102 protein-coding genes and 2 pseudogenes (1 of these 104 running past the window's edge) are annotated in these 115343 nt (G+C 59.5%); 61 read left to right on the top strand and 43 right to left on the bottom strand.

The genetic code is table 11. The features are described from left to right. Nucleotides 1–225, top strand: the 3' end of a protein-coding gene (gene cheR, locus N1078_RS03595) for a protein-glutamate O-methyltransferase CheR (protein WP_274086829.1). Its footprint begins 603 nt before the window's first position; the window shows 225 of its 828 coding nt (coding positions 604–828); its start codon lies beyond the left edge, outside the window; it ends in the stop codon at nt 223–225. Between the two features lie 254 nt (nt 226–479). Here cheR and N1078_RS03590 read toward each other — a convergent pair whose 3' ends face one another. Continuing rightward, a complete protein-coding gene (locus N1078_RS03590) occupies nt 480–3563 on the bottom strand; it encodes a transglycosylase domain-containing protein (protein ID WP_443218080.1) in 3084 nt (1027 codons plus the stop codon). Nucleotides 3564–3854: 291 nt separating this feature from the next. Here N1078_RS03590 and N1078_RS03585 point away from each other — a divergent pair, with 291 nt between their 5' ends. Then, entirely contained in the window at nt 3855–4541 is a 687-nt protein-coding gene (locus N1078_RS03585; protein WP_274086828.1) for a class I SAM-dependent methyltransferase, read from the top strand. Nucleotides 4542–4571: 30 nt separating this feature from the next. Here N1078_RS03585 and N1078_RS03580 read toward each other — a convergent pair whose 3' ends face one another. From N1078_RS03580 to metR, 6 genes are all read right to left on the bottom strand, one after another. Further along, a complete protein-coding gene (locus N1078_RS03580; protein WP_274086827.1) occupies nt 4572–4901 on the bottom strand; it encodes a DHCW motif cupin fold protein in 330 nt (109 codons plus the stop codon). A 78-nt stretch (nt 4902–4979) separates the two neighbouring features. After that, nucleotides 4980–8126, bottom strand: coding sequence for an efflux RND transporter permease subunit (locus tag N1078_RS03575; protein ID WP_274086826.1), 3147 nt, complete (start codon nt 8124–8126; stop codon nt 4980–4982). A gap of 1 nt (nt 8127) precedes the next feature. Next, complete coding sequence (locus N1078_RS03570; protein WP_274086825.1) at nt 8128–9210, bottom strand: efflux RND transporter periplasmic adaptor subunit; 1083 nt, start codon at nt 9208–9210, stop codon at nt 8128–8130. A gap of 6 nt (nt 9211–9216) precedes the next feature. After that, nucleotides 9217–9873 (bottom strand): TetR/AcrR family transcriptional regulator, encoded by a 657-nt coding sequence (locus tag N1078_RS03565; protein ID WP_274086824.1) that lies wholly within the window; start codon nt 9871–9873, stop codon nt 9217–9219. A 97-nt stretch (nt 9874–9970) separates the two neighbouring features. After that, the gene (locus tag N1078_RS03560; protein ID WP_274086823.1) at nt 9971–10891 is read right to left on the bottom strand and encodes a bestrophin family protein; all 921 of its coding nucleotides are present in this window, start codon (nt 10889–10891) and stop codon (nt 9971–9973) included. Nucleotides 10892–11136: 245 nt separating this feature from the next. Next, the gene (gene metR / locus N1078_RS03555; RefSeq protein ID WP_274086822.1) at nt 11137–12054 is read right to left on the bottom strand and encodes a transcriptional regulator MetR; all 918 of its coding nucleotides are present in this window, start codon (nt 12052–12054) and stop codon (nt 11137–11139) included. Nucleotides 12055–12245: 191 nt separating this feature from the next. Between metR and metE the strand changes: the two genes are divergently transcribed. Together metE and N1078_RS03545 are read left to right on the top strand one after the other, a co-directional pair. Beyond that, the gene (gene metE, locus N1078_RS03550; RefSeq protein WP_274086821.1) at nt 12246–14549 is read left to right on the top strand and encodes a 5-methyltetrahydropteroyltriglutamate--homocysteine S-methyltransferase; all 2304 of its coding nucleotides are present in this window, start codon (nt 12246–12248) and stop codon (nt 14547–14549) included. A gap of 145 nt (nt 14550–14694) precedes the next feature. Continuing rightward, nucleotides 14695–15684 carry an alpha/beta fold hydrolase gene (locus tag N1078_RS03545; protein ID WP_274086820.1) on the top strand — a complete coding sequence of 330 codons (990 nt, stop codon included), beginning with the start codon at nt 14695–14697 and terminating at the stop codon, nt 15682–15684. A 13-nt stretch (nt 15685–15697) separates the two neighbouring features. On the opposite strand, the gene N1078_RS03540 is transcribed toward N1078_RS03545, so the two are convergent. The 4 genes from N1078_RS03540 to N1078_RS03525 all read right to left on the bottom strand — a co-directional run bounded on the left by N1078_RS03540 (nt 15698) and on the right by N1078_RS03525 (nt 18591). After that, complete coding sequence (locus tag N1078_RS03540; RefSeq protein ID WP_274086819.1) at nt 15698–16204, bottom strand: DUF1993 domain-containing protein; 507 nt, start codon at nt 16202–16204, stop codon at nt 15698–15700. A 156-nt stretch (nt 16205–16360) separates the two neighbouring features. Continuing rightward, on the bottom strand, nt 16361–16831 hold the full coding sequence (locus N1078_RS03535; RefSeq protein ID WP_274086818.1) for a MaoC family dehydratase: 471 nt from the start codon (nt 16829–16831) through the stop codon (nt 16361–16363). Continuing rightward, entirely contained in the window at nt 16828–17790 is a 963-nt protein-coding gene (locus tag N1078_RS03530; RefSeq protein WP_274086817.1) for an alpha/beta hydrolase, read from the bottom strand. Before N1078_RS03530 ends, N1078_RS03535 begins: the two co-directional genes overlap by 4 nt. Before the next feature lie 72 nt (nt 17791–17862). Next, complete coding sequence (locus N1078_RS03525) at nt 17863–18591, bottom strand: substrate-binding periplasmic protein (protein WP_274086816.1); 729 nt, start codon at nt 18589–18591, stop codon at nt 17863–17865. 185 nt (nt 18592–18776) lie between these two features. On the opposite strand from N1078_RS03525, the gene fadD2 reads away from it, so the two are divergent. From fadD2 to N1078_RS19580, 4 genes and pseudogenes are all read left to right on the top strand, one after another. Then, a complete protein-coding gene (fadD2, locus tag N1078_RS03520) occupies nt 18777–20465 on the top strand; it encodes a long-chain-fatty-acid--CoA ligase FadD2 (RefSeq protein ID WP_274086815.1) in 1689 nt (562 codons plus the stop codon). Nucleotides 20466–20844: 379 nt separating this feature from the next. Then, nucleotides 20845–22527, top strand: coding sequence for a long-chain-fatty-acid--CoA ligase FadD1 (gene fadD1 / locus N1078_RS03515; RefSeq protein ID WP_274086814.1), 1683 nt, complete (start codon nt 20845–20847; stop codon nt 22525–22527). Nucleotides 22528–22698: 171 nt separating this feature from the next. Continuing rightward, nucleotides 22699–23526: pseudogene (locus N1078_RS19585) on the top strand (cache domain-containing protein); the annotation flags it as partial. 102 nt (nt 23527–23628) lie between these two features. Continuing rightward, a complete protein-coding gene (locus N1078_RS19580) occupies nt 23629–24384 on the top strand; it encodes a methyl-accepting chemotaxis protein (protein WP_411912032.1) in 756 nt (251 codons plus the stop codon). 112 nt (nt 24385–24496) lie between these two features. Here N1078_RS19580 and N1078_RS03505 read toward each other — a convergent pair whose 3' ends face one another. From N1078_RS03505 to N1078_RS03490, 4 genes are all read right to left on the bottom strand, one after another. After that, complete coding sequence (locus tag N1078_RS03505; RefSeq protein WP_274086994.1) at nt 24497–24871, bottom strand: hypothetical protein; 375 nt, start codon at nt 24869–24871, stop codon at nt 24497–24499. Nucleotides 24872–24873: 2 nt separating this feature from the next. Beyond that, nucleotides 24874–25680: a putative RNA methyltransferase gene (locus N1078_RS03500; protein ID WP_274086812.1), complete on the bottom strand. Its 807-nt coding sequence runs from the start codon at nt 25678–25680 to the stop codon at nt 24874–24876. Continuing rightward, on the bottom strand, nt 25677–26831 hold the full coding sequence (dapE, locus tag N1078_RS03495; protein ID WP_274086811.1) for a succinyl-diaminopimelate desuccinylase: 1155 nt from the start codon (nt 26829–26831) through the stop codon (nt 25677–25679). The genes N1078_RS03500 and dapE overlap by 4 nt, the downstream gene beginning before the upstream one ends. Nucleotides 26832–26920: 89 nt before the next feature. After that, a complete protein-coding gene (locus tag N1078_RS03490; protein ID WP_274086810.1) occupies nt 26921–29521 on the bottom strand; it encodes a glycosyltransferase in 2601 nt (866 codons plus the stop codon). Nucleotides 29522–29773: 252 nt separating this feature from the next. Between N1078_RS03490 and tcdA the strand changes: the two genes are divergently transcribed. Then, nucleotides 29774–30583: a tRNA cyclic N6-threonylcarbamoyladenosine(37) synthase TcdA gene (gene tcdA / locus N1078_RS03485; RefSeq protein WP_274086809.1), complete on the top strand. Its 810-nt coding sequence runs from the start codon at nt 29774–29776 to the stop codon at nt 30581–30583. A gap of 86 nt (nt 30584–30669) precedes the next feature. Further along, nucleotides 30670–31473: a substrate-binding periplasmic protein gene (locus tag N1078_RS03480; protein WP_274086808.1), complete on the top strand. Its 804-nt coding sequence runs from the start codon at nt 30670–30672 to the stop codon at nt 31471–31473. Here N1078_RS03480 and N1078_RS03475 read toward each other — a convergent pair. The 5 genes from N1078_RS03475 to dapC form a co-directional block, all read right to left on the bottom strand. Beyond that, nucleotides 31470–31883 (bottom strand): SufE family protein, encoded by a 414-nt coding sequence (locus N1078_RS03475; protein ID WP_274086807.1) that lies wholly within the window; start codon nt 31881–31883, stop codon nt 31470–31472. The genes N1078_RS03480 and N1078_RS03475 overlap by 4 nt on opposite strands. Next, a complete protein-coding gene (locus tag N1078_RS03470) occupies nt 31880–33085 on the bottom strand; it encodes an aminotransferase class V-fold PLP-dependent enzyme (protein ID WP_274086806.1) in 1206 nt (401 codons plus the stop codon). Before N1078_RS03470 ends, N1078_RS03475 begins: the two co-directional genes overlap by 4 nt. Before the next feature lie 148 nt (nt 33086–33233). Next, the gene (gene dapD / locus N1078_RS03465) at nt 33234–34268 is read right to left on the bottom strand and encodes a 2,3,4,5-tetrahydropyridine-2,6-dicarboxylate N-succinyltransferase (RefSeq protein WP_274086805.1); all 1035 of its coding nucleotides are present in this window, start codon (nt 34266–34268) and stop codon (nt 33234–33236) included. 38 nt (nt 34269–34306) lie between these two features. Further along, a complete protein-coding gene (locus N1078_RS03460; protein ID WP_274086804.1) occupies nt 34307–34654 on the bottom strand; it encodes an ArsC family reductase in 348 nt (115 codons plus the stop codon). Beyond that, nucleotides 34651–35853 (bottom strand): succinyldiaminopimelate transaminase, encoded by a 1203-nt coding sequence (gene dapC / locus N1078_RS03455; protein WP_274086803.1) that lies wholly within the window; start codon nt 35851–35853, stop codon nt 34651–34653. Before dapC ends, N1078_RS03460 begins: the two co-directional genes overlap by 4 nt. A 277-nt stretch (nt 35854–36130) precedes the next feature. On the opposite strand from dapC, the pseudogene N1078_RS19575 reads away from it, so the two are divergent. Both N1078_RS19575 and N1078_RS19570 read left to right on the top strand, forming a co-directional pair. Continuing rightward, nucleotides 36131–37168 (top strand): annotated as a pseudogene (locus N1078_RS19575) (HAMP domain-containing protein); the annotation flags it as partial. Nucleotides 37169–37258: 90 nt separating this feature from the next. Next, entirely contained in the window at nt 37259–38023 is a 765-nt protein-coding gene (locus N1078_RS19570) for a methyl-accepting chemotaxis protein (RefSeq protein WP_443218084.1), read from the top strand. Nucleotides 38024–38074: 51 nt separating this feature from the next. Here N1078_RS19570 and N1078_RS03445 read toward each other — a convergent pair whose 3' ends face one another. Together N1078_RS03445 and map are read right to left on the bottom strand one after the other, a co-directional pair. After that, a complete protein-coding gene (locus tag N1078_RS03445; protein WP_274086801.1) occupies nt 38075–40777 on the bottom strand; it encodes a [protein-PII] uridylyltransferase in 2703 nt (900 codons plus the stop codon). Between the two features lie 41 nt (nt 40778–40818). Then, the gene (map, locus tag N1078_RS03440) at nt 40819–41601 is read right to left on the bottom strand and encodes a type I methionyl aminopeptidase (RefSeq protein WP_274086800.1); all 783 of its coding nucleotides are present in this window, start codon (nt 41599–41601) and stop codon (nt 40819–40821) included. Between the two features lie 283 nt (nt 41602–41884). Between map and rpsB the strand changes: the two genes are divergently transcribed. From rpsB to ispD, 23 genes are all read left to right on the top strand, one after another. After that, entirely contained in the window at nt 41885–42625 is a 741-nt protein-coding gene (rpsB, locus tag N1078_RS03435) for a 30S ribosomal protein S2 (RefSeq protein WP_274086799.1), read from the top strand. 186 nt (nt 42626–42811) lie between these two features. Next, nucleotides 42812–43675, top strand: coding sequence for a translation elongation factor Ts (gene tsf / locus N1078_RS03430; RefSeq protein ID WP_274086798.1), 864 nt, complete (start codon nt 42812–42814; stop codon nt 43673–43675). A gap of 189 nt (nt 43676–43864) precedes the next feature. Then, nucleotides 43865–44614, top strand: coding sequence for a UMP kinase (pyrH, locus tag N1078_RS03425; RefSeq protein ID WP_274086797.1), 750 nt, complete (start codon nt 43865–43867; stop codon nt 44612–44614). Beyond that, nucleotides 44604–45161, top strand: a complete 558-nt coding sequence (frr, locus tag N1078_RS03420; RefSeq protein ID WP_274086796.1) for a ribosome recycling factor — start codon at nt 44604–44606, stop codon at nt 45159–45161. The genes pyrH and frr overlap by 11 nt, the downstream gene beginning before the upstream one ends. Nucleotides 45162–45177: 16 nt before the next feature. Next, entirely contained in the window at nt 45178–45933 is a 756-nt protein-coding gene (gene uppS, locus N1078_RS03415; protein ID WP_274086795.1) for a polyprenyl diphosphate synthase, read from the top strand. Then, nucleotides 45933–46748: a phosphatidate cytidylyltransferase gene (locus N1078_RS03410; protein WP_274086794.1), complete on the top strand. Its 816-nt coding sequence runs from the start codon at nt 45933–45935 to the stop codon at nt 46746–46748. Before uppS ends, N1078_RS03410 begins: the two co-directional genes overlap by 1 nt. Further along, complete coding sequence (gene ispC, locus N1078_RS03405; RefSeq protein WP_274086793.1) at nt 46745–47929, top strand: 1-deoxy-D-xylulose-5-phosphate reductoisomerase; 1185 nt, start codon at nt 46745–46747, stop codon at nt 47927–47929. Before N1078_RS03410 ends, ispC begins: the two co-directional genes overlap by 4 nt. 21 nt (nt 47930–47950) lie before the next feature. After that, nucleotides 47951–49303 (top strand): sigma E protease regulator RseP, encoded by a 1353-nt coding sequence (gene rseP, locus N1078_RS03400; RefSeq protein ID WP_274086792.1) that lies wholly within the window; start codon nt 47951–47953, stop codon nt 49301–49303. An 89-nt stretch (nt 49304–49392) separates the two neighbouring features. After that, complete coding sequence (gene bamA / locus N1078_RS03395; protein ID WP_274086791.1) at nt 49393–51741, top strand: outer membrane protein assembly factor BamA; 2349 nt, start codon at nt 49393–49395, stop codon at nt 51739–51741. 43 nt (nt 51742–51784) lie between these two features. Beyond that, a complete protein-coding gene (locus N1078_RS03390) occupies nt 51785–52288 on the top strand; it encodes an OmpH family outer membrane protein (RefSeq protein ID WP_090238860.1) in 504 nt (167 codons plus the stop codon). After that, the gene (lpxD, locus tag N1078_RS03385; protein ID WP_274086993.1) at nt 52288–53349 is read left to right on the top strand and encodes a UDP-3-O-(3-hydroxymyristoyl)glucosamine N-acyltransferase; all 1062 of its coding nucleotides are present in this window, start codon (nt 52288–52290) and stop codon (nt 53347–53349) included. The genes N1078_RS03390 and lpxD overlap by 1 nt, the downstream gene beginning before the upstream one ends. A 48-nt stretch (nt 53350–53397) precedes the next feature. Further along, on the top strand, nt 53398–53838 hold the full coding sequence (fabZ, locus tag N1078_RS03380) for a 3-hydroxyacyl-ACP dehydratase FabZ (RefSeq protein WP_160015687.1): 441 nt from the start codon (nt 53398–53400) through the stop codon (nt 53836–53838). Continuing rightward, nucleotides 53835–54611, top strand: coding sequence for an acyl-ACP--UDP-N-acetylglucosamine O-acyltransferase (gene lpxA, locus N1078_RS03375; protein ID WP_274086790.1), 777 nt, complete (start codon nt 53835–53837; stop codon nt 54609–54611). Before fabZ ends, lpxA begins: the two co-directional genes overlap by 4 nt. Before the next feature lie 3 nt (nt 54612–54614). Then, the gene (gene lpxB / locus N1078_RS03370) at nt 54615–55748 is read left to right on the top strand and encodes a lipid-A-disaccharide synthase (protein WP_274086789.1); all 1134 of its coding nucleotides are present in this window, start codon (nt 54615–54617) and stop codon (nt 55746–55748) included. Then, a complete protein-coding gene (rnhB, locus tag N1078_RS03365) occupies nt 55748–56344 on the top strand; it encodes a ribonuclease HII (RefSeq protein WP_274086788.1) in 597 nt (198 codons plus the stop codon). The genes lpxB and rnhB overlap by 1 nt, the downstream gene beginning before the upstream one ends. A gap of 91 nt (nt 56345–56435) precedes the next feature. Further along, nucleotides 56436–59957 (top strand): DNA polymerase III subunit alpha, encoded by a 3522-nt coding sequence (dnaE, locus tag N1078_RS03360; RefSeq protein WP_274086787.1) that lies wholly within the window; start codon nt 56436–56438, stop codon nt 59955–59957. Between the two features lie 168 nt (nt 59958–60125). Then, nucleotides 60126–61076: an acetyl-CoA carboxylase carboxyltransferase subunit alpha gene (locus tag N1078_RS03355; protein WP_274086786.1), complete on the top strand. Its 951-nt coding sequence runs from the start codon at nt 60126–60128 to the stop codon at nt 61074–61076. Further along, the gene (gene tilS, locus N1078_RS03350; RefSeq protein WP_274086785.1) at nt 61077–62390 is read left to right on the top strand and encodes a tRNA lysidine(34) synthetase TilS; all 1314 of its coding nucleotides are present in this window, start codon (nt 61077–61079) and stop codon (nt 62388–62390) included. 166 nt (nt 62391–62556) lie between these two features. Next, complete coding sequence (locus N1078_RS03345; protein WP_274086784.1) at nt 62557–64188, top strand: CTP synthase; 1632 nt, start codon at nt 62557–62559, stop codon at nt 64186–64188. 4 nt (nt 64189–64192) lie between these two features. Then, nucleotides 64193–65038: a 3-deoxy-8-phosphooctulonate synthase gene (gene kdsA, locus N1078_RS03340; protein WP_274086783.1), complete on the top strand. Its 846-nt coding sequence runs from the start codon at nt 64193–64195 to the stop codon at nt 65036–65038. Between the two features lie 145 nt (nt 65039–65183). After that, nucleotides 65184–66473 (top strand): phosphopyruvate hydratase, encoded by a 1290-nt coding sequence (eno, locus tag N1078_RS03335; protein ID WP_274086782.1) that lies wholly within the window; start codon nt 65184–65186, stop codon nt 66471–66473. A gap of 184 nt (nt 66474–66657) precedes the next feature. Beyond that, entirely contained in the window at nt 66658–66939 is a 282-nt protein-coding gene (gene ftsB / locus N1078_RS03330) for a cell division protein FtsB (RefSeq protein ID WP_090238823.1), read from the top strand. Beyond that, nucleotides 66936–67646 (top strand): 2-C-methyl-D-erythritol 4-phosphate cytidylyltransferase, encoded by a 711-nt coding sequence (gene ispD / locus N1078_RS03325; RefSeq protein WP_274086781.1) that lies wholly within the window; start codon nt 66936–66938, stop codon nt 67644–67646. Before ftsB ends, ispD begins: the two co-directional genes overlap by 4 nt. A 1-nt stretch (nt 67647) precedes the next feature. Here the strand turns inward: ispD and N1078_RS03320 are convergent, their stop codons facing one another. Beyond that, nucleotides 67648–68541 (bottom strand): LysR family transcriptional regulator, encoded by an 894-nt coding sequence (locus N1078_RS03320; RefSeq protein ID WP_274086780.1) that lies wholly within the window; start codon nt 68539–68541, stop codon nt 67648–67650. Between the two features lie 130 nt (nt 68542–68671). On the opposite strand from N1078_RS03320, the gene N1078_RS03315 reads away from it, so the two are divergent. The 9 genes from N1078_RS03315 (at nt 68672) to rpoS (ending at nt 76682) form a co-directional block, all read left to right on the top strand. Further along, nucleotides 68672–69784 (top strand): S-(hydroxymethyl)glutathione dehydrogenase/class III alcohol dehydrogenase, encoded by a 1113-nt coding sequence (locus tag N1078_RS03315; RefSeq protein ID WP_274086779.1) that lies wholly within the window; start codon nt 68672–68674, stop codon nt 69782–69784. 39 nt (nt 69785–69823) lie between these two features. Continuing rightward, complete coding sequence (gene fghA / locus N1078_RS03310; RefSeq protein WP_274086778.1) at nt 69824–70669, top strand: S-formylglutathione hydrolase; 846 nt, start codon at nt 69824–69826, stop codon at nt 70667–70669. A gap of 99 nt (nt 70670–70768) precedes the next feature. After that, nucleotides 70769–71242: a 2-C-methyl-D-erythritol 2,4-cyclodiphosphate synthase gene (gene ispF / locus N1078_RS03305; protein WP_274086777.1), complete on the top strand. Its 474-nt coding sequence runs from the start codon at nt 70769–70771 to the stop codon at nt 71240–71242. After that, entirely contained in the window at nt 71239–72297 is a 1059-nt protein-coding gene (gene truD / locus N1078_RS03300; protein WP_274086776.1) for a tRNA pseudouridine(13) synthase TruD, read from the top strand. The genes ispF and truD overlap by 4 nt, the downstream gene beginning before the upstream one ends. Further along, nucleotides 72285–73034 (top strand): 5'/3'-nucleotidase SurE, encoded by a 750-nt coding sequence (gene surE / locus N1078_RS03295; RefSeq protein WP_274086775.1) that lies wholly within the window; start codon nt 72285–72287, stop codon nt 73032–73034. Before truD ends, surE begins: the two co-directional genes overlap by 13 nt. Before the next feature lie 38 nt (nt 73035–73072). Further along, nucleotides 73073–73708 (top strand): protein-L-isoaspartate(D-aspartate) O-methyltransferase, encoded by a 636-nt coding sequence (locus N1078_RS03290; protein ID WP_274086992.1) that lies wholly within the window; start codon nt 73073–73075, stop codon nt 73706–73708. 24 nt (nt 73709–73732) lie between these two features. Then, complete coding sequence (locus tag N1078_RS03285; protein WP_274086774.1) at nt 73733–74671, top strand: DUF368 domain-containing protein; 939 nt, start codon at nt 73733–73735, stop codon at nt 74669–74671. Nucleotides 74672–74727: 56 nt separating this feature from the next. Then, entirely contained in the window at nt 74728–75573 is an 846-nt protein-coding gene (locus N1078_RS03280) for a peptidoglycan DD-metalloendopeptidase family protein (RefSeq protein ID WP_274086773.1), read from the top strand. Nucleotides 75574–75674: 101 nt separating this feature from the next. Beyond that, on the top strand, nt 75675–76682 hold the full coding sequence (gene rpoS, locus N1078_RS03275) for an RNA polymerase sigma factor RpoS (RefSeq protein ID WP_274086772.1): 1008 nt from the start codon (nt 75675–75677) through the stop codon (nt 76680–76682). Nucleotides 76683–77181: 499 nt separating this feature from the next. On the opposite strand, the gene fdxA is transcribed toward rpoS, so the two are convergent. The 3 genes from fdxA to ltrA all read right to left on the bottom strand — a co-directional run bounded on the left by fdxA (nt 77182) and on the right by ltrA (nt 82108). After that, entirely contained in the window at nt 77182–77505 is a 324-nt protein-coding gene (gene fdxA / locus N1078_RS03270; protein WP_274086771.1) for a ferredoxin FdxA, read from the bottom strand. Nucleotides 77506–77643: 138 nt separating this feature from the next. Then, nucleotides 77644–80217, bottom strand: coding sequence for a DNA mismatch repair protein MutS (mutS, locus tag N1078_RS03265; protein ID WP_274086770.1), 2574 nt, complete (start codon nt 80215–80217; stop codon nt 77644–77646). A gap of 157 nt (nt 80218–80374) precedes the next feature. Continuing rightward, nucleotides 80375–82108 carry a group II intron reverse transcriptase/maturase gene (gene ltrA / locus N1078_RS03260; RefSeq protein WP_274086769.1) on the bottom strand — a complete coding sequence of 578 codons (1734 nt, stop codon included), beginning with the start codon at nt 82106–82108 and terminating at the stop codon, nt 80375–80377. A 1115-nt stretch (nt 82109–83223) separates the two neighbouring features. Between ltrA and N1078_RS03255 the strand changes: the two genes are divergently transcribed. The 3 genes from N1078_RS03255 (at nt 83224) to recX (ending at nt 85346) form a co-directional block, all read left to right on the top strand. Next, nucleotides 83224–83736: a CinA family protein gene (locus N1078_RS03255; RefSeq protein WP_274086768.1), complete on the top strand. Its 513-nt coding sequence runs from the start codon at nt 83224–83226 to the stop codon at nt 83734–83736. Nucleotides 83737–83826: 90 nt separating this feature from the next. Continuing rightward, on the top strand, nt 83827–84870 hold the full coding sequence (gene recA, locus N1078_RS03250) for a recombinase RecA (protein ID WP_274086767.1): 1044 nt from the start codon (nt 83827–83829) through the stop codon (nt 84868–84870). 11 nt (nt 84871–84881) lie between these two features. After that, nucleotides 84882–85346: a recombination regulator RecX gene (gene recX / locus N1078_RS03245; protein ID WP_274086766.1), complete on the top strand. Its 465-nt coding sequence runs from the start codon at nt 84882–84884 to the stop codon at nt 85344–85346. A 196-nt stretch (nt 85347–85542) separates the two neighbouring features. Here recX and N1078_RS03240 read toward each other — a convergent pair whose 3' ends face one another. Both N1078_RS03240 and N1078_RS03235 read right to left on the bottom strand, forming a co-directional pair. Further along, nucleotides 85543–86622, bottom strand: coding sequence for an LOG family protein (locus tag N1078_RS03240; protein WP_274086765.1), 1080 nt, complete (start codon nt 86620–86622; stop codon nt 85543–85545). Between the two features lie 120 nt (nt 86623–86742). Beyond that, nucleotides 86743–88146 (bottom strand): MBL fold metallo-hydrolase RNA specificity domain-containing protein, encoded by a 1404-nt coding sequence (locus N1078_RS03235; RefSeq protein WP_274086764.1) that lies wholly within the window; start codon nt 88144–88146, stop codon nt 86743–86745. 202 nt (nt 88147–88348) lie between these two features. On the opposite strand from N1078_RS03235, the gene N1078_RS03230 reads away from it, so the two are divergent. After that, nucleotides 88349–90751: a xylulose 5-phosphate 3-epimerase gene (locus N1078_RS03230; protein ID WP_274086763.1), complete on the top strand. Its 2403-nt coding sequence runs from the start codon at nt 88349–88351 to the stop codon at nt 90749–90751. Between the two features lie 61 nt (nt 90752–90812). Here N1078_RS03230 and N1078_RS03225 read toward each other — a convergent pair whose 3' ends face one another. After that, entirely contained in the window at nt 90813–91211 is a 399-nt protein-coding gene (locus N1078_RS03225) for a quorum-sensing-regulated virulence factor family protein (protein ID WP_274086762.1), read from the bottom strand. 217 nt (nt 91212–91428) lie between these two features. Between N1078_RS03225 and N1078_RS03220 the strand changes: the two genes are divergently transcribed. After that, nucleotides 91429–92139, top strand: coding sequence for a tRNA-uridine aminocarboxypropyltransferase (locus tag N1078_RS03220; protein WP_274086761.1), 711 nt, complete (start codon nt 91429–91431; stop codon nt 92137–92139). Between the two features lie 63 nt (nt 92140–92202). On the opposite strand, the gene N1078_RS03215 is transcribed toward N1078_RS03220, so the two are convergent. Further along, nucleotides 92203–93105 (bottom strand): DMT family transporter, encoded by a 903-nt coding sequence (locus N1078_RS03215; protein WP_274086760.1) that lies wholly within the window; start codon nt 93103–93105, stop codon nt 92203–92205. 197 nt (nt 93106–93302) lie between these two features. Between N1078_RS03215 and erdR the strand changes: the two genes are divergently transcribed. Continuing rightward, a complete protein-coding gene (gene erdR / locus N1078_RS03210) occupies nt 93303–93950 on the top strand; it encodes a response regulator transcription factor ErdR (RefSeq protein ID WP_274086759.1) in 648 nt (215 codons plus the stop codon). 57 nt (nt 93951–94007) lie between these two features. Then, nucleotides 94008–94379: a diacylglycerol kinase gene (locus N1078_RS03205; protein WP_274086991.1), complete on the top strand. Its 372-nt coding sequence runs from the start codon at nt 94008–94010 to the stop codon at nt 94377–94379. Nucleotides 94380–94387: 8 nt separating this feature from the next. Here the strand turns inward: N1078_RS03205 and N1078_RS03200 are convergent, their stop codons facing one another. Then, nucleotides 94388–95314 carry a LysR family transcriptional regulator gene (locus N1078_RS03200; protein ID WP_274086758.1) on the bottom strand — a complete coding sequence of 309 codons (927 nt, stop codon included), beginning with the start codon at nt 95312–95314 and terminating at the stop codon, nt 94388–94390. Nucleotides 95315–95436: 122 nt separating this feature from the next. Between N1078_RS03200 and fpr the strand changes: the two genes are divergently transcribed. After that, nucleotides 95437–96216 (top strand): ferredoxin-NADP reductase, encoded by a 780-nt coding sequence (fpr, locus tag N1078_RS03195; protein WP_274086757.1) that lies wholly within the window; start codon nt 95437–95439, stop codon nt 96214–96216. Between the two features lie 49 nt (nt 96217–96265). Here the strand turns inward: fpr and N1078_RS03190 are convergent, their stop codons facing one another. The 11 genes from N1078_RS03190 to N1078_RS03140 form a co-directional block, all read right to left on the bottom strand. Continuing rightward, nucleotides 96266–97621, bottom strand: a complete 1356-nt coding sequence (locus N1078_RS03190; RefSeq protein ID WP_274086756.1) for a GGDEF domain-containing protein — start codon at nt 97619–97621, stop codon at nt 96266–96268. 176 nt (nt 97622–97797) lie between these two features. Then, nucleotides 97798–98211 carry a VOC family protein gene (locus N1078_RS03185; protein WP_274086755.1) on the bottom strand — a complete coding sequence of 138 codons (414 nt, stop codon included), beginning with the start codon at nt 98209–98211 and terminating at the stop codon, nt 97798–97800. A 117-nt stretch (nt 98212–98328) separates the two neighbouring features. Then, a complete protein-coding gene (gene tsaA / locus N1078_RS03180) occupies nt 98329–99024 on the bottom strand; it encodes a tRNA (N6-threonylcarbamoyladenosine(37)-N6)-methyltransferase TrmO (RefSeq protein WP_274086754.1) in 696 nt (231 codons plus the stop codon). Nucleotides 99025–99071: 47 nt separating this feature from the next. Continuing rightward, entirely contained in the window at nt 99072–99842 is a 771-nt protein-coding gene (locus N1078_RS03175) for an SDR family oxidoreductase (protein WP_274086753.1), read from the bottom strand. 113 nt (nt 99843–99955) lie between these two features. Continuing rightward, nucleotides 99956–100420 (bottom strand): DUF1456 family protein, encoded by a 465-nt coding sequence (locus tag N1078_RS03170; protein WP_274086752.1) that lies wholly within the window; start codon nt 100418–100420, stop codon nt 99956–99958. 48 nt (nt 100421–100468) lie between these two features. Next, a complete protein-coding gene (locus N1078_RS03165; protein ID WP_274086751.1) occupies nt 100469–101179 on the bottom strand; it encodes an rRNA pseudouridine synthase in 711 nt (236 codons plus the stop codon). Between the two features lie 177 nt (nt 101180–101356). Then, complete coding sequence (locus N1078_RS03160) at nt 101357–102058, bottom strand: ABC transporter ATP-binding protein (protein WP_274086750.1); 702 nt, start codon at nt 102056–102058, stop codon at nt 101357–101359. Further along, complete coding sequence (gene livG / locus N1078_RS03155; RefSeq protein ID WP_274086749.1) at nt 102058–102825, bottom strand: high-affinity branched-chain amino acid ABC transporter ATP-binding protein LivG; 768 nt, start codon at nt 102823–102825, stop codon at nt 102058–102060. Before livG ends, N1078_RS03160 begins: the two co-directional genes overlap by 1 nt. Beyond that, a complete protein-coding gene (locus tag N1078_RS03150; protein WP_411912027.1) occupies nt 102822–104090 on the bottom strand; it encodes a high-affinity branched-chain amino acid ABC transporter permease LivM in 1269 nt (422 codons plus the stop codon). The genes livG and N1078_RS03150 overlap by 4 nt, the downstream gene beginning before the upstream one ends. After that, nucleotides 104087–105010, bottom strand: a complete 924-nt coding sequence (livH, locus tag N1078_RS03145; protein ID WP_274086748.1) for a high-affinity branched-chain amino acid ABC transporter permease LivH — start codon at nt 105008–105010, stop codon at nt 104087–104089. The genes N1078_RS03150 and livH overlap by 4 nt, the downstream gene beginning before the upstream one ends. A 117-nt stretch (nt 105011–105127) precedes the next feature. After that, nucleotides 105128–106249 carry a branched-chain amino acid ABC transporter substrate-binding protein gene (locus tag N1078_RS03140; protein ID WP_274086747.1) on the bottom strand — a complete coding sequence of 374 codons (1122 nt, stop codon included), beginning with the start codon at nt 106247–106249 and terminating at the stop codon, nt 105128–105130. Nucleotides 106250–106561: 312 nt separating this feature from the next. On the opposite strand from N1078_RS03140, the gene N1078_RS03135 reads away from it, so the two are divergent. The 5 genes from N1078_RS03135 (at nt 106562) to N1078_RS03115 (ending at nt 110752) form a co-directional block, all read left to right on the top strand. Further along, the gene (locus tag N1078_RS03135) at nt 106562–106879 is read left to right on the top strand and encodes a DUF2288 family protein (RefSeq protein WP_274086746.1); all 318 of its coding nucleotides are present in this window, start codon (nt 106562–106564) and stop codon (nt 106877–106879) included. Nucleotides 106880–106953: 74 nt separating this feature from the next. Then, a complete protein-coding gene (locus N1078_RS03130; RefSeq protein WP_274086745.1) occupies nt 106954–107322 on the top strand; it encodes a DUF5064 family protein in 369 nt (122 codons plus the stop codon). A gap of 165 nt (nt 107323–107487) precedes the next feature. Beyond that, complete coding sequence (locus N1078_RS03125) at nt 107488–108393, top strand: NAD(P)-dependent oxidoreductase (RefSeq protein ID WP_274086744.1); 906 nt, start codon at nt 107488–107490, stop codon at nt 108391–108393. Further along, nucleotides 108390–109193 carry a hydroxypyruvate isomerase family protein gene (locus N1078_RS03120; RefSeq protein ID WP_274086743.1) on the top strand — a complete coding sequence of 268 codons (804 nt, stop codon included), beginning with the start codon at nt 108390–108392 and terminating at the stop codon, nt 109191–109193. Before N1078_RS03125 ends, N1078_RS03120 begins: the two co-directional genes overlap by 4 nt. Before the next feature lie 227 nt (nt 109194–109420). After that, nucleotides 109421–110752, top strand: coding sequence for a spinster family MFS transporter (locus tag N1078_RS03115; RefSeq protein ID WP_274086742.1), 1332 nt, complete (start codon nt 109421–109423; stop codon nt 110750–110752). A gap of 66 nt (nt 110753–110818) precedes the next feature. On the opposite strand, the gene rapA is transcribed toward N1078_RS03115, so the two are convergent. Beyond that, nucleotides 110819–113662: an RNA polymerase-associated protein RapA gene (gene rapA / locus N1078_RS03110; RefSeq protein WP_274086741.1), complete on the bottom strand. Its 2844-nt coding sequence runs from the start codon at nt 113660–113662 to the stop codon at nt 110819–110821. Nucleotides 113663–113834: 172 nt separating this feature from the next. On the opposite strand from rapA, the gene N1078_RS03105 reads away from it, so the two are divergent. The 4 genes from N1078_RS03105 (at nt 113835) to ccoM (ending at nt 115208) form a co-directional block, all read left to right on the top strand. Continuing rightward, the gene (locus N1078_RS03105; protein WP_274086740.1) at nt 113835–114134 is read left to right on the top strand and encodes an aspartate-semialdehyde dehydrogenase; all 300 of its coding nucleotides are present in this window, start codon (nt 113835–113837) and stop codon (nt 114132–114134) included. 41 nt (nt 114135–114175) lie between these two features. Next, nucleotides 114176–114778, top strand: coding sequence for an alpha-ketoglutarate-dependent dioxygenase AlkB family protein (locus N1078_RS03100; protein ID WP_274086739.1), 603 nt, complete (start codon nt 114176–114178; stop codon nt 114776–114778). Next, nucleotides 114775–114936 carry a hypothetical protein gene (locus N1078_RS03095; protein ID WP_274086738.1) on the top strand — a complete coding sequence of 54 codons (162 nt, stop codon included), beginning with the start codon at nt 114775–114777 and terminating at the stop codon, nt 114934–114936. Before N1078_RS03100 ends, N1078_RS03095 begins: the two co-directional genes overlap by 4 nt. 155 nt (nt 114937–115091) lie before the next feature. Further along, on the top strand, nt 115092–115208 hold the full coding sequence (ccoM, locus tag N1078_RS19525; RefSeq protein ID WP_276605876.1) for a cytochrome c oxidase subunit CcoM: 117 nt from the start codon (nt 115092–115094) through the stop codon (nt 115206–115208). The last annotated feature ends 135 nt before the right edge of the window (nt 115209–115343 follow it).

Below are 115343 nucleotides of genomic sequence, written 5' to 3'. Positions count from 1 at the left end.
CTGTTGGACAGCTACGCCAGCCTGGGGAAATTCGATGTGGTGTTCTGCCGTAACGTATTGATCTACTTTTCGGCTGAGGTGAAGAAAGACATCCTTACCCGCATTCATGCGATGTTGAAGCCCGGTGGTTATTTGTTCCTCGGCGCCTCTGAAGCGCTCAATGGTCTACCGAGCCACTATCAGATGGTGCAATGCAGCCCTGGGATCATTTACCAGGCGAAATAATCGTCAGCAGGATTCAGCAAAACGGGAGGCCATTGGCCTCCCGTTTTTATTCAGATATGTACTCTCAGGTTTCGCTCAAGCTCTAGCGAGCTAGAGACCTGCAAGGCGAAAGCAGGCGAGGAAGCGGAGTGAATTTTTGTACATGAGCATTACTCGCTTCGCTCGCCCTTCGGGTCGCGCTAAAGCGCGTTAGCCGCAAGCGGCTTGCTGAGTCTGTTTTTAACGCAGGTGGGCCGACGCGCAGCAGATCGTTATTACAAGGTGCTGGCCTTGGTTGCAGGTATGGGCGCTAGGCATTGGCTGTAGGCGCCCGATTCAAGGTAAGGCATTAATATCGGCGCCATACCTTTGAGAACCTGCACCGGCAACGCGGAGGTAAAGCGGAAGTTTTCCGCCGCGCGCCCGGGGACGAATGCGGTGAGGGTGCCGTAGTGACGTGGGCCCAGATAGAAGACAAAAGTGGCCGTGCGATTGATCGCCCGTGAGCTGAGCACACGCCCGCCGGCGCCGACGGTTTCGATACGGTTATCACCGGTTCCCGTTTTGCCGCCGACCTTGAGTGATTGGCCGTCCGCTTGAGTAAAGCTGCCGAGCAGACGACGTGCGGTACCGGCTTCGACCACGTCGGCGAGTGCGCTGCGTAATGCCGCTGCGACTTCCGAGGCCATGACCCGCTTGCCTGCGTTGTGGTTGCGCACCAGCAACGTGTCATAAGGCGTATCGGCCGCGAAATGCAGGCTGTCGATGCGCGCGGTAGGCTGGCGGATGCCGTCGTTCTGGATAATCCCGACCAGTTCGGCCAGCGCTGCAGGGCGGTCACCGGAGCTGCCGATGGCGGTGGCCAGTGATGGCACCAGATGGGCAAAGGGGTAGCCTAGGTTTTGCCAGCGCCGATGAATATCCAGAAATGCCTCCACCTCAAGCATGATGCGAATGCGGCTGTCGCGGGCACTTTTGTGGCGGCTGCGGAACAGCCAGCCGTAGACTTCTTGACGCTCATCGCGGCTTGCCGCCACGGCCTCGTTAAAGGTGGCTTGCGGTTGTTCGATCAGGTAGCCCAGTAGCCACAGCTCAAGGGGGTGAACGCGGGCGATATAGCCCTGGTCTGGCAGGCTGTAAGCGCCTGGTCCGTAACGCTTGTACAGTTCGCTGATGCGCGTATTAGTGAGTTTTTCCTTGGGTAGGTTGTGGCTCAGGAAGGCGGCGAAAGTGGCTTCGTCTGCGTGCTGCATCAGATAGCGGTGCACGGCCGCGAGCCGCGCCGAGGTGTGACGCAGACCATTGAGGAAGGTTTCCAGGCGCAGTTGTTCAGGTTGCCCCTGATACTTACGCCAGAACCGCAGCAGAAAGGTGCGACCCTCGCGGTCGGCGAAGTCTTGCAGATAGGCCTGGCGACGCGGGTCCTTGTCGTCTTTGAGCAATTCGGCGCTGTTGTGCGGGCCTTGGTAAGTGGTGTAACGCACCACGTCGCGCATCAAACGGATAAATGGCAGGTTGAGCGACTCACGCATGGCTTGGCGCATGCTGGCGATGCGTGCGTTATCTTCACGGCGGAAATTTGTGAAGGTGTGGACACCGCCGCCAGTGAAAAACCGTTCGTGGGGGCTGGCGGAGTATTTACGTTCCAGCGCGGCATCGAGCATGGCGGGCAGGCTGGCATTGGGGGTACTTAGCAGGTAAGCGATGGCCCAGCGGGTCAGATTGTCATGAGCGTTGACTGCGCGCAGTTCGCTGGCGCTCTGCCCCGCGTGACGCTGGTGCAGTTCGGCGATGATTTCCAGGTAGGTGGCCAGCACCCTGAGTTTGGCGGTAGAGCCGAGCTCCAGCTTGCTGCCTTCATTGATGTCGAATGGCTGATCGGTGCTGTCGGTCTGCACGCGCACCACACTGCCGTTGTAGGTGCGTTCGAGTAGGGTAAAGCTGTAGCGCACATCGGCGGTTTTTTCCGGCGAGAGCAGGCGCTCGCCGAACAGGCCGATTTGCCCGGCAAACAGCGGGTCAGCCAGTTGCTGCAGGTAGTGGCTGGCAGCTTGTTGCAGCGGGTTATTGAGGGTGCTGGTGACACTCAGGTCGAGGCGGTCCAGATCATACAGCGGCATGTTGAGCATGGCCGACAGGCGTGAACGTGCGACGCTGATGCCCTTGTTGCCGTCCACCGGCTGCAGGTTGGGTTCCAGGGCCCAGTCTCGATAAGTCAGGGGTTGGCGCAGGGCTGCATCGCGCAGCGCGGCGTCGATCAGGCCGCCACCGGCGAGCAACCGGATATGGCTGTCGGTCAGTTCGCCCAGGTCCTTGCGGCCCTGCGCCAGGTAATAAGATGGGCGGCGCTGGGCAATCATCAAGGCCAACACCTGACGCAAGGCCAGGCCGCGCTCGGCCAGGCTGGCATCCGCTGAGCGTGCTGGATCAAGCAGCAGGTTAACCCGCGCAAAGTCCGCGCCGAACCAGATGCGTAGGCCATCGGCCAAACCGTGCACCTCGCCGTGGCCTGGGGCGGCGGCGAGCGGCACGCTGTTGAGGTAGTCGCGCACAATATTTTCCCGCGCGGCCAGCGTCTGCGGGCCGCTCTGATAGGCGCGTACGCTGGCAGAAAGCATTTGCCGGAGTTTTTCCGTGGCCGACGCAGTCAGGCCGTCCGGGGAATGGCGGTACTTCTCCAGCTGGGTCGCCAGGGTGCTGCCGCCCGCCGATTGATCCTGCATATCCAGTAGCTTGCCGACCTGAGAGGCGGCGGCCATGACAAACCGCGGCCAGTCCACCGCCGGATTGGCCAATGGCTGCTTGGGGTCGAGTAGTTTGCGGTTTTCGATAAACAGCAGGCTGTTAGCCACCAGTGCCGGGATGGCGCTGAAACTTGGGTAGCGCTGCTGCGGATAACGGAATGCATAGAACGGAGTGCCGCTGCAGTCATTGATCTGCAGGCCGCTCTGGATTTTTTCCGGATAGGGCACGAAGAGGCCACGCTGGGCGTAGTCGAGCAGGGCGGGGGAGAACTGCGCCTGCTGCTGCACGATAAAGTCGCGTTGGCCCAGACGCTCTAGCATCAAGGGCAAATAGGTGTAGCCCTGGCGTTTATCGAACGGGCCCTCTTTGGGGTAAATGATCGCCGGGCTGGGTCCAGGTTGCACCCGGTAAGTGAGGGTTTGCGCGTAGCGACTGATTTCCTGGGCCTGAAAGCGCGAGGTGCGCACTTCCTCTACGAGCGGCAGACCTGCGGCGATACACAGCAGCATAAGCAGCAACCAGAAGGTCAGTTTCAGCTTACGGCTGCGCTTGCGAGGGCTGGGTGGCTTGCCAGCCGGCAGGGTGGTGATGTCGAGTTTCCAGGGTGCGCCCATATTCATTTGGCCTGATGCAGTCATTCAGGGAGTTGAAGGCGTACTGAATAACTTCAGCGGGTTTGAGTGCTGAAGTTATTCAGCTGGCTACTGTCTGCAGTTTAGTCGTTGCTGCAATGGGCATTAGGGTAGGCATCGGCATTTGCGCTGACTTTTCGGTATGGGCGCTGTGGTTCACTGACCCGCAGCAATACACCTGCGCAGCAATACGTGCAGGATCGCCACTGGCGCTGCGCAGTTCTTGCAGATTGCTAGAATCGTGCGGGTGACGTAATAGGCGGCGAGTGAGTGATGCAGCGCGACCATCGGGAGCAACTTAACCTCAGCTGGCAGGCCAATGCCGATGCCTGGACGGCGGCCGTGCGTGAACAACGCATCGAGAGCCGCCGACTGGTCACCGACGCGGCAATTGTTCAGGCGATTTTGGCCCTGGCCCCGACGCGAGTGCTGGATCTGGGCTGCGGCGAGGGCTGGTTGTGCCGTGGGCTGGTTGAACATGGCATCGAGGCTGTTGGGGTGGATGCGTCTGCGCCTTTGATCGCGGTGGCGCAACAGGCAGCGGCTGGTGCATCGCAGTACCGGGTTTGCGGTTATGCCGAGCTGGAGCAGCAGGCCGCAGTACTGGGGCAGTTCGACCTACTGGTGTGTAATTTCGCTCTTTTGGAGGAGCCCCTGGCACCCACCTTGAATGCCCTGCATGGCTTGTTGGCGGCTGATGGACGTTTATTGATCCAAACCCTACACCCCTGGCGCGCCTGCAACGATGCCGGCTACCGCGACGGTTGGCGGGTGGAAACCTTTGCCGGCTTTGGTGAGGGCTTTGCCCAGCCGATGCCCTGGTTCTTTCGCACGTTGGAGTCCTGGCTGGCGCTATTCAGCGAGACGGGCTGGCGTCTGCAGTGGTTGCAGGAACCCTTGCATCCGGAGAGTGAACAGCCGGTGTCGCTGTTGCTGCTGCTGAGTTCTGCGCGCAATTGAGTTAAACCCGGCAGGCCAGCAGGCGCGGCGTCAGTCGACAATAAACAGGCGCGCGCCCGTCGCGGTGGAGGAACGATGGGATTCGGCCTGGTCGGCGACCTGATAGCTCATGCCGGCGGTCATCACAAAGCGTCGGCCATCTTCCAGCTCGGTGTGCAGTTCACCCTCCAGGCACAGCAGGATGTGCCCTTTATGGCACCAGTGATCGGCCAGGTAGCCCGCGCTGTACTCGACCATACGCACGCGCAACGTGCCAAATACCTGGGTGCGCCAGTAAGCCATACCGCGTTCTCCGGCATGCTCGCTGCGCTCAATCTGGCTCCAGTCGGTGATGCCGAAGGGAATATCGCTGATGTTCACGGTGCATCCTTTTCTGAAAGGGCTTTGCCGTCAGTATCGGCCCAGGTCGAGATCGAGCCTGGGCGCCTAATCCTAATGCTACGGCGTACGTTGTAGCTCAGCCTTACCCGTATTGCTGGCCAGCAGATGCTCGGGTAGATCGAGCAAGTCGTCGTCAAAGGTTTCCAGGGGCGGTGGCCGGCGTTCGAAGCGTGAGCCGAGCACCAGCAGGCAAGGGGTCAGCAGCAGAGTCAGCACGGTGGCGAAGCTCAGGCCGCCGGCAATCGCGCTGGACAGCTGGGTCCACCACTGGGTCGATGGCGCACCAATGCCCAGGCTTGGGGTGAGCAGGTCGACGTTGACCCCGAGCACCATGGGGATCAGCCCCAGTACCGTGGTCACCGCGGTGAGCAACACCGGGCGCAGGCGCAGGCTGCCGGTTTCCAGCGCCGCAGCACGCGGCTCCAGGCCCTGACGGCGCAGCTGGTTATAGGTGTCGATCAGAATGATGTTGTTGTTCACCACGATGCCGGCCAGGGCGATCAGGCCCATGCCGACCATGACGATGCCGAACGACTGACCATTGACCAGCAAGCCCATCAGCACGCCTGCGGTCGACAGGACGATGGCCGAGAGCACCAACAGCGCCTGATAGATGCTGTTGAACTGGGTCACCAGAATGATAAACATCAGGAAGATCGCCACCGCAAAGGCGGTGCCGAGGAAGGTGGCGGCCTGTTTCTGGTCTGCGCCTTCACCGGCGACCTTCAACTGCACGTCGGCCGGTGGTGCGCCCATGGCTTGTTCCAGCGCGCTTTGGCGTTCGGCCAGTTGTGCGCCTGCGGCCAAATCTGCTTGCAAGGTAATGGTGCGGTTGCCATCGACCCGGCGCAGGGTGCCGACTTTCGGCGCCTGCTCCAACGATACGAAGTTGCTCAGCGGGATCTGCCCGGCGGGTGTGTTCAACGTTAGGCGGCCCAACTGGTCGAGGGAGCGCCAATTGGCAGGCAGGCGCACGCGGATATCCACTTCGTCGGTGGCATCTTCTGGGCGATAGGTCGCCAGCTTCAGACCGTTGGTGACCATCTGTACGGCATTACCCACGCTCAGCACGTCGGCGCCGAAGCGTGCGGCGGCTTCGCGGTCGACCTTGATCCGCCATTCGATGCCCGGCAGTGCGCGGTCATCTTCAATATCCTTGAAGCCGCCAATTTTTTTCATGATGTCGCGCAGCCGGTCGACATACAGATCGGCCTGCTGGAAATCATGCGAGCTGATCTGCAGCTTGAGCGGTTTACCGCTGCTCGGACCTTCTTCCTGTTTACGGAACTCCAGAATGATCCCCGGGATATCGGCGGTGCGTGTGCGCATGTCTTCGAGAATCTGGCTGGCCGAGCGCCGCTCATGCCACTCGACGAACTGGAACTGCAGCGTGCCGATAACATCGGCGCCCAACTTGCCGTCCGGCTGGGCCAGCGAGCGGGCATACAGGGCTTTGACTTCGCCCATGCCGAGCAGGCGCTGTTCCACTTTTTGCAGCAGCGTGTCCTTCTCCTGCACCGACAAATCGCCCCGTGCGCGCAGCCAGATCTGCGCACTTTCTGGTTCGGTTTCGGGGAAGAAATCTACGCCATGGTTAAAGCGACCGTAGGCGGTGTAGATCAAGGCAATCAGTGCGAGCATGCCCAGCAGGGTCAGGCCGGGGCGTTTTAGCAAGGTGCCCAGTAGTCGGCGATAGCCCTTGGCGCTGCGGCTCGGCGTGCCGGGTTTTGGCAGTGGCTGGCCGCCAGTGACCGCGCCGAGCACCGGCAGGAACACCAGGGCCATGGCCAAGGAGGCGAGCAGGCAGACTATCACCGTCGCGGGCAGGTATTTCATAAATTGGCCGACCACGCCTGGCCAGAACAGCAGCGGCAGAAACACCACCAGGGTGGTAGCGGTCGAGGCAATCACCGGCCAGGCCATCCGCGTGGCGGCATTGGCCCAGGCCTGGCGCGGGGTTTGCCCCTGGTGCAGGTAACGGTCAGCCAGCTCAGACACCACAATAGCGCCGTCTACCAGCATGCCGGCGACCAGAATCAGGCTGAACAGCACAACGATATTCAGGGTGAAACCGAGCGCCCAGATCAGCAGGATACCCGTGAGAAAGGCCCCCGGAATGGTCAGCCCAACCAGCAACGCTGAGCGCATGCCCATGCTCGCCATCACCAGAATCAGCACCAGCACGATGGCGGTCATGACGTTGTTGAGCAGGTCGCCAAGCAAGGATTTAACTTGTTGCGACTGGTCCATGATGTAGCTGACTTTGAGGTCCTGCGGCAGCAGCGGTTGGGCCTTAACCATCAGCGCCTTGACCTGCTCGATGGTGGCGATGATGTTGGCGCCGCTGCGTTTGGACACCTCCAGCACCACCGCCGGTTGACCGTTGATCCGCGCGTAGCCGGTGGGGTCTTTGAAGGTGCGGTGGATGGTGGCGACATCGCCGAAGGTCACCACGCTGTTACCCACCACCTTGATTGGCATGGACAACACGTCTTCGAGGTCTTCAATCACTCCGGGCACTTTCAAACTCATGCGTCCCGCACCGGTGTCCAGGCTGCCGGCTGCGACCAGACGGTTATTGCGGCTGATCAGGTTGAACAGCTCGTTGTAGTCAATGCCGTAGCTGTCGAGCACTTGCGGGTCGACGACGATTTCCAGCAGGTCTTCGCGGTCGCCGCCAATTTCCACCGAGAGCACTTCGGCAATGCCTTCGACGTTCTCTTTCAGGCGCCGGGCGATATACACCAGCTCAGTTTCGGCAATCGGCCCGGACAGGCCAATCGACAGCACAGGGAAAAGCGCCACGTTGACTTCATTGACTGTGGGTTCTTCGGCCTCTTCTGGCAGTTTGCTGCGGGCGGTATCGACCTTCTCACGCACATCGGCGAGGGCCAGCTTGGCATCGAAGCCTGCATCGAACTCCAGGGTCACCGAGGCCTGCCCTTCGTTGGCCATGGAGCGCATTTCCTTGATCCCTTCAAGGCTGCGCAACTCCTGCTCCAGTGGTCGCACCAGCAGGCGTTCGGCGTCTTCCGGGCTGATGCCTTCGAGGGTGACCGAGACATAGATGATCGGAATGCTGACATCCGGGTTGGCTTCTTTGGGGATCGCCACGTAGGCGGCCAGACCGCCGAGCATCAGGAACAACAGCAACAACAGGCTGGTGCGGCTGCGATCCAGCGCTGCGGCGATCAGGCTGTGCATATCAGTTGCTCCCTTTGGCCAACTGGCTGATCACCTGCTGGCCGGGTTCGACAAAGCCCTGGCCGAGGGTAATCAGCGCGACCTTGTTGGGTAAGCCGCTGACCCAGGCACCCTGGTTGTCGACACTGATCAGCTGCACCGGAGTGAACACCACCTGTTGCTGCTCGTTGACCCATTTGACCCCGTGGCGCCCGGCTTTATCCAGGCTCAACAACGCCGGAGAAATACGCTGCGCCAGGGACTCGCCCGTTTGAATATGCAGGGTTGCGCTGGCCCCGGCTAAACGCAGCGCTTTGGCATTGTCGACCTTGACCTCGATGCGAAAGCTACGTGAGTCGGGGTCGGCGGCGGCCGCGATAAAGTGCAGCTCACCCTGCAGTTCGCGGCCATCGAGCAGCTCAATTTTCACCGGCTGGCCAAGCGTCAGCTGGGTCACTTCCTGCTGGGCGATCTGCGCGCTGACTTTAAGCAGGCTGATGTCGACTAGGGTCAGCAGGCTTTGCCCGGGCTGGACGAAATCCCCCAGCTCGACCATGCGCTGCTCATACATGCCGGCAAAAGGCGCTGTGATCTGTGTATGGCTCAGCTGAATACGCGCCAGGTCCAGCTCGGCGCGGGCCTTGGCCAGCTCACTTTGCAGGCGGATCAGCTCGTTGGTGGAAATCATATTGCGTTCACGCAGGCGCGCGGCGGCCTTGGCATCCGCCTCACGCTGGCGCACATCGGCTTCACCCTTGGCCAGCTGGGCCGGGCGGTTGTCCGTGGACAGGCTGAGTAACACCTGACCTTGCTTGACCGGGCTGCCTTTGTCCTGATCCAGGCGAATCACCGTGCCGCTGATTTGTGAGCGCAACTCGACGCGGCGCCAGGCTTCGACCTGCCCCTGCACCACATGCTCGCGCTGCATCGGGCTGGCTTGCAGCCACTGCACTTCAACTTTGGCCAGACCTGGCGCTTGCACGGGGGCATCGGCGCTAGCGGTTTCCTGAGTTTTCAACAGCGCGCCGCTGAGTAGCCACAGCACAAGCACTACGCTGACGGCAATCGCGATCAACCAGGGGCGTTTAGACAGCTGACTGAACATGGGTGGTTACTCGTGGCGAGAAGGGTGGGCAAGCAGTGCAGCCGCCTGTGTGCGCAGGCCGGCAATGATGAAGTCGGTGACGCGGGCGAAGTAGTCATCCAGGGCAATTGGCTCGGCCCAATGGGCGAAGCCACCTGAGGCAATGCGCGTCATAACGCCACTGACACAGGCTTCGACGCCCCAGAGCAGGTTCTGCGTGTCGGCTTGGCTGAGGGTTTGGTTGTCCAGGGTGGCGCTGAGCAAGTCGGCGAAGAACCGCTGATACTCGCACTCCAGGTCAAGAAACTGCTGGCGGAACGGGGCTTCCAGGCGCTCCTGGAATTCCGGGCGGTCGCAGTGCAAACACAGCTGCGTTTCTATTGGGTTGGCCAGCATCTGTTCGAATGCGCGCCGAATTACTGTGCGCATTGCATCCTGGGCTGAGCTGGCGGCTTGCAGGGCGCGCAGTTCGTGCAGGTTTATCTGGTTGAGGTCGAGTACCAGGCGCGCATACAGCGCTTCCTTGCTGGGGAAGTGTTTGTACACCGTGCCCTTACCGATACCCGCAGCAGTCGCGACTTCGGCAATGGTGACGCGATCCCAAGGCTGCTCGGCAAATAGCCGGCGGGCAGCATCGAGGATGGCGCTTTCGCGTTGTTCGAAGAGTTGATCTTGGTAGCGCATGGCGACTCTTTTGCTGGTCGTGACTATCGGTCACTCTATGACTGTCGGTCACGACCTGCAAGCGAGTCGTTGTAACAAGCGTTGGCGCGGGCGCGTGTTACTGCAAAATATAGCCTTGCGGTTGCAGCGGTTCGGGTAGTGCATCGCCTAGGTTTTCCAGCAAGTCGATCTCTATGCCGCGGACCATGGCGCTCAGGGGTAAGTCATTGTCCGACAAGCCAAAGGGCTCCTCCAGCTCGTCACCCAGCGCATCCAGGCCGAAGAAGGTGTAGGCAATAATCGTCACAAGCACCGGCGTGAGCAGCTCCAGTGAGCTGACTAAACCAAACGGCAGCAGCATGCAGAACAACCAGGCCGTGCGGTGCAGCAGCAAGGTGTAGGCGAACGGCGTTGGCGTGCTTTTGATCCGTTCGCAAATGGCCTGGCTGGACGCCAAGGTATCCAGGCGTTGCTCCAGGCCGCGATAGAGCACGTCGCTGAGGCGTTGTTCGCGTACGCACAGGGCCAGATCCTGATTGATCCAGTTGAGCAGGGTGTCTGGCACGTTGCGCCGTTGGCGCAGTGCCGTCAGTTCATCCGGGCTGAGCCAGGCCGCACAGGCCGCCGCCGCATCCTGGCCACGCAGATGGGCGGCCAGGGCGTGGGCGAAGGCAATGCAGCGTTCGATGGTCAGGCGGCGCAGCCGTGCATTGTCGTCACCGGGCAACAGGGCCTGGCATTCGCGGGCCAGGCCGCGGGCTTGAATAATCAGCTCACCCCACTGTTTGCGTGCTTCCCACCAGCGCTCATAACAGGCGCTGTTGCGAAAGCCGAGAAACACCGAGAGGGCCAACCCTAACAGCGAAAAGGGCGGCGCGCTGACGTGGCTGAGCCACTGCATCCAGCCACTCTCATAGAGCCCCACCACCACGCAGGACAGCAGCGTAATGCTCAGCAGTTTGGAGGCGATATGCGGGAAGATTGAACCACGGCGAACGAAGAACAGGTGCAGCGCATTGGGGCGCGGGCGAACGATCATGACGGAAGTGCATCCAGGGATCGGAGGGGGCTTGAGCGGCGCGAATTATGCGCCGCTGCCCAGCCGCTGCCTAGGGCATTGATGCCTGTCGGTCAGGCTTTTTTATCGCGTTTATCGGGCGAGGCTAAAGCGTTGTTCCGGAGCGATTGAGTTGTGCGCGCAGGAAGGGGTGAGCACGCGATAGTCATCACGCAAACGCGGCTTAGAGCGCTGCGCGGCTAACCCATCCTGCCGTGGCTGCGGCCTTAGCGCGCCACGCTAACGCCTTCCAGGTTGGCGAAGGAGGTGTCTTTGGCGGTCAGCAGGAAGTCGCGCATAAAGGGCGCGTCGAGCATGTCGGTGCGAATGCCGGCGTACAGGGTGGCGAACAGACCTTTGTCGCCTAAACGCTTGGCGGTGACGTAGCCGCGCGAGCTGTACTCATGCAGCGCCCAGTTGGGCAAACCGCAAACGCCACGGCCGCTGGCGACCAGCTGCATCATCATCACCGTCAGCTCGGAGGTGCGCACTTGCGCAGGTTCGACATCCGCCGGTTCGAGAAAGCGGGTGAAGATATCCAGGCGGTCGCGCTCCACCGGGTAGGTGATCAGGGTCTCGCTGGCCAGGTCTTCCGGCTTGATGCAGGCTTTATTGGCCAGCGCATGCTGATTGGCCACGGCGAGCATGGCCTCATAGGTGAACAGCGGTACGTAGGTGATGCCGGCCAACTCCAGTGGGTCAGAGGTCACCACCAGGTCCAGATCGCCGCGCGCCAGAGCCGGCAGCGGGGCAAAGGAGAAGCCCGAGGCCAGGTCCAATTCGACTTCAGGCCAGGCATCACGAAACTGGTCGATGGTTGGCATCAGCCACTGGAAGCAGCTGTGGCATTCAATGGCCATATGCAGGCGCCCGGCCGTGCCGCCCGCCAGGCGCGCCAAGTCGCGCTCGGCACCGCGCAGCAGCGGCAATACCGTGTCGGACAGTTGCAGCAAGCGTAGGCCGGCACTGGTAAAGCGCACCGGCTTGGTCTTGCGCACAAATAGCTGCATACCCAGGCGTTCTTCCAATTCCTTGAATTGGTGGGACAGGGCCGATTGCGTCAGGTGCAGGCGCTCGGCGGCGTCCACCAGGCTTTCGCTTTCGCGCAGGGCGTGCAGGGTTTTCAGGTGGCGCAGTTCGAGCATGGAGGCCTCGGGGTAAGGAATGACGCTTCACTCATCCATTCTTGAGGTGTGCGTTCAAGGGGTGGATGAAAACAACGCCAGTTACCCTACATGAATAAAACTGTAGATCAAGGCGAATAGATTGAGTTTGTTTCACTATCCTTGCTTGCCGAGAATACGCCCCATCTTGTTTATCTATGGAGCGTTTCGACATGGCCCTGTCCCATTCCCTTGGTTTTCCGCGTATCGGCCGCGACCGTGAGCTGAAAAAGGCCCTGGAAGCCTACTGGCAAGGCGGGCTGGATGAAGCGGGCTTGCAGGCGGTTGGCCGTGAGCTACGTGCCGCCCATTGGCAGGTGCAAAAGGCTGCTGGCCTCGACCTGTTGCCGGTCGGTGACTTTGCCTGGTACGACCAGGTGCTGACGCACTCGCTGACCTTTGGCGTAATCCCCGAGCGCTTTCGCCCGGCAGGCGGCAAGCCGACCCTGGATACCCTGTTTGCTATGGCGCGGGGTGCCGTTGCCAACAAGAGCGGCAACAGCTGCTGCGCTGGGGCCCATGCCCAAGAGATGACCAAGTGGTTTGATACCAACTACCACTACCTGGTCCCGGAGTTCACGGACGATCAGCAATTTCAGCTGAGCTGGATGCAACTGTTTGATGAGGTCAAGGAAGCGCACGCGCTGGGCCACGCGATCAAGCCGGTGCTGATCGGGCCGCTGACTTACCTGTGGCTGGGCAAGGCCAAGGGCGGCGAATTCGATCGCCTCGACCTGTTGGAGCGCCTGCTGCCGGTTTACGGCGAAATCCTGCAGCGCCTGGCCGCTCAGGGTGTGGAGTGGGTGCAAATCGACGAGCCGATTCTCGCGCTGGACCTGCCGCAAGAGTGGAAGAACGCTTTTGAGCGTGGCTACAACATTCTCCAGCGCGAGCCGGGCAAGAAGCTGATCGCCACTTACTTCGGCGGCCTGGAGGACAACCTCGGTCTGGCCGCCAGCCTGCCGGTGGATGGCCTGCATATCGACCTGGTGCGTGCCCCTGAACAGTTTCCGACCATCCTCGACCGGCTGCCGGCCTACAAGGTGCTGTCGCTGGGCGTGGTCAACGGGCGTAATGTCTGGCGCACTGATCTGCAGGCCGTTCTGGAGATTCTGCAGCAGGCTCAGGAACGCTTGGGTGAGCGCCTGTGGGTGGCGCCGAGCTGCTCGCTGCTGCACAGCCCGGTCGATCTGAACCGTGAAGACACGCTCGATGATGAGCTGAAAAGCTGGCTGGCCTTCGCCGTGCAGAAGTGCGAGGAAGTCGCGCTGCTGACGACGGTCCTGAATGACCCGCAGAACGCCCAGGTGCAAGCCGCATTGGCGGCCAGCAATGCAGTGCAGGCCAGCCGCGCGCAGTCACCGCGCATCCATAAACCAGCGGTGCAGGCCCGCCTGGCGGCGATTACTGCCGCCGACAGCCAACGCCAATCGCCATTTGCCAGGCGTATCGAGCAGCAGCGTGCGCGTCTGCAGTTACCGGCGTTCCCTACTACGACCATTGGTTCGTTCCCGCAAACCGCAGCCATCCGTCTGGCACGTCAGGCGTTCAAGGCCGGCAAGCTCTCGGCCGGTGACTACACCGAGGCCATGCACAGCGAGATTCGCCATGCCGTTGAAGTCCAGGAAAACCTCGGCCTGGATGTGTTGGTGCATGGGGAGGCCGAGCGTAATGACATGGTCGAGTACTTCGCCGAGCAACTCGACGGCTATGCCTTCACCCGTTTCGGCTGGGTGCAGAGCTACGGCTCACGCTGCGTCAAACCGGCAGTCATCTATGGCGATCTGAGCCGGCCCAAGGCCATGACCGTGGCCTGGCTCGGCTACGCGCAAACCCTCACTAAGAAGGTGATGAAGGGCATGCTCACCGGCCCGGTGACCATGCTGATGTGGTCTTTTGCGCGTGACGATATTTCCCGCGAACAGCAGGCGCGCCAGTTGGCCTTGGCGATTCGTGATGAGGTGGTGGACCTGGAAACGGCCGGCATCAAGATCATCCAAATTGACGAAGCGGCCTTCCGTGAAGGCCTGCCACTGCGTCAGGCGCAGTGGCAGGGTTACTTGAACTGGGCCACTGAAGCCTTCCGCCTGTGCGCCTCGGGTGTGCGCGACGAAACGCAGATCCACACCCATATGTGCTACAGCGAGTTCAACGATGTGATCGAGGCCATCGCTGCCATGGATGCCGACGTGATCACCATCGAAACCTCGCGCTCGGACATGGAGCTTTTGCAGGCCTTCGAGGCGTTCGCTTACCCCAGCGACATCGGCCCGGGTGTATACGACATTCACTCGCCACGGGTGCCGGATACAGCCGAGATGGCCAACTTGCTGCGCAAGGCGGCGCAGCGTATTCCCGTTGAGCGTTTGTGGGTCAATCCGGACTGCGGCCTGAAAACCCGCGCCTGGCCGGAGACTGAAGCGGCATTGGTGAACATGGTCGCGGCGGCCCGTCAGCTGCGTATTGAGCTGGCCTAAGACGGCATAAAGATGAACGGCGTGTTGCCGTTCGTCCGCCATCATCAAACTGTCACGGTTGTGTGGCAGCGCGCTTGTACAACTATCACCACACTCGCGTCTTAATGGGGGGCTGCGTTTCGCTGTCCTGTGATGTGGTGATGTTATGCGTGTACTTATTTTTCTCGCCGCACTGCTCTGCGGCGTGCCTGTTTTAGCCGCTCAACGGTGTGATGTTCAGGTGCCGACCGCCATGGCCGACGTCGGCGAGGTGCGCCTGGCGTACCAGAGCATCGGGCGCAGCAGTGATCCGGCGTTGCTGCTGGTGATGGGGCTGGGTGGACAGCTGATTCACTGGCCCGATGAAGTGGTCGTGCGCCTGTGCCAGCAAGGCTTTCGCGTCATTCGCTTTGATAATCGCGATGTGGGTTTGAGCGCCTGGGCGCATGCGGCGCCGTCTATCAACCTGACCTATGAAGCCCTGCGCTATCGCGTGGGTTTATCCGTGTCGGCCCCTTATGGGCTGCGTGATATGGCCAACGATGCCCTGGGGTTGATGGATGCCCTGAGCGTGCGGCAGTTTCATGTGCTGGGCGCGAGCATGGGCGGGATGATTGCCCAGCATATGGCCGACCTTGCGCCTGCACGGGTGCAGAGCCTGACCCTGATCATGACCAGCTCCGGTGCTCAGGGCTTGCCGGCGCCAAGCAATGCGTTATTGGCGTTACTGGCCAAACGTGAAGCGCCGAATCGCGCCGTGGCGCTGCAGCAGCAGGCGGATCTGTTAGCTGCATTGGGCAGCCCAACGGTTACGGATGACCGCGAGCAGCTGTTGCAACAGGCTGAGCTGGCCTACGACCGAGCGTTTAATCCGCAAGGCGTGGAGCGCCAATTACTGGCGATCCTGGCTGAGCCGAGCCGGGTTGACCTGCTCAATCGTCTACGCGTACCGACCCTGGTGGTGCATGGCACCGCCGACCCTTTGCTACCGGTGATGCACGGCGTGCATGTGGCGGCGCATATCAAGGGCAGTGAGTTGAAGTTGATTCCGGGCCTGGCCCATCGCTTCCAGGAAGCCTTCAAAGAGCCGCTGCTGGCCGCAGTGTTGCCGCACCTGCAGGCCCATCGGGGCGATGGGCAGTGGGCGCGGCTTTAACTTACTGGGCTATTTAGCGGGTGCCGAGGAAGTCGCGTTTGCCGACGTTGACGCCATTGTGGCGCAGGATGGCGTAGGCGGTGGTGTAGTGGAAATAGAAGTTCGGCAGCACGTGGTCAAGCAGGAACGCCTGGCCTTGGAAGTGGGTTTCCTTGTCGCGGCGCTTGAGTGTCACGGTACGTGCGTCGCTGCCATCAATCTGCGCGGCGCTGAGGCTTTGCAGGAAGGTCAGGGTGCTGGCGATGCGCGCTTGCAGTTCGGCGAAGGTGGTTTCGTCGTCGGCGTGGCTCGGTGCGTCAACTTCAGCCAGCAGTGCAGCGCCGGCCTTGGCGCCATCACAGGCGATCTGCACCTGACGGCTCAGCGGGAACATATCGGGGGCCAGGCGCGCGTTGAGAAACACGCTCTGTTCGATCTTCTTTTCTTCAGCGTGGGCCGCGGCGATGCCGAGGATGGTCGACAGGTTGGTGAGCTGGCGGGTAAAGACTGGGATGGAGGCGTGGTACATGGACAGGGACATGGAAATCTCCAGAGGCGCCAAAACGGATTGCCTTGGCGCGATTGTGTGGGTGGGGCGTGCACCGCTGCAGGGAGCAGCGGTGACGTGGGCTAACAAGCTTAGAGGCTGTTTAGGAACTTGCCGCAGAAGCGGTGTACCGCTGAGCAGTTGTGCTTTTTAGCCGATGGTGATCGGCGGCAACTTTGTCAGCTCAACGGTCTGCGCTTTGCGCGGCGCGAGGATTTCCGCTTCACCGTCTACCACCATTTCATCGTTCTGGTTGAACACGCGGGTGGCTACGCGCACGCGGAATTTCGGCAGTTTTTCCAGAATTTCCAGGCGCACGGTGAGGGTGTCACCGAGTTTTACCGGCGCGGTAAAACGCATGCTCTGGCCAATATAAATGGTGCCCGGGCCAGGCAACTCACAGGCCACCGCAGCGCTGATCAACGCACCGCTGAACATGCCGTGGGCGATGCGCTCTTTGAACATGGTGGTGGCGGCGTATTCGGCATCCAGGTGCACCGGGTTGTGGTCGCCAGAGACTTCGGCAAACAGCTGAATATCGCGTTCAGTGACGGTCTTGCTGTAGTTGGCCGTTTGACCGACTTCAAGGGCGTCGTAGGGCGTGTTGCTGCTTTGGCTCATGGATGACTCGCTTGGCTTTGTGGGTGGCGCTGGCGCGGTTGGCTAAGTGCCTGGTGCAACCAGTCGATGAGGTAAGTGGTGACGTCGTCGCGGTTGCTCTCGTTGAGCAGTTCGTGACGGGCACCCGGGTAGATTTTGACCTGTACCTGCGTGTTGCCGGCGGCGATCAGGGCATTGCCCAGGTCTTGTTGACGGTGGCCGTCGCTCACGGGGTCACACGCGCCGCCAATGACCAGCAGCGGCAGGCTGTTGTCGATCTGCGCGAGGCTGCGCAGCGGCGTGATCTGTTGCAGGCCGCCGAGTAGGTCGATCCACAACTGGTTGCTGCAGCGGAAGCCGCACAGTGGGTCATTGATGTACTTATCGACCTCCAACGGGTCGCGGCTCAGCCAGTCGAAAGTCGTGCGGTTGGGCTTGAAGGCCTTGTTGAACGAGCCGAACGAGACGAACTCAAGCAGCGCGCTATAGCCCAGCGGGCCTTGCCGCCAGCGTTCGAAACGCGCGAGCAACTGGCCGGCGCGGTACAGCGCCACGGGCTGGTAGTTGGAGCCGGAGAGAATCGCCCCCTGCAAGCTACAGCTATGGTGCATGAGGTAGGCCTGGCTGATGTAGCTGCCCATGCTGTGGCCAAGCAGGAAAATCGGCGTTTGCGGGTGGCTCTGGCGCATATGGTGATTAAGGTTGGCCAGGTCATTGACCACCAGCTCCCAGCCCTTGCTGTCGGCATAGTGGCCGAGCACGCCATACTCAGCGGTTTTGCCATGTCCGCGCTGGTCGTGCGCGTACAGCTCGAAACCCTGCGCCACCAACGCTTCAGCCAGCCGTGCATAGCGGCCACTGTGTTCGGCCATGCCATGGGCCACCATCACCAATGCTTTGGGCGGTTGCTCGCTGTACCAACGATTTACGTAGAGGGGCGCCGCATCGGTGCTGTCGAGCCAGAACGCTTGGTGGAGCATGGCGAATCCCTTAAGCCTGCAGAGGCTGGGCATTGTGCACCCAGTAAGGCGTGGCGCAAAGTCCGTGCGGGTTTAGCGATTGTGCTCGCGCAAAATTTGCATGTACTCGCCACTGCTGTGCAGGTCGCGCAGGCCTTGCTCAAACACCTTGCTCCAGTCGGGCTCGCCGGCCTTGGGCTGGATAAATCCGACCAGCAGGGGAATCCGTTCCACCACGTTGCCGTGCCAGCGCAGTGTGCCGCGCAGCTGTTCATCGTTATTGATCAGGTGATTACCAACGATGTGTTCGAGCAGCACCATGTTGAAGCGTCGGGCCTTGAGTTTGCGTAGGTTGCTGATGTCGTTAACGGCCTCTTCAAGGTGCAACCCCGCGTCGAGCACATGCTGCGGGTAAGCATAACCGCGCACAATGCCTAAGGTTTGCCCACGCAGTTGCTTTAAGTCAGTGAATTGCAGCGGATAGTCGCTGCGGATAAATAGCCCCAGCTCGCTGTAAAAGAGTGGCCGCGAGGCTTGCAGCCCGTCCGCTGTAATGTCGCTGGGCCATAAGGCCATTGCGCCCTGATGGCTACGGTTTTGTAATGCCCTGCGAACGCGCAGCCACGGCATGAAATCAATCTGTACTGAGTAACCACGCACGGCAAAGGCACGGCGGGTCAGGGCGACGATGCTGCCGCCATCGGGCAGGTGTTCAGAGCTGTAGGGCGGGTACTCCAAGGTGGCCATGCGCAGCTGTGATTCGGCCTGCGCAGGCTGCGCGAGCAGAATCAGTAAGGCCAGCATGGGCAGAATCAAAGGCATGGCGAATTTTTATGGTTATGACCTGAACGGTTATACGTGGCGGCCCAGGATAGTTCCACAGGGAGCGGCAAGATTCAGTGCGTCAATGACGCTGCCAGGCTATTTGCCTGTATGGCGTTAACTGTTAAGTTCCAGCCAACTCCGCAGCGCGGATCAGACCATCTCAGGGCAAGAGGATAAAAATAATGCAGCCTGATTTCTGGAGCGACAAACGCCCGGCCGGCGTCCCCAATGACATCGATTTGGGGGCTTATAAGTCGGTTATCGAGGTGTTCGAGCGCTCGTGCAAGAAGTTCGCCGACCGGTCCGCTTTCAGCAACATGGGGGTGACACTGACCTATGCCGAGTTGGACCGGCTCTCGGCGGCTTTTGCCGCTTACCTGCAAAAGCACACTGACCTGCAGCCGGGTGACCGTATCGCCGTGCAGATGCCCAACGTGCTGCAGTATCCGATTGCCGTGTTCGGCGCGATGCGTGCCGGGCTGATTGTGGTCAACACCAACCCGCTCTACACCGCCCGCGAGATGCGCCACCAGTTCAAGGATGCCGGCGTGCGCGCGCTGGTGTACCTGAACATGTTCGGCAAGCTGGTGCAGGACGTGCTGCCCGATACCGAGATCGATTACCTGATCGAAGCCAAAATGGGCGACATGCTGCCGAGCTTAAAGGGCTGGCTGGTCAACACCGTGGTGAAGAAGGTCAAGAAGATGGTCCCTGACTACCACCTGCCGCAGGCGGTGGCGTTCAAGGATGCGCTCAAGCAGGGCCAAGGCCATGCGCTGAAACCGGTCAAGGTTGGCCAAGACGATATCGCGGTGCTGCAATACACCGGCGGCACCACAGGCGTGGCCAAGGGCGCGATGCTCACCCACGGCAACCTGGTGGCCAATATGCTGCAGGTGGATGCCTGCCTGTCGCAGCTCGGCGATGATGGCAGCCCGCTGATGAAGCAGGGCCAGGAAATCATGATCGCGCCGCTGCCGCTCTATCATATCTATGCCTTCACCGCGAACTGCATGTGCATGATGGTCAACGGTAATCACAACGTGCTGATCACCAACCCGCGGGATATCTCAGGTTTCGTCAAAGAGCTGGGTAAGTGGCAGTTCTCGGCGCTGCTGGGGCTCAACACCTTGTTCGTCGCGTTGATGGATCACCCGGAATTCAAGAACCTTGATTTCTCCCATTTCAAACTGACCAACTCCGGTGGTACCGCACTGGTCAAAGCCACGGCCGAGCGCTGGCAGGCGGTGACCGGCTGCCCGGTCACCGAAGGCTATGGCCTGACCGAAACCTCCCCGGTGGCCAGCACCAATGCCTACGGTGACAAAGTGCGCCTGGGCACTGTTGGCATTCCGGTACCGGGTACGGCGTTCAAGGTAATCGACGACGATGGCGTCGAGCAGCCCCTGGGCGAGCGCGGCGAGCTGTGCATCAAGGGCCCGCAGGTAATGAAGGGCTACTGGCAGCGCGAGGAAGCCACCGCCGAGGTGCTGGATGCCGAGGGCTGGTTCAAGAGTGGTGACGTGGCGGTGATCGACCCGGACGGCTTCGTGCGCATCGTCGACCGTAAGAAGGACATGATCATCGTCTCGGGCTTTAACGTGTACCCCAACGAGATCGAGGATGTGATCATGGCCCATCCACAAGTGGTCAGCTGTGCGGCTATCGGCGTGCCGGACGAGAAGTCCGGAGAAGCGGTCAAACTGTTCGTAGTGGCCCGCGACAGCAGCCTCGATGCCGATACGCTCAAGGCCTACTGCAAGGAAAACTTCACCGGCTACAAGGTGCCCAAGCAGATTGTCTTCCGTGATTCGTTGCCAATGACCCCCGTGGGCAAAATCCTCCGTCGCGAACTGCGCGATATCGCCTAACAAGTGTTTTCTGCTGGCCCTCAGAACCGCGTTCGCCAGTTCTGAGGCGCTGGCGAAAAACCGAGTAATCCCTCTGCAAGGCCTATAGTTCGCCGGTTCTGGCGATATTATAAGAGTGACCATAAGTCTGCGTTTAGTCATTTTAGTGACTGTAGCGGCACTTATTGGTGCTAGTCGCTGTTTGGCAAAGCTGCTACCCTCGGCCGGCTTTTTTGTGATCCGTCATCTATAGCGACCGGCCTTTAGGCCATCGCGGTGCACCCTCAAAAAATGCTCCCGGCATTTTTCTGCCGTTTAAATTATTAAAAACACGCGAATCTACAATAAACAGCCGTCTATGCGCGGTGAAGATCAAGCTGTTGCTGAGGAGTGGGCTTCCATGAACGAAAACTTTTGGAAGGATAAGTATCCCGTTGGGATTGCTGCCGAAATCAATCCTGACCAGTACCCGAATATCCAGGCGGTACTGAAAGAGTCCTGCCAACGCTTCGCCGACAAGCCTGCTTTCAGCAATATGGGTAAAACCATTACCTACGGTGAGCTGTACGAGTTGTCTGGCGTGTTTGCCGCCTACTTGCAGCAAAACACCGATTTACAGCCCGGCGACCGCATCGCCGTGCAACTGCCCAACGTGTTGCAGTACCCGGTTGTCGTGTTTGGCGCCTTGCGCGCCGGTCTGGTGGTGGTCAACACCAACCCGCTGTACACCGCACGTGAGTTGGAGCACCAGTTCAACGACTCCGGCGCCAAAGCGCTGGTCAGCCTGGCCAACATGGCCCATCTGGTTGAGCAGGTACTGCCGAAAACCGGGATCAAGACGGTCATCATCACTGAAGTGGGCGACATGCTGTCGCCGCTCAAGCGCCTGCTGGTCAACAGCGTGGTCAAGCACGTGAAGAAGATGGTGCCGGCCTACAACCTGCCGCGCGCAGTCAAGTTCACTGCAGCCATGGCCAAGGGTCGCGGTCAGACGTCTACTGACGCCGCACCGAACAATGGCGAAATCGCTGTATTGCAATACACCGGCGGCACCACCGGCGTGGCCAAGGGCGCGATGCTGACCCACCGCAACCTGATCGCTAACATGCTCCAGGTTAAAGCGCTGATGGGCGCGGAAATGAGCGAAGGCAGCGAAGTGCTGATCGCGCCATTGCCGCTGTACCACATCTACGCGTTCACCTTTCATTGCATGGCGATGATGCTGATTGGTGGGCACAACGTGCTGATCACCAACCCGCGTGATCTACCGGCCATGACCAAGGACCTGGCCAAGTACAAGTTCACCGGGTTTGTCGGCCTCAATACCTTGTTTGTGGCCCTGTGCAACAACGAGGATTTCCGCAAGCTGGATTTCTCCACTCTGAAAGCCACCTTCTCCGGCGGCATGGCCCTGCAATTGGCCACCGCCGAGCGCTGGAAGCAGGTCACGGGGTGTTCGATCTGCGAAGGTTTTGGCATGACCGAAACCAGCCCGGTGGCCTCGGTTAACCCGTTCAGCAATATCCAGATCGGCACCATCGGTATTCCGGTGCCGTCGACTCTCTGCAAGGTGGTCGACGATGACGGCGTTGAGCAGCCGCTGGGCTCGATTGGTGAGCTGTGCGTCAAAGGCCCGCAGGTGATGAAGGGCTACTGGCAGCGCCAGGAAGCCACCGACGAAGTCCTTGATGCCGATGGTTGGCTGAAGACCGGCGACATCGCGGTGATTCAGGACGACGGTTATATGCGCATCGTCGATCGCAAGAAGGACATGATTCTGGTGTCCGGCTTCAACGTCTACCCGAATGAGCTGGAAGACGTGCTGGCCACCTTGCCGGGCGTACTGCAATGCGCGGCCATCGGTGTGCCGGACGAGAAGTCGGGTGAGGCGATCAAGATCTTCGTGGTGGTCAAGCCGGGTGAAACCCTGACCAAAGAGCAGGTCATGGAGCACATGCGCGCCAATGTCACCGGTTACAAGGTGCCCAAGGCCGTCGAGTTCCGCGACATACTGCCGACCACCAACGTCGGCAAGATTCTGCGCCGCGAACTGCGTGACGAAGAACTGAAGAAAATGCAGTAACCACGCCTGCGTTTCGCCATAAAAGACCCCGATATTCGGGGTCTTTTTGTATGTGCTGAAAAACCTGCTCAATTATTTCCGGCAGCGGTCGCTATATAGCTGTAAGTAATAGTCGATACGGTAAAGCGCTGAGCCGCTGCCGTTGTCCGTCCTTCCAAGAGGTAGTTGGTGATGCTTTCAACGTTGCGCGTACGCTCCAAACTGTTGTTGCTTGCACTCGGTCCGATTTTTCTACTGGCGATTCTGCTCAGCGCCGTAGCTGTGCATCAATTGCAAAGCCTTGCCGACCAGCAGGAAAGCAAAACCCGTGAAAGCTTGATCAAGGATCGTCAAGCCGAGCTTAAGCAATATGTCGAGCTAGCCAAGAATATGCTGGCACCGCTGTATCAGGCTTCGGCGGAAGGCGATATGGCGGCGCGCGCTGAGGCCGTGAAGGTTCTTGAGCGCTTGTCTTACGGTGATGACGGCTACTTCTGGGGCTACGACGAGCAGATCGTGCGTGTACTGCAAGGCAATACCGGCAAGCAGGTCGGCGAAAGCTTCAATGATTTCCGCGACCCCAATGGCGTCTATGCCATTCGCGAGCTGGTGCGTGCCGGTATAGATGGCAGCCATTACGTGAACTACAGCTTTGTGCTGGGTGGCAGTACTGAGCTGGTGCCGAAGGTGGGGTACTCCGAGCACCTGCCGAAGTGGAAGATGGTGTTCGGTACGTCGCTGAACCTCGACGGTGTCGAGCGTGATGTGCAAGTGGCGCGTGCTGAGTTCCAAAAGAGCATCGACCGCTTGCTACTGATCATGATCGGTTCGGCCCTGGGCTTGTTGGTGGTGATTGCGATCCTCGCCATGGGCCTCAGCCAGTCGTTGCTGCGTCCACTGCTGCTGATTAAGCGCAACCTCGATGACATGGCCGCCGGCGACGGTGACCTGACGCATCGCCTGCCAATTACCAGCCAGGATGAAATGGGCGAGTTGGCCGGCTCCTTCAACCGGTTCGTGGAGAAAATTCATGGTCTGGTGCAGCAGGTCGCCGGCACGACAACCCAGCTCAGTGGCCTAGTTGGCGCAGTAGCCAGCCAGGCGCAGCGTTCGGAGCAGGCGATGGAAGGCCAGCGGCATGAAACGGACCAGGTCGCCACGGCGATTAATGAAATGTCTGCGGCGGCCCACGAAGTGGCCATGAGCGCCCAGCGCGCGGCCGAAGCCGCTCAGGAAACCGATCAGCAAGGCCAGTCCGCCAAACATGTGGTGGAATTGAATATCAAGCAGATCCATGAGCTGAGCGTGGAAATGCACAGCAGTGGTGAGTCGCTGGAAAGCCTGCAAAAAGACGTACAGGGCATCGTCAGCGTGCTTGATGTGATCCGCGCCATTGCCGAGCAAACCAACCTGCTGGCACTGAATGCGGCCATCGAAGCGGCGCGCGCTGGCGAAGCCGGACGTGGTTTTGCGGTAGTTGCCGACGAAGTGCGGGCGCTGGCGAGCCGCACCCAGCAAAGCACCGGCGAGATTCAAAGCATGATCGATCGCCTGCAAAATGCCACGGCACGCACGGTGGCCAGCATGCAGCGCGCGGGTGAGAAGGGCGAAAGCACCCGCGAACAGGCCAACCAGGCCGGCACGGCGCTGGACACCATCGCTGGCCTGATCGGCACGATCAACTCGATGAACGCGCAGATCGCCAGTGCAGCTGAAGAGCAGACCGCCGTGGCCGAGGAAATCAACCGCAGCGTGCATCAGATTGCCGGGGCGGTGGATGGCGTTGCCAGTGATGCCGCCGAGGGCGCGCAGACCTCGCGTGAACTCAATGGCCTGGCCTTGCGCTTGCAGGAATTGGTCGGGCAGTTCCGTATCTAAACGATGTTGCGCCTTGAGCGCTGTAACGAAGCGCTAAAGAAACCCGGTAAGCAGTCAACGCCCGGTTAAACAAAACCCCGCCTAGGCGGGGTTTTGTGTGTCTGTCAGTCGCTCAGTTAGCGGTGCGCCAGGTGATTTCCTCAACCCCGTCGGCGCTGATGCGCATCCAGCGGTCGGCCTGCTCGTCGCTTTCCTCTTCTTCCCAGCCGTTGGGCGCACAGCGCACTTCGACATTCAGGGCGGCAAAAGCCGCTTGCGCGCACGTGAGGTCGTCGGCCCAGGGCGTGGCGTCGCTTTCCAAAAACAGGCTGTGCCATTTGCCGACGGCCTTGGGCAACCAGGTGACGGGTACATCACCGGCCATGCATTTGTAGGTTTGGCCTTTCTGCTGCCAGGGTGTGCAGCTGCCCAGTGCGTTGCTCAACCACTCACCAATGGCGTTGTGGTCGGCGTCTTTCAGGTAAATCTCGATATCCGGTTGGCGCATGGTCATAGCTTCTCGATCCAGTCGTAGCGGATGGCAACGGTCACTGCACAGGGTTGGGCAATGACTGCGGCGCGGCGTTCGGCGCTGGCGCGCCAGCCGTGTGGGGTCATGGCCAGCAGGTCGGCGCGGGCTTCGCTGCTGTCCAGCTGTAGAGTAAATGTCAGGGTTTCGCTGTGCGCCAGGCGCATGCCTTCGGGGATCAGCTCCAGGTGCTTCTGATCATCATACTCACGCACTTCGTCATACAGCTGCTGGCGGAGCTCCATCAGGTGGTCACGGGTTGGCCCCATGCGCAGCAGGCCGCCACCGGACGCCAACAGGCGTTTGGCTTCCTGCCAGTCGAGCGGGCTGAATACGCTGGCCAGCAGTTGGCAGCTGGCATCAGCCAATGGCACGCGGGCCATGCTCGCCACCAGCCAACTGAGCTGCGGGGCGCGCTTGCAGCCGCGCTTGATTGCCTCGCGGGAGATATCCAGGGCATAGCCGTCGGCGTGTGGCAGGGCATCGGCGATTTGCGCGGTGTAGTAACCCTCGCCACAGCCAATATCCAGCCAGCGGTTCGGGTTATAGCGCGCCGCCAGCTCGGCCAGACGTTTGGCCAGGGGCGCGTAATGGCCACCATCGAGAAAGCGCCGACGCGCCTCGACCATGGCGGCATTGTCGCCTGGGTCACGGCTATTTTTGTGCTGCACCGGCAACAGGTTCAGGTAACCCTGGCGTGCGCGGTCGAAGCGGTGGTTGGCCGGGCAGGCCACACCGTTGTCTACGGGGCTCAGCGCGCCTTGGCAGATAGGGCAGGTCAGGCTCATGCGAGCAGGTTCACCAGGGTCTGATAATAAATTTCGGTAAGCACATCCAGGTCACTGGCCAATACGCGCTCGTCGACCTGGTGAATAGTGGCGTTGACCGGGCCGAGTTCGACGACTTGGGTGCCGAGGGTGGCGATAAAGCGCCCGTCGGAGGTGCCGCCGCTGGTCGACGGCTGGGTGTCACGGCCGGTGACCGCTTTGATGCTGGCGGCAACACCGTCAAGCAGGGCACCAGGCTCGGTGAGAAATGGCATGCCGGACAGCGCCCAGTCGAGGTGATAGTCCAGGCCGTGCTTGGTGAGAATCGCGTCGACCCGTTGCTGCAAGCCTTCGACTGTGGATTCGGTGGAGAAGCGGAAGTTGAACACCGCTTTCAGTTCACCGGGGATCACGTTGGTCGCGCCCGTGCCGGCATTCAGGTTGGAGACCTGGAAGCTGGTCGGCGGGAAGAACGCATTGCCTTCGTCCCAGTGCTCGGAGGCCAGTTCGGCCAGCGCCGGTGCAGCCAGGTGAATCGGGTTGCGGGCCAGATGCGGGTAGGCCACGTGGCCTTGCTTGCCGCGCACGGTGAGGGTGCAGCCGAGCGAGCCGCGACGGCCGTTCTTCACCACGTCACCGACCAGGGTGGTGCTCGATGGCTCACCGACGATGCACCAGTCCAGACGTTCGTTGCGCGCGCGCAGGCGCTCGACCACGGCCTTGGTGCCATGGTGCGCCGGGCCTTCTTCGTCGCTGGTGATCAGAAAGGCGACACGGCCCTTATGGTTTGGGTATTCGGCGACAAAGCGCTCAACGGCAATGATCATCGACGCCAGGCTGCCTTTCATGTCCGCCGCGCCACGGCCGCAGAGCATGCCGTCTTCGTCGATCAGGGCATCGAATGGCTGGTGCTGCCAGCTGTGTACCGGGCCGGTCGGTACCACGTCGGTATGCCCGGCAAAACACAGCACGGGACCGTCGTGGCTGCCGTGGGTGGCCCAGAAATTATCCACTTCCTCGATCCGCATCGGTTCGATGGTGAAGCCACAAGCCGCTAAGCGGCGCGTCATCTGTTCCTGGCAGCCTTCATCGAGCGGGGTAACGGACGGGCGGCGGATCAGCTCGCAGGCAAGCTCCAGCGTCGGGGAGAGGGGCGTGGCGTTGGCGGTCATTGCGGCTCCAAGGCGGCGTCAAGCGGAAAGGCCGCCATCTTAAAGCAAAACGGCGGCCATTGGCCGCCGTCTGGCATTCCAGTCTGCGGCTACTCAGTGGCGGCGGGCTGGGCGGGCTGTACGCTTGGCTGAGGCGCGGGCCATGACGACAGCAGGGCCATGATCAGCGCCGCCAGGTAAGGCAGTGATTGCACCAGGAGCATCGCCACCCAGAACTTTACATCGGCGCTGGGCATGCCCTGGACAACGCTAATGCCCAGTGCTGCACCCCATAGCAGCAGCATGATGAACACTTCTTCGCGAGCCTCGACCAAGGCCACCAGAATGCCGTGGTTGTTGGCCATCTTCGGGGTGCGGAAGAACGGGATGGTTTTGGTAAAGGTGCCGTACAGCACCGCCTTGGCGATGGTGTGCGACAGCGCCAAGCCAGCGATAGCCGCCTGGAATGAGCGCACCAGATCCACACCCATGGCCTTGCGGTAGAGGAACATGATTTTGCCGAACTTGAAGAAGAACAGCGCCAGCGGCGGGATGGCGAAGATCATCAGCGGCGGGTCGACCCGTTGCGGCACGATGATCATCGCCGCCGACCAGAGCAGCGCACCGACGGTGAAGAAGATATTCAGGCCGTCCGCCACCCACGGCAGCCAGCCAGCGACGAAGTGGTAGCGCTGGCCGGGCTTGAGTTGGGAACCTTTGCCGAGGAACAGGCTGCGCGCGTGGCCCTTCATGATCTGGATAGCACCATAGGCCCAGCGGAAACGCTGCTTCTTGTAGTCGATAAAGGTGTCCGGCATCAGCCCGCGGCCGAAGCTCTGGTGGGCGTAGGCGGCGCTATAGCCTTGCTCGAATACGCGCAGGCCCAGCTCGGCGTCTTCGCAGATGGTCCAATCGGCCCACTTCAGCTCGTCCATCACGGTGCGGCGGATCATGGTCATGGTGCCGTGCTGGATGATCGCGTCGCGGTCGTTGCGCGTCACCATGCCAATATGGAAGAAGCCTTTGTACTCGGCGTAGCAGAGCTTTTTGAAGATGTTTTCGTTGCCGTCGCGGTAGTCCTGCGGCGACTGCACCACGGCGATTTTCGGGTCGCTGAAGTGCGGCACCATGTATTTGAGCCAGTTTTTATCGACGCAGTAATCGGCGTCGATCACCGCCACCACTTCGGCATCTGGCGCGGTGTGCGGCAGGATGTAGTTCAGTGCGCCGCCCTTGAAGCCGGCAATCGGTGCGACGTGGAAGAAACGGAAACGCGGGCCCAATACTTTGCAGTAGGCCTCTACCGGTTCCCATACGGCCGGGTCCTTGGTGTTGTTGTCGATGATGATGACTTCGTAATCCGGGTAATCCAGCGCCGCGAGGGCGTCTAGGGTCTGTTTGACCATCTCCGGCGGCTCGTTGTAACAGGGCACGTGGATCGACACCTTGGGCCGGTAGGCGCTGTCGCTGTCCACTGGCTGGAAGGGGCGTCGGCGTGCACGGGTCCAGGCGGTTTCAGCCAGTTCATGAGCCTCGGTGAGCAGCACGATAAACACGCCGAAGGCGCCTATGCCGAGCAGCAGGCCGACCAGGGTGCTGAACCAGGTGCTGTACTGCTGGCTGTAGTCGTAGCCAATCCACACCAGGGCGGAGCCGCCGGCAAACGCGACAAAGGTCAGGAAGGTCCGCCCGCGCTGGCGCAGGGCGCTGCCGTCGATCAGCATCAAGGCCAGGCTGAGCAGTGCCAGGACCACCGAACCGATGGCCAGCAGGCGCCACTGCGGAATCGCCACCACCGGGCCTTCGAAGGCGAACTTGGGCTGACGTTCGAGGTTGTACACGCCCCAATACGCGCCGACCGAGCCTTCATCGCTGGCCTTCCACGGCTGGTCGAAGGCTTCGATGACGAAGTAGTTGTAACCCTTGGCATTCAGCGCATTAACCAGGGTGCGCAGGTAGATGGCCTGATCGGCTTGTGATGCGTCAGCGCCACCGCGCATGCGGCCGTTACTCGGCCAGCCGACCTCCGAGAGCAGCAAGGGTTTTTTCGGGAAGAGTTTTTTCAGGTCCTTGGCGCGTTCGAGAACGAAGTCGGTGGCGTCCTCCATGGGCACGAACTCCCAGTAGGGCAGCACGTGGGCGGCGATCAGGTCGGTGTGCTGCGCCAGCTCCGGGTATTCCTGCCAGATGTGCCACTGCTCGGAGGTGGTCACCGGCACCTTGACCGCCGCGCGCACGCGGTCGATGTAAGCAATCAGTGCGTCTGCTGTGACTTCCTTGCGAAATAGCGCCTCGTTACCGACCACCACGCGCACTACGCTGCGTGAGTTGTTGGCAATCTCGATGGCCTTGCTGATTTCCCGCTCGTTACGCGCCAGGTCGGGGCTGATCCAGATGCCCAGGGTCACGCGCAGGCCGAATTCCTCCGCCAGCTTGGGGATGTCGCCCAACGGACCGTCGACCGAGTAGGTGCGGATGTTGTCGGTCTGGTTGCTCAGTAGCTCCAGGTCCTCACGCATCTGCGCGTCGCTGGGGTAGGTGTCTTTCTGTGGGTTTTGCCCAGCGCGAAAGGGTGAGAAAGAAAAACCGGAGACCTGTTCCGGCCAATCAGGGGCCGTTACCGGGCGGTTGTACAGCGCCCAGATACCGGTAAACAAGGCAGCAATCGCCAGGAACATGACCAGGTTCAGTCCAAACTTACGCGAAGGCATAGTGAGCAGGTCCAGCGAAAAGGCGATGAGAAATCGACGAGCGTCGGGTGGCGCATGCTACGCCGCCGCTACAGGGCTGTATAGCCCGGCCTGTGGGGCTATCAATGGGACGATGACGGGGGCTTGAAGGTTCCTCGTGCGGCTCTATGAGGCGGCTGCTTTTCGCCTAGGCATGGCCTGCGCCAAACAGCGCTTGGGCACAGGCCAAAGGCTACCTATAATGCGCGCCGCAGCTGGGAGTGAGTGATAAAGATGCCTGTGGATGAACAACGCTTTGGCGGCATTGCCCGTTTGTATGGCCAGCAAGGGGCTGAGCGGCTGGCGGCTGCCCATGTCGCCGTGGTCGGTATTGGCGGCGTCGGCTCTTGGGCCGCTGAAGCCTTGGCCCGCTCCGGGGTGGGTGAGATTTCCCTGTTTGATCTGGATGACGTGTGCGTGAGCAACAGCAATCGTCAGCTGCATGCGCTCGACAGCACGGTTGGCCAGCCCAAGGTCGAGGTGATGGCGGCGCGCATTCGTGGCATCAACCCGGCCTGCGTGGTGCACGCGGTGGCGGATTTTGTCACCCGCGAGACCATGGCCGAGTACATTACCCCGCAGCTCGATGCGGTGATCGACTGCATCGACAGCGTTAACGCCAAGGCCGCGCTGATCGCCTGGTGTAAACGCCGCAAGATCCAGGTCATCACCACGGGCGGGGCGGGTGGGCAGATAGACCCGACGCAGATTCAGGTCGGCGACTTGAACAAGACCTGGAACGACCCACTGGCCTCCAAAGTGCGTTCCACCCTGCGCCGTGACTATGGCTTCTCGCGCACCCCAGGGCGCAACTACAGCGTGCCGTGCGTCTACTCCAGTGAGCAGCTGCGTTACCCCAAGCCCGATGGCACGGTATGTCAGTACAAGGCTTTTGTCGGTGATGGGGTCAAGCTCGACTGTGCCGGTGGTTTTGGTGCGGTGATGATGGTCACGGCAACCTTTGGCATGGTCGCTGCCGCGCGCATCGTCGACAAACTGGTGGCCGGTACGCGCCGCCCCGCAGAACGGTCGCCCACGGCCTAGCTGTTGCGGGCACGCGGTAAGGAATGACCAACGCTGGTCGATATTCAGCAGGGACATGTTGGTGGTTACCCGTTGAGGTGTTTGTGTTGTCCCTGTTGCGTCGTGCGCTAAACCGTCCCCTGCGTTATCTGCTGCCGCTGGTGCTCCTGTTGAGGGGCCTGGATGTCAGTGCTCAACCGGTTGTGCGTGTCGGTACCGGCGACTGGGCGCCTTATGTTGACCAGCAGCGTGAGGATGGTGGTGCGCTTACACACCTAATCCGTGAGATTTTCAATGCGGCAGGCTACCAGGTCGAGTTCGTTTACCACCCTTGGGAACGCAACCTGTTAATGCTGCAGCAGGGCAGCCTGGATGCGGTAATGCCCTATTCTTGTTCAGCGCAGCGGCAACACATCAGCGCCTGCAGTGATCCTCTGGTGCAGGGCGAGTTTGTATTGTTCCAGCGCAGCGAGCAGCCGCTGGATTGGGCAACTGTCGAAGACCTCAAGGTAATACGCATTGCCACCACGCTTGGTTATTCCTATGGCCCGCAGCTTGATGCGGCCCTGCAGGCTGGGGAGTTGCGCGTGCAGCAGGGTGGCAGAGAAAGCACCGGTTTACGTTTGCTGAGCCTGGGCCGTGTGGACGCCTTTGTGCAGGACCGTGCGGTGGGCTATGCCATGTTGCGCCGCATGTTCTCACCGGCTGAGCGTCCGGCCATCAGCCATCACCCGCGCATTCTCAATCGCGAGTCGCTGCATCTGCTGTTTCGCAAGAACGAAGCCCAGGCCGATCAATTACGTGCGCTGTTCAATGACGGTTTACGTCAGTTGAACGAGAGGGGCGAATTACAGCGGTTGCAGCAGCATTTAAATTCGCTCGACCCTGCTGCGGGTCAGCGTGCGCTTTAGTCGTCGCTTGCCAGCAACTGCTGCATACGTGTGAGCACCGCCTGTAAGCCGTTGCTGCGAGAGGGTGAGAGGTTGCGCGCCAGGCCGAGTTGGGCAAACCAGTCGGGCAGGTCCAGCTGCTGCAGCTCCGACAGGGGCAAGCCGTTGACCCGTACCAGCAACAAGGCGAGCAGCCCGCGCAGCAAGCGTGCATCACTGTAAGCGCGAAACTGCCGGTATTGCCCCGTCGCCTCGATCAGCAGCCAGACCTGACTTTCACAGCCGCTGACCCGATTGTCTTCACCGTGCTCTCTGTCGCTGAGTGGCGTCAGCTGATCGCCCCACCGCATCAACAAACGTGCCCGTTGTTCCCAGCCCTTGCAGGCGCTGAAACTATCCAGGGCAGCTTGGGCGCTGGCGGGCAGGCTCATTGCAACAGCTCCAGGGCTTGGTCCAGTGCGGTGAAAAGGCGCTGTAGATCCGCCGCATCGTTATACAGCCCGAGGGATACGCGAAGCGCGCCGCTTAGGCCGAGGCCCTGCAGCAAAGGCATAGCGCAGTGATGGCCGGCGCGCACGGCAATGCCTTGTTCGCTCAGCAGGTGGGCGAGGTCGGCATGGTGCACTCCCTCGATCACGAAACTGGCCAGGGCGACGTTCGGCGTGCCGAGCAGGCGTAGCCCCTGGCGCTGCTGCAGGCCGCTGAGCAGCTCGGCGTGTAAGGCGGCTTCATAAGCATTAACGGCGCTGGCATCGAGGCTGGCCAGATAATCCAGGCTGGCGCCGAGGGCAATCACCGCGGCAATCGGCGGTGTGCCGGCTTCAAAGCCCAATGGCGCTGGGCGGAAGCTGGCGTTGCGGTAGTCGGTGTGCAGCAACATCTCCCCACCAAACTGCCAGTGCGCCAGTTGCTCTAAGGCGTGCGTGCGGCCGTAAAGCAGGCCGACCCCGTCTGGGCCATAGAGCTTGTGGCTGGAGCAGACGTAGAAGTCGCAGCCGAGTGCCTGCACATCGTGGCGGCCGTGCACAACGCCTTGGCTGCCGTCCACCACGGTCAGCGCGCCTTGCGCCTGTGCCAGGGCCAGCAGCGATGCAAGTGGCTGCCTACTGCCGAGTACATTGGACAGCTGGCTGACTGCGAGCAAGCGAGTGCGCGGGCCGATCAGTTGCGCGGCTTGCGCTAGATCGATCAAACCGTGGCTATCCAGCGGCAACACCACCAGCTTGAGTTGACGGCGCAGAGCCAGCTGTTGCCAGGGCAGCAGGTTGGCGTGATGTTCCAGCGCGCTAATGACGATCTCATCGCCCGGCTGAAACTGCTGTTCCAGGCCATAGGCCAGCAGGTTGAAGGCTTCGGTGGCGCTACGGGTGAAGATGATCTGCTGCGCGTCGGCGGCATTCAGCCAGCGTGCAACCTGCTCACGGGTGGCCTCGAAGGCACGGGTGGCACGTTCGCCCGGTACATGCTGGGCACGATGCACATTGGCGGCGCCGCCGGCGTAATAGCCGAGCAGGGCCTCGAGCATAGCCTGGGGTTTTTGTGCGGTGGCGGCGCTGTCCAGGTAGGTCTGGCCCTCGGCTTCAAGGGCCAAAATGCCAGGGAAGTCAGCGCGCCAAGGGGATTGGATAGGCATGGGTAAGCAATCGAGACCGTAGGATGGGTTGAGCGCTGCGATATCCATAATGAGCGTGATGGGTATCGCAATGCTCAGCCTATCCTACAAAACTGAGTGTAAATAAACAGGCCGGGCATTAGCCCGGTCTGTGGCAACTGCGCTGCGCTTAGTTGTGTGCGTGCAGGGCGTCGTTCAGCTCGATCGCCGACTTGTGGGTTTTGCACTCCACGGCGCCGGTTTGCGAGTTGCGGCGGAACAGCAGGTCCGGCTGGCCGGCCAGTTCGCGGGCTTTAAGCACCTTGACCAGCTTGTTGTCAGCATCCAGCAGTGCCACTTTGGTGCCGGCAGTGATGTACAGGCCGGATTCCACGGTGTTGCGGTCGCCCAATGGAATACCGATGCCGGCATTGGCGCCGATCAGACAGCCTTCGCCCACGGAGATGACGATGTTGCCGCCACCGGACAGGGTGCCCATGGTCGAGCAGCCGCCGCCCAGGTCGGAACCCTTGCCGACGAAGACACCCGCAGACACGCGGCCTTCGATCATGCCTGGACCTGCAGTGCCGGCGTTGAAGTTAACAAAGCCTTCGTGCATCACGGTGGTGCCTTCGCCCACGTAGGCGCCCAGGCGGATACGCGCGCTGTCGGCGATACGCACGCCAGCCGGCACCACGTAGTCGGTCATTTTCGGGAATTTGTCCACCGAGAAGACTTCCAGCAGGTTGCCCTTCAAGCGCGCTTCCAGCTGACGTTCAGCCAGTTCAGCCAAGTCGATGGCGCCCTGGTTGGTCCACGCCACGTTCGGCAGCAGCGGGAAGATGCCGGTCAGGTTCAAACCGTGTGGCTTGACCAGGCGGTGCGACAGCAGGTGCAGCTTGAGGTAAGCCTCAGGCGTGCTGGTCAGGGGCGCGTCTTCAGCCAACAGGGTGACCACCAGCGGCTTCTGGCTTTCAGCCAGGCGGGTGAGCAGAGCGGCTTGCGCCAGGTCTACATTTTTCAGCGTTTCGGCCAGGTCACCGGCCTGAGCGGTAGTGATGCTGATGGCCTGGTTGCCGCCGGTATAGCCAAGTTGTTCTACGACTTTAGCGACCAGCTCGCTGGCTGGGTTGAGCAGCGGCTGGGCATAGAAAACTTCCAGCCAGTTGCTCTGACGGTTCTGGGTGCCAACGCCGAAGGCCAGGCTAAAGAGGGTGGTGTTCATTTTATTTTCCTTACCGCAAATTCATGTGGGCCGAGTGGTCAACCCAGTTCGGCGGCATAGCGGTCGGCCTTGAAGCCGACCAGAGTCTTATTGCCGAGATCCAGCACGGGGCGTTTGATCATCGACGGTTGGGCGAGCATCAGTTCGATCGCCTTGTCCTGGTCGAGGTTGCTTTTCTGCGCCTCGTCCAGCTTGCGGAAGGTGGTGCCTGCGCGATTTAGGACGATTTCCCAACCATGCTCGTTGCACCACTTTTCCAGGTTACCGCGGTCGATGCCGCAGGTTTTGTAATCATGAAAGGCATAGCTTACCCCGTGCTCGTCGAGCCAGGTGCGGGCTTTCTTCATGGTGTCGCAGGCTTTGATGCCAAACAGGGTGTTGCTCATGCGTCGAGGCCCTTCACAAAATCACGAATACGCTCAGCTGCTGTCACGCACTCCGCCAGTGGAGCGACCAGTGCCATGCGCACGCGGTTTGCGCCTGGATTATGGCCATCGACACTGCGTGACAGGTACGAGCCGGGCACTACGGTGACATGCTCGCGGGCAAACAGCTCGCGGGTAAATGTTTCATCGTCTATCGGCGTTCTGGCCCATAGGTAGAAACCGCCGTCCGGGCGCTGTACATCCAATACGCCATCAAGAATCGCCAGTACCGCGTCGAACTTCTCGCGGTACAGCTCGCGGTTGGCCTTAACGTGCTCTTCATCGCTCCAGGCGGCTACGCTGGCCAGCTGGGTTTGCACCGGCATCGCGCAGCCGTGGTAGGTACGGTACAGCAAGAAAGATTTCAGAATGTCGGCGTCGCCGGCGACAAAACCCGAACGCAGGCCTGGCAGGTTGGAACGCTTGGACAGGCTGTGGAACACCACACAGCGCGCAAAATCATGCCGGCCCAGTTCGGCGCAGGCAGTCAGTAGGCCGGCAGGCGGGTTGCCCTCATCGAAGTACAGCTCGCTGTAGCACTCGTCGGCGGCAATCACGAAGTCGAATTTATCGGCCAGGGCGATTAGCTTTTTCAGTGTGCCGAGCGGAATCAGCGCGCCCGTCGGGTTGCCGGGTGAGCAGAGGAAGAGAATCTGGCAGCGCTGCCAGACGTCATCGCTGACTTCATCGAAGTCCGGGTTGAAGCCATGTTCTGCCAGGCATGGCAGGTAGTGCGGCTGCGCGCCGGCGAGCAGGGCGGCGCCTTCATAGATTTGGTAGAACGGATTGGGGCTGACCACCAGGCCGTCAACATCACGTTGCACCACCGCCTGGGTAAAGGCGAACAGCGCCTCACGCGTGCCGTTGACCGGCAGTACATGGCGCGCCGGATCGAGCACGCCGGCCGGCAAACCGAAGCGGCGGCTGCACCAGGCGGCAATGGCTTCGCGCAGCGCCGGAATGCCCAGCGTGGTCGGGTACACCGCGAGCTGGTCAAGGTTGGCGCTGAGCGCTGCAGCCACAAATTCCGGTGAACGGTGTTTGGGCTCGCCAATGGATAGGGCAATTGAGGTTTTTTCGGTCGGCGCAGTGGCGCTGCCGAGCAGGGCGCGCAATTTCTCAAAGGGATAGGGCTGGAGGTGGGCGAGGGCGTGGTTCATGACGGATCGCTACTGGAATGCTTAAAAGGTCGCGACACTAGCACGTTAAGACGCATTTAGAGAATTATGTGGGGTTGATTTACGGCCTAATCCCCCGCCGGCTTGGTCCCGCTGCGGCCTGCGCCTAAGCGAACCAATCGCCTGGCGCTCTGCTGTGCCTTGCCTGGGGTAAGTGATACCTGCCTTTTTAACTAAAGCCCCTGTGGTCTGGGCCGATAGTCGGCTTACCGGACAAAGAGCCGGACGCCTATTGCTGACCCGCTTAACGAGAGTATTAATGCGCAACCTAAAATTCAGCCACAAGATCATGTTGGCTGCGTCGTTGGTGGTGATTGCGGCCTTTGCCTCATTCGCCTTGTACAACGACTACATGCAACGTAACGCCATCCGCGAGAACCTTGAGAACTACCTGCGTGACATGGGTAATGTCTCGGCAGGCAATATTCAGCACTGGCTGAATGGCCGCGTTCTGCTGCTCGACTCGCTCGGCGAGACGGTGGAAGACAGCGGCGATGCTGTCGCGCTCAGCAACAGCCTTCAGCATCGCAGTATTGCGTCCTCCTTTTTATACGCCTACCTCGGTGAAGCAGACGGCACCTATACCCAATACCCCGCCAGCGACTTGCCGGCCGGCTATGACCCACGCCAGCGCCCTTGGTACAAAATGGCTCAGGCGGGTTCTGGTGTCGGCCTGACCGCGCCTTACCTGGCGGCTGATCCGCGTGATGGCTTGTTGATCACCATTACCCGTGCAGTACGTCGTAATGGCGTACTGGCGGGAGTGGTGGGTGGCGACCTGAAGTTGGAAACCATCGACAATATCCTTAGTTCGCTGGATCTTGGCGGGCTGGGTTATGCCTTCCTGGTCGATGACACCGGCACTGTGTTGGTTCACTCTGACCGCGAGCAGGTGCTCAAAGGCTTGGACAATCTCTTTCCTGGCGGCAAGCCCATGCTCAGTACTGCCCTGCAAGACGTGCAGGCGGCCGATGGTGCGGCGCGTATTGTCACCTTTGTCCCGGTGCAAGGTCTGCAAGGGGTTCGCTGGTATGTCGGCCTGTCAGTCGACAAGAACAAGGCCTATGCCGCGTTGCAGGAGTTCCGCCTGTCGGCGGTGATGGTGATGGTGATTGGCGTCGCGGCGATCTTGCTACTGCTCGGGCTGTTGATTCGCTTTTTGTTGCAGCCACTGCATGTGATGAGTCGCGCCATGGGCGATATCGCCCAAGGTGAGGGCGATTTGACCCAGCGTTTGCAGGTTAACTCGTTGGATGAATTCGGTGAGCTGGCGGTGGCATTCAACCGCTTTGTCGAGCGGATTCACGAGTCGATCCGCGAAGTGGCGTCGACCACCAGTGCGGTGCATGAACGCGTGCGCACTGTGGTGGCAGCGTCCAATGCGTCGATGAGTAACTCTAGCGAGCAGGCCGCGCGGACCGACAGTGTGGCGGCGGCGATCAACGAGCTGGGCGCTGCTGCGCAAGAGATTGCGCGCAACGCCGCCGATGCCTCCACTCAGGCTAGCGGTGCACGCCAAGGTGCCGAAAATAGCCAGCAAATGGTCGAGAAAACCCTGGGCGCGATGAGTGATCTGTCGAGCAAGATCGAGGCGGCTGGCGCGCACATCGAAACCCTGAGCCAGAAGAGCAACGACATCGGCCAGATCCTTGATGTGATCAAGGGCATCTCCGAGCAGACCAACCTATTGGCCCTTAACGCCGCCATTGAGGCCGCTCGCGCCGGCGAGGCTGGGCGTGGTTTTGCGGTGGTGGCGGATGAGGTGCGTAACCTGGCGCAGCGCACTCAGAGTTCGGCGCAGGAAATCCAGCAGATGATCGAGCAGCTGCAAACAGGCGCTCAGGATGCAGTCAACACCATGGTCGAAAGCCGTCGTTTCAGTGATGACAGCGTGCGTATTGGCAAGCAGGCTGGGGAAAATCTGCAGAGCGTGACGCGGCGCATCGGTGAGATTGACGGCATGAACCAGTCGGTGGCCACCGCGACCGAGGAGCAAACCTCGGTGGTCGAAAACCTCAATATGGACATCACCGAAATCAACGTGCTGAACCAAGACGGCGTGCGCAACCTGGAGGCCAGTTTGCGGGCGTGTACTGAACTGGATCAGCAGGCCGGTCGACTCAAGCAGCTGGTAGACAGCTTCCGCATCTAAACGGCAGGGCGCGTTAGGCGAGGCTGATCCCGGCCTAGCGCGCTTGGTGTATCAAATGGTGTGCTGTGCCGGCTGGTTTTCGCTGGTGCTGGGGGCTGATAACTTGCGCACGATGGTGGCCTGCAGGTTGGCGCACAGCTCTGGGTCGGAGAGCGGCTGATTGTTCGCGTCGGTGATAAAGAACACGTCTTCTACCCGTTCGCCCAAGGTGGCGATCTTAGCGTTCTGCAGCGACAAGTCGAAGTCCAGGAAGATTCGCCCGATGCGCGCCAGCAGGCCGGGGCGGTCTGGAGCAATCACTTCAAGCACGGTGACTGGGCGGTTGGCGTCGTTGTGGATGGTCACCTGTGGGGCAAAGGCGAAGTGCTTGAGTTGGCGCGGCACCCGGCGCTGAATGATGCTGGGGTAGTCGTCGGGGTTTTTCAGGGCGTCGATCAGGCCTTGGCGAATTTCGTTGATGCGCGCGGGGTTGTCGCCAATCGAGCCGCCTTCACTTTCCAGCACGATGTAGGTGTCGAGGGTGAACTGGCTGGTGGACGTGAGAATGCGCGCGTCATGGATGTTCAGGTTGAGCTGGGCCATGGCCGCCACGGTTACCGCAAAGAAATCATGCTGGTCTTCGGCGTAGATAAAGATTTGCGTGCCGCCTTCAAACTCGCGCTGGGTGGTTTCCTTGATCAGCACCAGTGGGTTGCCGTCATTGGGGTGGCTAATGATCGCCAGCGTATGCCACGCCACATCTTCGGCCGTATGGCGCAAGAAATAGTCATCGCCCAGCTGTGCCCACAGCTGCTCGGCTACGTCAGCATCGGTGCCGCCGCGCACCAGAATGTCTAAGGCAGTGCCTTGGGTCAGACGAATTTGCTCTTCGCGGTCCAGTGGGTTCTCCAGGCCGCGGTTCAGTGCGCGCTTGGTTTCGGTGTACAGCTGACGCAGCAGGCTGGCGCGCCAGGAATTCCACAGGCTCGGGTTGGTGGCGTTGATGTCGGCCACGGTCAGCACGTAGAGATAGTCCAGGCGCGTCTGGTCGCCGACCAGGTGGGCAAAGTCGGAGATCACCTGCGGGTCGGAGAGGTCTTTGCGTTGTGCGGTGGTGGACATGCTCAGGTGGCTTTGCACCAGCCAGGCAATCAGCTTGGAGTCCCAGCTGGGCAGTTGGTGGCGCGCGCAGAAGGCGGCTGCATCAACCGCGCCCAGTTCCGAGTGGTCGCCGCCGCGGCCTTTGCCGATGTCGTGGTAAATGCCGGCCAGGTAAATCAGCTCCGGCTTGGGCAGCTTGTCGACCAGTTCACTGGCCAGGGGGAATTTCTCGGCAACCCCAGGTTTGGTCAGCTTGCGCAGGTGTTTGATCACGTTAAGCGTGTGCGCGTCGACCGTGTAAATGTGGAACAGGTCGTGCTGCATCTGCCCGACAATCAGGCCGAATTCCGGCAGGTACAGGCCGAGAATGCCGTAACGGTTCATCCGCCGCAGATTGCGATGGATGCCTTCTTTGCATTTGAACAGTTCGATAAACAGGCTGGTGTTGCGGATGTCGTTACGGAACTCATCATCGATCAGGTAGCGATGGTCGCGCAGCAAGCGGATGGTGTCGGCGCATATCCCTTCAATTTCCGGGTTTTGCGCCATCACCACGAATATTTCCATAATGGCGAACGGCGTGCGCTTGAAGATGCCCGGGTGCACGGCTTCGATGTAGCCGTTGCGCACTTGGAAACGGCTGTTGAGGGCGGTGGCCTGGGTGACTTCGCCGGCACGCAGAATCTGCTCGTCAAAGTGCTGGATGATCAGGTCGCTCAGCTCGGCAATGGCCATCACTACGCGGTAGTACTTCTGCATAAAGCGCTCGATGGTGCGCTTGTTGTCCGGCTCTTTAAAACCCAGCAGTTCGGCCACCTTGACCTGGTGGTCGAACAGCAGGCGGTCTTCGGCGCGCCCCGCCAGCATGTGCAAGGCGTAACGGACCTTCCAGAGGAACTCTTTGCTGGAGGCCAGCAGCGCGTATTCGCTTTCCAGCAAAAAGCCTTGGCCGACCATGGCGTGCAGATTAAGCATGCCGAAATGCCGGCGTGCCATCCAAAGAATGGTCTGGATATCGCGCAGGCCGCCAGGCGAGCCTTTGACGTTGGGTTCCAGGTTGTACTCGGTGTTGTTGTATTTGGCGTGGCGGGCGCGCTGCTCGGCGCGTTTGGCGACAAAGAAGTCTGTGCTGGCCCACATCTTTGTCGGGCTGGTGACGCTTTGCATGCGCTGGCGCAAACGCTCCGGGCCAGCAATGGTGCGGCTTTCCATTAGGTTGGTGATCACCGTCAGGTCGGCGCGCGCTTCTTCGGCGCATTCGTCAACACTGCGCACGCTTTGCCCGACTTCCAGGCCAATGTCCCACAGCAACGTGAGGAAGCGTTCGATCGGCTCGCGGAAGGTTTCGTGGTCGGCGTTATCGAGCAGGATCAGCAGGTCGATATCGGAGAAGGGGTGCAGCTCACCACGGCCATAACCGCCGACGGCCAGCAGGGCGATATCGGCGTCTTCATTCCAGGGTAGGCGCTGCCAGGCTTCGCGCAGGATCTGGTCAACAAACCAGGCGCGGTCTTCGATCAGTCGGCGCACATCGCGGCCGCTTTTGAAGCGCCCGTCGAGCACTTCGCGAGCGTGGCGAATGGCCTTTTTGAATGCCGCAATAGGGCTGGTCTTGAGGGCCAGTTCAGCCTGGAACTGGCCGCGGTCGAACAACTCTGGATCTACCTGCGGCATTGCGGCCTTCCTTCTATCTATAAAGCAGACTCGGTGAGGGCTCAGGCCGACGTACGCGGGATGGTGTCATCGCTGCGCAGGGTGAAGATCTCGTAGCCGTTGGCTGTCACCAGGAGGGTGTGCTCCCACTGGGCGGACAGCTTGCGGTCCTTGGTGATCGCGGTCCAGCCGTCCCCTAGGGTGCGGGTTTCGGCGCGGCCCTGGTTGATCATCGGTTCGATGGTAAAGGTCATGCCTTCTACCAGCTCCATACCGGTGCCGGCGCGACCGTAGTGCAGCACTTGCGGCTCTTCGTGGAACACCGCGCCAATGCCGTGGCCGCAATATTCGCGCACCACCGAGAAGCCATTCTTCTCAGCATGCTTCTGGATCACTTCGCCAATGTCGCCCAGGCGAGTGCCCGGCTTGACCAGTTCGATGCCTTTATACAGGCACTCCTGGGTGACGGTGGCCAGACGCTCAGCCCACTCGGGCACTTTACCCACCATAAACATCTTGCTGGTATCGCCGTGGTAGCCATCCTTGATAACGGTGATGTCGATGTTGATCACATCGCCTTCTTTCAGCGGCTTGTCATTGGGGATGCCGTGGCAGACCACATGGTTGACCGAAGTGCAGATCGACTTGGGGAAGCCTTTATAGTTGAGCGGGGCAGGGATGGCCTGTTGCACGTTAACAATATAGTCATGGCAGATGCGGTCGAGCGCTTCGGTGGTGACACCGGGCTTGACGTGCTCGCCAATCATTTCCAGCACGTCGGCAGCCAGGCGGCCGGCTACGCGCATTTTCTCGATTTCGTCGGGCGTTTTGATGGTGACGGTCATGTGCGGTTCTCGGACGCGAACAGAAAGGGCGTCATCTTAGCAGCTACCAGCCGCAAGCCATAAGCAGCACGTAAAGAGCTGTGCTGCTTGGGTGCGGTTTTCTGCGAATGCGTGTGGCTTGGTGCAGTCTTTTATGGTATAAAACGCGCCGCTTTACGGGCTGTGTGCCCGGGAGCCTAAACCCACACACGTATCGACACGGTTTCCTGGGTGCCTAGCGACAAGTTCGCGGGTTGGAGATCGGGATACGTGGAGGCCTAACCCGACTTATCAAGGAACTATCATGTCCCAAGTCAATATGCGCGATATGCTGAAGGCCGGTGTGCACTTCGGTCACCAGACCCGTTACTGGAACCCGAAAATGGGCAAGTACATTTTCGGCGCGCGTAACAAGATCCACATCATCAACCTTGAAAAAACCCTGCCAATGTTCAACGACGCACTGTCGTTCGTTGAGAAGCTGGCTTCGGGCAAAAACAAGATTCTGTTCGTCGGCACCAAGCGTTCCGCTGGCAAGATCGTTGCTGAAGAAGCAGCGCGTTGCGGTTCGCCGTACGTCGATCATCGCTGGTTGGGCGGCATGCTGACCAACTACAAAACCATCCGTGCCTCGATCAAGCGTCTGCGTGATCTGGAAGTTCAGTCCCAGGACGGCACTTTCACCAAGCTGACCAAGAAAGAAGCGCTGATGCGCACTCGTGATCTGGAAAAACTGGATCGCAGTCTGGGTGGTATCAAGGACATGGGCGGTCTGCCAGACGCACTGTTCGTAATCGACGTTGACCACGAGCGCATTGCTATCACCGAAGCCAACAAGCTGGGCATTCCAGTTATCGGCGTTGTTGATACCAACAGCAGCCCGGAAGGCGTTGACTACATCATCCCAGGTAACGATGACGCCATTCGCGCCATCCAGCTGTACATGGGCGCCATGGCTGATGCCGTGATCCGTGCTCGCAACAACGCCAATGGCGGCACCGACGAATTCGTCGAGCAAGCCCCGGCTGCAGCTGTTGAAGGCTAAGTAGAGCGCGTCTAGCGTTTGCTTAGTTCGCAAAAAGGGGGCTTGGCCCCCTTTTTGCCACCTTTAAAACCATCGTCGACGTGCAGCTGTAATTGTTTCTAGCCATTGTCGGCAATGCGTTAAGAATTGAGCGCCCGTTTGTTTTGGCGGGTGGAATGGTTAACAACCTATCCAGAGGATTTTGAAATGGCAGAGATTACTGCAGCGTTGGTAAAAGAACTGCGTGAGCGTACTGGCGAAGGCATGATGGATTGCAAGAAGGCCTTGACCAAGGCTGGCGGCGACATCGAAAAAGCCATCGACGACATGCGTGCTTCCGGCGCGATCAAGGCTGCCAAGAAAGCCGGCAACGTGGCTGCAGAAGGCGCTATCGCGGTCAAAGAAGACGGCAAAGCTGCTGTTCTGTTGGAAGTGAACTCGCAGACTGACTTCCTGGCTCTGCAGGATGACTTCAAGGCATTCGTAGCTGCCAGTGTTGAGCAAGCATTTGCTGACAAGCTGACCGATGCTGCTCCGCTGATCGAAGCGCGTGAAGCTGATCGTCTGGTTCTGGTAGGTAAAGTTGGCGAGAACGTAAACATTCGTCGCCTGGTTCGCGTTGAAGGTGACGTGGTCGGTACTTACCTGCACGGTAACAAGATCGGTGTTGCTGTCGTTCTGAAAGGCGGCTCTGTTGAGCTGGCTAAAGACATTGCTATGCACGTTGCTGCGAGCAATCCAGAATTCCTGCTGCCTTCGGAAGTTTCGGCTGAAGCCATCGAGCGCGAAAAAGCCGTGTTCATGAGCCTTAACGAAGACAAGATCAAGGGTAAGCCAGCCGAAATCGTCGAGAAGATGGTTGGCGGCCGTATCCAGAAGTTCCTCGCTGAAGCCAGCCTGGTTGAGCAAGCCTTCGTTAAGAACCCGGAAATCAAGGTCGGTGATCTGGCCAAGAAAGCCGGCGCTGAAATCGTCTCCTTTACCCGCTTCCAGGTAGGTGAAGGCATCGAGAAGCCGGTCGACAACTTCGCTGAAGAAGTTGCTGCCCAGCTGGCTGCCAGCAAGCAGTAAGACAGTTAATCACTGTCGCCCCGAAGAGGCTGCCCGCTAACGCGCGCGGCCTCTTTGTCAAATTAAGGGGGCAGCTACGCTGTGAGGTGGTTGGGCTTTGGCACCAATGACCCGGGCGGTTGTCAAAGCGCCCACTAAACGTGAACTCAAGGTTCGCGCAGAATTCAAACGCCGCAGGAGAGACTCGCAATGGCTCAGCAGATGAGTGGTCGTCAACCGCGCTACAAGCGCATTCTGCTCAAACTTAGCGGCGAGGCCCTGATGGGGTCGGAAGACTTCGGTATCGATCCGAAGGTGCTTGACCGCATGGCCCTGGAAGTCGGTCAGCTGGTTGGTATCGGTGTCCAGGTTGGCTTGGTGATCGGCGGTGGCAACTTGTTCCGTGGCGCGGCGCTCAGCGCAGCGGGCATGGATCGGGTAACCGGCGACCACATGGGTATGCTGGCCACCGTGATGAACGCCTTGGCCATGCGCGACGCGCTGGAGCGTTCGAATATCCCGGCCATCGTCATGTCGGCGATTTCCATGGTTGGGGTGACTGACCATTACGATCGCCGCAAGGCGCTGCGTCATCTGAAAACCGGTGAGGTGGTGATCTTCGCCGCTGGCACTGGTAATCCGTTCTTCACCACTGACTCGGCTGCCTGCCTGCGTGCCATCGAGATCGATGCTGACGTCGTGCTCAAGGCGACCAAGGTCGATGGTGTGTACACTGCCGATCCTTTCAAGGATCCGCATGCCGAGAAGTTCGATCGCCTGACCTACGATGAGGTGCTCGATCGCAAGCTGGGCGTAATGGATTTGACCGCTATTTGTCTGTGCCGCGACCATGCTATGCCGCTGCGCGTTTTCAATATGAACAAGCCCGGTGCTCTGCTGAACGTTGTCGTCGGCGGCGCTGAAGGCACTCTGATTGAGGAAGATACCCATGATCAATGAGATCAAGAAAGACGCTCAGGCACGTATGCAAAAGAGCCTGGAATCGCTGATTCACGCCTTTAGTCGCATCCGTACCGGCCAGGCCCACCCGAGCATTCTCGGCGGTGTGATGGTGCCTTACTACGGTGCAGACACCCCGCTGAATCAGGTGGCCAACGTCACTGTCAAGGACGCCCGTACCCTGCAGGTCGTGGCGTTCGAGCGCAATATGCTGGCCGCTGTCGACAAGGCAATCCAAAGCTCGGGCCTGGGTTTTAACCCTACCAACCTGGGCGAGTTGCTGCTGATCTCCATGCCCGCGCTGACCGAGGAAACCCGTAAGGGCTTCACTAAGCAAGCGCGTGATGCGGCTGAAGATGGCCGTGTTGCGGTGCGCAATATCCGTCGTGATGCCTTGAGCCAGTTGAAAGACTTGGTCAAAGAGAAGGAAATTAGCGAAGACGAAGAGCGCCGTGCGGCCGACGAGATTCAGAAGCTGACGGACAAGTTCGTGGCGGAAATCGAAGTGGCAGTGAAGCAGAAAGAAGCGGATCTGATGGCCGTTTAACGGCCGGTATATCGTCATGGAAATGACCAAAGACGGTAGTCCGCCCGGCGTGCCACGGCATGTGGCGATCATCATGGACGGTAATAATCGCTGGGCGAAGAAGCGTTTTCTGCCCGGCGTTGCTGGCCATAAAGCCGGTGTCGATGCAGTGCGTGCGGTGATCGAAGTGTGCGCGGAGGCGGGCGTCGAGGTACTGACCCTGTTTGCCTTCTCCAGTGAAAACTGGCAGCGCCCGGCGGAGGAGGTCAGTGCGCTGATGGAGTTATTCCTCAGTGCGCTGCGTCGCGAGGCGAAAAAACTCAACGCCAACGATATCAGCTTGCGCATTATTGGTGATCGCTCGCGCTTTCACCCTGAGCTGCAAGCTGCGATGCGTGAGGCGGAGGCGCAAACCGCCGGTGATAAGCGTTTCGTCCTGCAGGTGGCGGCCAACTATGGTGGCCAGTGGGATATCGTCCAGGCTGCGCAGCGCCTGGCGCGTGAAGTTCAAGGCGGCCATTTGCACGCTGAGGACATCACTCCAGAATTGCTGCAAAGCTGCTTGGTGACCGGCGATTTACCCTTGCCTGACCTGTGCATTCGCACGGGCGGCGAACACCGTATCAGTAACTTCCTGCTCTGGCAGTTGGCCTACACCGAGCTGTATTTCTCCGACCTGTACTGGCCGGATTTCAAACACGACGCCATGCACAACGCCTTGGCCGATTTTGCAAGCCGCCAGCGTCGCTTTGGGAAAACCAGCGATCAGGTGGCTGCCGAGGCTCGTAGTTAATGCTCAAGCAACGAATTATCACGGCGTTGGTGCTGTTGCCATTCGCTCTGGGCGGTTTCTTTCTGCTCGATGGCCCGCTGTTTGCGCTGTTTATCGGTGCGGTCGTCAGTCTTGGTGCCTGGGAATGGGCGCGTCTGGCTGGTTTGACTGCGCAGGTGCAGCGTGTGGCGTTTGCAGTGTTGGTTGCAGCGCTCCTACTGGGCTTGTATCTGGTGCCTGTTTTAGCGCCTTGGGTGTTGCTGTGCGCGCTGATCTGGTGGGCGCTGGCGACCGCTCTAGTGCTCGGCTATCCGGCCAGTAGTCGCTACTGGGTTGGACTGCCGGTCAAATTGATAATTGGCCTGCTGATTCTGTTGCCAGCCTGGCAGGGGCTGGTGCTGTTCAAGCAGTGGCCCGAAGCGAACTGGCTGATTCTGGCGGTGATGGTGCTGGTGTGGGGCGCGGATATCGGTGCCTACTTCAGTGGGCGTCGTTTCGGTAAGCGCAAGCTGGCCCCGCAGGTCAGTCCTGGCAAAAGCTGGGAAGGGGTGTTTGGTGGTTTGTTGGCCACGCTGCTGATCTGTGTGGGCGTAGCGATTTACCGCGACTGGTCGTTTGCCAGTCTGCTGCTGGGCTTGCTGGGTACCGCTGTAGTGGTGCTGATCTCGGTGGTTGGTGATCTGACTGAAAGCATGTTCAAACGCCAGGCTGGGGTTAAAGACAGCAGCAATCTGTTGCCAGGTCACGGCGGTGTGCTCGATCGTATTGACAGCCTGACTGCGGCGATCCCGGTATTCGCCGCATTGCTGTGGTTGGCGGGCTGGGGCGCGTTGTGAGTCATCTGCAGCAGGTTACGGTGCTGGGGGCGACGGGCTCGATTGGCTTGAGCACCCTTAATGTCATTGCGCGCCACCCTGAGCGCTATCAAGTCTTTGCGTTGTCCGGTTTCAGTCGTCTGGCCGAGCTGGAGGCGCTGTGCATGGTTTATCGGCCGCGCTTTGCCGTGGTGCCGCAAGCGTTGGTGGCTGATCAGCTGCAAGCAACATTGCGTGCAGCCGGACTGGCCACTCAGGTGCTGCATGGCCCGGAGGGGTTGTGCCAGGTGGCGGCCCATCCTGACGTGGATACCGTTATGGCGGCCATCGTGGGGGCGGCCGGCTTGCCGCCGACGTTGGCGGCCGTGGGGGCGGGCAAAAAAGTCCTGCTAGCCAATAAAGAAGCGCTGGTGATGTCCGGTGCCTTGTTTATGCAGGCGGTCAAACGCAGCGGTGCGGTGTTGCTGCCGATTGATAGTGAGCACAACGCAATTTTTCAGTGTCTGCCGGGCGACTATTCCCGTGGCCTGCAGCAGGTTGGGGTGCGCCGTATCCTGTTGACCGCGTCGGGCGGACCGTTCCGTGAAATGCCGCTGGAACAATTGCATGCGGTGACGCCGGAGCAAGCCTGTGCGCACCCTAACTGGTCGATGGGGCGCAAGATTTCGGTCGATTCGGCCAGCATGATGAACAAAGGCCTTGAGCTGATCGAAGCCTGCTGGCTGTTTGACGCGACACCGGCGCAGATTGAGGTGGTGGTGCACCCGCAAAGCGTGATCCATTCACTGGTGGACTATGTGGATGGCTCGGTACTAGCCCAGTTGGGCAATCCGGATATGCGTACGCCAATCACTCATGCACTGGCTTGGCCGGAGCGTATCGACTCCGGTGTGGCGCCGCTGGATCTGTTCGCCGTCGCTCGCCTGGACTTCCAGGCGCCCGATGAGCAGCGCTTCCCCTGCTTGCGCTTGGCGCGTGAGGCGGCGCAAGTCGGCGGTACTGCGCCGGCCATGTTGAATGCGGTGAACGAAGTGGCTGTGGCTGCTTTCCTTGAGCGGCGCATCCGTTTTCCTGAGATCGCGCGTATGATCGAAGACGTTTTGCACACTGAGCCCGCCCTGGCGGTTGAGAGTCTGGATGCGGTGCTGGCGGCTGATAGCCGCGCCCGTGATCTGGCTGAGCAATGGCTGAGTCGGCGCTAAGCGCCGGCGCGGAGAAGTTTGATGAGTGCGCTTTATATGTTGGTTGGTACCTTGGTGGCGCTTGGGGTGCTGGTAACTATTCATGAATATGGCCACTTCTGGGTCGCGCGCCGCTGTGGGGTTAAGGTGCTGCGCTTCTCGGTGGGTTTTGGCAGCCCGCTGCTGCGCTGGCAGGACCGCCACGGCACCGAATTTGTTGTGGCCGCCATCCCGCTGGGCGGCTACGTGAAAATGCTCGATGAGCGTGAAGGTGATGTACCGCCGGAATTGCTCGATCAGTCGTTCAATCGCAAGTCGGTCAAGCAGCGTATCGCCATTGTTGCGGCCGGGCCCGTCGCCAACTTCCTTCTGGCGCTGTTGTTCTTCTGGGTCGTGGCCATGCTTGGCAGCCTGCAGGTGCGCCCGGTTATTGGTGCAGTTGAGTCGGGCAGCCTGGCTGAGGTTGCCGGTTTGCAGGCGGGGCAGGAGATCGTCGCGATTGATGGTCAACCGACCACTGGCTGGGCGGCGGTTAACCTGCAGTTGGTCAGTCGTTTGGGTGAAAGTGGTCGCCTGGATCTTGCGGTACGCGAGCCGGGTTCGTCGGTCGACAGTTCACGGCAAATCGTGCTGGACAACTGGTTGCGCGGCGCTGATGAGCCAGACCCTATTGCGTCGCTGGGTATTCGCCCATGGCGCCCGGTGCTGCAGCCCGTGCTGGCGCAGCTTGATTCTGAAGGGCCTGGCGCCGCTGCAGGCTTGCAGGTCGGCGATCGTCTGCTCGCGCTTGATGGGCAGTCTTTGGCGGATTGGCAGCAGTTGGTCGATCAGGTTCGGGGTTTGCCAGGTAAAACAATCACCCTGCGAGTTGAGCGCCAAGGTCAGCAGCTGGATGTGCCGCTGACCCTGGCGGCGCGCGGGGAAGGCGAGGCGCTGAGTGGTTACTTGGGCGCTGGCGCAGCCGGCGGCGAGTGGCCGCCGGAGATGTTGCGCGAAGTCAGCTACGGCCCTTTAGAAGCCATCGGCGAAGGTGCGAAAAACACCTGGACGATGAGTGTTCTAACCCTTAATTCCCTGAAGAAAATGCTGTTTGGTGAGCTCTCGGTAAAAAACTTGAGCGGGCCGATAACCATTGCTAAAGTGGCGGGCGCTTCTGCTGAGTCGGGGTTGAGTGATTTCCTGAAATTCCTCGCCTACCTGAGCATTAGCCTGGGGGTTCTTAATTTGCTGCCTATCCCTGTGCTGGATGGGGGGCATCTGCTGTTTTATCTGGTCGAGTGGGTGCGTGGTCGTCCACTGTCGGAACGGATACAGGGTTGGGGGATGCAGATTGGCATCAGTCTGGTGGTCGGGGTTATGTTGCTGGCCCTGATCAATGACTTGAGTCGCCTGTAGCTAGCGCTGAATTACGCTCTCCGTATGTACAAAAAGTGTCGCCTTAAGCGGCAGATTTTTTATTGTCAGTTGATATAAGAAAGGACTTCATGAAACGTCTGCTGCTACCTGCGGTGCTTGCCGCACTGATGATCACCGAAGTTCACGCCGAGTCCTTCACCATCTCCGATATTCGGGTCACCGGTCTGCAGCGCGTCTCTGCGGGTAGCGTATTCGGTGCCTTGCCGCTTAATGTCGGCGCGCAAGCTGATGACCGCGCCTTAGTCGAAGCCACTCGCGAACTGTTCAAAACCGGTTTCTTCCAGGACATCCAGCTTGGCCGTGATGGCGATGTACTGGTGATTACCGTGGTTGAGCGGCCGTCGATTTCCGGTATCGAGATCGAGGGTAACAAGGCCATCAGCAGTGAAGACTTGCTCAAAGGCTTGAATCAGTCGGGCCTGGCTGAAGGTGAGATTTTCCAGCGCGCCACGCTCGAAGGCGTGCGTAATGAGTTGCAGCGTCAGTATGTGGCGCAGGGCCGTTATTCTGCTGAAATCGAAGCCGAAGTAATCCCGCAGCCGCGTAACCGCGTGGCGCTGAAGATCAACATCAACGAAGGTTCAGTTGCCGCCATTCAGCACATCAACGTGGTGGGTAACTCGGTTTTCTCCGATGAAGACCTGATCGGTCTGTTTGAGTTGAAAACCACCAACTGGCTGTCCTTCTTCAAGAATGACGACAAGTACGCCCGTGAAAAGCTCTCCGGCGACTTGGAACGCCTGCGCTCCTATTATCTGGATCGTGGCTATATCAACATGGATATCAGCTCCACCCAGGTGTCCATTACCCCGGACAAAAAGCACGTCTACGTCACGGTCAACGTGGATGAAGGCGAGAAATTCACCGTAGGTGAGGTCAAACTCAGCGGTGAATTGAAGGTACCGGAAGAAGAAGTGCGCGCCTTGTTGCTGGTTCAGCAAGGCCAGGTGTTCTCGCGCAAAGTGATGACCACCACGTCCGAGCTGATCACCCGTCGCCTGGGTAACGAGGGCTATACCTTCGCCAACGTCAATGGTGTGCCGGAAGCCAATGATGATGGCACCGTGTCCATTACCTTTGTGGTCGACCCGGGCAAGCGTGCTTACGTCAACCGGATCAACTTCCGCGGTAACACCAAGACAGAAGATGATGTGTTGCGCCGTGAAATGCGCCAGATGGAAGGCGGCTGGGCGTCGACTTATTTGATCGATCAGTCGAAAACCCGCCTGGAACGCTTGGGCTATTTCAAAGAAGTGAACGTCGAAACCCCGCAAGTGCCGGGCACTGACGATCAAATTGACGTCAACTATAGCGTTGAAGAGCAGGCCTCTGGCTCGATCACTGCTAGCGTCGGTTTTGCCCAGAACGCCGGTCTTATTCTGGGTGGCTCGATCACCCAGAACAACTTCCTCGGTACCGGTAACAAGGTCAGCGTGGGCCTGACCCGCAGCGAATACCAGAGCAGCTACAACTTCGGTTTTGTGGACCCTTACTGGACGCCAGACGGCGTTAGCTTGGGCTACAACGCCTTCTTCCGTGAGACGGATTACGACGAGCTGAACACCGATGTGTCCAGCTACTCGGTGGACAGCTACGGTGCGGGCGTCAGCATTGGTTATCCGATCAGTGACACCTCGCGTCTGACCTATGGCTTAACCGTACAGAACGACAGTATTGGCACCGGTATCTATACCGTTGACGAAATTTTCGACTTTATCGAAGCTGAAGGTGACAGCTACCTGAACCTTAAAGCTTCGGTCGGCTGGTCGGAGTCGACGCTGAACCGTGGCGTGCTGGCTAACCGTGGTCATTCACAAAGTTTGGTGTTTGAAACGACGGTGCCGGGCAGCGACCTGTCCTTCTTTAAAGTGGATTACCGCGGGCAGATTTTCAAACCGCTGAGTGATACCTATACCCTGCGCCTGCATAGCCAGTTGGGTTATGGCGAAAGCTATGGTTCGACCAGCGAGTTGCCGTTTTATGAAAACTACTACGCCGGTGGTTTCAACTCCGTGCGTGGCTTCAAGGACAGCAGCCTGGGGCCGCGTAGCACGCCGAGCAAAGGTACTAACCCAGGTACAGCATTCGATCCGGACCAAGATCCGCTGCCATTCGGCGGTAATGTGCTGATTCAAGGCGGCGCCGAATTGCTGTTCCCAATGCCGTTCGTGAAAGATCAGCGCTCCCTGCGTACCGCGCTGTTCTGGGACGTGGGCAACGTGTTTGACACCAATTGCGGCAGCTCCCAGGATGATTGCAGCAGCATTGATCCGGGTAACTTGGCCAGCTCGGTGGGCGTTGGTCTGACGTGGATTACCGCACTGGGGCCGTTGAGCTTTAGTTTGGCCATGCCAATCATCAAGCCGGATGATGCCGATACGCAGATTTTCCAGTTCTCTCTCGGTCAGACGTTCTAAGCGTCAGATTATTGAATATCAACAGTTTTGCAGGAGTTGCACCGTGCGTAAGTTGACTCAGCTGGTTTTGTTAAGCGTTGCCCTGCTGGCGACTCCGGCGTTTGCCGAGATGAAAGTCGCGGTATTGAACTATCAGATGGCTTTGCTGGAGTCTGATGCGGCCAAGCGTTATGCGGTGGATGCTGAGAAGAAATTCGGCCCACAGCTGAACAAGCTGAAAACCCTGGAAAGCGATGCCAAGCGCATTCAGGATCGTCTGGTCAAAGACGGTGAAAAAATGCAGACCGCAGAGCGCGAGCGGCTGGAACTTGAATTCAAGCAAAAAGCCCGTGACTTCCAGTTCCAGTCCAAGGAATTGAATGAGTCCAAAGCGGTGGCTGATCGCGAGATGCTGAAAAAGCTTAAGCCGAACCTGGATAAAGCCGTCGAAGAAGTCATCAAAACCGGTAACTTCGACCTGGTGCTGGAGCGTGGTGCGGTGATTGATGTCAAACCTCAGTTCGACATCACCCGTCAGGTTATCGAGCGCATGAACAAGCTGCGCTGATCATGAGCATGCCGGTTTATTCCCTTGGCCAGTTGGCCGAGCGCTTAGGTGCCACCTTGCGTGGCGCCGAAGACCAGCCGATCAGCGGTTTGGCCACTTTGCAGGAGGCAGGCCCTGAGCAGCTGAGCTTTCTCGCCAATGCGCAATACCGTAAGTTTCTCTCGGGCTGTCAGGCAGGTGCGGTGCTGTTAACTGCGGCCGACGCCGAAGGCTATGCCGGTAATGCGCTGGTTGTGGCCAATCCCTACCTGGCGTATGCCGAACTCTCTCATCTGTTTGATCGCAAACCGCGGGCTGTGTCGGGTGTTCATCCGAGCGCTGTGGTAGCGGCGGACGCGCAGGTCGATGCCAGTGCGAGCATTGGTGCTTATGCGGTGATCGAGAGTGGCGCGCAGATTGCCGCTGGCGTAACCGTCGGTGCGCACTGCGTTATCGGCGCGCGCTCGGTGATCGGTGAGGGCGGCTGGTTAGCCCCGCGCGTCACGCTGTATCACGATGTGCGGATCGGCAAACGTGTGGTGATTCAATCCGGCGCAGTGATCGGTGGCGAGGGCTTCGGCTTTGCTAACGAGAAGGGCGTTTGGCAGAAAATCGCGCAGATCGGTGGCGTCACCATTGGCGATGATGTCGAGATCGGTGCCAACACCACCGTAGACCGTGGCGCGTTGTCGGACACGCTGATTGGTAATGGGGTCAAGCTGGATAATCAGATCATGATCGCGCACAACGTGCAGATTGGTGATAACACTGCCATGGCGGGCTGTGCGGGGATTTCTGGCAGCACTAAAATCGGCAAGAACTGCATGATCGCCGGCGGTGTCGGCATGGTTGGGCATATTGAGGTGTGCGACAACGTGTTCGTCACCGGTATGACCATGGTCACCCGCTCAATCACCGAACCCGGCTCCTATTCGTCGGGTACTGCCATGCAGCCAGCGGCTGAATGGCGCAAGAGCGCGGCACGGATTCGTCAGTTGGATGACATGGCGCGACGCCTGCAACAGTTGGAAAAGCAGCTGGCCGCCGTGACCTCTGCCGCTGACACTTCATCTGATGCCTGAGCCGGTATTTACCGGCTTCTCTTTTTTCTCTTACAGGCTTCTCTGCACATGATGGACATCAACCAGATTCGCGAATACTTGCCGCACCGCTATCCGTTCCTTTTGGTGGATCGTGTGGCTGAGCTGGATATTGAAGGCAAGCGAATTCGCGCCTACAAGAATGTCAGCATCAATGAGCCGTTCTTCAACGGGCATTTTCCTGAGCACCCGATTATGCCGGGCGTGTTGATCATCGAAGCCATGGCCCAAGCGGCCGGTATTCTGGGCTTCAAGATGATGGATCTGAAGCCATCCGATGGCACCCTGTATTACTTTGTCGGCTCCGACAAGCTACGCTTTCGCCAGCCCGTGGTGCCGGGTGATCAACTGATCCTCGAAGCCCGCTACCTGAGCAGTAAGCGCAGTATCTGGAAGTTTGAGTGCAAGGCCAGTGTCGACGGCAAGGAAGTCTGCTCGGCAGAAATCATCTGTGCGGAACGCAAACTATGAGTTTGATTGACCCTCGCGCCATCATCGATCCCAGCGCCAAGCTGGCTGACGACGTAGTCGTCGGCCCTTGGTCGATAGTCGGGGCCGATGTAGAAATTGGCGAGGGTACAGTGATCGGCCCCCATGTGATCCTCAAGGGGCCGACGCGGATCGGTAAACATAACCGCATCTACCAGTTCTCCTCTGTGGGTGAAGACACTCCCGATCTCAAGTACCAGGGAGAGGCAACTCGTCTGGTCATTGGCGATCACAACGTGATTCGTGAGGGTGTCACCATCCATCGCGGCACCGTGCAGGATCGCAGCGAAACCACCCTTGGCGACCACAACCTGATCATGGCTTATGCCCACATTGGCCATGACAGCGTGATCGGCAACCATTGCATCTTGGTCAACAACACCGCGTTGGCCGGGCATGTATGGGTCGATGACTGGGCGATTCTGTCTGGCTACACCCTGGTGCATCAGTTCTGCCGCATCGGTGCGCACAGCTTTTCCGGCATGGGCACGGCGATTGGCAAGGATGTGCCGGCGTTTGTCACCGTGTTCGGCAATCCGGCCGAAGCGCGCAGCATGAACTTCGAAGGCATGCGTCGTCGTGGTTTTAGCCCTGAGGCTATTGCAGCTCTGCGTCGCGCCTACAAAATTGTCTATCGCCAGGGGCTCACGGTTGACCAGGCGATGAGCGAGCTGGCCGAGTCGGCAAGCGCATTCCCCGAGGTCGCGATTTTCCGCGACTCCATTCTGGCCTCGAGCCGCGGCATTACCCGATAATTTATGACTGACCTGATGCGTGTCGCGCTGGTCGCCGGCGAGGCGTCTGGCGATATTCTTGGTGCCGGGCTGATGCAGGCGCTAAAAGCCCAGTACCCTGCAATCGAATTTATCGGTGTCGGTGGCCCGCTGATGCAGGTCCAGGGACTGAACTCTTATTTCCCGATGGAGCGCTTGTCGGTGATGGGGTTGGTCGAGGTGCTGGGCCGTCTTCCCGAATTGCTGTCGCGGCGCAAACGCCTGATCAATACCTTGATCGCGGCCAAGCCGGATGTGTGTATCGGCATTGATGCGCCGGATTTCAACCTGACGCTTGAACTCAAGCTGCGTCAGGCCGGAATCAAGACCGTACATTACGTCAGCCCATCCGTGTGGGCCTGGCGGCAGAAGCGCGTGCTGAAAATTCGTAAAGCCTGCGACCTGATGCTGACCCTGTTTCCATTCGAGGCGCAGTTCTACCAAGACCATCAGGTGCCAGTACGGTTTGTTGGTCATCCGTTGGCCGATACCATTCCGCAGCAGGCGGACCGTGCGGCGGCACGTGAGGCGCTGAACCTGGCCAGTGATCAGCCGGTGGTCGCCTTGATGCCGGGCAGTCGTGGCGGTGAAGTGTCGCGCCTGGGCGGTCTGTTCCTTGATGCGGCGGTACGTTTACGTACCTTGCGCCCCGGTATTCAGTTTGTTTTGCCCTGTTCCAGCCCGGAGCGCCGTGCACAGATTGAGCACATGCTGGTCGGCCGTGATCTGCCGCTGACGCTGCTCAACGGTCGCTCCCATGAGGCGCTGGCTGCTTGCGATGCGGTGTTAATTGCTTCCGGTACGGCGACCCTTGAGGCGCTGCTGTACAAGCGTCCCATGGTGGTGGCCTACAAGGTCGCGCCGATGACCTATCGCATCCTCAAACGCCTGGTGAGCAGTGCTTACATCTCGCTGCCGAATTTGTTGGCTGAGCGTTTGTTGGTGCCTGAATTGATTCAGGATGCGGCGACACCTGAGGCGCTGGCGCAATTGCTTGCTCCGCTGCTGGACGGCGGCGAAGTACAGACTGAAGGCTTTGATGTGATTCATCGCGCGCTGCGCCGTGATGCTTCGCTCCAGGCTGCCCAGGCTGTCCTGCAGCTGACAGGCCGCGGCTGATGCAATTGGGACTGGATTTTACCCTGGTGCAAGAACTGGTCGCTGGGGTCGATGAAGTGGGCCGTGGCCCGCTTTGTGGCGCAGTGGTAACCGCGGCGGTGATTCTCGATCCGGCGCGGCCTATTCTTTGCCTCAACGACTCGAAGAAGCTAACTGAGGCGCGTCGGGAAAAACTCTTCGATGAAATCCGTGAGAAAGCCCTGGCCTGGTGCATTGCCCGGGCGGAAGTGGAAGAGATCGATCAGCTGAACATTTTGCAGGCCACCATGCTGGCTATGCAGCGCGCGGTCGAGGGCTTGAGTGTTACGCCCAAACTGGCGCTGATCGACGGTAACCGCTGCCCCGTGCTCCAAGTACCCAGTGCTGCGGTGGTTAAAGGTGATAGCCAGGTGCCGGCCATTGCCGCCGCCTCGATCTTGGCCAAGGTCAGCCGTGACCGCGAGATGCAGCAGCTTGATCAGCAATACCCGGGCTACGGGATTGCTGGGCACAAGGGCTATCCCACGCCGGTGCACCTTGAGGCGTTACGTCGCCTGGGGCCAACACCGATCCATCGCCGCTCGTTCGGCCCGGTAAAGGCGTTGTTGGATAGCTAGGCTGGCCTTAACCCATGCTGCTTGCTGCTGTTTGCACCTAGGCCCGGTACAATCCGGGCCTTGTCGTTTTTGTGTTTTGTATAGGACTGCCATGACCGCCTCGTTCGTCCACCTGCGTTTGCATACCGAGTTTTCCCTGGTCGATGGCTTGGTGCGGGTCAAGCCACTGATCAAGTCGGTGGCGGCTGCCGGCATGCCGGCCGTAGCAGTGACCGACATGAGCAATATGTGCTCGTTGGTGAAGTTCTATAAGGCGGCCATGGGCGGCGGTATCAAGCCGATCTGCGGCGCTGACATCTGGCTGGCCAGCGCCGAGGAAGACGGTCCGCTGAGCCGCATGACCCTGTTGGCGATGAACGCCAAGGGTTATCGCAACCTCACCGAACTGGTCTCGCGGGGCTGGAGTGAAGGGCAGAGTAATGATCTGGTGATCATTCAGCGCGACTGGGTCAAGGCCGCCGCCGAGGGGCTGATTGCGTTGTCCGGCGCCAAGGAAGGCGAGGTTGGTCATGCCCTGCTGGATGGCGAGCAGGCCACCGCCGAGGCCTTGCTGCAGGAGTGGATGGCGGTATTTCCTGAGCGCTTCTATCTCGAAGTGCAGCGCACCAACCGGGTCAACGATGAAGAGCACGTGCATGCGGCGGTGGCGCTGGCCGACAAGCTCGGTGCGCCGCTGGTGGCGACCAATGATGTGCGCTTTATCAAAGAAGATGATTTTGCCGCCCACGAGACTCGCGTGTGTATTGGCGAGGGCCGCAGCCTGGACGACCCACGCCGGCTGCGCACCTATTCCGACCAGCAGTACCTGAAGAGCCCGGAGGAAATGGCTGCGCTGTTCAGTGATTTGCCGGAAGCGCTGGAAAACACCATCGAGATTGCCAAGCGCTGCAATATCGAGGTTCAGCTGGGCAAGTACTTCCTACCGGACTTCCCCGTACCGGCTGGGTTGACCATGGACGAGTACTTCCGTCAGGTTTCCTTCGAGGGGCTTGAGGAACGCCTGGCGGTGCTGTGGCCGAAAGACACCACACCGAACTATGAAGAAAAGCGCCAGGTTTACATTGAACGGTTGAATTTCGAGCTGGATATCATCATCCAGATGGGCTTCCCCGGTTACTTCCTGATCGTAATGGACTTCATCAAGTGGGCGAAGAATAACGGCGTGCCGGTCGGTCCTGGCCGTGGGTCGGGTGCCGGTTCGCTGGTGGCCTATGTGCAGAAGATCACCGACCTTGACCCGCTGGCCTATGACCTGCTGTTCGAACGTTTTCTCAACCCGGAACGGGTCTCCATGCCCGACTTCGACGTCGACTTTTGCATGGACGGTCGTGACCGGGTGATCGACTACGTGGCCGAAAAATACGGTCGCAACGCGGTAAGCCAGATCATCACCTTCGGCACCATGGCGGCCAAGGCGGTGGTGCGTGACGTGGCGCGGGCCCAGGGTAAGTCCTATGGCCTGGCAGATCGCCTGTCGAAGATGATCCCCTTCGAAGTCGGCATGACTCTGGAAAAAGCCTACGAGATGGAAGAGCCGCTGCGCGACTTTCTCAAGGTCGATGAGGACGCCCGCGAGATCTGGGAGATGTCGCTTCGTCTCGAAGGTATTTGTCGCGGTACCGGTAAGCACGCGGGTGGTGTGGTAATCGCGCCGACCAAGCTGACTGACTTCTCGCCGATTGCCTGCGATGACGAAGGCGGTGGCCTGGTCACCCAGTTCGATAAAGATGACGTGGAATCTGCCGGCCTGGTGAAGTTCGACTTCCTCGGCCTGCGTACTCTGACCATCATCAAATGGGCGATGGAAACCATCAACCGCGAGCAGGCCAAGCAGGGCCTGCCTGACCTGAATATCGACTTTATCCCGCTGGACGACAAACCGACGTTCAGCATGCTGCAGAAGGCTGAAACCACCGCGGTGTTCCAGCTTGAATCGCGCGGCATGAAAGAGCTGATCAAAAAGCTCAAGCCGGACTGCCTGGAAGACATGATCGCCCTGGTGGCCCTGTTCCGTCCGGGGCCGCTGCAGTCGGGCATGGTGGACGACTTTATCAACCGTAAGCACGGTCGTGAGCCGATTTCCTATCCGCATCAGGACTACCAGTACGCGGGCCTGGAGCCGGTGCTCAAGCCGACGTACGGCATCATTCTGTATCAAGAACAGGTGATGCAGATTGCTCAGGTGATGGCCGGGTACACCCTCGGCGGTGCGGACATGCTGCGCCGCGCCATGGGTAAGAAAAAACCCGAGGAGATGGCCAAGCAGCGCGGCGGCTTTATCGAGGGTTGCGCCAATAACGGTATCGACGCGAACCTGGCGGGCAACATCTTCGATCTGGTGGAAAAATTCGCTGGTTACGGCTTTAACAAGTCGCACTCGGCCGCTTATGGCTTGTTGTCGTATCAGACGGCCTGGCTTAAGGCTCACCACTCAGCGGCCTTTATGGCGGCGGTGTTGTCGGCAGATATGCACAACACCGATAAAGTGGTCACCCTGATCGAGGAATGTCGCAGCATGAAGCTGCGCCTCGATGCGCCGGATGTGAACATCTCTGAGTACAAGTTCACGGTCAATAACGAGGGCTGGATTGTTTACGGCCTTGGGGCGATCAAGGGCGTCGGCGAAGGGCCAGTGGAGGCCATTGTCGAGGCGCGTCAGGACGGTCCGTTCAAGGACCTGTTCGACTTCTGCTCGCGGGTTGACCTTAAGCGCATCAATAAACGCACCCTTGAAGCATTGATTCGCAGCGGCGCGCTGGATCGTCTGGGGCCGCACTTCCATGAAGAGCTGAAAGCCTATAAAGCCAATATCGACCGCAATCGCGCGGTGTTGCTGGCGGCGATGGAAGAGGCGGTGCAGGCTGCCGAGCAAACCGCGCGTAGCCATGACAGTGGCCATATGGACCTGTTCGGCGGGGTGTTTGCTGATGCCGAGGCCGATGTCTATCTCAATCATCTGCGGGCCCGTGATCTAACGCTGAAAGAGCGCCTTAAAGGCGAGAAAGACACCCTGGGTCTGTACCTGACTGGCCATCCGATCGATGAATATGAAGGTGAGGTGCGGCGCTTTGCCCGTCAGCGCATTGTCGACCTTAAGCCTGCGCGGGGGGATCAGACGATTGCCGGGCTGGTGGTTAACCTGCGGGTGATGAAGAACAAAAAAGGCGACAAAATGGGCTTCATCACCCTCGATGACCGCTCTGGGCGGATCGAGGCCTCGTTGTTTGCCGAGGCGTTCAATACCGCACAAGCGCTGCTGCAAACCGATGCTTTGGTGGTGGTGGAAGGGGAGGTGAGTAATGATGACTTCTCAGGCGGCCTACGACTGCGCGCTAAGCGGGTGATGAGTCTTGAGGAGGCGCGAACTGGCTTGGCTGACAGCTTGCGGATTAAAGTCTCCAGTAGTGCTTTGCAGGGTGATCGCCTGCGTTGGTTGGCCGAGTTGTGTGGTCGCTATCGTGGCGCGTGTCCGATCACTGTCGACTACAGCGGCATCGATGCCAAGGCGCAGTTACAGTTTGGTGAGGGCTGGCGAATCGAGCCGGCTGACAGTCTGATTCAAGCATTGCGTGACCAGTTCGGCCGCGACAACGTCTTTTTGCACTACCGCTGATTTGCGAGGCCTAGGCCTCGCTGGTTGGTCGTGATGCCCAGTGGGTTCTGCATTGAAAAATTTCGTGCAGAACCGGGTGTCGACCTGAATGCGCCTGCTGCTATAAGGTAGGGCGCGATAACGGATACAGCTCCCGGCCACTTGGCCGTCGACGCAAGACGGATGACTATGAACCCGAACTTTCTCGATTTCGAACAGCCGATCGCCGACCTGCAAGCCAAGATCGAAGAGCTTCGCCTGGTCGGTAACGACAACTCGTTGAACATCACTGATGAAATCGCTCGTCTTCAGGACAAGAGCAGCTCGCTGACCGAAACTATTTTCGGCAACTTGAGCAGCTGGCAAATCGCCAAGCTGGCGCGTCATCCGCGCCGTCCATATACCCTGGATTACTTGCAGCACATCTTTACTGAATTTGATGAGCTGCATGGCGATCGTCATTTCTCTGATGACGCTGCTCTGGTGGGTGGCGTGGCGCGTCTGGACGGTGAGCCGGTGATGGTCATCGGTCACCAGAAAGGCCGTGAAGTGCGCGAGAAAGTACGTCGCAACTTCGGTATGCCGCGTCCAGAAGGCTACCGCAAGGCCTGTCGCCTGATGGAAATGGCTGAGCGCTTCAAAATGCCGATCCTGACCTTTATCGATACGCCGGGCGCATACCCAGGTATCGACGCCGAAGAACGTAACCAGAGCGAGGCGATTGCCTGGAACCTGCGTGTCATGGCACGCCTGAAAACCCCGATCATTGCCACTGTAATTGGTGAAGGTGGTTCCGGTGGTGCCTTGGCGATTGGCGTGTGCGACCAACTGAACATGCTGCAGTACTCCACCTATTCGGTGATTTCGCCGGAAGGTTGTGCCTCGATTCTGTGGAAAACCGCAGACAAGGCGCCGGATGCCGCTGAGGCGATGGGCATTACCGCTGAGCGTCTGAAAGGCCTGGGTATTGTTGATCAGGTGATTGGCGAGCCGCTTGGTGGTGCGCACGCTGATCCAGCGGCTGCCGCTGAATCGGTACGCCAGGCGTTGCTAGGTCAGCTGGACATGCTTAAGACGTTCGACACCGAGGCTTTGTTGAAGCGTCGTTATGAGCGTCTGATGAGCTACGGCATCGCTTAAATGACCTTGAGCGCCAGGTTGCTGGAATCTCTGGCGCCCTGGCGCAGCGCGCCGGCTTGGCATATCGCCTTGTCCGGCGGGCTGGATTCCACGGTGCTGTTGCACCTGCTGGCCAGCCTCGCGCAGCGCGAGGCGCTGCCGCCACTTTCCGCTATTCATATTCATCATGGCTTACAGGCTGCGGCCGATGCCTGGCCCGCGCATTGCCGTGAGCTGTGCGCGGAGCTGTCTCTGCCGCTACAGATCGAATATGTTCAGGTCGCACCGGGCGCCAGCCTTGAACGGGCTGCTCGCGATGCCCGTTATGCAGCGCTGGCTGCGCGTCTTGCACCTGGTGATGTCGTGCTGACCGCACAGCATCGCGACGATCAAGCAGAAACCCTGCTGTTTCGTCTGTTGCGCGGTGCTGGCGTGCAAGGTCTGTCGGCCATGCCGGTGAGTCGCGGATTGGGTGCGGGGCGCCTGGTTCGGCCACTGCTGAATTGTTCGCGTGCTGAGCTGTTGGCGTATGCCCACAAGCAGCAATTGAGCTGGGTCGAAGACCCATCAAATGCCGATGAACGGTTCTCGCGTAATTATTTGCGTCGTCAGGTGTTGCCGCCATTGTTCAAGCGTTGGCCGCAGGCGTTGGTCAGCCTGTCGCGTAGTGCGGCGCACCTGAGTGAGGCGGGGCAGTTGCTGGATGAGTTGGCGCAGCAGGATGTCGCTGCGGCTGAGGCGCCTAATGAGTTTGCCTGGCTGGCATTGCCAAGTCTGGCGCTGCCGGCTCTGCGTGACTTAAGTGAGGCGCGTCAGCGTAACGCGCTGCGTTACTGGTTGCGGCCGTTAACGCCGATGCCCGATAGCGAACATTGGGCGGGTTGGCAGGCGCTGCGTGATGCAGCGGTGGATGCCGCGCCGTTATGGAGGCTTGCGGCGGGGGAGTTGCGCCGCAGTGATCAGCGTTTGTGGTGGCTGGCGGGAGACTGGTTGCGATCACCTGCCGCGCCCAAGATTACGATTCCGGGTGGCCAGAGTATGGTGTTGCCGGGTAATGGCAGTGTGCGCATTGATGGGGTGTTGCCAGCGGGTGCGTGGCAGTTGGATTACCGGCGCGCAGGCGATCAGCTTCAGGTGCTCGGGCGCGGGCATCGCGACTTAAAGCGCTTATTCAATGAATTGCGGGTGCCGGTTTTTGTCCGTGATCGCCTGCCATTGATGCGTTTGGATGGCCGTGTGGTGGCCGTCGCCAATCTGCCAGGACTGCAAGGTGCGCACGATGGCAGCTGGCAATTAAATTGGCAGCCGCCGACGAGCGATCAAGGTTTGAGCTGATAAGCCCTTTCCGGTAGACTACGCTCCCGTCTTACTAGTGCTTTTGTTGACTCCCTTGGGAATCGACAGGGCTAGCTTATTGCAGTTGCTGCAACAAGTGGCTTGGGTACTCCTTCGCTTTCCTCGGCGGCACTTGCCGCTTAAACGCAGACTTCTAGGGTTCTTCATGACGCGCTACATATTCGTCACGGGTGGTGTTGTTTCTTCATTGGGGAAAGGCATCGCCTCGGCTTCATTGGCGGCTATCCTGGAGGCGCGGGGCCTGAAGGTCACGATGCTCAAGCTGGATCCCTACATCAACGTCGATCCGGGCACCATGAGCCCGTTCCAGCACGGTGAGGTGTTCGTCACCCACGACGGCGCTGAGACTGACCTTGATCTGGGCCACTATGAGCGGTTTATCCGCACCACGATGACCAAGAGCAACAACTTCACCACCGGTCGCGTCTACGAAGACGTGCTGCGCCGTGAGCGCCGTGGTGATTACCTGGGCGCGACCATTCAGGTCATTCCGCACATTACCGACGAGATCAAACGCCGCATCATCAAGGGTGCTGGCGATGCCGACGTGGCCATGGTCGAAATTGGTGGCACGGTTGGCGACATCGAGTCGCAGCCGTTCCTTGAGGCGATCCGTCAGTTGCGTGTGGAAGTCGGTGCCAAGCGCGCCATGCTGATGCACCTGACGTTGGTGCCGTATATCGCCACCGCTGGTGAGACCAAGACCAAGCCGACTCAGCATTCGGTAAAAGAGTTGCGCTCCATCGGCCTGCAGCCGGACGTGCTGATCTGCCGTTCTGACCATCCGATTGATGTGTCTTCGCGCCGCAAGATTGCGCTGTTCACCAATGTTGAAGAGCGTGCGGTGATTTCCCTGGAAGACGTCGACACCATCTACAAGATTCCGGGTGTCCTGCATGCTCAGGGTTTGGATGATTTTGTCATCGAGCGTTTTGGCCTGGAATGCAACAGTGCTGATCTGTCTGAGTGGGATCGCGTGGTTGATGCCAAGCTGAATCCAGAGCACGAAGTCACCATCGCCATGGTCGGTAAGTACATGGAGTTGCTGGATGCCTATAAGTCGCTAATCGAAGCGATGAGTCATGCCGGTATTCAGAACCGCACCAAGGTCAATCTGCGTTATATCGACTCCGAAGATATCGAAAACAAAGGCACCTCGTTGCTCGAAGGTGTGGATGCGATTCTGGTACCGGGCGGTTTTGGCCTGCGTGGCGTGGAAGGCAAAATAACCACGGTTCAGTACGCTCGCGAAAACAAAATTCCTTACCTGGGTATCTGCCTGGGTATGCAGGTCGCAGTCATCGAGTTCGCTCGTAATGTGCTGGGCTGGAGCGATGCCAACTCTTCTGAGTTCGACACCACGAGCCAGCATCCAGTGGTCGGCTTGATCACCGAATGGCAAGACGCGACCGGTGTAACCGAGCAGCGTACCGATGCTTCTGACCTCGGCGGGACCATGCGTTTAGGCGCTCAGGACTGTCAGCTGGAGGCCGGTTCGCAAGTGCGCGCCTGCTACGGCAAAGATGTGATCGTCGAGCGTCATCGTCATCGTTACGAGGTGAACAACAACCTGCTGCCACAGCTCATTGAAGCTGGGCTCAAAGTTACCGGTCGCTCCGGTGACGGCGCGCTGGTTGAAGTGGTCGAGGCGCCGGATCATCCGTGGTTCGTGGCGTGCCAGTTCCACCCGGAATTCACCTCCACGCCGCGTGACGGTCACCCGCTGTTCAGTGGCTTCGTCACTGCCGCGTTGGCCCAGAAAGCTAAGAAGGCATAAGGATATGGCGCAGAAAATCATCAAGGTTGGCGACATCGAAATCGCCAACGACAAGCCCTTCGTGCTGTTCGGTGGCATCAATGTCATCGAATCCCGCGATCTGGCCATGCGTGCCTGTGAAGAGTATGTGCGAGTTACCGAGAAGCTCGGCATTCCCTACGTGTTCAAGGCCAGCTTCGACAAGGCCAACCGCTCGTCCGTGACCTCATTCCGTGGCCCTGGCCTGGAAGAAGGCATGAAGGTCTTTGAGGAAATCAAAAAGACCTTCGGCGTGCCGGTGATCACCGACGTACATGAGCCCTATCAAGCCCAGCCCGTGGCTGATGTCTGCGACATTATTCAGTTGCCGGCGTTTCTTTCACGGCAGACCGACCTGGTCGTGGCCATGGCCAAGACCGGTGCGGTGATCAATATCAAGAAGGCCCAGTTCCTCGCGCCCCAAGAGATGAAGCACATCCTGGCCAAGTGCGAAGAGGCGGGGAATGACCAGCTGATTCTCTGCGAGCGTGGTTCCAGCTTCGGCTACAACAACCTGGTGGTGGACATGCTCGGCTTCGGCATCATGAAGCAGACCAACTACCCGGTATTCTTCGACGTCACCCACGCGCTGCAAATGCCGGGTGGTCGCGCCGATTCTGCCGGTGGTCGTCGTGCACAAGTCACCGATCTGGCCAAAGCCGGCATGAGCCAAGGCCTGGCGGGGCTGTTTTTGGAAGCCCATCCGGACCCAGATAACGCCAAATGCGATGGCCCCTGCGCCCTGCGCTTGGACAAGCTGGAGCCGTTCCTCACCCAGCTTAAGCAGTTGGATGACTTGATAAAGAGTTTTGCGCCGATTGAGACTGCCTGAAACGGTAATTCTCCGGTAAAGTGCGCTTTGTATACAATCTGGCTGAATAGTCGGTACATATTGTGCGCTGGATTAGCCTTCAGTGCGCAATAAGTGTGCATCTCAGTACTACCTTTTTCGTCAATTTTTTGGAGTGCTACACGCAATGGCAAAGATCGTCGACATCAAAGGCCGTGAGGTTCTCGACTCCCGTGGTAACCCGACTGTGGAAGCCGATGTAATTCTTGAAGGCGGTATCGTTGGCAGCGCCTGTGCGCCGTCCGGTGCCTCCACGGGTTCGCGTGAAGCGCTGGAACTGCGTGATGGTGACAAGAGCCGTTACATGGGCAAGGGCGTACTGAAGGCCGTGGCCAATATCAATGGCCCGATCCGCGACCTGCTGCTGGGTAAAGATGCCATCGACCAGAAAGCGCTGGATCAGGCCATGATTGCGCTCGACGGTACTGAGAACAAAGCCACCCTGGGTGCCAACGCCATCCTCGCGGTATCCCTGGCCGCGGCCAAGGCAGCTGCTCAGGCCAAAGGCGTGCCGTTGTATGCGCACATCGCCGATCTAAACGGCACTCCAGGCGTTTACTCGATGCCGGTCCCGATGATGAACATCATCAACGGCGGCGAGCACGCCGATAACAACGTTGATATCCAGGAATTCATGGTGCAGCCGGTCGGTGCCAAGACATTCTCTGACGCACTGCGTATGGGTACCGAGATTTTCCACCACCTCAAAGCGGTACTCAAAGCCCGTGGCCTGAGCACCTCTGTCGGTGATGAAGGTGGTTTCGCACCGAACCTGGCTTCTAACGAAGACGCCCTTGCTGCCATCGCCGAAGCTGTGGCCAATGCCGGCTACACCCTGGGTGATGACGTTACCTTGGCGCTTGACTGCGCTTCCAGCGAGTTCTTTAAAGATGGTCAGTACGACCTGGCTGGCGAAGGCAAAGTCTTCAACGCCGAGGGTTTTGCTGATTACTTGGCCGGTCTGTCCGAGCGTTACCCGATCATTTCCATCGAAGATGGTATGGACGAGTCTGACTGGGCGGGCTGGAAAGTCCTGACCGACAAGATCGGTGACAAGGTTCAGCTGGTTGGCGACGACCTGTTTGTGACCAATACCAAGATCCTCAAGCGCGGTATTGACGAGTCAATCGGTAACTCGATCCTGATCAAGTTCAACCAGATCGGCACCCTGACCGAGACGCTGGAAGCCATCCAGATGGCCAAAGCAGCGGGTTACACTGCCGTGATCTCGCACCGCTCGGGTGAAACCGAAGACAGCACCATTGCCGACTTGGCCGTGGGTACTGCTGCTGGCCAGATCAAAACGGGTTCGCTGTGCCGTTCGGATCGTGTGTCTAAGTACAACCAGCTGCTGCGTATCGAAGAGCAGCTTGGTGCTAAAGCTCCGTACAAGGGCCGCGCCGAGTTCCGTGGCTAAACGCCGCTGCGTTTGACGTTACAGCGTTGCGCCTTGTGGCCCACATGGATGTGGCTGATGCCGTTGCCCGCCGGGAGCGGGTTCGGCACTAGTCTTCGCTCGCGATGTTTTCAGTGATCACTCAAGGCATGGTAAAAGGGGGCGGCGCGAGTCGCCCCCTTTTACGTTCGGAAGCTTTTTCGCTATGCGCAATAATTTTTACTGGGTGTTTATCGTGCTGATTGCCGTGCTGGCAGGCCTGCAGTATCGCCTGTGGGTGGGTGATGGCAGCTTGGCGAAGGTGGCCCAGTTACAGCAGCAAATTGCCGATCAGCAAGGTGAAAACCAACAGCTGCAAGAGCGTAATCGGATTCTCGAGGCTGAGGTTATGGAGTTGAAAAGCGGTATGGAGACCGTCGAAGAGCGTGCGCGACACGAGTTGGGCATGCTTAAAGAGGGTGAAACCCTCTATCAGTTGGCTGAATGAGTAGCCACGAATTTCCCCCTTTCTGGGCGCTGATCCCAGCTGCTGGCATCGGTAGCCGGATGCGTGCCGATCGGCCCAAGCAGTACCTGCAGCTGGCCGGCAAAAGCATTATTGAACACACCCTGATGTGCTTTCTTGAGCACCCACAATTACGCGGCGTGGTGGTCAGTCTGGCGACCGACGATCCCTATTGGCCAACGCTGGCCTGTGCCAGTGACCCGCGCATTCAGCGGGCTGACGGTGGTGCCGAACGCGCTGACTCAGTACTCAATGGTTTGCTGCGCTTGAATGAATTGGGCGCTGAGGATCAAGACTGGGTATTGGTGCATGATGCCGCGCGGCCGAATTTGGCTCGCAGTGACCTGGATTTATTGCTTGCCGAGTTGGCCGATGACCCGGTGGGTGGGTTGCTCGCTGTACCCGCCCGCGACACGCTTAAACGGGCGGGTGCTGATGGTCGTGTGCAGGCTACAGTTGATCGTTCGACCATCTGGCAGGCTTTTACCCCGCAGATGTTCCGCCTAGGTGAGTTGCAGCGCGCGCTGGCTGATGCGCTGATTGCCGGTGTGGCAATTACCGATGAGGCCTCTGCTATGGAGTGGACGGGGCAGGCGCCGCGGCTTATTGAAGGTCGTGCAGATAACCTCAAAGTCACCCGCCCAGAAGACCTGCAGGGCCTTAGCCTGCTCTGGCAAGGGCGCTGCTAGCTCAGTCCTTGCGGTATTCGCGGCGCTCGCCGAGCCCCTGCTTAAGAAAGTCCACCAGCTGCCGCACTTTGGGCGAAAGGTGCCGCTGCTGCGGGTAGATCGCCCATACGGCGGTGTCGGGTGGCTGCTGGTTATCCAGCAATGAAACCAGTGCGCCGCTGCGCAGATGCTCCAGCACGTAGTAATCCGGCAGTTGGCACAAGCCCACCCCGCGCAACGCGGCTTCCAGCACCGCCTGGCCGCTGTTGCAGCGCCAGTTGCCCTGTACCCGCATGCTGGTATCCCGGTCGTTGGTCTGAAAGCTCCACATATCCGAACTACCTATCAGGCAATTATGTTGGCTCAGCTCGGACAGCGAGTGTGGCCGGCCATAGCGCTGCAGATAGCCGGGGGCGGCGCACAGGTACAGTTGTCGCGAAGCCAGCCTTGCGGCCACCAAGCGCGAATCCTGCAAGCGCCCCAGGCGGATAGCCAGGTCCAGGCCATCGTGCAGCAGGTCGAGGGTGCGGTTCGTCAACTCGATATCCACCCGCAATTGCGGGTGCTGGATCATAAACTCGGTGACCAGCGGCACAATAAAGCGTTCGCCGTAGGCTACTGCGCAGGTCATACGCAGCAGGCCCTTGGGTTCACTGCCCAAATCGCCGACGGCGCGCAGCGCTTCTTCGCGTGCGTCCTGCAGGCGCTGGCAATGTTGCAGGAAGGTTTGCCCGGCTTCGGTCAGTGCTACGCGGCGGGTGCTGCGGTAGAACAGGCGAGTCTGCAGGCGTTCTTCCAGGCGGGCGATCTGCCGGCTGATCTGGGATGACGACAAGCTCAGGCGTTCGGCGGCGGCGGTGAACTGGCCACATTCGGCGACGGCGACAAATTCATCGAGACCTTCCCAGCGGTTCATAACGGTTTCTCTCAGAGGGTTGCCGGCAGATTATCCCTGTGCGGCAAGAATGTTTTGTTTTTTAACAGATTAATCTTTTTATGGCACTGATCTAGACTCCCCGCACTGTTGAACCCCCTGGAGAACGATCATGATCAAATCCCGCGCCGCTGTAGCCTTTGCTCCAAACCAGCCGCTGCAAATCGTTGAAATCGATGTCGAGCCGCCCAAGGCCGGTGAAGTGTTGGTGCGTATTGTCGCCACCGGCGTGTGCCACACGGATGCGTACACCTTGTCCGGTGAGGACTCCGAAGGAGTGTTCCCGGCAGTGCTGGGCCACGAAGGCGGTGGGATTGTTGAAGCCATTGGCGAGGGCGTGACCTCGGTGCAGGTCGGCGACCACGTGATTCCGCTGTATACCGCCGAGTGCCGTACCTGCAAATTCTGCACCTCCGGCAAGACCAACCTGTGCAGCTCGGTACGCGCGACGCAGGGCAAGGGCCTGATGCCGGATGGCACCACTCGCTTCTCCTACAACGGCGAGCCGATTTATCACTACATGGGCTGCTCGACCTTCTCCGAATACACCGTGCTGCCGGAAGTTTCCCTGGCTGTGATCCCGAAAGAAGCACCGCTGGAAAAGGTCTGCCTGCTCGGTTGCGGCGTCACCACCGGCATCGGTGCGGTGCTCAATACTGCCAAGGTGGAAGAGGGCGCCACTGTGGCGATCTTCGGTCTCGGTGGCATCGGCCTGGCGGCCATTATCGGCGCGAAAATGGCCAAGGCCTCGCGGATCATTGCCGTCGATATCAACCCGGCTAAGTTCGAGGTCGCCCGTGAGCTGGGCGCGACTGATTTTGTTAACCCAAAGGATTTCGCCAAGCCGATCCAGGAAGTGATCGTCGAAATGACCGACGGCGGCGTGGATTATTCCTTTGAGTGTGTCGGCAATGTGCAGCTGATGCGCGCGGCGCTGGAGTGCGCACATAAGGGCTGGGGCGAGTCGGTAATTATCGGTGTGGCCGGTGCCGGTCAAGAAATCAGCACGCGGCCGTTCCAGCTGGTAACCGGGCGCGTCTGGCGCGGTTCGGCTTTCGGCGGCGTTAAGGGTCGTACCGAATTGCCGGGCTATGTGGAAAAGGCGCAGAAGGGCGAAATCCCGCTGGATACCTTTATCACCCACAACATGCCGCTCGAAGACATTAACAAGGCCTTCGACCTGATGCATGAAGGCAAGAGCATCCGTACCGTTATCCACTTCTGATTACGCTGGGCGGCTGCATGGCCGCCCAATGGAGGCCTCATGACCTTGGAAAATATTTCCTGCCAGAAGAGTGCGGGCGGTTGGCACAAGCGCTATCGGCACCGTTCTGCGGTGCTGGGCTGTGACATGGTGTTTGCCGTGTACCTGCCGCCGCAGGCCGAGCAGGGTGGTACGTTGCCGGTGCTGTATTGGCTGAGCGGGCTGACCTGCACCGATGAGAACTTTATGCAGAAGGCCGGCGCGCACAAGCTGGCGGCCGAACTGGGAATGATCATCGTCGCGCCGGACACCAGTCCGCGGGGTGCGGATGTCCCGGATGATCCGGATAAGGCTTGGGACTTCGGCCTGGGTGCCGGTTTCTACCTGAACGCCACCCAGGAGCCTTGGGCACGGCATTACCGCATGTACGACTATGTGATGCAGGAGTTGCCAGCACTGATCGAAGCCAACTTCCCGGTTTCAGATAAACGTGGCATCAGCGGCCACTCCATGGGCGGGCATGGTGCATTGGTTTGCGCCCTACGCAACCCCGGGCGTTATCAGTCGCTGTCGGCTTTTGCGCCAATCAGCAATCCGGTTAATTGCCCTTGGGGCGAGAAGGCGTTTTCACGTTATCTGGGCGATGAGCGTTCGCGTTGGCGTGAGTGGGATGCTTGCGCCTTGCTGGCTGAAGCGACGGAAAAGCTGCCGATTCTGATTGATCAGGGTGATCGCGATGATTTTCTGGAAAATCAGCTCAAGCCGGATGCCCTCAAGGCCGCGGCGCAAGCGGCAGGGCATCCGTTAACCCTGCGTCTGCAGCCCGGCTACGATCACAGCTACTACTTTATCGCCAGCTTTATTGACGACCACCTGCGTCATCACGCCAAGGCGCTGTTGGGCTGAGGCGTCGCTGGCGAGCGATGTTGCTTCGCCAGCAAGCCGGCTTCTGCCTGCTGCTTTCAGTTAGAATCACGCCCTGACTTTTTCAGGGCGTTGTTCTTTATGCGTATTGGCCACGGCTACGACGTGCACCGCTTTACCGAGGGTGCCTTTATTACCCTGGGCGGCGTGCAAATCCCCCATCAGTTTGGCCTGTTGGCCCATTCCGACGGCGACGTGCTGCTGCACGCGTTGAGTGATGCCTTGCTTGGCGCGGCGGCGCTGGGCGACATCGGCAAACACTTCCCCGACACCGACCCGACCTTCAAGGGGGCGGACAGTCGCGCCTTACTGCGTCATGTGCTCGGGCTGATTCACGCGAAGGGCTGGCAGGTCGGCAATGTCGACGCCACCATCGTCGCCCAGGCGCCGAAGATGGCCCCGCATATCGAAACCATGCGCGCACGCATTGCCGAGGACCTACAAGTGAGCCTGGATCAGGTCAATGTCAAAGCCACCACGACCGAGAAGCTTGGTTTTACCGGGCGTGAAGAAGGCATTGCGGTGCATGCGGTCGCGCTGTTGGTCGCGCAATGAACGAACTTCAATTGCTGGGGCCGCGCGCCCATGGTGAGCCTTGCGGCACGGCAGTACTTAAAGCCGTGGCGGAAGATTTTCAGGTCGATGAGGTGCTGGATATCCCGCTGGCCAGCGAGGGTGAGCACCTGTGGCTGTGGGTAGAAAAGCGTGAGCTGAATACGGAAGAGGCCGCCAAGCGTATTGCCCGCGCCGCTGGTGTACCGTTGCGGCTAATCAGCTATGCCGGTCTCAAGGATCGTCAGGCGCTGACCCGTCAGTGGTTCAGCTTGCACCTGCCGGGCAAGGCTAACCCGGACCTGAGCGCTGCCGAAGATGCCAGCCTGAGCATCCTCAAGCAGCAGCGCCATACCCGTAAGCTGCAACGCGGTGCCCATGCGGCCAATGGCTTTACCCTGCGCCTGACACAGCTCGCAGCTGACCGTGAAGCGCTGGATCAGCGCCTGACGCAGATCGCCGCTCAAGGCGTGCCCAACTATTACGGCCTGCAGCGCTTCGGTCATGAGGGCGGTAACGTTGCCCATGCCCGGCATTTTGCAGCGAACAAAAGTCTGCCGGAGAAGCGCAATGTGCGCTCGCGGGTACTTTCGGCGGCGCGCAGTTATCTGTTCAATCAAGTGTTGGCTGAGCGGGTCAAAGCCGGTACTTGGAGTCAGGCATTGCTGGGTGATTTACTGGCCTTCACCGACAGTCGCAGTTTTTTTCCTGCCGGTGAGGCTGAGTGCGCCGACCCACGTTTGGCCATACTTGATCTTCACCCTACCGGGCCTTTGTGGGGCGCCGGTGTGTCGGCGGCTGAAGGGAGTGCCCAGGCACTGGAGCAGGACTTGGCTGCGCGCGAGGCTGTCTTGGTCGACTGGTTGGCAGAAGCGGGCATGACTCATGAGCGGCGTATCCTGCGCCTCCCCATTGGCGGCCTGTCGTGGCATTATCCCGAGCCTGACATTTTGCAACTGGAATTCGTCCTGCCGGCTGGATGCTTCGCCACCGTCTTGGTGCGCGAGCTTGTCGATCTGTTGCCTGCAGGGCAGACGGACAACCCATGCGTATTCTGATTTCCAATGATGATGGCGTTGCTGCGCCAGGCCTGTCTGCGCTGCATGCAGCGTTAGCGGACTACGCCGAGTGCGCAGTGATTGCTCCCGATCAGGACAAAAGCGGTGCCAGCAGCTCGCTGACCCTTGATCGTCCTTTGCATCCGACGACCTTGCCCAACGGCTACATCAGCCTTAACGGTACCCCCACCGATTGCGTGCACCTGGGCCTTAATGGCTTGCTGCCGCATGTGGCGGATCTGGTGGTGTCGGGTATCAACCTAGGGGCTAATCTGGGCGATGACGTGCTGTATTCCGGCACGGTAGCGGCTGCCCTGGAGGGGCGCTTCCTGGCGCGTCCGGCGTTTGCCTTTTCTTTGCTCTCACGTTTGCCGGATAACCTGCCGACGGCTGCGTATTTCGCCCGCAAGTTGGTTGAGGCGCACGAGCAGCTCGATCTGCCGCCGCGCACTGTGCTTAACGTGAATATCCCCAACCTGCCGCTGGAGCACATCCGTGGTATCCAGCTGACGCGTCTGGGGCACCGTGCGCGGGCTGCTGCGCCGGTTAAGGTGGTCAACCCGCGTGGTAAAGAGGGCTACTGGATTTCGGTGGCCGGTGACGCTGAAGACGGTGGCCCTGGCACGGATTTCCATGCGGTGATGCAGGGCTACGTCTCGGTCACGCCGTTACAGCTGGATCGTACGTTTCAAGAAGGGTTCAGCAGCCTGCAACCCTGGTTGGAGGGGCTGTTGTGATCTTCCGTGAACAGGATGACTTGCACCGCGGTATTGGCATGACCTCGCAGCGCACCCGCGAGCGCCTTATTCAGCGTCTTTACGAGGAGGGGTTGTCCAACGCCCATGTGCTGGAGGCTATTCGCCGCACACCGCGTCACCTGTTTGTAGACGAAGCCCTGGCGCATCGCGCGTATGAGGACACGGCGCTGCCGATTGGCAGCAATCAGACCATTTCGCAGCCGTATATGGTTGCACGCATGAGTGAGCTACTGCTGGCCGCAGGCCCCTTGGACAAGGTGCTGGAAATCGGCACGGGCTCAGGCTACCAGACGGCGATTCTGGCTCAGTTGGTCGAGCGGGTGTTCAGTGTCGAGCGTATCCAGAATCTGCAGGACAAGGCCAAGGAGCGTCTGCTTCAGCTAAACCTACGCAACGTGGTGTTTCGCTGGGGTGACGGCTGGGAAGGTTGGAATGCTCTCGGGCCTTACAACGGCATCATCGTCACGGCGGCGGCGGCCAATGTGCCGCAAGCCTTGCTCGATCAGCTGGCTCCGGGCGGACGCTTGGTCATTCCAGTTGGTGCAGGTGATGAGCAGGAACTCATGCTGATCATCCGTGAAGAAGACGGTTTCTCACGGCACGTACTCGATGCTGTGCGTTTTGTGCCTTTGCTTAACGGGCCCCTGGCCTGACTTAGATTGTTCGCGGATGGACCCATGAAGAAGTATTTCCTGCTTTACGCCAAAGGCATTGCCATGGGCGCGGCCGACGTAGTGCCCGGTGTTTCGGGCGGCACCGTGGCCTTTATTACTGGTATTTATGACGAGTTGCTGCGTTCTATTTCGAGCATACCGGTGGCGCTCGGCCTGTTGCTGCGCGGGCGCATTGCCGAGGCTTGGAAGGCCGCCAATGCGACCTTTCTGCTGGTGTTGCTGCTGGGCGTCATGACCAGCGTGCTCAGTCTTGCGCGATTGATTACCTACCTGTTGGTCGAGCAGCCGATCCCCGTTTGGTCGTTTTTCTTTGGCTTGATTTTGGTTTCCACTCACCTGGTCGTGCGCGAGATTCAGCACTGGAGCTGGACGCGGATTGTCAGTCTGGCGTTGGGGGCGGCATTCGCCTACTGGATTACCGTGGCGTCGCCGCTACAGTTGGGGCATGACCCGCTGAGCCTGTTCTTTGCTGGCGCTATCGCTATTTGCGCAATGATTCTGCCGGGTGTTTCTGGCAGTTTTATTCTGGTTTTGCTGGGCTTGTACAGCTTTGTGCTGACGGCGGTAAAAGGGCTGGATGTCACCGTATTACTGATTTTTGCCAGTGGCTGTCTGGTCGGTATTGTCAGCTTTGCCGGTATTCTGCGCTGGCTTCTGACGCGCTGGCGCGACCTGACCCTGGCTTTTCTCACCGGGCTGATGATCGGTTCACTGAATAAAATCTGGCCTTGGAAGGAAACCCTGACGTGGCGCACCGACAGCCATGGCGAGCAGGTGCCACTGCTGCAAACGAACCTCTGCCCTGAGCGCTTCGCTGAAATTAGCGGGCAGGACCCGCAGCTTCTTCTGGCCATTACCTTGGCTATTGCCGGCATCATGCTGGTGCTGGCGCTGGAGTGGTTGGCCGGGCGCAGCCCGCAAAGCGCTGGCGATAACCCATAATTGCGGCACAATGCTCGCCTGTTAAATGCAGTCAGTTTTACCCGAGGGAGATGCAGGTGAGTTTCACAGCCATTCAATTGCCGATTCGCGCCAGCAGTGCTCTTAACCTGTTGAGTGGCCTTGTCCTGGGCGTACTGTTGAGTGCCTGTGCGAGTCCGCCGCCCGGTGGCGTCAAAGTGGTTGACCGTACTGCCAGTCAGGCTCCACAGCGTCAGCCGGTTCGCAGTGGTCAATACCAGGTGAAGCGCGGCGATACGCTGTATTCCATTGCTTTCCGTTTTGGCTGGGACTGGAGGGCGCTGGCCGCGCGCAATGGTATTGCGCCGCCGTATTTGATTCGAGTTGGCCAGGTTATTCGTTTTGACGGGCAGCCTGCCAGTCGCCCGCCAGTGGTGGCCAGTGCGCCCGTGGTTGTGGCGCCGGCCCGCCGACCGAGCACGCCGATTAGCAGCAATCCTGCGCCAATCCAAGCGCCAGCCCCGGTCAAGACTGCGCCAAGCATCAGTGCGTTACCGCCTACGCAGCGCTCTGCATCGGGTTGGTTGTGGCCATCGAGTGGTGCGGTTATCGGACGTTTTTCCTCAAACGGCAGTTTGAATAAAGGCATTGATATAGGTGGTGAATTAGGCCAGCCTGTTTTAGCCGCGTCTGATGGTTCAGTGGTCTACGCCGGGAGTGGTTTACGGGGCTACGGCGAGTTGATAATCATCAAACATAGCGATACCTATGTAAGCGCCTACGGTCATAACCGCAGGCTGTTGGTGCAGGAGGGGCAACAGGTCAAGGCCGGGCAGAAAATTGCCGAAATGGGTTCCACAGGAACCGACCGGGTCAAACTTCACTTTGAAGTGCGCCGCCAAGGTAAACCTGTAGATCCGCTGCAATATCTGCCTAAACGTTGACCTTGCGCTAGCCTGTCCCCACTCGTAGGAGGACGGGCCCGGTGCAACCAGGGAGTTGGTGCGCTAGGGCTTGCTGTCGAACTCAGCAAGGAATAACAAAAATGGCTCTCAATAAAAAAGAAGCGCCGGAGTTTGATGTTGATGATGAAGTGCTCCTTATGGAGCCGGCTATTGTCCTTGACGACGACTCAAACGAGGCGCTAGCGCCACTTTCCCGCAGCACCGCTAAGGCGTCCACCGCCAGCAGCAAACAGCACAAATATATTGATTACACCCGCGCGCTCGACGCCACTCAGCTGTACCTCAACGAAATTGGCTTCTCGCCTCTGCTGACGCCCGAAGAAGAAGTGTTCTTTGCGCGCTTGGCGCAGAAGGGCGACCCCGCGGGTCGCAAGCGCATGATCGAAAGTAACCTGCGCCTGGTGGTGAAGATTGCTCGCCGTTACGTTAACCGTGGCCTGTCCCTGTTGGACCTTATTGAAGAGGGCAACCTCGGTCTGATCCGCGCGGTAGAGAAATTCGATCCAGAGCGCGGTTTCCGTTTTTCGACCTATGCCACCTGGTGGATCCGCCAGACCATCGAGCGGGCGATCATGAATCAAACCCGTACTATTCGGTTACCCATTCATGTGGTTAAAGAGCTCAACGTATACCTGCGAGCTGCGCGTGAACTGACCCAAAAACTCGATCACGAGCCTTCTGCAGAAGAAATTGCCAGCCTACTGGAGAAGCCGGTGGGTGAAGTCAAACGCATGCTCGGCTTGAACGAGCGTGTGTCCTCGGTGGATGTGTCGCTGGGCCAGGATTCGGACAAAACCCTACTCGATACCCTAACGGATGATCGTCCGACCGACCCTTGCGAGTTATTGCAGGTTGAAGACCTCTCACAGAGCATCGATCAATGGCTCTCGGATCTGACCGATAAGCAGCGTGAAGTGGTGATTCGCCGCTTCGGTCTGCGTGGTCATGAAAGCTGTACGCTGGAGGAGGTGGGGCAGGAGATCGGCTTGACCCGCGAGCGCGTTCGGCAGATTCAGGTCGAAGCCCTTAAGCGCTTGCGCGAGATCTTGGAAAAGAACGGCCTGTCGAGTGACTCATTGTTCCAGTGAGCGTGATGACGAACATCCAACCCGGCTTCTGCCGGGTTTTTTATGAGCCGCTATCCTGGGCAGTCATCAAGTTACGGTGTATTTGCGCCGTACTGGATGGTGTTCTTGATCACTTATACGAGAGCATCTGTAAGCCATTGCTTACAGGTTGCGTAAGCGTTTGGTGCGTGGCTTGGTCGGTCAGATGCCTGTTAAAAATATAACTATATGATTTATATAAGTTATATATTTTTATTGGGCAGGTTTAGGTGATGCCGGCTACATTTCAGGCGATTGTTAGCTCGGTAAAGATCGCTAGTATTACACCTGTGCAGACGGATAAGCACAGGTTGTCAGGATGGCAATCAGGACATCGCAAGGCGCGATTCATCAGGATGATGGGCTGGGAAATACAGGGACTAGGGACAAAAGAGTGGGCGGTTAATACCGCCCCTTTTTTTGCCTGTAGAAAAGTAAAAACCCGCGCAAGGCGGGTTTTTGTGCAATCGAGGAGCCTGTACTAGCGCTCTAGGTATTGCAGCTTGTCCTTCACGCCATCCCACTCTTCGGCGTCCGGCAGGGACTCTTTCTTCTCGGTGATATTCGGCCAGATTTCCGCCAGATCGGCGTTCAGCTCGATGTACTCCTGCTGATCTTCCGGCACTTCATCTTCAGAGAAAATCGCTTGTGCTGGGCACTCAGGCTCACACAGTGCGCAGTCGATGCACTCATCCGGGTGAATCACCAGGAAGTTCGGGCCTTCGTAGAAGCAGTCCACCGGGCAGACTTCTACGCAGTCGGTGTATTTGCATTTGACGCAGTTGTCGGTAACGACGAAGGTCATGTCTGATTCTCTCCTCGGGCGCCAGCCTGCCCCGTTCTATGCGGGCTTTAGCGGCTAGGGGGTGGTGGCCACGGCTCAGGCTTTAAGTCGGGCAGTCGTAAAAATGCGCGCGATTCTAACAGTTCGCGCGCAATAGCGTTAGAAGCGTGTCTTCCATGTATATAACAGTTCCAGCGCTTTGCGCGGAGTCAGATCATCGGGATTGATCTTGCGCAATTCTTCCTGCAGTGGATGCGGCAGGCTGGCGAACATATCACTCTGCAACGGTGCCGCAGTCTGACCTGGCTGTGTGGCGGGTAACTCATGCGGCAGACTAGTGGTTTCCAAGCGTGCCAGATGCTCGCGGGCGCGCAGGATGACCTCATTCGGTACGCCCGCCAGTTGTGCCACGGCCAAGCCGTAGCTCTGACTGGCTGGGCCAGGCAGTACATGGTGGAGGAATACGATGCGCTCATTATGCTCGGTGGCGTTGAGGTGCACGTTAGCCACGATGGGCTGGCTTTCCGGCAGCACGGTTAGTTCAAAGTAATGGGTGGCAAACAGGGTGTAAGCGCGCAGCTTGGCCAGCTGTTCAGCTGCCGCCCAGGCCAGTGATAGGCCGTCGAAGGTGCTGGTGCCGCGGCCGACTTCGTCCATCAATACCAGGCTGCGCTCTGTAGCGTTATGCAGAATATTGGCGGTTTCGCTCATTTCCACCATAAAAGTCGAGCGGCCACCGGCCAGGTCATCGCTCGAACCGATACGGGTAAAGATACGGTCAACCAGCGATAGCTCGCAGCTTTTTGCCGGGACGAAGCTGCCGATGTGCGCAAGCAAAACGATCAGTGCGGTCTGGCGCATGTAGGTGGATTTACCACCCATGTTCGGTCCGGTGATGATCAGCATGCGCGTGTCATCGTCCAGGCTCAGGTCGTTGGCCACAAACGGCGTGGTCAATACTTGCTCAACCACCGGGTGACGACCTTGATCGATGCGCATGCACGGCTCATCGACAAAGCGCGGGCGGTTCAGATCCAGATTCAGCGCGCGCTCAGCCAGGTTGCTCAGTACGTCCAGTTCGGCCAGAGCGGCAGCACTGTCCTGTAGCGGGCCGAGGTGGCTGATCAGGCGCTCCAGCAACTCGTCGTAGAGTAATTTCTCGCGAGCCAGGGCGCGGCTCTTGGCCGATAGCGCTTTGTCCTCGAACTCTTTGAGTTCGGGGGTGATAAAGCGCTCAGCGCCTTTCAGGGTCTGGCGGCGGATATAGTCTGCCGGAGCAGATTCAGCCTGTTTGCTCGGTAGCTCGATAAAATAGCCGTGTACACGGTTGTAGCCGACCTTGAGGTTGGCCAACCCGGTGCGGGCTTTTTCGCGGGTTTCCAGGTCCATCAGGTACTGGCCGGCGTTTTCGCTGAGCGACTGCAATTCGTCCAGTTCGGCGTCGTAGCCGGTTTTCAGCACGCCGCCATCGCGAATCACCGCCGGCGGATTGTCGATAATCGCTTTTGCCAGCAGCTCGGCCAGTTCCGGGTAGGTGCTGACGCTCGTCGCCAGACTGGTCAAATGAGGCGCTTCTAGATTGGCCATGGCCATTTGCAGGGTCGGTAACGCGGCCAGGGCATCACGCAGGCGCGCCAGGTCACGTGGACGGGCGTTGCGTAGGCCGATTCGCGCCAGAATACGCTCTAGATCACCGATTTCTTTGAGCTGCGGCTGCAGGGTTTCGAAGCGATAGCGCTCCAGCAAGCAGGCGATCGACTCCTGCCGCGCTTCGAGAATGGATTGGTCGCGCAGCGGGCGGTTTAGCCAGCGGCTCAGCAGGCGGCTGCCCATGGCGGTCTGGCAGCGGTCAACGACCGACTGCAGGGTGTTTTCACGCCCGCCGGCCAAGTTGATATCTAGCTCAAGATTGCGCCGGCTTGCGCCGTCGAGAATCACTGTATCGTCCAGGCGCTCATGACGCAGGCTGCGCAGGTGCGGCAGGGCAGTGCGTTGAGTTTCCTTGGCGTACGCCAGCAGACAGCCCGCTGCGCCGATGGCCAGCGTCAGGTTTTCACAACCAAAGCCCTTGAGGTCCTGGGTGGCGAATTGTTGGCAGAGGCTTTTGTGCGCGGTGTCGCGTTCGAAATCCCACGGCGCACGGCGTTTTGCGCCCCGGCGCTTTTCGGCGGGCAGGTTTTGTGGCCAATCATCGGGGATCAGCAGCTCAACCGGATTGAGGCGCTCAAGTTCGGCCAGCAGGTTCTCCCAGCCTTTGATCTCCAGCACGCTAAAGCGGCCACTGGTGATGTCCAGCACGGCCAAACCGAACAGACGCTCATCGCCCAGTACGGCGGCCAGCAGGTTATCGCGCCGCTCATCGAGCAGTGCCTCATCACTGATGGTGCCGGGGGTGATAATGCGCACCACCTGGCGTTCTACCGGCCCCTTGCTGGTGGCCGGGTCGCCTACCTGCTCGCAGATCACCACGGACTCGCCAAGTTTGACTAGCTTGGCCAGGTAGCCCTCCAGTGAGTGGAAGGGAATCCCGCACATGGGGATGGCCTGCCCCGCGGATTGGCCGCGGGCCGTCAGGGTAATATCCAGCAGTTTGGCGGCCTTTTTTGCGTCCTCGTAGAAAATCTCGTAGAAGTCGCCCATGCGGTAGAACATCAGTTGATCTGGGTGCTGATTTTTCAGTCTCCAGTACTGTTGCATCATGGGCGTGTGAGAACTGAGGTCGCTTTGGCTCATCGTTTTAACTGTCCGGCTGAATCGGTCGGGTAGCCCCGGATCATTGCTGATCCAGGGCCCCCTAAGAACCGTACGTGCGAGTTTCCCCGCATACGGCTCAAGCTTACGGAAAGCCAGCCAAATGGCTGGCCGGCAACTATGGCGCGCGATCTTAGCACTACAGACCGCTATGCCGCAGGTTCACCTTTAGTTGCTGGCTGTGGGCCAGCGCATGGCAGTTGGGATGAAGCAGCACACGATTGCTCAGAATGTCTGAACCGCCGTCCACACGCCTGATGACGTGGTGGTCGTGCCAGCCAGTTTCCTTGCTAACTGCTTGCCCGCACATGGCGCATAGGCCCCGCTGTCTGCGGAAAAGACTGAGAATTTGTCCTCGATAACGCAGCTTGTGCTGCATCCGTTGGACCCTCAGTGCCTCCCACTTCAGTTCGTGTTCCGCGTCATAGGGCTGATATTCGCCCGGCAGACGCTTGTGGCGCACGATTGCGGTTTCCGCCAGCTTGTACAACCGACGGAATTGCTTCTCTCCTTTGCCATTCTTATAGGGATGCGCAAACGCCCAGTTCCGCCCGCCTATGGATTGGAAGTATTTATTCCTGATCCAGTCAGCCTGCTTCTTCGGGTGCCTACGCTTCGCCCACCTCCAGATACGCCAGAAGATAAGGCTATCCAGCTTACTGAAGGTTTCTTTTGCCACGACTGGGGAGTGGTATTGTGCCCACCCTTTCAGTACCGGGTTCAGTTGGCCGATCAACGCTTCCTGCGTCATGGCTCCGCTGTTTTTAATGATCTCGCGCACTTTCTGATAAAACGTCGAGACGTTTTTCTTCGAAGGTTTGATCAACAGCTTGGCCTTCCCATACGGTGATTTCGGCACGTACTTCCTGAAGTTCCACCCGAGAAAGTCAAAGCCCTTAATGATGTTGACGATCTGCGTTTTCTCCCGAGATAGCGCAACCCCTCGTACCGACAGGAATTGTTCCACCCAGGGTTTGATCTCGCTTTCCAGCAGCTCTTTCGAGTCAGCCACAATCACGAAATCATCCGCATAACGCACCACCTGAACCTTGGTTTTCTTGGCCTTTTTGATTCCAAGCCTCTGGGCCAGATGGCCTTTCAGCAAGGTTTCCAGACCATTAAGAGTGGCGTTTGCCAGGCAGGGGGAGATGATCCCGCCCTGCGGCGTCCCAGCCTCCGTAGCCATGATTTGTCGCCGGTCTATCACCCCGGCCTTCAACCACTTGCGCAGCACCGTCCTGTCCATCGGGACATTCCGGTACAACCAATCGTGGTTGATATTGTCGAAGAATCCCTTGATGTCCCCTTCCAGAATCCAGACCGGCGCCGCTTGCGGTGCCAGCAGGTGGAAGAGTTCAACCATCGCATCGGCGGTCGAACGGTCAGGCCGGAAGCCATAACTTTTCGGATCACTGGTGCTTTCGATGGCGGGTTCTAGTGCCTGCAGATAAAGCGCCTGCATGGCCCGATCCAGCATCGTCGGGATTCCCAGGGGGCGCTTTTCCTGCTTGCCGGGTTTCGGTATCCATACCCGCCGCAGCGGTTTGGGCCGATAGCCACGTTTTTTCGACAGACGCATCACGGCGTGGAGTTTGGCATGGGGCGAACCCCAGGTTTCTCCGTCGACACCCGGAGTCTTGCGACCCCGGTTCTCCGTGACTCGTCGTACGGCCAAACAACGACCGCACAACGAGTGGGTCAGCATCCGTTGCAGGCGTTTAACCCTGCGCCAGTCGCCTTCCCGTGTTGCCTGCGCAATCTTTAGCTGCGTTTTCCGAACAGAGCGCTGAATCTTGGCCCAATCTAGATCGTGCCAGTTCATTACTCCGTCGAAGGACGCAGACGTAACCGGTGTTGCTGGTTGCGTTTTCATACAGTCCTCCTGAGGTAGATCAACCGTCAGGACGGACTCTGCCCTAGGGGCAGAATCCACCCCTAGGGTCGTTATTACGCTGGAATCAGCGGCTCTTGTTGCGCTCGTAAACCAGATGCACGTCAGCCAGGGTTTCCCCTGCCGGTGATGTTTCAACCGGTATGCCACCCGTTACAGGAAGCCCTTCGCTTCTTGCATCCTCCTCTTCCCCACACCCATCAGCTCCCCTTGCGGTTTGCCTGCCTTGCCGATAGTGCTAGCAAGGCGAGTGGTCGGGATTGCCACGTTCCCCGAGTCGCATCGATTCCCCGTTTAGGCTCCGTCTCTCCCCCGACAGTTGTTGAGGTACCGCATCGCCAGCTTCGACGGCGATGTCCAACTGCTGTGCCATTTTGGCTAGGGCCGATAATTGCCGTAGGCCCGTCACTAGTCACGAGGGTTCTGTCGACGATTCACATGTGTTAGCCATGCGGGTTGGGTCACTAGCCCCCGCGTATCCGTGCAATTCGGAGACGCCACGCTATCCGTCACCGGATTACGTTTCTCTTGCGAGAGGGGACATTGTGGATCGGGCTTCACACCCCAGGGTTGGCCCCCGACGCATGCCGATCTAGTGAACTGGCGGGTACACGCCAGGCTCGGTACTCCCTAAGTAAGCGGAGCTGAGCAATGCGATTCGGAGCTTGCGCTCCGTGCTTGGACAAGACACCTCCAGCGTCTCTCGACGGTGGCGAGGGCCAAAACAGCCAAGTCGCCCAGGAGATGAATTGCACCCCGGAGGGTATAATTCACCCTCGGGGTTCTTGAAATGTTTAGTAACAATCCCGGGGTTCGAGATTGCTCTTTGTTTGGCGTTTTAGATCAAATTTTAGCCAGTTTAAGCCGAATTTGAGACGCACTTTCCCTGACTTGCAGGGATTGCGCATCCCCGCGAGCGGGTCATTTTAGGCTTAACAAAGCCAGGTTCTTGTGCTTCTTCTGACTTCAACCCTTTGATAGCAAAGGGTTTGGTGTCACGGGGAAGCTCCCGACCAAGCACGACACGAACATACGTGTCGCACCAAAAGCGCCTAGTGTACGGTATCGGCCTGGCTGGCTTTAACCCCGGAGTGCAGATGACTGTGAATGAGCAAACCCTGACCCGCCTGGCGACTGAGTTAGGCGAGCAACTGCTGGCTTCTAAGGCTCAGGTGACAACGGCCGAGTCCTGCACCGGCGGCGGCATTGCTGAGGCCATTACTCGGGTTCCTGGCAGTTCGGCCTGGTTTGAGGCTGGTTTCGTGACCTATTCCAATCAGCAAAAGAGCCGACAGCTCGAGGTGCCTGCACGCCTGTTCACCACCGTTGGCGCGGTGAGTCAGGAGGTTGTCGAAGCCATGGTGCGCGGGGCCCAGGCCAATAGCGGGGCGCGTTTTGCCGTGGCCGTTAGCGGTGTGGCCGGTCCCGATGGCGGCACGCCGCAGAAACCTGTGGGCACTGTATGGTTGGCCTGGGGCGATGGCGCACAGATTTTCAGTGTGCGCCGCCAGTTCTCGGGTGACCGTGGTGAAGTTCGCCGACAAACGGTTGAGGCCGCTCTGGCTGGGCTGTTGCGCCTGTTGGCGAAAGAAAATCCAAGCCCGGGGTAGGCGGGTGACTTGCCCTGTGGAATAATACTGTCTACTTATACAGTTGTTGGTGGCCGCTAGCTGGCCCTTCTTGATTACGTGAGGACTTAAATGGACGAGAATAAGAAGCGCGCCTTGGCGGCTGCCTTAGGCCAGATTGAAAAGCAATTCGGCAAAGGCGCAGTGATGCGTATGGGCGATCACGATCGCCAGGCCATTCCGGCTATCTCCACTGGCTCGCTGGGTCTGGATATCGCGCTGGGCATTGGTGGTCTGCCAAAAGGCCGTATCGTCGAAATTTACGGCCCTGAGTCTTCCGGTAAAACCACCCTGACCCTGTCGGTTATCGCCGAAGCGCAGAAGCTCGGTGCCACCTGTGCGTTCGTCGATGCAGAGCACGCGCTCGACCCCGAATACGCCGGCAAGCTGGGTGTGAATGTTGATGACCTCTTGGTGTCGCAGCCCGATACCGGTGAGCAAGCCCTGGAAATCACCGACATGCTGGTGCGTTCCAATGCCATCGACGTGATCGTTATCGACTCCGTGGCGGCACTGGTGCCGAAAGCCGAAATCGAAGGCGAGATGGGCGATATGCACGTCGGCCTGCAGGCTCGTCTGATGAGTCAGGCGCTGCGCAAGATCACCGGTAACATCAAGAACGCTAACTGCCTGGTGATTTTCATCAACCAGATCCGTATGAAAATCGGCGTGATGTTCGGTAGCCCGGAAACCACCACCGGCGGTAACGCGCTGAAGTTCTACGCCTCGGTGCGTTTGGACATCCGTCGTACTGGCGCGGTGAAAGAAGGCGACGAAGTAGTCGGCAGCGAAACGCGCGTCAAAGTGGTGAAGAACAAAGTCGCACCGCCTTTCCGTCAGGCTGAGTTCCAGATTCTTTACGGCAAGGGCATCTACCGTAACGGCGAAATCATCGATCTGGGCGTGCTGCACGGTTTTCTGGAAAAATCCGGAGCCTGGTACAGCTATCAGGGCAGCAAAATTGGTCAGGGTAAGGCCAACTCAGCCAAGTACCTGGAAGACAACCCGGAAATCGCACGCACTGTTGAAGGCTTGATCCGCGAGAAGTTGCTCGTGGCAAGCCCTTCGGTTAAGGCCAACTCGACGGCCGATGACCTGGCTGACGCTGACGTCTGATTGGTTTGTCCATGTCCATTGTTCTGGATAACCCCGTCGCAGTGCGACGGGCAGCCATGGATCTGCTGGCGCGGCGTGAACATGGCCGCGTTGAGCTGACGCGTAAGCTACGCAGCCGTGGTGCACCAGACGAATTGATTGAAGCAGCACTCGACCGTCTTGCGGAAGAGGGTTTGTTGTCTGAGGCGCGCTACCTCGAAGCGTTTGTCAGTTATAAGGCGCGTGCTGGCTATGGACCGCTGCGTATCCGTGAAGAACTGACGCAGCGCGGTCTAGCGCGTGGCGATGTCGAGCAGGCTCTGCGCGACAGTGGTATCGACTGGCGTGAACACTTGCAGGAAACCTGGCAACGCAAGTTTGCCGGTGAACTGCCGCGTGACGTGCGTGAGCGTGCCAAGCAGGGGCGTTTTCTCAGCTATCGAGGTTATCCGCCCGAGTTGATTGGACGTTTGCTACGAGGCGCTCTGGACGATTAAGCCGCAGCCAGTTCTGGCTCGGTCAGCCTGTATCAATCCTTCCGTTTCCCCATTACCTACTTCTACACGCTGATGATGCAGCAGTACTGGAGGCAAATGCTTTCTGGACTGAAACCCGTGTGGCTGATCTTTCCTGTTAGCCGGCTAAGCCGCGATTACCGATAGACTGCACGCAGGCTATCGGCTGGGCGACAAATCAGGCGTTTTCCGCCCAGTTGTGTGGCTGATTGATCAGGTCGAGCAATTCGCGTAAGCGCCCGTGATTGCGGCCGTTGAAGGCAAAGGCCAGGCGCGTCATGTGGCAAAGCTCGGGTTCGTCCTGCTCCGACTCACAGTACGCCTGCTGCTGGAAATCACCCTCCGTACACAGATCGTGAAACGCGTTATTCAGCTGCTGCATGGCGGCTTCACTCAGCGCATGGTTAAGGCGGATAACGAAGCGTTCCTCGAGCCAGCGGCTGGAGTGAAAGTTGCTGTAGAACTGAGCGATTTCTTCGGCCGCCTCTTCGGCGCTGTGCACCAGGCGTACGAGATGCATATCACTGGGCAGGATGTAACCGTTGTCTTGCAGTTGTTCGCGGATAAACGCTAGGGCGCAGGTCCAGAAGGTGCCGCCAGGCTGGTCGAGTAACACCACGGGTACCAGCGGGCTTTTACCTGTCTGGATCAGGGTCAACACTTCCAGCGCTTCGTCGAGGGTGCCGAAGCCGCCGGGGCAAAGCACCAGGCCATCGGCTTCCTTGACGAAGAACAGTTTGCGCAGAAAGAAGAAGTGGAAGGACAGCAGGTTGTTGCTGCCCTGCACGGTGGCATTGGCGTTTTGCTCGAAGGGCAGGGTGATATTAAACCCCAGGCTGTTTTCCAGGCCTGCGCCTTCATGGGCGGCTGCCATGATGCCGCCGCCGGCACCGGTGATAACCATCAGGTTGTGCTTGGCGAGCGTCGCGCCGAGGTCGCGGGCCAGGCTGTAAATCGGGTGATCGGTTGGCGTGCGTGCCGAGCCGAATACGGTCACTTTGCGCCGCCGTTTGAACTGCTCCAGCGTGCTGAAGGCCTGCTCCATTTCGCGCAAGGTTTGCTGCATGATTTTGGCATCCCAGCGGTTGCGATCCGCTTGAGCCATGCGCACCACAGTGCTGAGCATGGCCTGGTAGAGCTTGATGTTGGGGCTGTTGGGGGGCGCGGCCAAGCTCGCCAGCTCTTGCACTTTACTGTTCAGGTCGACGCCACTGATCTGAAAATGCCGGGACAGGTAATCGTCCGATTCATCGGGCATACAACTTCTCCTTTTGGTTGCCGGCTGAAGTTCGCGTTACCCCTTCAGTCATGCCCTGAGTATGCCTGGCAGTTAACGCTTTGTGCGCCGCCACCGCGTGCGCTGCCGGGGCTGGTCGCATCAGAGGGCGATTTGTTCGCCAGGCTCTGGAATATTCGCGATCCAGTTAAGGCGCTCACGCAAGGCAAGCTGCAAAGCCTGGGTCTTCTCCAGCTCCCCGTGCACCAGATACAGCTCCGGGTGGTGTCCGAAATGACTGACCCAATCAATGAGTTGCGATTGCCCCGCGTGCGCCGAGAAACCGCCCAGGGTGTGCACCTTGGCTTTTACGGCGATGCGCTGATGGAGCACTTTGACGCTCTGTGCACCATCGACAATGCTGCGGCCGAGGGTGCCCTTAGCCTGGAAACCGGGGAAAATCAGGTGGCAGTTTTCACGCCAGAGGTTGTGCTTGAAGTGGTGGACGATACGCCCGCCGGTGCACATACCGCTGCCCGCGATGATGATCGCGCCGCTTTTAATCCGGTTGATTGCCATTGAGTCTTCCGGGGTTGGCGTGCAATGCAGGATGGGCAGCCAGTCTTCAATGCGCTTAACCTTTTTGGCCGCCAGCGCCGCGCGGTCTTCGGCGGCGAACTGATCCTGAAAGCGTGAGTAGATGGCATTCGCCCTTATGGCCATGGGGCTGTCGAGAAATACCGCCTGTTGCGGCAGGCGCCCTTCTTGATAAAAGCGCCCCAGGTAATAGATCAGGTCCTGAGTGCGACCGACGGCGAAGGAGGGAATCAGCACGTTGCCGCCATCGCGATGGGCTTGCTGGAGAATTTCCGCCAGCTCGTCCAGGGTGTCTTCGCTGCAGCGGTGATCGCGATCGCCGTAGGTTGATTCCAGCAGCACCACATCAGCCTGCGTCAGCGTGCTGGGGTCTTGCATCAGCGGTGAGCAGGTGTTGCCCAGGTCGCCGGAGAACACCAGGCGGCGAGTCAGGTGATGGTCTTGCACTTCTATTTCGACAATCGCCGAGCCGAGAATATGCCCGGCATCGTGGAAGGTTACGTTGACCCCCTTGGCCACTTCGCGGTTTTCGCCGCAGATCATCGGGCGGCGCTGGCTCAGGACTTGCTCAGCGTCAGCGGTGGTGTACAGCGGGTGGATTGGGGGTTTGCCCATGCGCGCCCGCCACTTGTTTTCCCACTCGGCGTCTTTCTCCTGGATAAACGCGGCATCGAGCAGCATCAATTCCATCAGTTCACAGGTCGCATCCGTCGCAAAGATCGGTCCGCGGTAACCCTCTGCCGCCAGCTTGGGCAGTAGGCCGGTATGGTCAATGTGCGCGTGGGAAATTACCACCGCGTCTAGCGTGTGCGGGTCAAAGGCGAACGGCGCGCGGTTGCCGTCTTCCTCTTCGCGGCGCCCCTGGCGCATGCCGCAATCGAGCAAAACTCGTGCACCGTCACGGCTTTCAATCAGGTAGCAGGAACCGGTGACTTGTTGAATCGCGCCGAGGAAGTTGAGCAGGGCCATGGCTAATCCTTGAAGGAGTTGAATGGGTCGTGCTTAAAGCTGTCCTAACCAGCGGACGAGGGTGTTGATACAGGTCAGCATCTGCCTAAATCCCTTGCGCTAGGGTCTGTTGCCGTTTCATCGCGAAACACGTTGCAGCTCCAGCCCAGCCGCGATTGTCACGGGAAAAAGCCTGAACGTTGTCAAACCATCGGAGCCCTCTATGACCCAGCTATTCCCCAGCGCCAGCGAGTTGGCCAAGCATGCACGCCTTGAGCCGGACTTTGCCGCCTGGCAGCGCGGTTATGGCCCGTTACAGCATAGTCCGCAGACGTGTGCGGCGGTGTACCGCATGGCCCACCAATTGGTACAGGCGGGGCTGCAGGTGGACCTGGCGAGTGTCTACCGACACTTTCACGCGCTGGATCGGCTGAGCGCGGCGGGGATGTGGCTGGTGGTGCATATGACCTATGCCCAGCGCGTACGCCTAGATGGTGTGGCGCTTGTTGCAGAGGACTTCAAGGTCTCACCCGAGGGCCATACCGGGGGCGCGCTGAATATGGTGCCGGCATATGCCGGCTACCTGGCGCTGAACAACCTCACGGGGGAGACCCGCGGCTGGTTGATGGGGCAGGGCCATTGTGTCGCGGCCATTGAGGCGCTCAACCTGCTGACGGCTAATCAGCATCCAGAACAGGCTGAGCGTTACCCCTGTGATGAGGCCGGCATGAGCCAGCTGGTGGCGGATTTCTACAGCTATGCGCAAAACGCGGCCGGTCAGGTCAGCACGCCGCTGGGCAGCCACGTTAACCCGCACACGGCGGGTGGTATCGCCGAGGGCGGCTATCTGGGCTTTGCCGAGCTGCAATACGCCCACCTGCCGTTGCCGGGCGAGAAACTGGTGGCGTTTCTCTCCGATGGCGCGGCCGAGGAGCAGCGCGGCAGTGATTGGATGCCACGCTGGTGGCGGGCTGAGGACTGTGGTTTAGCCCTGCCAGTGATGATCGCCAATGGCCGGCGTATTGAACAACGCACTGAGCTGGCGACACCTGTCGGGCTGGATAATTTCCGCGAGCACCTGCGCCATTGCAGTTTTGACCCGGTGAGCTTCGATGGGCGCGACCCGGCGGCTTTTGTGTGCGCGCTGTGGGAAATGGAGCAGCGCACGAGCCGCCGCGTGCAGGAACTGCGCGACGGTGTGCTGAATTACCCGCTGCCGATGCCCTATGGCATTGCTGAAACACTAAAAGGCTTCGGCTTTTATGGGGCCGGCAGCAATGCCGCGCATAACCTGCCGTTACCAGCCAGCCCGCATAGCGATGAGGCCGCGCGTGCGCTATTCAATCAGCATGCCGCGCCGCTGTGGGTCGCCCCGGATGAGCTGCGTGCTGCCTGCGCGCTGTTTGAGGCGCGAGGCACGCGGGCGCTGGAGCGGGACAACCCCTTGGCACAACGCCAGCCGTCGTTGGCACAGCTGCCTGCGCTGCAGTATCAGCAGCGCGCCTGCTCGCCGATGCTGGCTCTGGACCGATTCTTTGTCGATCTGGTGCGTGCTAACCCGCAGCTGCGCCCACGGGTCGGCAACCCGGATGAGCTGGCCAGCAACCGTCTTGGTGGTGTGCTCGAGGCGCTCAAGCATCGTGTTATCGCACCGGAAAGCCCGCTGGAAGCGCTCGATGGCGCGATCATCACTGCGCTCAACGAAGAAGCGGTGGTGTCTGCCTGCCTGGCCAATCAGGGTGGCCTGAACCTGGTGGCGAGTTATGAGGCCTTCTGCGTGAAGATGCTCGGCGCGGTGCGTCAGCGCATCATCTTTGCCCGCCAGCAGAAAGAGGCCGGGCGTCCGGCCGGCTGGCTGGGCTGGCCGCTGGTGGCCACCTCACACACCTGGGAGAACGGTAAGAATCAGCAGTCGCATCAGGACACCACCTTCTGCGAGGCCTTGCTCGGTGAAATGAGCGACATGGTCCGGGTGGTGTTTCCGGCCGACCATAACTCGGTGTTGGCGCTGTTGCCGGGCATCTACCAGGCACGGGGGCAACTGGCATGCATGGTGATTGCTAAACGCGAGCGGCCTTATGTCTTCAGCCCTGAGCAAGCCGAGCAGCTGGCGCAGGGCGGCGCTCTACTCGTGGCCGAGAACCCCGGCGCGCAACCTGTGCTCTTGATCGCCACCGGCAGCTATCAGCTGGCGGAAATGCAGCGTGCGGCTGTTCGTCTCAGTGAGGCCGGTTGCGCCTGGCGTTTGGTCTATCTGCAGGAGCCCGGGCGTTTCCGTGAGCCGCGTGACCATTGGGAAGCGGCTGGGATCACCGCTGCCGAGCGGGTTGAGCAGTTATTCCCCGCTGCCTGTTCACGGCGTGTGCTCCTCACCCATATGCGCCCGGAAGTGGCGCGCGGGCATCTCTGGCCGCTGCTGGGTAATGGTGGCCAGAGTCGCGTGTTGGGTTACCGCAATCGCGGCGGCACGTTGGATGAGCCGGGCATGTTGTTCGCCAATCACGCCAGCTGGGGGCATGTGCTGGAAGCCGCGGCAGGGTTGCTGGATAAACCTTTGGGCGAGCTGCTCAATACTGATGAACTCGCGGCGGTGCAGGGGCATGGTGACCCGCGCTGCCTGCGTTAGCCCTGAGGCGTGCGCGACGCTGGCTGATTGAGCCGTGTCGCGCGAAGCCAGCGGTGGCGGCTTAGAGGCCGCAGTCGGCTTTACTGAAGCGCTCGGTGGTCACCGGGCGGTTGCTTTTGTACTCACTGAACTCATAACGCAGCACCGCGCCGCGTGCCAGCAGCTGGCGATAACCGTTATTGCGGCACACGCTATTGGCCAGTTGCGCACGCACCACATCGGGGTTGCCGCGCATCTTGGCGGCATGTTCGCTGCGCACGCTGAGGTGGTTGACCAGCTCACTGCCGTCAACGGTATAGCCTTGATCGAGAATGTCTTCATTGATTGCCCGTGGTGTACCCACGCTGCTTTCGCGCGCGACTTGTTCTAGGGCTTTACTCAGTTCAAAGTCTTTCAGGGTGGCCGCCTGGGCAAACAGCGGCAGGCTCAAGGCCAGGGTCAGGCTGGTCAAACGCAGCATGGGATTCTCCAAAGTCGTCTCGACTCCTCTGACCGGCAGTCGCCGGTAGAGGTTCAGTGGCGCCTATCTTACTCGTCCGCAGGCTCTTGCGCTGTTGTGGGCGCTGGCGGCGCAAGACGTATGGTTGAATAAGGCGTGGCGGGCTTTGTTAGACTGCCGCGCTTGTCGACCCAGGATCACCCATGCCGTCCTTCCTCTTCTGTCAGGTGAATGCCTGATGAGCCACGCTGTCGCGCGTTTGCGGGCTGCGCGGATTGCCCGCAGTGCCAAACCTTTTCTCGCCCGTGGCAGCCGCTCAGTGCGCTGTGATAATTGCCGCTTGGCGGTGACCCACTGTCTGTGCGCCTGGCGGCCACGTATCGCGGCCCGCTCTGCGGTGTGCTTGTTGATGCATGATGTCGAGGCGCTCAAACCGAGCAATACCGGTTGGCTGATTGCTGATGTGCTGGCCGATACCTCGGCGTTTGGCTGGTCACGCGTTGAGGTCGATGCCGACCTGCCAGCATTGCTGCGCGACCCGCAGTGGCAGCCTTATCTGGTGTTTCCGGGTGAGTATGTGGCCGCCGAGCGGGTGGTCAGCGAGGTGCGCCCGGATGCCGGCAAGCGGCCGCTGTTTGTGCTGCTGGATGCCACCTGGAGCGAGGCGCGTAAGATGTTTCGCAAAAGCCCTTACCTCGATAGCCTGCCGGTGCTGAGCCTGCAGGCCGAGCAGCTGTCACGCTACAAGCTGCGCCGCTCCAAACGTGACGATCACTTCTGTACCGCGGAAGTCGCGGCCCTGTGCTTGGAACTGGCGGGTGACCAGCGCGCCGCTGATGGTTTGAATGCCTATCTGGATGTTTTCAGCCAGCACTACCTGGCCGCCAAGGCGCCGCGGGCGGTAACGCTGGATGATCCACTGCACGATCGCCTGCGCGAGTTCCTCTAGCCGCCCGGCGTCATCGAACGGCTTTGCCGAGCCCGGGTAACCACAGGCTCGGCAAGACAGGTTTTAAGCGGCCTGATGCGGGGCCAGTTTTCTCGGCCACAGCTGCGCCAGTAGCATGCCGGCGAACATCAATGCACAGCCGAAGTAGCCGCGCAGCTCCAGTGACTCGCCTAGCAACCAGGCCCCGGCGATGGCGGCGAATACCGCCTCCAGCGAGAGAATAATGGCGGCGTGGGAGGCGATGGCGTCTTTCTGCGCCACCACCTGCAGGGTAAAGCCGACGGCCACGCCAATCACTCCGCCATAGAGAAGTGCAGGCCCTGCCGCGATGATCGCGTGCAGCTGAATTTCTTCAAAGATCAGCGCCAGCACCAGGCTGATCACCGCGCAGGTGATGAACTGCACCAAGGCCAGTCGCAGTGGGTCATGACGGCCGGCAAAGAACCCCACCAGCAGCACATGCACGCCCCAAACGAAGGCGCCGGCCAGTTGCAGCCAATCGCCGGAGGCCACATGAAAGCCCTCGCCGACGCTCAGTAAGAACATCCCGACTACCGCGAGGCAAGCTCCCAGCCAGATACCCAGGCCGGTCTTGTGGCCGATAAACAGTCCGAGTAGCGGCACGACAATCACGTACAAGCCGGTGATAAAGCCTGAGTTAGTCACGCTGGTGAACAGCAGGCCAACCTGCTGCAAGTTGATCCCCAGCGCCAGGGCCAGGCCCATCAGCACGCCGCCGCGCAGCAGTTGACGGTTTAACGGTACGACCGCAGCAGTGTTTCTGGTGCGGCTCTCCAGCAGACGCAGCACGGGCAGTAGAATCACCGCGGCCAGCGCAAAGCGCAGGCCGGTATAAAGGAACGGTCCGATCGAATCCATGCCCAAGCGCTGGGCGACAAAGGATGAGCCCCAAATCATGGCGGTCACTAGCATCAACAGGTCAGCGCGCAGGGCGTGGCTTCGCATTTAAGGCTCTCGTCGGCAAAGCTGCGAACTGTGCCGCAAAGCATCGTGCTTGACCACCCCGTCAGCGCTCGGCATGCTGGTGCGCTTTTCTGCGATATCAGGTTTGCTTGCGCGGCAACCCTGCGCCCTGCACGTACTGTTCCGAGCCTTGGACATTACCCCTGGCGGGTATCCACATAACAAAAACAGGATTCACCATGGCCGCATTTGAAATCCTTATTGCCGATGATCACCCTTTGTTCCGCAGTGCCTTGCAGCAGGCCCTGACCCTGGGGCTGGGCCCGGATGTAAAGCTGGTTGAAGCGGCCAGCATTGCCGAACTTGAGGCCTGCCTGGCGGAGAAAACCGATTGGGATCTGGTCCTGCTTGATCTCAACATGCCGGGTGCCTACGGGTTTTCGGGTTTGGTGTTGCTGCGTGGGCAATATCCGCATATCCCGGTGGTGATGATTTCTTCCCAGGAAGAACCGACCATCGTTGCGCGCTCGCGGGAGTTCGGGGCCAGCGGCTTTATTCCCAAGTCCAGCCCGCTGGAAACCATTCAGCAAGCTGTGCGCCTGGTGCTCGACGGTGAGGTGTGGTGGCCGCAGCAGAGCCCGGAAGCGATTGCCTTGTCGGCCGAGGCGAAGGCCGCCAGTGCCGGCTTGGCCAGCCTCACGCCACAGCAGTTCCGCGTGCTGACCATGGTGTGCGACGGCTTGCTGAACAAGCAGATCGCTTATGAACTGAGCGTGTCTGAAGCCACGGTGAAAGCCCATGTCACGGCGATTTTCCGCAAGCTGGGTGTGCGCACTCGCACGCAGGCGGCGTTGCTGTTGCAGCAGTTGGAATCGATACCCTCCTAACTGAAGTGCTTTTATCCACGGCTTGGCGTAGCCTGCCGGGCTTCTCTGCACATGGTCGTGATGATGTCGCCATTCAAAGGCCAGACGGGCCTTAAACGTATTCTTAATGCCACCGGTTATTCGTTGGCTGGCCTGCGTGCTGCATTCACTGGTGAAGCCGCATTCCGCCAGTTGTTGTTGATCAATCTGGTGCTGGTGCCTGTGGCGTTCTTTCTGGATGTCAGCCGCGTCGAGCGCGCGTTAATGGTTGCTGTATGCCTGCTGGCACTGATTGTCGAGTTGCTCAACTCGGCGGTAGAAGCGGCGATTGATCGCATCTCGCTGGAACTGCACCCGCTGTCGAAGAACGCCAAGGACATGGGCAGCGCCGCCCAGTTTATTGCCCTCAGCCTGATTGCCCTGGTGTGGGCGATTATTCTGCTCGGTTAATTCTCAGCTCAGGCGATGGTTGGCAGAACAATCTGATCGCTGCGCGTGACACCTGCAGTCAGGGCACGGCACAGCTCGATAAATTCACGCATGGCGGCAGTCTGGTACTTCTGTTTATGCCAGATAAAGTAGAACTGCCGGCGCAGGTCCAGCTCAGGTGTTTCCACCGCCACCAGGCTGCCACGGCGAAATGCATCACGCAGCGCCAGGCGGGAAATACAGCCAATCCCCAGGCCCGACTCCACCGCCCGTTTGATCGCTTCAGTGTGCTCCAGCTCCAGGCGGATATTCAGGCCGCTGCGGTGATGACGCATGGCCTGGTCAAATGTCAGGCGGGTGCCAGAGCCTTGCTCACGCAGTATCCATGCCTCGTGCGTCAGCTCTTCCAAACTCGCCTCGCGGCGTTGCGCCAACGCATGCTGCGGCGCACAGAACACCACCAGCTCGTCTTCAACCCAGGGCTGCACCTCAATGTCCGGATGCTGGCAATCCCCTTCGATCATGCCCATATCCAGCTCGTAGTGGGCAATCTGCTGCACCACATAAGCCGTGTTGTGCACCTGCAGCGTGACCCGGCACTCGGGGTGGCGCTGCATGAAATTACCGATCAGCAGCGTGGCTAAATAGTTGCCGACGGTCAGGGTGGCGCCGACATTCAGTGAGCCAAAGCCGCTCTTGCCGCCCAGCAGGCGTTCGATCTCCTTGGCCTGGTCGAGCAAGGCGACGGCCTGGGGCAGCAACTGCAGGCCGAGGGCATTGAGGCGCAGACGTTTGCCGGCGCGGTCGAACAGTTGGCAGTCGGATTGACGCTCCAGTTCGCTCAGTGAGGTGCTGGTCGCCGATTGCGACAAGGCCAATGAATCCGCCGCGCGCGAGACGCTTTCCTGTTGAGCTACGGCGACGAAAATTTGCAGTTGCCTGATTGTAAATCGCATATCTATATAACCGATAACCTATATCTTGATAATCAAGTTAACAGATATTGAGCCGCTCATTACAATGCCTCGCAATTGCGCCAAAACGCGCTGGCTACATTACCTTCTGCGGAGCCCCGAGCATGAGCAACCTTAACGCTGAGCGTATTCTGAGTGTTCATCACTGGAACGATACGTTGTTCAGCTTCAAGTGCACCCGCGATCCGGGTCTGCGTTTCGAGAATGGTCAGTTTGTGATGATCGGCCTGCAGCAGGATAACGGGCGTCCGCTGATGCGCGCCTATTCAATCGCCAGCCCTAACTGGGAAGAGCACCTGGAGTTTTTCAGCATTAAGGTGCCTGATGGTCCGCTGACCTCGCAGCTGCAACACCTTAAAGAAGGCGACGAGATCATCATCAGCAAGAAGCCCACCGGCACCTTGGTGCTGGATGATCTCAAGCCTGGAAAACACCTGTATTTGCTCAGTACGGGCACCGGCTTGGCACCTTTTATGAGTGTGATTCAGGACCCGGAGACGTACGAGCGCTTCGAAAAGGTGATTCTGGTTCACGGCGTACGCTATGTGAACGAAGTGGCCTATCGCGAGTTCATCACTGAGCATCTGCCGCGTAATGAATTCTTCGGTGATGCATTGAAGGGCAAGTTGATTTACTACCCGACGGTGACCCGTGAGCCGTTCGAGAATCAAGGCCGTCTGACCGACCTGATGCGCAGCGGCAAGCTGTTCCATGACATCGGCTTGCCACCGATCAACCCGCAGGATGACCGTGCGATGATCTGCGGCAGCCCAAGCATGCTCGATGAGACCAGTGAAGTGCTCAACGAGTTCGGCCTGCAGGTTTCGGTCCGTATGCGCGAGCCGGGTGACTACCTGATTGAGCGTGCCTTCGTCGAGAAGTAAGCGCTACGTCAGTAAAAAGCCCGCCAATTGGCGGGCTTTTTCATATGCCTTACTCAGGCTCCAGAGCGCTATGCGCACGGTTTCCGCCTTTCTGCTTGGCCCGGTACATGGCGTTGTCGGCATGTTGCAGCAGCTGTTGTTCATCTTGAGCATGCTGCGGATACAGGGCGATACCGATGCTCGGGCAGATGGTCTGGCTCTGTCCATCGAGATCGAAGGGCTGGTTAAGGCAATGGCGGATTTTTTCGGCCACTGCGCTGGCGTGATCGGCCGAGTGGAAATCCTCCAACAGTACGACGAATTCATCACCGGCAAAGCGGGCCACCGTATCGGCCTCGCGCAGACATAGCTGGATTCGTTGGGCGACGCCTTGTAGCAGTAAATCACCGGCGGCATGACCAAGGCTGTCGTTGACCTGCTTGAACTTGTCCAAGTCGAGAAACAGCAGCGCCACTTGCGACTGCTCACGGCGCGCACGGGCCATGGCCGTTTGCATTCGGTCGCGTAACAGTTCGCGATTTGGTAATTGAGTGAGTGGGTCGTATTGCGCCATAAACTGTAAGCGGCTGAGCATCTGTTGACGCTCGATAGCCGTGGCCACTTGAGTTGAGACAAATTGCAGCAACTCTTGATCGCGCTCGCTGCACTGTGTGCTTTGGGCATGGTTCTGCACGATCAGTGCACCGATAACCCCCTTGTGTGATTTCAGTGGAACGCCGAGCCAGCAGTACTCAGAAGTGACCTGGCAGCACTGAATAGTTGGGGTTTCATGATGGCCTGACAGCAGCAGTGTCTTGCCATTGCGCATTACTTCGGCGCTTAGCGTCTCGACACTGGGGCCTGCATCTGCAACCTGTTTGGGTTGTTTTATCGTTGGATAGGGAAAGCTCAGCTTTTCATTCTGCTCATCGTAAAGCGCCACCGAGAAACTGGCAGCTGGCAGCAATGTACTAATCAGCTGATGCACTTGTTCAAACAAATCGAACAAATCCTTGGCTGAATGGGCGACCTCAGATATGCCATACAAGGCGGTTTGTAGCGCTTCGTTGCGCTTGCGCTCGGTAATGTCGTGAGCCACCGCGATACGCATTTGCTCGTCCCCTGACCAGCGTGCGGACCAGAGAATGTGCACAGTGCTGCCATCCTTGCGGAAGTAGCGGTTTTCAAAGTGGAGTTTGCTGGTGCCCGCCATGACTTCCTGCGCAGCTAGCAGGGTTTTGTCACGGTCTTCGGGGTGCACCATCTCGATCATGACCTTACCAACCATCTCGTCAGGGCTGTAACCAAAGATGCGCTGGCAGGCCGCGCTGACGAAGACGAAACGTCCAGACGTATCTACGACGCAGATGGCATCGAGAAGCAGGTCAACTAAATTCCCGCTTGGGACGTATGTACTGGCTTTCATACACTCACAATACGATTACTGATGATGGCGATGCACAAAATAATACTGGCCACTTGGCAGCATAGCCTTTGGTACCACCTTACCTGTAAGCCAGTAAACAGTGAATGCTTGTTTAGCCTGTTGTGGTGCGGCTCTCTGTTTAATTAAGCTGATTTCCGCGCAGCGGCGACTTGCCTCTACACCGCGGGGTTAAAGCTCTGCCCGGAAACCGCTGGATGATAAATGGGCTGTACTTTATTGCCCGCGGGGTCGAGCAGGTGAAAGCTGTGCGCACCGTCGCCGTGAGCGAAAGGCCGGTCGAGCAGGGTCACGCCTTGTTCCTTGAGGTAGTGATACCAGGCGTGCAGTTCATCGATGCTGTCGACGATAAAACCGTAGTGATCCACCGCCTGTTCACCGCTGCTGGGCACAAAGGCGCGGCCCAGGGAAAGGTTATCGTTGCCGCAGGTCAGGTAAACCAGATCCTCATTGGCGCGGTGCAGCACCTGCATGCCGAGAATATCCACGTAGAAGCGTTCGCAAGCTTCCAGGTTGGGAACCAGCAGGGCTAAGTGGCGTAAACCATTGAGGCGGCCGGGACGTTCAAGCATCAGTAGACTCCTTATTTTGTATACATTTAATTTGTAAATATAAGACAAAATAAAGGTCGAGTGTGCGGCGGTTTTTGGATGGTCGCCCGAGCAGGCCAGCTTGGCTTGGAATAGTAGTCAGTCGGCCAGCAGCACATCCAGCACGCAGATGCTTCCCGGCTGCGGGTAATGCCAGTGCACATCGACATCCCAGAAGCGCACGCCGTAACGGCGCTCGGGGGAAGGCTGCTGATAGGCCGGGCGCGGGTCCTGGGCCAGGCATTGTTCGATCAGCTCGACTAAGGGCTCAGCCAGTCGTTGGCCGTGCGTGTGGGCCTGGGTGAGTGCACTGTCCTGCCAGCTGACGTCGATCAATGCTGGTGCACTGTCGGCAATGCGGTTGTAGGCACCTGTCACGCTATCGGCATAGGGCACGTAGGGTTTGATATCCAATACCGGGGTGCCGTCGAGCAAATCAATGCCGGAGAGCCAGAGCTTGCCCGGTTCGACCTTGTCTAGCTTGACCACTGACTGACCGATGCCGTTGGGGCGGTGGGTGGCGCGGGTGCTGAACACGCCGACCGACTGGTTGCCACCCAAGCGCGGTGGGCGCACTTTCAAGCGTGGTTTATCTTCCAGGGCTTGGTGAAACAGGAACAGTAGCCAGACATGGCTGACCTGCTCTAGGCCTTGGACTGCTTCGCCGTTATCGAAAGGGGCGATCAACTCCAATACGCCACGCGCCGCGGGTGCCAGTTGCGGCTGGCGCGGGATGGCGAATTTCTCCTTGAAGCAGGAACGAACAAAACCAATAGGTGAGACGGAGTAAGGCATGGCGGCGTGATCTGATGATAAACGCCGCCATAGTACGCGACAGCCTGCTAGAGGTGAAAACCGCCGTCGATGGGGATAATTGTCCCCGTCATATAGGCCCCGGCGGTGCTGGCCAGGCTAATTGCCAGGGCAGCCATTTCCTCTTCGCGACCCCAGCGCTTCATCGGGATCAGCGCCGTGTCTTCGGCCATGGCAGCCTCATCGGAAGCGATATGTTGGGTCATCTTGCTCGGGAAGCGCCCTGGCGCGATCACGTTGACGTTGATGTGCTGGCTGACCAGTTCGCGGGCCAGCATGCGCGACAATTGGTGCAGGGCTGCCTTGCTCGGGCCATAGGCATAGGCGTCTTCGCCATGAGAGCTGATGCCCGCCACCGAACCAATATTGATCACCCGTGCCGGGTTGGCTGCGCTGCCGGCCTTGCGCAGCAGCGGCAGTAATTGCTGGATGCAGCTGAACACCGAGGTCACGTTGAGCTGCATGACCTTCTCCCAGCCCTTGGCTGGGTAGCTTTCCAGCGGTGCGCCCCAGGTGGTACCGGCGTTGTTGACCAGGATATCGAGTTGACCAGTACGGCTGCTTAGCTCGGCGGCCAATACCTGTACGCCTTCTTCGCTGGCCAGATTGGCGGCTAGGCCGTGGCAAATGCCAAACGCAGAGAGTTCGGCAGCCGTTTGCGCGCAAGCCTCGCCGTCGCGAGCGCAGACATAAACCGTTGCGCCGGCTTCAACAAAGGCTTTGGCGATCATCTTGCCGATGCCGCGTGTGCCGCCGGTGACCAGGGCAGTGCGACCTTGCAGATCGAAATAGGGGTGCATGGCAATTCCTCAGGGGGATGAATGCCACCAGCCTAATCGTGCGCCTGCCGTGCGGCAGGCACTATTGTTCTTGGAAATACGCTGCCATGCAGGGCGCATGGCACAAGACTGAGTTATTCGCCGCGTACGCGCAGGGTAAGGCCCTTGAGGAAGTTACGCAGGAATTGATCACCGCAGGCGCGGTAGTTGCTATGGCCGACTTTGCGGAACAGTGCGCTCATTTCCGGCTTGGAAACCGGGCAGTCGACGCTGTTCATGACCGCATGCATGTCGTCTTCTTTCAACTCGAACGCCACGCGCAATTTTTTCAGCACGATGTTGTTGGTGATTGGCAGCTCGAAAGGTTGGCCCGGACGGCTGTCATCTTTGCCACGTTTGAAGTACACCAGGCCATCGAGAAAGTGCGCCATCAACTCATCGTCGCAAACGGTAAAACCCTCTTCATCATCCTTTTTCAGCAGCGGGCTGAGCTCGGCTACGCTGATTTTTTTGCCGCTCAGCTGGAAGATTTCGGCCATCTGCGCATCGCTGATGTTGAGGGTGTAGCGCAGGCTGCGCAGTATGTCGTTATTAAGCATGGGGTGATCCTGAAAAGGGCTGATGCACAAGACGCATCAGCTAAAAAATTAGAAACGTTCTTTGCCGGCCAGGTAGCGCCACTGCCCAGGCGGCACCTTGCCCATCGACACGCCGCCGATGCGGATGCGCTTCATGCTCAGTACCTTGAGGTCGACACTGTTGCACATAAAGACAAGCTGGCCGGGCAGCGGATTCTTCAAGGCGAAGCGTAGGCGCGTTTCGTTCTGCCAGCTGACTTTGCACGGCGGCAAGGCCACGCCGTTAAAAATCAGGCCCTGAGCCAGGCGCTTGAGTTGGCTGGCGCTCAAGGTGCCGATGACCTCGACCACATATTCCTGCTCAAGCTTGTTCAGGTCTTCTTTGAGCTTGCGCTCGATGCGCCAGTCCTGAGTCAGCACGTGCAGGCCATCAGCACCGGCTTGCAGCGGCGCGCAGCTATTCAGGCGGGCGAAATGACTTTTCAGTGGGCGGATGCCGCTGGCGTCGTCTGCCCAATGGTTAGCTGCGCCGATGCTCTCGATGGCGCGATCGGGGTAGTGCCCGGCAGGTACGTTGAGCAGCAGGGTAACCGGCTCGCTGGGGGTGAGCACGGCATCGGCGAGTAATTCGACGCGTTGCTCGCCAACTTTGAATTGCGGCTCTTCGACGACCACGCCGTCCACCGTGACCCAGCCGCCCTCGATATACAGCTCGGCCTCGCGGCGCGAACAGCCGATCACTTCAATCAGGCGTTTGGACAGGCGAACAGGCTCGGTCATAAAAAGCAGTCATCAAAAAACAAAGGGTCGCTATTGTAACTGTCCGTAGCGGCTATGCACGGAAGATCAGGCGGATGGCGACGATAAATCTGCTGCCTAGTGGAAATGCTCCGGGTCTGACTTTTTACGCGGCAATAAAAAACCGCCCGAGGGGGCGGTTTTTTATTGCGCGGGTGGTTAGCCGCCTAGGTACGCATCGCGTACTTTAGGGTTGGTTAGCAATTCTTCACCGCTGCCCTGCATAACGATTCGGCCGTTTTCCAGCACGTAGCCACGGTCCGCGAGCTTGAGCGCCTGGTTGGCGTTTTGCTCGACCAGGAACACCGTCACGCCATCTTTGCGCAGCTGTTCGATGATGTCGAAAATCTGCTGGATGATGATCGGTGCCAAGCCCAGCGACGGCTCATCGAGCAGCAGCAGGGTTGGCTTGCTCATCAGCGCACGGCCGATGGCGAGCATTTGCTGTTCACCACCGGACATGGTGCCAGCGCGCTGGGCAAAGCGTTCCTTCAGGCGCGGGAAGAGCAGCAAGACCTTGTCCATCTGCTCCTGGTTATCGGCTTTGCTGCCGAAGAACCCGCCCATTTCCAGGTTTTCCTCCACGGTCAGGCGGGCGAACACGCGGCGACCTTCTGGGACCACGGCAATGCTCTTGCGCATGATCTCGGGGGTGTCCATGCCGATCAGTTCTTCGCCTTGGTAGCGAATACTGCCGCTGCTGGCCTGTGGGTTGCCGCACAGGGTCATCAGCAGGGTCGACTTGCCCGCCCCGTTGGCGCCGATCAGGGTGACGATCTCACCTTGACGGACTTCAACGTTGACGTCGTGCAGTGCCTGGATCTTGCCGTAGAAGGTGGAAACGTTCTCGAAATACAGCATCACGCTTCCCCCAGGTAGGCTTTGATCACGTCCGGGTTCTCGCGGATTTGCTCCGGCGTACCGTCCGCCAGGGGCGTGCCCTGGTTGATCACATAGATGTGGTCGGAAATGCTCATGACCAGTTTCATGTCGTGCTCAATCAGCAGCACGGTCACGTTGTGCTTATCGCGCAGCATGCCAATCAGCGCTTTGAGGTCGTCGGTTTCGCGCGGGTTGAGGCCTGCAGCGGGTTCGTCGAGCATCAGGATGCGCGGGCGGGTCATCATGCAGCGGGCGATTTCCAGGCGGCGTTGCTGACCGTAGGCCAGGGTGCCTGCCGGGCGGTTGGCGAACTCGGTCAGGTTGACCTGATCCAGCCAATGCGCGGCGTAATCCATAGCCTCGCGCTCGCTTTTGCGAAACGCCGGGGTCTTGAACAGTCCGGAGAGGAAGTTGGTGTTGAGGTGGCGATGTTGCGCCACCAGCAGGTTTTCCACTGCGGTCATGTCTTTGAACAGGCGCACGTTTTGGAAGGTGCGGACTACACCTTTGCGGGCGATCTTGTGGCCCGGTAGGCCCTCGATGCGCTCGCCATCCAGGCTGATGCTGCCCGCGGTGGGCTGGTAGAAGCCGGTCAGGCAGTTGAACACGGTGGTCTTGCCGGCACCATTGGGGCCGATCATCGACACCACTTGCTTCTCTTTCACGGACAAACCGACGCCGTTGACGGCCAGCAGGCCGCCGAAGCGCATGGACAGGCCGCTTACTTCTAGAATCGGGCGGCTCATCGTTTCAGCTCCAGGTGTGGACGTTGCATGGGCAGCAAGCCCTGCGGACGCCAGATCATCATGAATACCATCAGCGCACCGAACATCAGCATGCGGTACTCGCTGAACTCACGCATCAGTTCGGGCAGCAGAATCATCACCACGGCAGCGAGGATGATGCCGAGTTGCGATCCCATGCCGCCCAGCACGACGATGGCCAGAATGATCGCCGACTCGATAAAGGTGAACGATTCCGGAGTCACCAGCCCTTGGCGCGCGGCGAAGAAACTGCCGGCGAAACCAGCGAAGGTCGCGCCCAGGGTGAACGCCGAGAGCTTGATGATGGTCGGGTTCATGCCCAGCGCGCGGCAGGCGATTTCGTCCTCACGCAGGGCTTCCCAGGCCCGGCCAATCGGCATACGCAGCAGGCGATTGATCACGAACAGGGTCAGCAACACCAGCAGCAGAGCGATCAGGTAGAGGAAGATCACCTTGTTGATCGAGTTGTAGGCGACGCCGAAATACTCGTGGAAGGTTTGCATCCCTTCGGCCGCGCGGCGCTCGAACGACAGGCCGAACAGCGTCGGTTTGTCGATGTTGCTGATGCCGTTGGGGCCGCCGGTCAGCTCGGTCATGTTACGCAGCAGGATGCGGATGATCTCGCCGAAACCGAGGGTGACGATGGCCAAATAGTCACCGCGCAGACGCAGCACCGGGAAGCCGAGGATAAAGCCGAAGAATGCCGCCATCAGGCCGGCAATCGGCAGGCACACCCAGAAGCCCAAGCCGTAGTAGTGCGACAGCAGTGCATAGCTGTAGGCACCGACCGCGTAGAACCCGACGTAACCCAGGTCGAGCAAGCCGGCCAAACCCACCACGATGTTCAAGCCGAGGCCGAGCATTACGTAGATCAGGATCAGGGTGGCGATATCCACCGCGCCGCGCGAACCAAAGAACGGCCAGGCCAGGGCGACCATGATCAGGCCAAGGATGATCCAGCGCTGGGTCGAGGGCAGGGTGAGGAAGTTGCTCGCCTTGCTCGGCACGCTCGGCAGGCTCGGTACCTGGTTCCAGGCCGCACTCAGTTGGCTACGGAACAATTGCCAAAAGAACATGGCGATGGCGCAGCCGGCGATGGTCCAGATAATCGCCGGGCTGGCGCCTTGCACTTCGAGCTTGATGCCGACAGTCGTCAGCTTCAGGCCGAGTACCGGATAGGCCACGGCCAGCACCAGCAGGGCGCTGAAAATCGCGGTCTTGAGGTTTTTGGTGATGGCAGTACTCATACTTTTTCAACCTCCGGACGACCGAGGATGCCCGTAGGACGGAACAGCAACACCAGCACCAATAGGCTGAAGGCCACCACATCCTTGTATTGGTCGCCGAAAATGTCGGCACCAAACGCCTCGGCCAGACCGAGTAACAGGCCGCCGAGAACCGCGCCCGGAATGCTGCCGATGCCGCCCAGTACCGCGGCGGTGAAGGCCTTGATCCCGGCGAGGAAGCCCAAGTGGGGGTTGATCACGCCGTATTGCATGCCCAGCAGCACCGCGGCGACACCGGCCAGGGCTGCGCCGATGACGAAGGTCAGGGCAATGATGTTGTTGGTGTTGATGCCCAGCAGGTTGGCCATCTTCAGGTCTTCTGCACAGGCGCGGCAGGCGCGGCCCAGGCGGGAGCGTGAGATGAACAGGGTCAGGCCGAGCATCACGAAGAAGGTGACGACGAAAACCAGCACCTGCATGTAGGAAATCACCACGCCATTCATCGCGCTTTCACCAAACACGAAGTTGCCGGGCAGCAGGTTAGGGATGGCTTTGTCTTTTGAATCCTGGGCCAGCAGCACTTCGTTTTGCAGGAAAATCGACATGCCGATGGCGGAAATCAGCGGGATGAGACGGTTACCGCCGCGCAGTGGCCGGTAGGCGACCCGTTCGATGCTATAGCCGTAAGCACTGGCAATAATAATGCTGCCGGCAAAGGCGGCGATCATCAGCAGTGGCAGGCTGTCGAGCCCCAGCATGGTCAGGCCGGCAATCGCGATAAACGCGACATACGAGCCAATCATGTACACCTCGCCGTGGGCGAAGTTGATCATGCCGATGATGCCGTAAACCATGGTGTAGCCGATGGCTATCAGGGCGTAGGTGCTGCCAACGGTCAGGCCGTTAACCAGCTGTTGCAGGTAGTGATACAGATCAGGCATTGCCTAACTCCTGGGTGGCACGCAAGGCAGCGCTTAAGGCGCAGCATGCAACCGGAATTCTTCTAATAAGCAAAGCCCACGGCATGTGCAGTGGGCTTTGGGTTCAGGCGGGGAGGCTTACTTGGCTTCGGACTTGGTGCCGTCCTGGTGCCACTCGTACACCACGAAGCTGAAGTCCTTCAGGTCACCCTTCTCATCGAAGCTCAGGCTGCCAGTCGGGGTATCAAAGCTGTTGGCGCGCAGGGCTGCGGCCACTTTCGCGGTGTCGGTACCACCTGCTTTAGTGATGCCTTCAGCGATTACCTGAACAGCGGCATAGGCAGGGAATACGAACGGGCCGCTTGGGTCTTCGTTCTTGGCTTTGAACGCATCAACCAGCGCCTGGTTGCGTGGGTCCTGGTCGAACGACTTCGGCAGGGTGACTAGCATGCCTTCGGAAGCCGGGCCTGCGATGGCCGAGATTTCCTTGTTGCCCACGCCTTCAGGACCCATGAACTTGACGCTCAGGCCTTTCTCGGACGCTTGGCGCAGCAGCAGACCCAGCTCTGGGTGGTAGCCGCCGTAGTAAACGAAGTCGACACCGGCTTGCTTAAGCTTGGAGATCATCGAGGAGAAGTCCTTATCGCCGGCGTTGATGCCTTCGAACAGAACAACCTTGGTGCCTTTGCTTTCCAGGGTCTGCTTGACCGCGGTGGCAATGCCTTCGCCGTACTGCTGCTTGTCATGGATCACGGCAACAGCTTTGGGCTTGACGTGGTCAGCGATGAAGTTACCCGCGGTTGGGCCCTGCAGGCTGTCCAGGCCGATGGTGCGGAAAATCAGTTCATAACCGCGCGAGGTGATGTCCGGGCTGGTGGAGGCCGCGGTAATCATCAGGATGCCTTCGTCTTCGTAAATATCGGACGCGGGCTGAGTAGAGCTGGAGCACAGGTGGCCAACCACGAATTTAACTTCGTCGTTGACGATCTTGTTGGCCACGGCAACCGCTTGTTTCGGGTCGCAAGCGTCGTCATAAACCACGCCTTCGAGCATGGCGCCGTTTACGCCGCCGGCTTTGTTGATCTGCTCGATGGCCATTTTGGCACCGATGAACTGCATCTCACCGTATTGCGCTACGGCGCCGGTGACGGGGCCTGCCAGGCCAATTTTGATGGTGTCTGCTGCTACCGAGTAGCTGGCAACGCCAGCCATGGCCATGGCGGCAAACAGTTTGGAAATCTGCTTAGTAGCCTTGTTCATAGTGCTCCACTCTTATTGGTTTTGATTGTTGTAGTTCTGGCGGCCAAAGCTGCAGAACCGGGTTGTTTCCCCGGCCATCCCCCCGGCAACTGTACCGGTGCAGTGTAGAGCGCGGCTTCGCGGCTTGGAAAGCAGCTTGCTGGGGGCAAAACCTTGGGGTGTCGCTTTAACACAACAAATGTATAGAAAAACGGCGTGTCTTTCTCGTCGCTGGCGACGTCGCGAATTTGCCAGCAGGCGGGTCGACGCTATCATGGCGGCCGATTTCTAATACAGCCATCACTAACAGGGCACCCCATGTCTGAGCTACCCATGACAGAACAACCTAGCACCCTCTATGCCAAGCTGCTTGGCGAAACGGCGCCGATTACCTGGCAGGAGCTGCAACCGACCTTCGCCCGCGGTGCGTTGTTGCTGGTAGACGCTGCGCTGGACCTGATCGACGTCGCGCAGGCGGTGGCGCAGAACGACCAGGCCAAGGTTTCCGCCTGGCTGGCGGCAGGGCAACTGAGCCGGGTTGATGACAGCCAGGCTGAAGACCTGCAAAAGCGCGATCCAGAGCTGTGGGCGGTGGTCGTCGCGCCCTGGGTGCTGGCGCAAGAACGACTCGCGCGCGCACCTCTGCACTGAGTTGGCGCGTGCGCCATGCACAAGCTGAGCAACTATGCTGGCAGCACCACGGACTGATAAGGGGAACCATCAGCATGTTTGAGCCCGGTCATTTGCATCGCGCCAACAGCATCGCTACGGCTGAGATGCCGCTCTTCAGCGTCGACCTCTATTACGAGGTGCGCCAGGACCCGAGTGAAGGCGCGATGCTACACATGCGCATGCAAGGGCAGGTGGACGGCAAAGCCTTTGAAGAAGTCTTCGAGTTGCACCGTGACACCGCCTACAACTTCGCCAGTGTGGCCAGCCGTCTGGGGCATAAACATGGTTTGCCCACCAACAGCAGTCTGATTATGCGTAGCCATAGCGAGTTCGATCAGATGTTCGAGGACATTCGTGCCAAGCTCGGCGCCCACAGCGGCGAGCCGGTTAATCTCGATCATCTGCAAAAGGATGGCTTGTAAGCCGCTTCACGGCGGCCAGTGCAGCAGGTCTGCGCCAACCGGTTTTCACTCAATTCTGTGTTGGCGTGCAAAACCGTACGCCATTGTGCGGACGTTGACGGGGCAAGGCGGATGCCGGTGCAACCTGGGCTAAGATAGCGGCCTTGATTGAATTGGAGTCTGCTTATGTCTACAGCCCTTCCTGCTTTGGCCTTTGCCGGTATTGGCCTGATGGGCCTGCCCATGACCCGGCGCCTGCTGGCCGCTGGTTTTGCGCTGACGGTCTGGAACCGTTCGAGTGAGAAGTGCACCCCACTGCAGGCGCTGGGCGCGCACGCGGTGGCGAGCCCGGCGCAGCTTTGCGCCCAGGCCGATATTGTAATGCTTTGCTTGGCCAACACTGAGGTGGTGCGCGAGGTGGTGTTCGGCCCGGGTGGCATTGCTGAAACGGCCAAGCCAGGGCAGCTGTTGGTGGACTTCTCCAGCCTGGAACCGGCAGCCACCCGTGCGATGGCCGCCGAGTTGCACGCTCGTTGTGGCATGCATTGGGTCGATGCGCCGGTGTCCGGCGGTACTCTAGGTGCGGCCAATGGCACCTTGGCGATCATGGCCGGTGGCCGGGTCGAGGATGTTGAGCGCGTGCGGCCGATTCTTGCGCATCTTGGGCAACGCCTGACGCGCATGGGCGATGTAGGCGCAGGCCAGGTCACCAAGGTGTGCAACCAGATGATTGTCGCCTGTAATGCGCTGGTGATCGCCGAAGTGGTGGCCCTGGCCGAGCAAGCAGGTGTCGATGCCAGCCTGATCGCCCCGGCGCTGGCCGGCGGTTTTGCCGACTCCAAACCGCTGCAGATTCTCGCGTCGCAAATGGCCGAGAGTCAGTTCGAGCCCGTCAAATGGCATGTGCGCACCCTGCTGAAGGACCTGGATACAGCGGTGAAGCTGTCGCAGCAAATCGGCTCGGCCACGCCGCTCAGTGGTTTAGCCGCGCAACTGATGCGTCAGCACGGCAGCCAGGGCAATCTGGAACGCGACCCCGCAACTCTGGTGCAGCTGTACCGGGCGCCAAAGCATCAAGAGTCTCAGTCATGAAAATCGCCGCTAACCTGTCGCTGCTGTTTACGGAATTACCGCTGATCGAGCGGGTAGTGGCTGCGGCGGCGGCCGGCTTTGATGGCGTGGAAATTCAGTTTCCTTACGAGCTGCCGGCCATTCTTTTGAAGGAGGCGCTGGAGGCCGCAGGTATGCCGTTGCGGCTGATCAACCTGCCGGTGGGTGATCTGATGAGCGGCGGTGCGGGCTTGGCGGCGGTGCCTGCACGTCAGGCCGAGTTTGAGGCGGCGTTGCAGGAGGCGCTGAGCTATGCCGCTATGGTCCGCCCGGCGCTGGTCAACGTGTTGCCCGGGCGCCTGGCCGCGGGGCTTGAGCCTGAGCAGGCGCTGGCCTGCCTGGTCAGCAACCTGCGCAAGACCGCCGAGGCCTTTCAGTTATTGGGCATTGCTGTGGTGGTCGAGGCAATCAACCCACTGGATATGCCAGGGTTTCTGATCAATACCCCGGAGCAGCTCGATGCGCTGCTCAAAGCCGTTGCGCACTCTAATCTGAGCGCGCAGTACGACCTTTATCACATGGCCCGTCAGGGCTTGGATATCGCCGCGGGGCTTGCTCTGCTGGCCGGGCGTATTGGCCATGTGCAGTTTGCCGATTATCCAGGGCGCGGCGCGCCGGGCACGGGTGAGCTGCAATTCGTGCCAGTGCTAGCAGCCTTGCGTGAGCAGGGGTATCGGGGTTGGCTAGCGGCTGAGTATCGGCCGGGTGAAGCGGGTACTGGTGCCGGCTTGGGCTGGCTTAGCGAGTGGCGCGAGCTGTTGCGTGATGAAAGGTTGTCGTAATTGCGCTCAATGGCTCTTCAGGTCGCCGTCGCGCTTCGCGTATCGGGCTAGCTGAAACATGCCATGCGTGAGCTGTTTGCCGGGGCGGTCATTACCCGGCATACACAGCGCAAATAGTCACAGACAGCCTAGGTGCAAGGCTCTAGATTGGCCTTGTAGGTGCTGGACACGGCAGCTGGCTAAACGCGGCTGACGTGCTTCGATAACAATAATTAGAGATGGATCCCATGCAGCAGCAGTCCCTTCAAGCGACGAATGCCTGGCGCATTTTGTGCCTGCTTTTTCTTGCCAACCTGTTCAACTTCTTCGACCGCACCATTCCGGCGATCATCATCGAGCCAATCCGCATGGAGTGGGACCTCAGCGACCTGCAGCTGGGGTTGATCGGCACTGCCTTTACCATCGTCTATGCGATTGCCGGTGTACCGCTGGGGCGCATGGCTGATACGGGTGCGCGGCGCAAGATCATGGGCTGGGGCTTAGCTGCCTGGAGTGGCCTGACCGCCCTCAATGGGCTGGCCTGGAATTTCTGGAGTTTTCTGCTGATCCGCATGGGGGTTGGGATTGGCGAGGCCAGCTATGCGCCGGCTGCGAACTCGCTGATCGGTGATTTGTTCCCGGCACACAAGCGCGCTCGCGCCATGGGCATCTTTATGCTCGGGTTGCCACTTGGTTTGCTGTTGGCGTTTTTCACCATCGGGGCGATGGTGGCGGCCTTCGACAGCTGGCGTGCGCCGTTCTTTATTGCGGCAGTACCGGGGCTGATCCTGGCGCTGTTTATGTTCTTCATTAAAGAGCCTACGCGCGGCGCGGCTGAACAGGTGAAGTCACTGACAACGCCGGTGGATAAGCCGGTACGCAAGGTGCTGGCGATTCGCACCTTCTGGTGGCTGGTGGTCGCCGGGCTGACGTTCAACTTCGCCACCTATGCGTGCAACTCATTTATGGTGCCGATGCTGCAGCGCTATTTCCTGCTGCCGTTGGAGCAAGCGGCGATGGCGACCGGCGTTATTGTCGGTTTGACGGGGTTGTTGGGGCTGACCTTGGGCGGCTGGCTAGCCGATAAGATTCACCAGCGCTGGCAAACCGGGCGTCTGCTGTTTGCTGCGCTAAGTATGTTGATTGCCGCTGTGGCGACGGGCTGCGCTCTGTTTGCTGGGCGGGTTGAGATCGCCGTATTTGTGGCGTTGTTCAGCATCGGCTGGTTGTTTTCCTACAACTTTTACACCTGCGTTTACACCGCGATTCAGGATGTGATCGAACCGCGCCTGCGTGCGACGGCCATGGCGCTGTTCTTTGCCGGCCTGTATCTGCTCGGCGGTGGCCTGGGGCCCGTGGCGGTTGGGGTGCTCTCGGATCATTATTCGCAAGCGGCGATGCTCGCAGCGGGGGCGAGTGAGATGAATGAGTCCTTTAAAGCTGTGGGGCTGCACAACGCCATGTTCCTGATTCCGGTGGCCTTGTTTATGACCATGCTGGCGCTGGTGCAGGCCTCGCGGTGCTTTGTCAGCGATGCTGCGCAGATGCAGCGAGGTATGGCTGAAGTTGTACCAGCCTGACGCTTGATCCAGACAGCAAAAGGCCCGCAATTGCGGGCCTTTTGCTGTCTGGGGTAACCCTTGGGCTTATCCGGCGACCAACACGCGGATGGCTTCCAGGCGCAGGGCGGCTTTGTCGAGCATGGCCAGGCCTTGCTCACGCAGCTGGCGCAGGGCGTCGAGTTCGCTGTCACGCACGCTAGGGTTGACCGCTTGCAGGGCGATCAGGCGGGCCAGTTCCTCGTCAGTCTCGGCGGCCAGGCGCCGTTTGGCTTCTTCCACGCGTTCGTTATGGCGTGGCGCGACCTTGCTTTCGCCCGCATTAATCAGCGGGTTGAGGCTGTCGCGTTGGGCTTGGACGAACTTGTTGGCGCTGGCGCGCGGCACGCTTTCCAACTGATCGTTGAGGGTTTCAAAGGCCACCTTGTGCGCCAGGTCGTTGCCATTGGCATCGAGCAGGCAGCGTAGGGCAATTGGCGGCAGATAACGGCCCAGTTGCAGTGCGCGCGGCGCCACCACCTCACTGACGTAGAGCATTTCCAGCAGCACGGTGCCGGGTTTCAGCGCCTTGTTTTTGATCAGCGCAACGCCGGTGTTGCCCATCGAGCCGGAGCGCACAAGGTCCATGCCACCCTGCACCATGGGGTGCTCCCAGGTGAGGAACTGCATGTCTTCACGCACCAGCGCCATGTCGCGGTCGTAGGTGATTGTCACGCCTTCGTCGTCGCCGAGCGGGAAGCTGGCGTCCAGCATTTTTTCGCTAGGGCGCAGGATCAGCGCGTTATCGGAGTGGTCTTCGCTGTCGATGCCAAAGGCGTCGAACAGCTGCTCCATATAGATCGGCAGGGCGAATTGGTCGTCTTGCTCAAGAATCGCCTCGACCAGCGCCTCGCCCTCACCGGCACCGCCGGAATTGAGTTCCAGCAGGCGGTCGCGGCCGGCATGCAGTTCGTCTTCCAGGCGCAGGCGCTCGGCTGTGGCTTCGTCAACCAGCGCTTGCCATTCACCGTCGTCGCCGCTTTCCAGCAGCGGCAGCAGGCGGCTACCAAACTGGTGCTGCAAGGCATTACCGGTCGGGCAGGTGGCGAGGAAGGCATTCAGCGCCTGGTGATACCACTGGAACAGGCGCTCTTGCGGGCTGTTTTCCAGATAAGGCACGTGCAGCTGAATACGGTGCTTCTGGCCGATCCGGTCGAGGCGGCCGATACGCTGTTCGAGCAGGTCAGGGTGTGCCGGCAGATCGAACAACACCAGGTGATGAGCAAACTGGAAGTTGCGACCCTCGGAGCCGATTTCAGAGCAGATCAGCACCTGGGCGCCGAACTCTTCGTCGGCGAAGTAGGCCGCGGCGCGGTCGCGCTCAAGGATGCTCATGCCTTCGTGGAACACCGTGGCAGGAATGCCTTTGCGCACGCGCAAGGCGTCTTCCAGGTCCATGGCGGTTTCGGCGTGGGCGCAGATCACCAGGACTTTGAATTTTTTGAGCATCTTCAGTGTGTCGATCAGCCACTCAACGCGCGGGTCAAACTTCCACCAGCGCTGATCTTCATCGACATCTGTCTGCGCCTGGTAGCTGACTTCTGGATAGAGGTCCGCATGCTCGCCAATCGGCAGCTCCATGTATTCGTCAGGGCTGGCCAGCGGGTAAGGGTGCAGTTCGCGGTCCGGGAAGCCCTGCACGGCGGCGCGGGTGTTGCGGAACAGCAGGCGGCCGGTGCCGTGGCGATCGAGCAGCTCACGTACTAGGCGCGCCGACGCGTCGCTGTCGCCGGCATTCACCGCGTTGAGCAGTTCTTCACCGCTGTCACCGAGGAAGTCGTGGATGGTTTTGTGCGCGGCGTCGGACAAGTGCCCTTTATCCAGCAGCTCCTGTACGGCTTCGGCAATTGGCTTGTAATGCTCGCTCTCAGCGCGGAAGGCTTCGAGGTCATGGAAGCGATTCGGGTCGAGCAGGCGCAGGCGCGCGAAGTGGCTGTCCTGGCCCAGTTGCTCGGGGGTAGCGGTGAGCAGCAGCACGCCGGGGATCATCTCGGCGAGTTGTTCGACCAGCGCGTACTCGGCGCTGGCGTGCTCTGGGTGCCAGACCAGGTGGTGGGCTTCGTCGACCACCAGCAGGTCCCAGCCGGCAGCAAACAGCGCGTCCTGGGCCTTTTCGTCTTCACACAGCCATTCCAGTGCAACCAGCGCCAGTTGGCAGTCTTCGAACGGGTTGCTGGCATCGCTCTCGATAAAGCGCTCTTCGTCGAACAGCGCGACATCCAGATTGAAGCGCCGGCGCATTTCGACCAGCCACTGGTGCTGCAGGTTTTCCGGCACCAAGATCAGTACACGATTGGCGCGTCCGGAGAGCAGCTGGCGATGGATTACCAGGCCGGCTTCGATGGTTTTACCCAGGCCCACTTCGTCGGCCAGCAATACGCGCGGGGCGATACGGTCGGCGACTTCGCGGGCGATGTGCAGCTGGTGCGCAATCGGTTGCGCCCGCACGCCGCCCAAGCCCCAGAGGCTGGACTGCAACTGGCGGCTGGTGTAATCCAGGGTGTGGTAGCGCAGGGCGAACCACGGCAGCGGGTCGATTTGCCCGGCAAACAGGCGGTCACTGGCCAAGCGGAACTGGATAAAGTTCGACAGCTGGGTTTCCGGCAGGGTGACGCTTTCGTGCTGCGCATTGAGGCCGTGATAGACCAGCAGGCCATCGATGTCGTCGACTTCCTGTACGGTCAGCTTCCAGCCTTCGAAGTGGGTGATTTCATCGCCCGGCGAGAAGCGTACGCGGGTCAACGGCGCACTGCGCATGGCGTACTGGCGGGTTTCGCCGGTGGCCGGGTAGAGCACGGTGAGCATGCGGCCGTCCTGCATCAGAACGGTTCCCAAACCCAGCTCCGCTTCGCTGTCACTAATCCAGCGTTGCCCCGGTTCATACTGCGCCATGCTTGTCTCCCGCGTAAAAAAGCCGACTATGTTAACGCAGCGTCGGGCCTGACCAAAGGCGCAATACTGCACGTCGGGCACTTTGTGTGGTTTGGTTGCTCAAAAGTGTAGCGAGGCCGCGCTCAAGTCGCGGCCTCGCTGGCCGACAGTCTGACCAAAGGAGGGCTGAAAAATGCTGCCACCGATCCCCCATAGCCTGGCCCCCGTGACCGTGCAGAACGATGTTGTCAAGCCGCGCCCGGAAATCCCGCCGGTCACGGCCGCCGCCGAAAGCGCCAAGGAAAGTGCTGTGAGCCTGGACAAACGGCATCCCCAGGAGGCCGAGATGCTGCTACGCGAAGAACAGCGCCGGCGCCAGCGTCGCCATGGCTATACGCCCGAGGAACTGGCCGAAGGTGAGGTGGACGCCGAGGATGAAGCTGCCATTGAGGAGCTGCCACGTCAGGGGCTATGGGTGGATGTGGAGGTCTGAGGTGTGCACACTGGGTTGTCACGTCCAGCGAGTGTGGTCCAGTGGATCTATTTGACGACAACCCCTTAACGCTAACCAATGCTGAGCTGGAGCTGCACGCGCAGTGGTTGGACCGCTCAACCGCCGACCATTGGCTGGCCGAGTTGAGTGCACAAACCCCCTGGCAGCAACCGCAGGTGCAGATTTACGGACGGCAACTGCCGGTGCCAAGGCTGGTGGCTTGGTATGGCGATGCCGAGGCCGCTTATCGCTACTCGGGCTTGAGCCATCAACCGTTGCCCTGGACACCCTTGCTGGAGCAGATTCGCGCCCAGGTAGTCGCCGCGGTAGGGCAGCCACTTAATGGTGTGCTGCTCAACTATTACCGCGATGGCCAGGACTCCATGGGATGGCACAGTGATGATGAAGCCGAGCTAGGCGTTAATCCGCTGATCGCCTCGCTTAACCTGGGCGGCACCCGGCGTTTTGATCTGCGCCGCAAGGGGCAGGGGCGTATTGAACACTCGTTGCCGTTGTCGCATGGATCACTGCTGGTCATGCGCGGGCCAACCCAGCATCATTGGCAGCACCAAGTGGCGAAAACGCGCAGTGCCTGTGCGCCACGCCTGAATCTGACCTTTCGTTTGATCAAGCCGATCCCATGAGCAAAGACGACAAGCTGATTGATTTCGCGGCCGAACGCGATAAGCGCATCCACGACCTGCGGGATAAAAAGCTCAATGAAATGCGCGACGCATTCGAGCAGGCCCTGCCATTGCCCAAGGGCAAGAAGAAGCCGGGCGGCAAACCGAAAAAGCGTTGATTTGACTCGGCGGCAGGCAGATTCGTTGATCTGGGTCAGCTAATCACGAGGCCATGCGGGCAGCGCCTGCCCATTGTTGATCTGGATCAATTGCAGCCAACGTCCCCCTGTTACCTTGAAGCCATTCCCACACAGGCTTCAAGCAGGAGGCAACCATGTTTATCGATGTCGTAGTTCTCGCGGGTATCGGCACCGTCGGTCTGATGGTCGCCTTCTTCGTCGGTGTTGGTTATTTCATCTGGCAGGATTCGCACAAGCGCAAGCAGGGCTGAATCCGTTAGAGCAAAGGGCACGCAAGGCAATTTGGGCGACTTCGGTCGCCCTTTTTTATGGTGCGCCAGGCATGGCGCGTTGCGCGTAAGCGCAACCAGCTGGCTGTGGTGGCCACGCTGGTGACTTGGAGGTGA

Origin of the sequence: Pseudomonas sp. MIL19, from assembly GCF_028680365.1 — a bacterium.
GTDB classification, from domain to species: Bacteria; Pseudomonadota; Gammaproteobacteria; order Pseudomonadales; family Pseudomonadaceae; genus Aquipseudomonas; species Aquipseudomonas spirodelae.
Note: the sequence above shows the minus strand (reverse complement) of the source record. Positions and strands in the feature narration are given on the sequence as shown.

Coding starts and splice junctions, on each gene's coding strand:
- recX (WP_274086766.1), top strand. CDS start 84,882: ATGTCCATTGTTCTGGATAACCCCGTCGCAGTGCGACGGGCAGCCATG.
- metE (WP_274086821.1), top strand. CDS start 12,246: ATGGCCCTGTCCCATTCCCTTGGTTTTCCGCGTATCGGCCGCGACCGT.
- N1078_RS03545 (WP_274086820.1), top strand. CDS start 14,695: ATGCGTGTACTTATTTTTCTCGCCGCACTGCTCTGCGGCGTGCCTGTT.
- N1078_RS03530 (WP_274086817.1), bottom strand. CDS start 17,790: ATGCTCCACCAAGCGTTCTGGCTCGACAGCACCGATGCGGCGCCCCTC.
- N1078_RS03475 (WP_274086807.1), bottom strand. CDS start 31,883: ATGAGCCTGCCCGCCAGCGCCCAAGCTGCCCTGGATAGTTTCAGCGCC.
- rseP (WP_274086792.1), top strand. CDS start 47,951: ATGAGTGCGCTTTATATGTTGGTTGGTACCTTGGTGGCGCTTGGGGTG.
- N1078_RS03445 (WP_274086801.1), bottom strand. CDS start 40,777: ATGCCGCAGGTAGATCCAGAGTTGTTCGACCGCGGCCAGTTCCAGGCT.
- dapD (WP_274086805.1), bottom strand. CDS start 34,268: ATGAACACCACCCTCTTTAGCCTGGCCTTCGGCGTTGGCACCCAGAAC.
- tcdA (WP_274086809.1), top strand. CDS start 29,774: ATGCCTGTGGATGAACAACGCTTTGGCGGCATTGCCCGTTTGTATGGC.
- lpxB (WP_274086789.1), top strand. CDS start 54,615: ATGACTGACCTGATGCGTGTCGCGCTGGTCGCCGGCGAGGCGTCTGGC.
- livH (WP_274086748.1), bottom strand. CDS start 105,010: ATGCCTGATCTGTATCACTACCTGCAACAGCTGGTTAACGGCCTGACC.
- N1078_RS03560 (WP_274086823.1), bottom strand. CDS start 10,891: ATGATCGTTCGCCCGCGCCCCAATGCGCTGCACCTGTTCTTCGTTCGC.
- erdR (WP_274086759.1), top strand. CDS start 93,303: ATGGCCGCATTTGAAATCCTTATTGCCGATGATCACCCTTTGTTCCGC.
- tsf (WP_274086798.1), top strand. CDS start 42,812: ATGGCAGAGATTACTGCAGCGTTGGTAAAAGAACTGCGTGAGCGTACT.
- recA (WP_274086767.1), top strand. CDS start 83,827: ATGGACGAGAATAAGAAGCGCGCCTTGGCGGCTGCCTTAGGCCAGATT.
- N1078_RS03240 (WP_274086765.1), bottom strand. CDS start 86,622: ATGCCCGATGAATCGGACGATTACCTGTCCCGGCATTTTCAGATCAGT.
- N1078_RS03170 (WP_274086752.1), bottom strand. CDS start 100,420: ATGCTTAATAACGACATACTGCGCAGCCTGCGCTACACCCTCAACATC.
- N1078_RS03490 (WP_274086810.1), bottom strand. CDS start 29,521: ATGCCTTCGCGTAAGTTTGGACTGAACCTGGTCATGTTCCTGGCGATT.
- N1078_RS03585 (WP_274086828.1), top strand. CDS start 3,855: ATGCAGCGCGACCATCGGGAGCAACTTAACCTCAGCTGGCAGGCCAAT.
- eno (WP_274086782.1), top strand. CDS start 65,184: ATGGCAAAGATCGTCGACATCAAAGGCCGTGAGGTTCTCGACTCCCGT.
- N1078_RS03165 (WP_274086751.1), bottom strand. CDS start 101,179: ATGACCGAGCCTGTTCGCCTGTCCAAACGCCTGATTGAAGTGATCGGC.
- N1078_RS03575 (WP_274086826.1), bottom strand. CDS start 8,126: ATGCACAGCCTGATCGCCGCAGCGCTGGATCGCAGCCGCACCAGCCTG.
- map (WP_274086800.1), bottom strand. CDS start 41,601: ATGACCGTCACCATCAAAACGCCCGACGAAATCGAGAAAATGCGCGTA.
- N1078_RS03505 (WP_274086994.1), bottom strand. CDS start 24,871: ATGCGCCAACCGGATATCGAGATTTACCTGAAAGACGCCGACCACAAC.
- livG (WP_274086749.1), bottom strand. CDS start 102,825: ATGAGCCGCCCGATTCTAGAAGTAAGCGGCCTGTCCATGCGCTTCGGC.
- N1078_RS03190 (WP_274086756.1), bottom strand. CDS start 97,621: ATGAAAGCCAGTACATACGTCCCAAGCGGGAATTTAGTTGACCTGCTT.
- ispD (WP_274086781.1), top strand. CDS start 66,936: ATGAGTAGCCACGAATTTCCCCCTTTCTGGGCGCTGATCCCAGCTGCT.
- rnhB (WP_274086788.1), top strand. CDS start 55,748: ATGCAATTGGGACTGGATTTTACCCTGGTGCAAGAACTGGTCGCTGGG.
- N1078_RS03220 (WP_274086761.1), top strand. CDS start 91,429: ATGAGCCACGCTGTCGCGCGTTTGCGGGCTGCGCGGATTGCCCGCAGT.
- tsaA (WP_274086754.1), bottom strand. CDS start 99,024: ATGCCTTACTCCGTCTCACCTATTGGTTTTGTTCGTTCCTGCTTCAAG.
- N1078_RS03285 (WP_274086774.1), top strand. CDS start 73,733: ATGAAGAAGTATTTCCTGCTTTACGCCAAAGGCATTGCCATGGGCGCG.
- surE (WP_274086775.1), top strand. CDS start 72,285: ATGCGTATTCTGATTTCCAATGATGATGGCGTTGCTGCGCCAGGCCTG.
- N1078_RS03570 (WP_274086825.1), bottom strand. CDS start 9,210: ATGTTCAGTCAGCTGTCTAAACGCCCCTGGTTGATCGCGATTGCCGTC.
- fadD2 (WP_274086815.1), top strand. CDS start 18,777: ATGCAGCCTGATTTCTGGAGCGACAAACGCCCGGCCGGCGTCCCCAAT.
- N1078_RS03200 (WP_274086758.1), bottom strand. CDS start 95,314: ATGCGATTTACAATCAGGCAACTGCAAATTTTCGTCGCCGTAGCTCAA.
- ftsB (WP_090238823.1), top strand. CDS start 66,658: ATGCGCAATAATTTTTACTGGGTGTTTATCGTGCTGATTGCCGTGCTG.
- N1078_RS03255 (WP_274086768.1), top strand. CDS start 83,224: ATGACTGTGAATGAGCAAACCCTGACCCGCCTGGCGACTGAGTTAGGC.
- metR (WP_274086822.1), bottom strand. CDS start 12,054: ATGCTCGAACTGCGCCACCTGAAAACCCTGCACGCCCTGCGCGAAAGC.
- N1078_RS03235 (WP_274086764.1), bottom strand. CDS start 88,146: ATGGCCCTGCTCAACTTCCTCGGCGCGATTCAACAAGTCACCGGTTCC.
- N1078_RS03470 (WP_274086806.1), bottom strand. CDS start 33,085: ATGCCTATCCAATCCCCTTGGCGCGCTGACTTCCCTGGCATTTTGGCC.
- N1078_RS03175 (WP_274086753.1), bottom strand. CDS start 99,842: ATGCACCCCTATTTCGATCTGCAAGGTCGCACTGCCCTGGTCACCGGC.
- N1078_RS03135 (WP_274086746.1), top strand. CDS start 106,562: ATGACAGAACAACCTAGCACCCTCTATGCCAAGCTGCTTGGCGAAACG.
- pyrH (WP_274086797.1), top strand. CDS start 43,865: ATGGCTCAGCAGATGAGTGGTCGTCAACCGCGCTACAAGCGCATTCTG.
- lpxA (WP_274086790.1), top strand. CDS start 53,835: ATGAGTTTGATTGACCCTCGCGCCATCATCGATCCCAGCGCCAAGCTG.
- rpoS (WP_274086772.1), top strand. CDS start 75,675: ATGGCTCTCAATAAAAAAGAAGCGCCGGAGTTTGATGTTGATGATGAA.
- N1078_RS03590 (WP_443218080.1), bottom strand. CDS start 3,563: ATGGGCGCACCCTGGAAACTCGACATCACCACCCTGCCGGCTGGCAAG.
- N1078_RS03525 (WP_274086816.1), bottom strand. CDS start 18,591: ATGCCTTTGATTCTGCCCATGCTGGCCTTACTGATTCTGCTCGCGCAG.
- N1078_RS03320 (WP_274086780.1), bottom strand. CDS start 68,541: ATGAACCGCTGGGAAGGTCTCGATGAATTTGTCGCCGTCGCCGAATGT.
- N1078_RS03120 (WP_274086743.1), top strand. CDS start 108,390: ATGAAAATCGCCGCTAACCTGTCGCTGCTGTTTACGGAATTACCGCTG.
- N1078_RS19580 (WP_411912032.1), top strand. CDS start 23,629: ATGGAAGGCCAGCGGCATGAAACGGACCAGGTCGCCACGGCGATTAAT.
- N1078_RS03130 (WP_274086745.1), top strand. CDS start 106,954: ATGTTTGAGCCCGGTCATTTGCATCGCGCCAACAGCATCGCTACGGCT.
- N1078_RS03225 (WP_274086762.1), bottom strand. CDS start 91,211: ATGCTGCGTTTGACCAGCCTGACCCTGGCCTTGAGCCTGCCGCTGTTT.
- N1078_RS03215 (WP_274086760.1), bottom strand. CDS start 93,105: ATGCGAAGCCACGCCCTGCGCGCTGACCTGTTGATGCTAGTGACCGCC.
- tilS (WP_274086785.1), top strand. CDS start 61,077: ATGACCTTGAGCGCCAGGTTGCTGGAATCTCTGGCGCCCTGGCGCAGC.
- N1078_RS03410 (WP_274086794.1), top strand. CDS start 45,933: ATGCTCAAGCAACGAATTATCACGGCGTTGGTGCTGTTGCCATTCGCT.
- N1078_RS03140 (WP_274086747.1), bottom strand. CDS start 106,249: ATGAACAAGGCTACTAAGCAGATTTCCAAACTGTTTGCCGCCATGGCC.
- N1078_RS03160 (WP_274086750.1), bottom strand. CDS start 102,058: ATGCTGTATTTCGAGAACGTTTCCACCTTCTACGGCAAGATCCAGGCA.
- N1078_RS03460 (WP_274086804.1), bottom strand. CDS start 34,654: ATGAGCAACACCCTGTTTGGCATCAAAGCCTGCGACACCATGAAGAAA.
- dnaE (WP_274086787.1), top strand. CDS start 56,436: ATGACCGCCTCGTTCGTCCACCTGCGTTTGCATACCGAGTTTTCCCTG.
- N1078_RS03150 (WP_411912027.1), bottom strand. CDS start 104,090: ATGAGTACTGCCATCACCAAAAACCTCAAGACCGCGATTTTCAGCGCC.
- N1078_RS03095 (WP_274086738.1), top strand. CDS start 114,775: ATGAGCAAAGACGACAAGCTGATTGATTTCGCGGCCGAACGCGATAAG.
- N1078_RS03115 (WP_274086742.1), top strand. CDS start 109,421: ATGCAGCAGCAGTCCCTTCAAGCGACGAATGCCTGGCGCATTTTGTGC.
- dapE (WP_274086811.1), bottom strand. CDS start 26,831: ATGACCGCCAACGCCACGCCCCTCTCCCCGACGCTGGAGCTTGCCTGC.
- fghA (WP_274086778.1), top strand. CDS start 69,824: ATGACCTTGGAAAATATTTCCTGCCAGAAGAGTGCGGGCGGTTGGCAC.
- ccoM (WP_276605876.1), top strand. CDS start 115,092: ATGTTTATCGATGTCGTAGTTCTCGCGGGTATCGGCACCGTCGGTCTG.
- N1078_RS03355 (WP_274086786.1), top strand. CDS start 60,126: ATGAACCCGAACTTTCTCGATTTCGAACAGCCGATCGCCGACCTGCAA.
- fadD1 (WP_274086814.1), top strand. CDS start 20,845: ATGAACGAAAACTTTTGGAAGGATAAGTATCCCGTTGGGATTGCTGCC.
- uppS (WP_274086795.1), top strand. CDS start 45,178: ATGGAAATGACCAAAGACGGTAGTCCGCCCGGCGTGCCACGGCATGTG.
- frr (WP_274086796.1), top strand. CDS start 44,604: ATGATCAATGAGATCAAGAAAGACGCTCAGGCACGTATGCAAAAGAGC.
- fdxA (WP_274086771.1), bottom strand. CDS start 77,505: ATGACCTTCGTCGTTACCGACAACTGCGTCAAATGCAAATACACCGAC.
- N1078_RS03535 (WP_274086818.1), bottom strand. CDS start 16,831: ATGAGCCAAAGCAGCAACACGCCCTACGACGCCCTTGAAGTCGGTCAA.
- N1078_RS03315 (WP_274086779.1), top strand. CDS start 68,672: ATGATCAAATCCCGCGCCGCTGTAGCCTTTGCTCCAAACCAGCCGCTG.
- N1078_RS03230 (WP_274086763.1), top strand. CDS start 88,349: ATGACCCAGCTATTCCCCAGCGCCAGCGAGTTGGCCAAGCATGCACGC.
- N1078_RS03105 (WP_274086740.1), top strand. CDS start 113,835: ATGCTGCCACCGATCCCCCATAGCCTGGCCCCCGTGACCGTGCAGAAC.
- N1078_RS03565 (WP_274086824.1), bottom strand. CDS start 9,873: ATGCGCTACCAAGATCAACTCTTCGAACAACGCGAAAGCGCCATCCTC.
- N1078_RS03290 (WP_274086992.1), top strand. CDS start 73,073: ATGACCTCGCAGCGCACCCGCGAGCGCCTTATTCAGCGTCTTTACGAG.
- rapA (WP_274086741.1), bottom strand. CDS start 113,662: ATGGCGCAGTATGAACCGGGGCAACGCTGGATTAGTGACAGCGAAGCG.
- N1078_RS03540 (WP_274086819.1), bottom strand. CDS start 16,204: ATGTCCCTGTCCATGTACCACGCCTCCATCCCAGTCTTTACCCGCCAG.
- N1078_RS03345 (WP_274086784.1), top strand. CDS start 62,557: ATGACGCGCTACATATTCGTCACGGGTGGTGTTGTTTCTTCATTGGGG.
- N1078_RS03125 (WP_274086744.1), top strand. CDS start 107,488: ATGTCTACAGCCCTTCCTGCTTTGGCCTTTGCCGGTATTGGCCTGATG.
- mutS (WP_274086770.1), bottom strand. CDS start 80,217: ATGAGCCAAAGCGACCTCAGTTCTCACACGCCCATGATGCAACAGTAC.
- truD (WP_274086776.1), top strand. CDS start 71,239: ATGAACGAACTTCAATTGCTGGGGCCGCGCGCCCATGGTGAGCCTTGC.
- fpr (WP_274086757.1), top strand. CDS start 95,437: ATGAGCAACCTTAACGCTGAGCGTATTCTGAGTGTTCATCACTGGAAC.
- ltrA (WP_274086769.1), bottom strand. CDS start 82,108: ATGAAAACGCAACCAGCAACACCGGTTACGTCTGCGTCCTTCGACGGA.
- dapC (WP_274086803.1), bottom strand. CDS start 35,853: ATGAACCACGCCCTCGCCCACCTCCAGCCCTATCCCTTTGAGAAATTG.
- bamA (WP_274086791.1), top strand. CDS start 49,393: ATGAAACGTCTGCTGCTACCTGCGGTGCTTGCCGCACTGATGATCACC.
- ispF (WP_274086777.1), top strand. CDS start 70,769: ATGCGTATTGGCCACGGCTACGACGTGCACCGCTTTACCGAGGGTGCC.
- kdsA (WP_274086783.1), top strand. CDS start 64,193: ATGGCGCAGAAAATCATCAAGGTTGGCGACATCGAAATCGCCAACGAC.
- fabZ (WP_160015687.1), top strand. CDS start 53,398: ATGATGGACATCAACCAGATTCGCGAATACTTGCCGCACCGCTATCCG.
- N1078_RS03500 (WP_274086812.1), bottom strand. CDS start 25,680: ATGAGCCTGACCTGCCCTATCTGCCAAGGCGCGCTGAGCCCCGTAGAC.
- N1078_RS19570 (WP_443218084.1), top strand. CDS start 37,259: ATGAGTAACTCTAGCGAGCAGGCCGCGCGGACCGACAGTGTGGCGGCG.
- rpsB (WP_274086799.1), top strand. CDS start 41,885: ATGTCCCAAGTCAATATGCGCGATATGCTGAAGGCCGGTGTGCACTTC.
- N1078_RS03185 (WP_274086755.1), bottom strand. CDS start 98,211: ATGCTTGAACGTCCCGGCCGCCTCAATGGTTTACGCCACTTAGCCCTG.